At 40.8% G+C, this 115,343-nt stretch carries 106 protein-coding genes, 1 tRNA gene and 3 pseudogenes (2 of these 110 only partly in view); 50 read left to right on the plus strand and 60 right to left on the minus strand.

Annotation, left to right across the window (positions count from 1 at the left end; translation table 11 throughout):
* The 12 genes from pseG to CXF95_RS31060 all read right to left on the minus strand — a co-directional run.
* Window positions 1-880 carry the 5' portion of a UDP-2,4-diacetamido-2,4,6-trideoxy-beta-L-altropyranose hydrolase gene (gene pseG, locus CXF95_RS01065; RefSeq protein WP_232787559.1) on the minus strand. The gene continues 173 nt to the left of window position 1, outside the view, so 880 of the gene's 1,053 nt are visible here — the first part of the coding sequence; it begins with the start codon at window positions 878-880; the stop codon falls past the left edge of the window.
* Window positions 873-1,925: a pseudaminic acid synthase gene (pseI, locus tag CXF95_RS01070; RefSeq protein WP_101196985.1), complete on the minus strand. Its 1,053-nt coding sequence runs from the start codon at window positions 1,923-1,925 to the stop codon at window positions 873-875. Before pseI ends, pseG begins: the two co-directional genes overlap by 8 nt.
* Window positions 1,918-2,976: a hypothetical protein gene (locus tag CXF95_RS01075; protein ID WP_101196986.1), complete on the minus strand. Its 1,059-nt coding sequence runs from the start codon at window positions 2,974-2,976 to the stop codon at window positions 1,918-1,920. The genes pseI and CXF95_RS01075 overlap by 8 nt, the downstream gene beginning before the upstream one ends.
* A complete protein-coding gene (gene pseF / locus CXF95_RS01080; RefSeq protein WP_101196987.1) occupies window positions 2,969-3,670 on the minus strand; it encodes a pseudaminic acid cytidylyltransferase in 702 nt (233 codons plus the stop codon). Before pseF ends, CXF95_RS01075 begins: the two co-directional genes overlap by 8 nt.
* On the minus strand, window positions 3,667-4,812 hold the full coding sequence (gene pseC / locus CXF95_RS01085; protein WP_101196988.1) for a UDP-4-amino-4,6-dideoxy-N-acetyl-beta-L-altrosamine transaminase: 1,146 nt from the start codon (window positions 4,810-4,812) through the stop codon (window positions 3,667-3,669). Before pseC ends, pseF begins: the two co-directional genes overlap by 4 nt.
* A 10-nt stretch (window positions 4,813-4,822) precedes the next feature.
* Window positions 4,823-5,821, minus strand: coding sequence for a UDP-N-acetylglucosamine 4,6-dehydratase (inverting) (gene pseB, locus CXF95_RS01090; protein WP_101196989.1), 999 nt, complete (start codon window positions 5,819-5,821; stop codon window positions 4,823-4,825).
* A 90-nt stretch (window positions 5,822-5,911) separates the two neighbouring features.
* Window positions 5,912-6,220 (minus strand): hypothetical protein, encoded by a 309-nt coding sequence (locus CXF95_RS01095; RefSeq protein ID WP_101196990.1) that lies wholly within the window; start codon window positions 6,218-6,220, stop codon window positions 5,912-5,914.
* Entirely contained in the window at window positions 6,217-6,648 is a 432-nt protein-coding gene (gene fliS, locus CXF95_RS01100; protein WP_101196991.1) for a flagellar export chaperone FliS, read from the minus strand. The genes CXF95_RS01095 and fliS overlap by 4 nt, the downstream gene beginning before the upstream one ends.
* A 40-nt stretch (window positions 6,649-6,688) precedes the next feature.
* Window positions 6,689-8,146 (minus strand): flagellar filament capping protein FliD, encoded by a 1,458-nt coding sequence (gene fliD / locus CXF95_RS01105; RefSeq protein WP_101196992.1) that lies wholly within the window; start codon window positions 8,144-8,146, stop codon window positions 6,689-6,691.
* A 59-nt stretch (window positions 8,147-8,205) separates the two neighbouring features.
* The gene (locus CXF95_RS01110) at window positions 8,206-8,634 is read right to left on the minus strand and encodes a flagellar protein FlaG (protein ID WP_101196993.1); all 429 of its coding nucleotides are present in this window, start codon (window positions 8,632-8,634) and stop codon (window positions 8,206-8,208) included.
* Window positions 8,635-8,707: 73 nt separating this feature from the next.
* Window positions 8,708-9,532 carry a flagellin gene (locus CXF95_RS01115; protein WP_101196994.1) on the minus strand — a complete coding sequence of 275 codons (825 nt, stop codon included), beginning with the start codon at window positions 9,530-9,532 and terminating at the stop codon, window positions 8,708-8,710.
* A gap of 420 nt (window positions 9,533-9,952) precedes the next feature.
* On the minus strand, window positions 9,953-10,087 hold the full coding sequence (locus CXF95_RS31060; protein WP_255418870.1) for a hypothetical protein: 135 nt from the start codon (window positions 10,085-10,087) through the stop codon (window positions 9,953-9,955).
* A 1,153-nt stretch (window positions 10,088-11,240) separates the two neighbouring features.
* Between CXF95_RS31060 and CXF95_RS01120 the strand changes: the two genes are divergently transcribed.
* The 8 genes and pseudogenes from CXF95_RS01120 to CXF95_RS31295 all read left to right on the plus strand — a co-directional run bounded on the left by CXF95_RS01120 (window position 11,241) and on the right by CXF95_RS31295 (window position 16,796).
* Window positions 11,241-11,675, plus strand: a complete 435-nt coding sequence (locus CXF95_RS01120; RefSeq protein WP_101197133.1) for a RimK/LysX family protein — start codon at window positions 11,241-11,243, stop codon at window positions 11,673-11,675.
* Between the two features lie 87 nt (window positions 11,676-11,762).
* Window positions 11,763-12,131: a S9 family peptidase gene (locus CXF95_RS01125; protein ID WP_101196995.1), complete on the plus strand. Its 369-nt coding sequence runs from the start codon at window positions 11,763-11,765 to the stop codon at window positions 12,129-12,131.
* Between the two features lie 1,147 nt (window positions 12,132-13,278).
* Window positions 13,279-14,838: an FkbM family methyltransferase gene (locus CXF95_RS01130; RefSeq protein ID WP_157828024.1), complete on the plus strand. Its 1,560-nt coding sequence runs from the start codon at window positions 13,279-13,281 to the stop codon at window positions 14,836-14,838.
* A pseudogene (locus CXF95_RS01135) lies at window positions 14,792-15,322 on the plus strand (transposase); the annotation flags it as partial. The gene CXF95_RS01130 and the pseudogene CXF95_RS01135, both read left to right, overlap by 47 nt.
* A gap of 136 nt (window positions 15,323-15,458) precedes the next feature.
* Complete coding sequence (locus CXF95_RS29390) at window positions 15,459-15,677, plus strand: hypothetical protein (protein WP_157828025.1); 219 nt, start codon at window positions 15,459-15,461, stop codon at window positions 15,675-15,677.
* Window positions 15,674-15,973 (plus strand): hypothetical protein, encoded by a 300-nt coding sequence (locus CXF95_RS01140; protein WP_157828026.1) that lies wholly within the window; start codon window positions 15,674-15,676, stop codon window positions 15,971-15,973. The genes CXF95_RS29390 and CXF95_RS01140 overlap by 4 nt, the downstream gene beginning before the upstream one ends.
* Window positions 15,963-16,449: pseudogene (locus tag CXF95_RS31290) on the plus strand (transposase zinc-binding domain-containing protein); the annotation flags it as partial. The gene CXF95_RS01140 and the pseudogene CXF95_RS31290, both read left to right, overlap by 11 nt.
* A gap of 155 nt (window positions 16,450-16,604) precedes the next feature.
* A complete protein-coding gene (locus tag CXF95_RS31295; protein ID WP_101196998.1) occupies window positions 16,605-16,796 on the plus strand; it encodes a hypothetical protein in 192 nt (63 codons plus the stop codon).
* A 1,841-nt stretch (window positions 16,797-18,637) separates the two neighbouring features.
* On the opposite strand, the gene CXF95_RS01160 is transcribed toward CXF95_RS31295, so the two are convergent.
* Both CXF95_RS01160 and CXF95_RS01165 read right to left on the minus strand, forming a co-directional pair.
* The gene (locus tag CXF95_RS01160; protein ID WP_101196999.1) at window positions 18,638-19,465 is read right to left on the minus strand and encodes a flagellin; all 828 of its coding nucleotides are present in this window, start codon (window positions 19,463-19,465) and stop codon (window positions 18,638-18,640) included.
* Between the two features lie 416 nt (window positions 19,466-19,881).
* Window positions 19,882-20,706 carry a flagellin gene (locus tag CXF95_RS01165; RefSeq protein WP_101197000.1) on the minus strand — a complete coding sequence of 275 codons (825 nt, stop codon included), beginning with the start codon at window positions 20,704-20,706 and terminating at the stop codon, window positions 19,882-19,884.
* Between the two features lie 268 nt (window positions 20,707-20,974).
* Here CXF95_RS01165 and CXF95_RS01170 point away from each other — a divergent pair, with 268 nt between their 5' ends.
* Window positions 20,975-21,955, plus strand: a complete 981-nt coding sequence (locus CXF95_RS01170) for a hypothetical protein (protein WP_101197001.1) — start codon at window positions 20,975-20,977, stop codon at window positions 21,953-21,955.
* 6 nt (window positions 21,956-21,961) lie between these two features.
* Here the strand turns inward: CXF95_RS01170 and flgL are convergent, their stop codons facing one another.
* The 13 genes from flgL to CXF95_RS01235 all read right to left on the minus strand — a co-directional run bounded on the left by flgL (window position 21,962) and on the right by CXF95_RS01235 (window position 34,813).
* The gene (flgL, locus tag CXF95_RS01175) at window positions 21,962-23,185 is read right to left on the minus strand and encodes a flagellar hook-associated protein FlgL (protein WP_101197002.1); all 1,224 of its coding nucleotides are present in this window, start codon (window positions 23,183-23,185) and stop codon (window positions 21,962-21,964) included.
* 13 nt (window positions 23,186-23,198) lie between these two features.
* Complete coding sequence (flgK, locus tag CXF95_RS01180; RefSeq protein WP_101197003.1) at window positions 23,199-25,352, minus strand: flagellar hook-associated protein FlgK; 2,154 nt, start codon at window positions 25,350-25,352, stop codon at window positions 23,199-23,201.
* On the minus strand, window positions 25,349-26,332 hold the full coding sequence (gene flgJ, locus CXF95_RS01185) for a flagellar assembly peptidoglycan hydrolase FlgJ (protein WP_101197004.1): 984 nt from the start codon (window positions 26,330-26,332) through the stop codon (window positions 25,349-25,351). The genes flgK and flgJ overlap by 4 nt, the downstream gene beginning before the upstream one ends.
* 18 nt (window positions 26,333-26,350) lie before the next feature.
* Entirely contained in the window at window positions 26,351-27,463 is a 1,113-nt protein-coding gene (locus tag CXF95_RS01190) for a flagellar basal body P-ring protein FlgI (RefSeq protein WP_101197005.1), read from the minus strand.
* Between the two features lie 13 nt (window positions 27,464-27,476).
* Complete coding sequence (gene flgH, locus CXF95_RS01195; RefSeq protein WP_369809261.1) at window positions 27,477-28,175, minus strand: flagellar basal body L-ring protein FlgH; 699 nt, start codon at window positions 28,173-28,175, stop codon at window positions 27,477-27,479.
* A 16-nt stretch (window positions 28,176-28,191) separates the two neighbouring features.
* The gene (flgG, locus tag CXF95_RS01200; protein WP_101197006.1) at window positions 28,192-28,980 is read right to left on the minus strand and encodes a flagellar basal-body rod protein FlgG; all 789 of its coding nucleotides are present in this window, start codon (window positions 28,978-28,980) and stop codon (window positions 28,192-28,194) included.
* A gap of 74 nt (window positions 28,981-29,054) precedes the next feature.
* A complete protein-coding gene (locus tag CXF95_RS01205) occupies window positions 29,055-29,798 on the minus strand; it encodes a flagellar basal body rod protein FlgF (RefSeq protein ID WP_101197007.1) in 744 nt (247 codons plus the stop codon).
* 142 nt (window positions 29,799-29,940) lie between these two features.
* Window positions 29,941-31,311, minus strand: a complete 1,371-nt coding sequence (flgE, locus tag CXF95_RS01210; RefSeq protein ID WP_101197008.1) for a flagellar hook protein FlgE — start codon at window positions 31,309-31,311, stop codon at window positions 29,941-29,943.
* A gap of 15 nt (window positions 31,312-31,326) precedes the next feature.
* Window positions 31,327-32,010: a flagellar hook assembly protein FlgD gene (locus CXF95_RS01215; protein WP_101197009.1), complete on the minus strand. Its 684-nt coding sequence runs from the start codon at window positions 32,008-32,010 to the stop codon at window positions 31,327-31,329.
* A 40-nt stretch (window positions 32,011-32,050) separates the two neighbouring features.
* The gene (gene flgC / locus CXF95_RS01220) at window positions 32,051-32,473 is read right to left on the minus strand and encodes a flagellar basal body rod protein FlgC (protein ID WP_101197010.1); all 423 of its coding nucleotides are present in this window, start codon (window positions 32,471-32,473) and stop codon (window positions 32,051-32,053) included.
* Window positions 32,474-32,475: 2 nt separating this feature from the next.
* A complete protein-coding gene (flgB, locus tag CXF95_RS01225; protein WP_101197011.1) occupies window positions 32,476-32,874 on the minus strand; it encodes a flagellar basal body rod protein FlgB in 399 nt (132 codons plus the stop codon).
* A 94-nt stretch (window positions 32,875-32,968) separates the two neighbouring features.
* Window positions 32,969-33,802 carry a protein-glutamate O-methyltransferase CheR gene (locus tag CXF95_RS01230; RefSeq protein WP_101197012.1) on the minus strand — a complete coding sequence of 278 codons (834 nt, stop codon included), beginning with the start codon at window positions 33,800-33,802 and terminating at the stop codon, window positions 32,969-32,971.
* Between the two features lie 87 nt (window positions 33,803-33,889).
* Window positions 33,890-34,813, minus strand: a complete 924-nt coding sequence (locus CXF95_RS01235) for a chemotaxis protein CheV (protein ID WP_101197013.1) — start codon at window positions 34,811-34,813, stop codon at window positions 33,890-33,892.
* Window positions 34,814-35,044: 231 nt separating this feature from the next.
* Here CXF95_RS01235 and flgA point away from each other — a divergent pair, with 231 nt between their 5' ends.
* The 3 genes from flgA (at window position 35,045) to flgN (ending at window position 36,688) form a co-directional block, all read left to right on the plus strand.
* A complete protein-coding gene (gene flgA / locus CXF95_RS01240) occupies window positions 35,045-35,755 on the plus strand; it encodes a flagellar basal body P-ring formation chaperone FlgA (protein ID WP_101197014.1) in 711 nt (236 codons plus the stop codon).
* Window positions 35,756-35,882: 127 nt separating this feature from the next.
* On the plus strand, window positions 35,883-36,218 hold the full coding sequence (gene flgM / locus CXF95_RS01245) for a flagellar biosynthesis anti-sigma factor FlgM (protein ID WP_101197015.1): 336 nt from the start codon (window positions 35,883-35,885) through the stop codon (window positions 36,216-36,218).
* Window positions 36,219-36,259: 41 nt separating this feature from the next.
* Window positions 36,260-36,688, plus strand: a complete 429-nt coding sequence (flgN, locus tag CXF95_RS01250) for a flagellar export chaperone FlgN (RefSeq protein ID WP_101197135.1) — start codon at window positions 36,260-36,262, stop codon at window positions 36,686-36,688.
* 184 nt (window positions 36,689-36,872) lie between these two features.
* Here the strand turns inward: flgN and CXF95_RS01255 are convergent, their stop codons facing one another.
* The gene (locus CXF95_RS01255) at window positions 36,873-37,364 is read right to left on the minus strand and encodes an LPP20 family lipoprotein (protein ID WP_198556458.1); all 492 of its coding nucleotides are present in this window, start codon (window positions 37,362-37,364) and stop codon (window positions 36,873-36,875) included.
* 207 nt (window positions 37,365-37,571) lie between these two features.
* On the opposite strand from CXF95_RS01255, the gene CXF95_RS01260 reads away from it, so the two are divergent.
* Entirely contained in the window at window positions 37,572-38,729 is a 1,158-nt protein-coding gene (locus tag CXF95_RS01260; RefSeq protein ID WP_232787560.1) for a flagellar assembly protein FlgT, read from the plus strand.
* A 74-nt stretch (window positions 38,730-38,803) separates the two neighbouring features.
* Window positions 38,804-38,878, plus strand: a tRNA-Arg gene (locus tag CXF95_RS01265).
* Window positions 38,879-39,397: 519 nt separating this feature from the next.
* Here the strand turns inward: CXF95_RS01265 and CXF95_RS01270 are convergent.
* Window positions 39,398-40,909 (minus strand): hypothetical protein, encoded by a 1,512-nt coding sequence (locus CXF95_RS01270; RefSeq protein ID WP_157828027.1) that lies wholly within the window; start codon window positions 40,907-40,909, stop codon window positions 39,398-39,400.
* A gap of 772 nt (window positions 40,910-41,681) precedes the next feature.
* On the opposite strand from CXF95_RS01270, the gene CXF95_RS01275 reads away from it, so the two are divergent.
* The gene (locus tag CXF95_RS01275; RefSeq protein WP_101197017.1) at window positions 41,682-42,455 is read left to right on the plus strand and encodes a hypothetical protein; all 774 of its coding nucleotides are present in this window, start codon (window positions 41,682-41,684) and stop codon (window positions 42,453-42,455) included.
* Window positions 42,456-42,912: 457 nt separating this feature from the next.
* Window positions 42,913-43,797 (plus strand): IS1595 family transposase, encoded by an 885-nt coding sequence (locus CXF95_RS01280; RefSeq protein ID WP_101197018.1) that lies wholly within the window; start codon window positions 42,913-42,915, stop codon window positions 43,795-43,797.
* 106 nt (window positions 43,798-43,903) lie between these two features.
* Here CXF95_RS01280 and CXF95_RS01285 read toward each other — a convergent pair whose 3' ends face one another.
* From CXF95_RS01285 to CXF95_RS01320, 8 genes are all read right to left on the minus strand, one after another.
* Window positions 43,904-44,986: a hypothetical protein gene (locus tag CXF95_RS01285; RefSeq protein ID WP_101197019.1), complete on the minus strand. Its 1,083-nt coding sequence runs from the start codon at window positions 44,984-44,986 to the stop codon at window positions 43,904-43,906.
* 3 nt (window positions 44,987-44,989) lie between these two features.
* Window positions 44,990-47,368 carry an McrB family protein gene (locus CXF95_RS01290; protein WP_232787561.1) on the minus strand — a complete coding sequence of 793 codons (2,379 nt, stop codon included), beginning with the start codon at window positions 47,366-47,368 and terminating at the stop codon, window positions 44,990-44,992.
* A 106-nt stretch (window positions 47,369-47,474) separates the two neighbouring features.
* Window positions 47,475-48,092, minus strand: coding sequence for a hypothetical protein (locus CXF95_RS01295; RefSeq protein ID WP_101197020.1), 618 nt, complete (start codon window positions 48,090-48,092; stop codon window positions 47,475-47,477).
* A gap of 96 nt (window positions 48,093-48,188) precedes the next feature.
* Entirely contained in the window at window positions 48,189-52,037 is a 3,849-nt protein-coding gene (locus CXF95_RS01300) for an RNA-directed DNA polymerase (RefSeq protein ID WP_101197021.1), read from the minus strand.
* Between the two features lie 9 nt (window positions 52,038-52,046).
* Window positions 52,047-53,837 (minus strand): restriction endonuclease subunit S, encoded by a 1,791-nt coding sequence (locus tag CXF95_RS01305; protein WP_101197022.1) that lies wholly within the window; start codon window positions 53,835-53,837, stop codon window positions 52,047-52,049.
* Window positions 53,837-55,303 (minus strand): type I restriction-modification system subunit M, encoded by a 1,467-nt coding sequence (locus CXF95_RS01310; RefSeq protein ID WP_101197023.1) that lies wholly within the window; start codon window positions 55,301-55,303, stop codon window positions 53,837-53,839. The genes CXF95_RS01305 and CXF95_RS01310 overlap by 1 nt, the downstream gene beginning before the upstream one ends.
* Before the next feature lie 40 nt (window positions 55,304-55,343).
* The gene (gene hsdR, locus CXF95_RS01315) at window positions 55,344-57,782 is read right to left on the minus strand and encodes an EcoAI/FtnUII family type I restriction enzme subunit R (RefSeq protein WP_101197139.1); all 2,439 of its coding nucleotides are present in this window, start codon (window positions 57,780-57,782) and stop codon (window positions 55,344-55,346) included.
* 183 nt (window positions 57,783-57,965) lie between these two features.
* Window positions 57,966-58,301 carry a hypothetical protein gene (locus CXF95_RS01320; RefSeq protein WP_101197024.1) on the minus strand — a complete coding sequence of 112 codons (336 nt, stop codon included), beginning with the start codon at window positions 58,299-58,301 and terminating at the stop codon, window positions 57,966-57,968.
* A gap of 553 nt (window positions 58,302-58,854) precedes the next feature.
* Here CXF95_RS01320 and CXF95_RS01330 point away from each other — a divergent pair.
* The 3 genes from CXF95_RS01330 (at window position 58,855) to CXF95_RS01340 (ending at window position 60,682) form a co-directional block, all read left to right on the plus strand.
* Window positions 58,855-59,094, plus strand: a complete 240-nt coding sequence (locus CXF95_RS01330; RefSeq protein ID WP_101197026.1) for a hypothetical protein — start codon at window positions 58,855-58,857, stop codon at window positions 59,092-59,094.
* 59 nt (window positions 59,095-59,153) lie between these two features.
* Window positions 59,154-59,570 carry a hypothetical protein gene (locus tag CXF95_RS01335; protein WP_101197027.1) on the plus strand — a complete coding sequence of 139 codons (417 nt, stop codon included), beginning with the start codon at window positions 59,154-59,156 and terminating at the stop codon, window positions 59,568-59,570.
* A gap of 629 nt (window positions 59,571-60,199) precedes the next feature.
* The gene (locus CXF95_RS01340) at window positions 60,200-60,682 is read left to right on the plus strand and encodes a hypothetical protein (RefSeq protein WP_101197028.1); all 483 of its coding nucleotides are present in this window, start codon (window positions 60,200-60,202) and stop codon (window positions 60,680-60,682) included.
* Between the two features lie 489 nt (window positions 60,683-61,171).
* On the opposite strand, the gene CXF95_RS01345 is transcribed toward CXF95_RS01340, so the two are convergent.
* From CXF95_RS01345 to CXF95_RS01360, 4 genes are all read right to left on the minus strand, one after another.
* Window positions 61,172-61,744 (minus strand): hypothetical protein, encoded by a 573-nt coding sequence (locus CXF95_RS01345; protein WP_198556459.1) that lies wholly within the window; start codon window positions 61,742-61,744, stop codon window positions 61,172-61,174.
* Between the two features lie 100 nt (window positions 61,745-61,844).
* Entirely contained in the window at window positions 61,845-62,423 is a 579-nt protein-coding gene (locus CXF95_RS01350) for a hypothetical protein (protein ID WP_101197029.1), read from the minus strand.
* A gap of 429 nt (window positions 62,424-62,852) precedes the next feature.
* The gene (locus CXF95_RS01355; RefSeq protein WP_101197030.1) at window positions 62,853-63,611 is read right to left on the minus strand and encodes a hypothetical protein; all 759 of its coding nucleotides are present in this window, start codon (window positions 63,609-63,611) and stop codon (window positions 62,853-62,855) included.
* Window positions 63,612-63,847: 236 nt separating this feature from the next.
* On the minus strand, window positions 63,848-64,609 hold the full coding sequence (locus tag CXF95_RS01360) for a hypothetical protein (protein WP_157828028.1): 762 nt from the start codon (window positions 64,607-64,609) through the stop codon (window positions 63,848-63,850).
* Here CXF95_RS01360 and CXF95_RS31300 point away from each other — a divergent pair.
* Both CXF95_RS31300 and CXF95_RS29400 read left to right on the plus strand, forming a co-directional pair.
* A complete protein-coding gene (locus tag CXF95_RS31300) occupies window positions 64,590-64,721 on the plus strand; it encodes a hypothetical protein (RefSeq protein WP_157828029.1) in 132 nt (43 codons plus the stop codon). The two genes, CXF95_RS01360 and CXF95_RS31300, sit on opposite strands and share 20 nt — an antisense overlap.
* Before the next feature lie 1,755 nt (window positions 64,722-66,476).
* Window positions 66,477-66,653: a hypothetical protein gene (locus CXF95_RS29400; RefSeq protein WP_157828030.1), complete on the plus strand. Its 177-nt coding sequence runs from the start codon at window positions 66,477-66,479 to the stop codon at window positions 66,651-66,653.
* A 230-nt stretch (window positions 66,654-66,883) separates the two neighbouring features.
* Here the strand turns inward: CXF95_RS29400 and CXF95_RS29405 are convergent, their stop codons facing one another.
* Complete coding sequence (locus CXF95_RS29405) at window positions 66,884-67,033, minus strand: hypothetical protein (protein ID WP_157828031.1); 150 nt, start codon at window positions 67,031-67,033, stop codon at window positions 66,884-66,886.
* Complete coding sequence (locus CXF95_RS01370; RefSeq protein ID WP_101197033.1) at window positions 67,034-67,438, minus strand: hypothetical protein; 405 nt, start codon at window positions 67,436-67,438, stop codon at window positions 67,034-67,036.
* A 1,308-nt stretch (window positions 67,439-68,746) separates the two neighbouring features.
* Here CXF95_RS01370 and CXF95_RS01380 point away from each other — a divergent pair.
* The 5 genes from CXF95_RS01380 to CXF95_RS29865 all read left to right on the plus strand — a co-directional run bounded on the left by CXF95_RS01380 (window position 68,747) and on the right by CXF95_RS29865 (window position 72,977).
* On the plus strand, window positions 68,747-69,175 hold the full coding sequence (locus CXF95_RS01380) for a hypothetical protein (RefSeq protein WP_101197034.1): 429 nt from the start codon (window positions 68,747-68,749) through the stop codon (window positions 69,173-69,175).
* 38 nt (window positions 69,176-69,213) lie between these two features.
* A complete protein-coding gene (locus CXF95_RS01385) occupies window positions 69,214-69,684 on the plus strand; it encodes a hypothetical protein (RefSeq protein WP_101197035.1) in 471 nt (156 codons plus the stop codon).
* Between the two features lie 393 nt (window positions 69,685-70,077).
* Complete coding sequence (locus tag CXF95_RS01390) at window positions 70,078-70,785, plus strand: reverse transcriptase domain-containing protein (RefSeq protein ID WP_101197036.1); 708 nt, start codon at window positions 70,078-70,080, stop codon at window positions 70,783-70,785.
* 492 nt (window positions 70,786-71,277) lie between these two features.
* Window positions 71,278-72,519, plus strand: coding sequence for a group II intron reverse transcriptase/maturase (gene ltrA / locus CXF95_RS01395; protein WP_232787564.1), 1,242 nt, complete (start codon window positions 71,278-71,280; stop codon window positions 72,517-72,519).
* 14 nt (window positions 72,520-72,533) lie between these two features.
* A complete protein-coding gene (locus CXF95_RS29865) occupies window positions 72,534-72,977 on the plus strand; it encodes a hypothetical protein (RefSeq protein WP_198556461.1) in 444 nt (147 codons plus the stop codon).
* Here the strand turns inward: CXF95_RS29865 and CXF95_RS01405 are convergent.
* On the minus strand, window positions 72,916-73,635 hold the full coding sequence (locus CXF95_RS01405) for a hypothetical protein (RefSeq protein ID WP_101197037.1): 720 nt from the start codon (window positions 73,633-73,635) through the stop codon (window positions 72,916-72,918). The genes CXF95_RS29865 and CXF95_RS01405 overlap by 62 nt on opposite strands.
* Window positions 73,636-75,305: 1,670 nt before the next feature.
* Window positions 75,306-76,517: a tyrosine-type recombinase/integrase gene (locus CXF95_RS01410; protein ID WP_101197038.1), complete on the minus strand. Its 1,212-nt coding sequence runs from the start codon at window positions 76,515-76,517 to the stop codon at window positions 75,306-75,308.
* 343 nt (window positions 76,518-76,860) lie between these two features.
* Between CXF95_RS01410 and CXF95_RS30235 the strand changes: the two genes are divergently transcribed.
* Window positions 76,861-77,271 (plus strand): integrase family protein, encoded by a 411-nt coding sequence (locus CXF95_RS30235; RefSeq protein ID WP_232787566.1) that lies wholly within the window; start codon window positions 76,861-76,863, stop codon window positions 77,269-77,271.
* Window positions 77,272-77,494: 223 nt separating this feature from the next.
* Here CXF95_RS30235 and CXF95_RS29410 read toward each other — a convergent pair whose 3' ends face one another.
* The 3 genes from CXF95_RS29410 to CXF95_RS01430 all read right to left on the minus strand — a co-directional run bounded on the left by CXF95_RS29410 (window position 77,495) and on the right by CXF95_RS01430 (window position 80,452).
* Window positions 77,495-77,638, minus strand: coding sequence for a hypothetical protein (locus CXF95_RS29410; protein WP_157828033.1), 144 nt, complete (start codon window positions 77,636-77,638; stop codon window positions 77,495-77,497).
* Between the two features lie 496 nt (window positions 77,639-78,134).
* Window positions 78,135-79,568 carry an ice-binding family protein gene (locus CXF95_RS01425; protein ID WP_101197040.1) on the minus strand — a complete coding sequence of 478 codons (1,434 nt, stop codon included), beginning with the start codon at window positions 79,566-79,568 and terminating at the stop codon, window positions 78,135-78,137.
* Window positions 79,569-80,254: 686 nt separating this feature from the next.
* A complete protein-coding gene (locus CXF95_RS01430) occupies window positions 80,255-80,452 on the minus strand; it encodes a hypothetical protein (RefSeq protein ID WP_101197041.1) in 198 nt (65 codons plus the stop codon).
* Window positions 80,453-80,651: 199 nt separating this feature from the next.
* On the opposite strand from CXF95_RS01430, the gene CXF95_RS01435 reads away from it, so the two are divergent.
* The 4 genes from CXF95_RS01435 (at window position 80,652) to CXF95_RS01450 (ending at window position 84,192) form a co-directional block, all read left to right on the plus strand.
* Window positions 80,652-82,091: an IS66 family transposase gene (locus CXF95_RS01435; RefSeq protein WP_101197042.1), complete on the plus strand. Its 1,440-nt coding sequence runs from the start codon at window positions 80,652-80,654 to the stop codon at window positions 82,089-82,091.
* 376 nt (window positions 82,092-82,467) lie between these two features.
* Window positions 82,468-83,115, plus strand: a complete 648-nt coding sequence (locus CXF95_RS01440) for an alternative oxidase (RefSeq protein ID WP_101197043.1) — start codon at window positions 82,468-82,470, stop codon at window positions 83,113-83,115.
* A gap of 363 nt (window positions 83,116-83,478) precedes the next feature.
* Window positions 83,479-83,859 (plus strand): hypothetical protein, encoded by a 381-nt coding sequence (locus CXF95_RS01445; RefSeq protein WP_101197044.1) that lies wholly within the window; start codon window positions 83,479-83,481, stop codon window positions 83,857-83,859.
* Between the two features lie 3 nt (window positions 83,860-83,862).
* Window positions 83,863-84,192, plus strand: a complete 330-nt coding sequence (locus tag CXF95_RS01450; protein WP_101197045.1) for a reverse transcriptase domain-containing protein — start codon at window positions 83,863-83,865, stop codon at window positions 84,190-84,192.
* 262 nt (window positions 84,193-84,454) lie between these two features.
* Here CXF95_RS01450 and CXF95_RS29415 read toward each other — a convergent pair whose 3' ends face one another.
* Complete coding sequence (locus CXF95_RS29415) at window positions 84,455-84,898, minus strand: PEP-CTERM sorting domain-containing protein (protein WP_157828034.1); 444 nt, start codon at window positions 84,896-84,898, stop codon at window positions 84,455-84,457.
* 357 nt (window positions 84,899-85,255) lie between these two features.
* Here CXF95_RS29415 and CXF95_RS30240 point away from each other — a divergent pair, with 357 nt between their 5' ends.
* Together CXF95_RS30240 and CXF95_RS01460 are read left to right on the plus strand one after the other, a co-directional pair.
* Window positions 85,256-85,660: a hypothetical protein gene (locus tag CXF95_RS30240; RefSeq protein ID WP_232787567.1), complete on the plus strand. Its 405-nt coding sequence runs from the start codon at window positions 85,256-85,258 to the stop codon at window positions 85,658-85,660.
* Complete coding sequence (locus CXF95_RS01460; RefSeq protein WP_232787568.1) at window positions 85,606-86,160, plus strand: transposase; 555 nt, start codon at window positions 85,606-85,608, stop codon at window positions 86,158-86,160. Before CXF95_RS30240 ends, CXF95_RS01460 begins: the two co-directional genes overlap by 55 nt.
* Before the next feature lie 639 nt (window positions 86,161-86,799).
* Here CXF95_RS01460 and CXF95_RS01465 read toward each other — a convergent pair.
* Both CXF95_RS01465 and CXF95_RS01470 read right to left on the minus strand, forming a co-directional pair.
* Window positions 86,800-91,260 carry a hypothetical protein gene (locus CXF95_RS01465; RefSeq protein ID WP_101197046.1) on the minus strand — a complete coding sequence of 1,487 codons (4,461 nt, stop codon included), beginning with the start codon at window positions 91,258-91,260 and terminating at the stop codon, window positions 86,800-86,802.
* Between the two features lie 47 nt (window positions 91,261-91,307).
* The gene (locus tag CXF95_RS01470) at window positions 91,308-91,607 is read right to left on the minus strand and encodes a hypothetical protein (RefSeq protein WP_232787569.1); all 300 of its coding nucleotides are present in this window, start codon (window positions 91,605-91,607) and stop codon (window positions 91,308-91,310) included.
* A gap of 678 nt (window positions 91,608-92,285) precedes the next feature.
* Here CXF95_RS01470 and CXF95_RS01475 point away from each other — a divergent pair.
* The 14 genes and pseudogenes from CXF95_RS01475 (at window position 92,286) to CXF95_RS01540 (ending at window position 103,007) form a co-directional block, all read left to right on the plus strand.
* Window positions 92,286-92,795, plus strand: coding sequence for a phage integrase N-terminal SAM-like domain-containing protein (locus CXF95_RS01475; protein ID WP_232787570.1), 510 nt, complete (start codon window positions 92,286-92,288; stop codon window positions 92,793-92,795).
* 28 nt (window positions 92,796-92,823) lie between these two features.
* Complete coding sequence (locus CXF95_RS01480) at window positions 92,824-93,627, plus strand: beta-propeller fold lactonase family protein (RefSeq protein WP_101197047.1); 804 nt, start codon at window positions 92,824-92,826, stop codon at window positions 93,625-93,627.
* Between the two features lie 261 nt (window positions 93,628-93,888).
* Window positions 93,889-94,371 carry a pyridoxal-phosphate dependent enzyme gene (locus CXF95_RS01485; protein ID WP_255418873.1) on the plus strand — a complete coding sequence of 161 codons (483 nt, stop codon included), beginning with the start codon at window positions 93,889-93,891 and terminating at the stop codon, window positions 94,369-94,371.
* A 326-nt stretch (window positions 94,372-94,697) separates the two neighbouring features.
* Window positions 94,698-96,134 (plus strand): Fe-S cluster assembly protein SufB, encoded by a 1,437-nt coding sequence (sufB, locus tag CXF95_RS01490; protein ID WP_101197048.1) that lies wholly within the window; start codon window positions 94,698-94,700, stop codon window positions 96,132-96,134.
* Window positions 96,135-96,140: 6 nt separating this feature from the next.
* Window positions 96,141-96,905 carry a Fe-S cluster assembly ATPase SufC gene (gene sufC, locus CXF95_RS01495; RefSeq protein WP_101197049.1) on the plus strand — a complete coding sequence of 255 codons (765 nt, stop codon included), beginning with the start codon at window positions 96,141-96,143 and terminating at the stop codon, window positions 96,903-96,905.
* A complete protein-coding gene (gene sufD, locus CXF95_RS01500; protein ID WP_101197050.1) occupies window positions 96,902-98,161 on the plus strand; it encodes a Fe-S cluster assembly protein SufD in 1,260 nt (419 codons plus the stop codon). The genes sufC and sufD overlap by 4 nt, the downstream gene beginning before the upstream one ends.
* On the plus strand, window positions 98,158-99,390 hold the full coding sequence (locus tag CXF95_RS01505; RefSeq protein ID WP_101197051.1) for an aminotransferase class V-fold PLP-dependent enzyme: 1,233 nt from the start codon (window positions 98,158-98,160) through the stop codon (window positions 99,388-99,390). The genes sufD and CXF95_RS01505 overlap by 4 nt, the downstream gene beginning before the upstream one ends.
* 10 nt (window positions 99,391-99,400) lie before the next feature.
* Window positions 99,401-99,766, plus strand: coding sequence for an iron-sulfur cluster assembly accessory protein (locus CXF95_RS01510; RefSeq protein WP_101197052.1), 366 nt, complete (start codon window positions 99,401-99,403; stop codon window positions 99,764-99,766).
* A gap of 58 nt (window positions 99,767-99,824) precedes the next feature.
* Window positions 99,825-100,358, plus strand: coding sequence for a putative Fe-S cluster assembly protein SufT (gene sufT / locus CXF95_RS01515; protein ID WP_101197053.1), 534 nt, complete (start codon window positions 99,825-99,827; stop codon window positions 100,356-100,358).
* 22 nt (window positions 100,359-100,380) lie between these two features.
* Window positions 100,381-100,791: a SufE family protein gene (locus tag CXF95_RS01520; RefSeq protein WP_101197054.1), complete on the plus strand. Its 411-nt coding sequence runs from the start codon at window positions 100,381-100,383 to the stop codon at window positions 100,789-100,791.
* 117 nt (window positions 100,792-100,908) lie between these two features.
* Entirely contained in the window at window positions 100,909-101,691 is a 783-nt protein-coding gene (locus CXF95_RS01525) for a ferredoxin--NADP reductase (protein ID WP_101197055.1), read from the plus strand.
* 65 nt (window positions 101,692-101,756) lie between these two features.
* On the plus strand, window positions 101,757-102,722 hold the full coding sequence (gene lipA / locus CXF95_RS01530; protein ID WP_101197056.1) for a lipoyl synthase: 966 nt from the start codon (window positions 101,757-101,759) through the stop codon (window positions 102,720-102,722).
* Window positions 102,723-102,803 (plus strand): annotated as a pseudogene (locus CXF95_RS01535) (endonuclease III); the annotation flags it as partial.
* Window positions 102,804-102,812: 9 nt separating this feature from the next.
* The gene (locus CXF95_RS01540) at window positions 102,813-103,007 is read left to right on the plus strand and encodes a YwbE family protein (protein WP_101197057.1); all 195 of its coding nucleotides are present in this window, start codon (window positions 102,813-102,815) and stop codon (window positions 103,005-103,007) included.
* A gap of 58 nt (window positions 103,008-103,065) precedes the next feature.
* Here the strand turns inward: CXF95_RS01540 and CXF95_RS01545 are convergent, their stop codons facing one another.
* The 9 genes from CXF95_RS01545 to CXF95_RS01585 form a co-directional block, all read right to left on the minus strand.
* Window positions 103,066-103,545: a type IV pilin protein gene (locus CXF95_RS01545; protein ID WP_101197058.1), complete on the minus strand. Its 480-nt coding sequence runs from the start codon at window positions 103,543-103,545 to the stop codon at window positions 103,066-103,068.
* Window positions 103,542-107,624 carry a PilC/PilY family type IV pilus protein gene (locus CXF95_RS01550; RefSeq protein ID WP_101197059.1) on the minus strand — a complete coding sequence of 1,361 codons (4,083 nt, stop codon included), beginning with the start codon at window positions 107,622-107,624 and terminating at the stop codon, window positions 103,542-103,544. Before CXF95_RS01550 ends, CXF95_RS01545 begins: the two co-directional genes overlap by 4 nt.
* Window positions 107,625-107,636: 12 nt before the next feature.
* Window positions 107,637-108,218, minus strand: a complete 582-nt coding sequence (locus CXF95_RS01555) for a PilX N-terminal domain-containing pilus assembly protein (protein ID WP_101197060.1) — start codon at window positions 108,216-108,218, stop codon at window positions 107,637-107,639.
* Window positions 108,215-109,072: a PilW family protein gene (locus CXF95_RS01560; RefSeq protein ID WP_101197061.1), complete on the minus strand. Its 858-nt coding sequence runs from the start codon at window positions 109,070-109,072 to the stop codon at window positions 108,215-108,217. The genes CXF95_RS01555 and CXF95_RS01560 overlap by 4 nt, the downstream gene beginning before the upstream one ends.
* On the minus strand, window positions 109,069-109,701 hold the full coding sequence (locus CXF95_RS01565) for a prepilin-type N-terminal cleavage/methylation domain-containing protein (RefSeq protein ID WP_101197062.1): 633 nt from the start codon (window positions 109,699-109,701) through the stop codon (window positions 109,069-109,071). Before CXF95_RS01565 ends, CXF95_RS01560 begins: the two co-directional genes overlap by 4 nt.
* Before the next feature lie 242 nt (window positions 109,702-109,943).
* Window positions 109,944-110,513 carry a hypothetical protein gene (locus CXF95_RS01570; RefSeq protein WP_101197063.1) on the minus strand — a complete coding sequence of 190 codons (570 nt, stop codon included), beginning with the start codon at window positions 110,511-110,513 and terminating at the stop codon, window positions 109,944-109,946.
* A 14-nt stretch (window positions 110,514-110,527) separates the two neighbouring features.
* The gene (locus CXF95_RS01575; RefSeq protein WP_232787571.1) at window positions 110,528-111,655 is read right to left on the minus strand and encodes a hypothetical protein; all 1,128 of its coding nucleotides are present in this window, start codon (window positions 111,653-111,655) and stop codon (window positions 110,528-110,530) included.
* The gene (locus tag CXF95_RS01580) at window positions 111,648-112,277 is read right to left on the minus strand and encodes a prepilin peptidase dependent protein B (RefSeq protein WP_101197064.1); all 630 of its coding nucleotides are present in this window, start codon (window positions 112,275-112,277) and stop codon (window positions 111,648-111,650) included. Before CXF95_RS01580 ends, CXF95_RS01575 begins: the two co-directional genes overlap by 8 nt.
* On the minus strand, window positions 112,271-112,792 hold the full coding sequence (locus CXF95_RS01585) for a GspH/FimT family pseudopilin (protein WP_101197065.1): 522 nt from the start codon (window positions 112,790-112,792) through the stop codon (window positions 112,271-112,273). The genes CXF95_RS01580 and CXF95_RS01585 overlap by 7 nt, the downstream gene beginning before the upstream one ends.
* Before the next feature lie 103 nt (window positions 112,793-112,895).
* Between CXF95_RS01585 and CXF95_RS01590 the strand changes: the two genes are divergently transcribed.
* The 3 genes from CXF95_RS01590 to CXF95_RS30250 all read left to right on the plus strand — a co-directional run.
* Window positions 112,896-113,312, plus strand: a complete 417-nt coding sequence (locus tag CXF95_RS01590) for a type IV pilin protein (RefSeq protein ID WP_101197066.1) — start codon at window positions 112,896-112,898, stop codon at window positions 113,310-113,312.
* A 103-nt stretch (window positions 113,313-113,415) separates the two neighbouring features.
* Window positions 113,416-114,951, plus strand: coding sequence for a pitrilysin family protein (locus tag CXF95_RS30245; RefSeq protein ID WP_232787572.1), 1,536 nt, complete (start codon window positions 113,416-113,418; stop codon window positions 114,949-114,951).
* Window positions 114,917-115,343 carry the start of a pitrilysin family protein gene (locus tag CXF95_RS30250; protein ID WP_232787573.1) on the plus strand. It continues 944 nt past the right edge of the window, so 427 of the gene's 1,371 nt are visible here — the first part of the coding sequence; its start codon is at window positions 114,917-114,919; the stop codon falls past the right edge of the window. Before CXF95_RS30245 ends, CXF95_RS30250 begins: the two co-directional genes overlap by 35 nt.

Raw genomic sequence — 115,343 nt, forward strand, 5'->3', positions numbered from 1 at the left:
TATTGACTACCTGACACCAACCTTGACTTGCCGCACCTTGACTCGCTAACTTTTGATTTTCAGCCACCACCACCAATATTGATGGCGTAGCACAAGCGAGTAGCTCAAATTGGCTTCCCCCTGCTGCCGATAAGGCTAATTTAGTATTCAGCAACACCGCAGCCATATTTTGGCAGTCATGGAGATGAGTAATATCTAATCCGCTAATTTTGATTAACTCGGCCAAGTCGTGCAACCCATCAAAAGCAGCACCAGTAATGACAATGATTGGCATACAAGCATTTGCTTTACCCAAAGATTGTAATGCTTTAATGGTCTGTTTTTTAGGATCACTGCCACCAAACATAAGGGTTAAGTGTTTACGATTTGACCATTGCCTATTTGTTAGCTGCAGGAATTCCTGCCTTAATACTTGATAGCCTTGCCCGATAGCCAATAGTGCCTTAGGTGCAGTCAGTTGATAATTATGTAAACTCGCGTTAAGTGCACCATTGATAACCATATCGGCGTAAAGCGCACCGCTATTATTCATATCGTCGAAAACAGCAAGCTTAAACACATTGGATTGCAATGATTGACGATATTCCAGATCAAACTGATACCCATCAAGCACCAACCAGTCAGCGTTCAAATCTAAACATTGTTTGGCTAACCATTCTGGCTCTGCACTTTTATCAATATCAGGCATTGGTAGCATGGTGCCTATCCAATCTGCTCGGTTGCAACAAAAATACTGTGAACGCTGCGACATAAAAAAAAATAGCTCATGCCCATACTTAACTAAACTTTGTGCTAACGCCATGCAGCGCATAACGTGTCCTAAACCTATGTTAGGTTCGCCTTCAACTCGAAACACCACACGCATTAATGTGTCACTCAAACATCCACCAATCTAATGGTGTACCTTTAACCAAAGCCTGTTTAGCGACTTTACCTAATACGTTGTCCCAATGTTTAGGTGCCAATCCAAAAGCTGGACGCACAATTCGCAAGTTTTGTGAGTTTAACACTTGTCCCTGTTGTACATTTTCACTCACATAGATTGAACGGCGATACTGTTTGGACTTTTCTTCTGCTTGGGTACCACCATACTTAACTTGTCCTAAAGCTTGGTAGGCCCTTTGGGTCTCAATCACCAATGTAGCGAGTTCATCCGGCTCTAAGGAAAAAGCCGCATCCACGCCACCCGCTTGTCGGTCTAATACAAAATGTTTTTCAATCACTGTAGCACCCAGCGCCACGGCTGCAATAGAAACTCCAACCCCTGCAGTATGATCAGAAAGGCCCACTTGGCAGCCGAAGGCTTCGCGCAAATGAGGGATAGTAGCAATGTTCGACTGGGTGGGTTGTGCAGGATAAGTGCTAGTGCATTTTAGTAATATAATGTCATCACAACCTGCCAGTCTAGCAACATTCACGGCCTGTTCAATCTCGGTTAAACTTGCCATGCCTGTGGACAGTATCAATGGTTTTTTCTTACTTGCTGCTTTACGAATAAGCGGTAAATCGGTCAATTCAAATGACGCAATTTTAAAACAAGGTACATTTAAATCATCTAGAAAATCCACGGCGTGTTCATCAAATGGTGAACTAAATGCCAGGATGCCTAAAGACTTAGCTTTATCAAATAAAGGCTGATGCCATTCATAAGGCGTCGCCGCTTTTTGATATAAAGCGTGTAGTTTTTCTCCGTTCCACAAACTGTCTTGTTCCTGGATCACAAAATCATCTGACTCAACATCCAAGGTCATGCTGTCGGCCGTGTAGGTTTGTAATTTGATGGCATGGGCACCGGCTTGAGCTGCTGCGTCTACCATAGCCAAAGCAATATCCAGTTGTTGGCTGTGATTACCGCTCAGTTCTGCGATAACAAATGGCTCATGGCCTGTTCCAACTAGGCGGTCACCTATTTGAATATCATGCATGATTTTGCTCCTCTAGATGAACAAAAATAGATTCAATACTTTCTACTAAGTCCTCTGGATCATCGCAGTTGCACTCTAGAGTAACAAAATTATTTTCGTTGACGGCATGTTGCATACACGGAGACACCGGATCAGTTGCAAATTCAGGCATTAACAAGGCAGGCTCGCTGTCTCCAGTGATTAACAATGTAGGACATTCTACCGCTTGTGCATACCAGCGATTACCACTTGGTTTACATAGCATTAGGTCACTGGACTTTAGCATTTTTAACAGTGAACGGATATCATCTCTGGCATCAGAGTCACTCCATACAACAAAGCCTTTTTGTTCTAATAGCTTTTTTAAACGACTTACATATGGATAAAGGTAGCCATCGTCAGACTGACCAAAACACAAACCAATCACTTTATTAGACTTAGCCTTTTTAGCCAGTTTTTTGTCAGGAATAACAACAATACCCTGATCTAATTTATCATCGACCAATCCACAACACTTAGTTAAATAAAACTCCGGGTATCCGCCTTCATACTCAGTATCGAACTGCCACCAACGACCATGCCATTTATGCATATTGACAAACGAACTAGCCATAAATGCTTGTGTTGAATTGACATATTCAGCTTGTAAACTTGTATTTTGAACTTGTTGCAATAATTGCTGCACCGACATATTCAAATAATTACCACTGACTGGCTCACCGGCATCTGCCAGAAATCGCGCCAAAAAGCACGGCATAAAGGCGGTATCTAAATTAACTATTTGACTGTAGTTTTCGCCAATAATCTCCTCCGCCAATCCCAAGAAGGACTCCATGGCGAGGAAAAAATCATCTGGCCACTGCTGCTGAGTCACATGTTTAACATGCACATTCGACTCGGCTAATTTGATCAGCTCAGCGCCATCACCAAAGGTCAAAAAGTGTATTTCTGCTTGTGGATTGTTTTTTTTAAAATAACGTAATACCGGAAGTCCAATGGCACACACGTCTGCCGAATTTAACATCCTGATCAACAGCACTTTTTCGGTCTTAGACTCGACTATTTTATTCACTTGGTTGCCCCTGAACGTAAGCTTGATACATCAGTTCTGCCCGTTGCCAATCTTCCGGCGTATCAATATCCTGCACTAAATGCCGTGGTAAAACCACTGGTAGGCTATCGTGACTAAAAATCTTTTGATTGGATAAGTAACCATCCGTTTTCCCCCAATAAAACTGTCCAGCATCATGGTAGGCCTCTTCTAAATCCTGGGACCGTTTACCTATATCATCAGGAAACATTGGAGATACACCTGCTTGGGTTTTTATCAACGCTCGTTGCACTGGAAAAGGAAAACTAGTGACCGAAAACGCAAAGGACTTTTCCCTATGCTGCTTAAGTGAATCTAAACCTTTTTGTAAGTATTTGGCATGTAAAAAAGGCGCTGTGGCGTAGATACAACAGCAGAATTCGGGTTGATAAAGATGTTCAATACAAAATTTGATGGCGTGATTGGTCACTGGTCGTGTTCCCACCACATCATTTGAAAGCTCTTTAGGACGGATAAAAGGCACATCTGCTCCATAATATTTTGCTACTTCAGCTATCTCTTCACTGTCAGTAGAAATGATAATTTTATTAAACAGACCAGAGGCTTTGGCCGCTTCTATCGAATAAGCGATAAGTGGTTTACCCGCAAAACATTTAATATTTTTACCGGGAATTCGCTTACTGCCGCCACGTGCAGGAATGATAGCTAGATTCACAGCAATACCTCGTGTAACACATCCACCACTTTTGACTGTTCTGCAGGAGTTAAACTTGGAAACAAAGGCAGTGTCAAAGCGTGTTGATAAAAGTGCTCAGACACGGGGAAATCGCCTTGTTTAAAACCAAGTTGTTGATAATAAGGCTGTAAATGAATGGGAATATAATGCACGTTCACAGCAACACCTTTTTTGTGAAGTTGTTGGTAAACTTTTTGGCGGTCATGCTGTGTAAGCTCCACCATATATAAATGCCATGCACTTTTAAACTGCGGCTCCACAACTGGAAGTTTCAAAGGTAAGTCAGCTAACGCCTGATTATATACGTTGGCGAGCTTGGAACGTTTTTGAATAAATACATCGAGTTTTTTCAACTGTGACAAACCTAGGGCTGCATGTATATCACTTAAACGATAATTGTAACCCAGTTCCAGTTGCTGGTAATACCAAGATCCGTGACTTTCGCCTCGAAACTGCGATGGATCTTTTGTTACTCCATGCTTTGCAAATAATGTGAGTTTTTCGTAAACATGGCTTTGATTGGTTAACACTGCGCCGCCTTCGGCACTGGTTATTGACTTAACCGGGTGGAAACTCAAAACTGCCATATCAGAATAGACACAACTACCAATCTTAGACTGTTGATAACTCCCCCCTAGGCCATGAGCAGCATCTTCAATCAGTACAATTGAATACATCTGCGTTAGTTTATGAATGCTCTGCATATCACAGCTCAATCCAGAAAAATGCACCACAATTAAAGCTTTAGGTAAACAATTCTGAGTTGCAGCATGATGGAGTTTTTTTTCTAATGCGCCGATATCAATATTGCGGGTAAGAGGGTCTATATCCACAAAATCTATACGTGCTCCGCAGTATAGGGCACAGTTTGCCGATGCGACAAAAGAGTTGGGTACTGTCCACACCACATCGCCTGCAATTACACCTGCGGCTAAACACGCCACATGCAAACCTGACGTTGCACTATTCACTGCGACACAATGGTTAGTACCAGTATACTCACATAAAGCCTGTTCAAATTGGGGAACAACACTCCCTTGAGTCAAAAACTGGTTGCGTAACACATCAACAACCGCGTCAATATCATCTTCATCAACACAATGTTTACCGTAAGGAATCATGCCCCCTCCTTTACAATGTCACTTTATCAAGCATTTTTAATTCATCGATTGTCAGAAAGTGTGGATTCGTACCTGAGTGATATTCAAATTTATCTTTTACAGGCTGCCCCTCTTCACCTAATTTATTTCTTAAATAATTGACTGTTTTATCAAAAAACTTAATCGCCGGCGTTATGACGTAGTGGTCATCAAATTCAAGAGAATGATGGGCCATCTCTTCTGGCACCATGACTTCATGAAGTTTCTCACCAGGGCGAATACCCACTAATTCATATTCTCGCTTGCCACTAATGGATTCAACGAGATCCAGAATGCGAATAGAGGGGATTTTAGGCACAAATATCTCGCCACCCTGCATACGCTGAAAGTTCTTCACAACAAATTCCACACCGTTATCTAGGGTGATCCAGAAACGAGTCATTTCTGGATGGGTGACAGGCAACCTGGTTACACCTTCATCCAACAGTTTATGGAAAAAGGGCACAACTGAACCTCTGGAACCCACAACATTGCCATAACGCACCACCGCAAATCGGGGACCTTTAGCTCCAGACATATTGTTGGCTGCGACAAACAGTTTATCAGAGGCAAGCTTAGTCGCGCCGTACAAATTTACCGGATTGGCAGCTTTATCGGTAGACAGCGCAATCACACGACTCACATCGGCTGCAATAGCTGCATCAATCACATTTTGAGAACCATATATATTGGTTTTGATACACTCATTGGGATTATATTCTGCAGCAGGCACTTGTTTTAAGGCGGCAGCATGCACCACATAATCAACATCACGCATGGCAGATATTAGACGTTCCTTATCGCGAACATCGCCAATAAAATAACGCATACAAGGCGCATTAAAATGTTGCTGCATTTCAAATTGCTTTAACTCATCTCGGGAGTAAATAATCACTTTTTTGGGGGAATAACTTTTTGTCAGGTAAGCCGTAAAACATTTACCAAAGGAGCCTGTTCCGCCGGTAATTAAAATTGATTTATTATTAAACATAAACAGCCCTTACAATCATTTTAGTTGGGTAAGATTCAGATTGACTTGATTCATCACCCAATTGATTTAACTCGTTAAAACCTCTGATATTCATCGATATTTATTCACAGCTTTGCGACCACGTACCACCCCAGAGAGTTGTTTTAATGACGCTTTAAATGATTCCTCAGCATAAGCAACTAATGCGCCATTAACTTGCAATTCAGCTGTTACAAAATTATTTCTTTCTTTGTTAGGGATATTTTCTAGGAAATTCTGAATAAATTCGTCTCGTTCAGTCACGAGTTTCAAAAATATAGACTCATCAGGATCATTTTCAGTCGTCAGTTCTGACAGATCCTGATTAATACGTTTTAATGGGGAAGGTGTAAATACATGATCTAATATTAATTTTTTCAAATCACTGCTTGACGTTTTTGCCTCTGCATTTCATAAGCCTCTTGTTTAGCTGACTCAGGAATTTGCGACCAGGCTGATTTAATGGGTAAAAACAGAGTAATCACTTCATCAACAATCTTCAAGCTATTCTGTACATTGGCGTCAATCAACCGCTGTATCATATAATCATAAAGTGCGTACAGATTATCAGCGACCTCGCCTCCTGTTTCCAGTTCTAGAGTATCACGCAAGTTCATCAAAATAGCAGTGGCTCTAGAAATATGCTCAGACTTGCCTGCATAATCTTTTCGCTCTATACAGCCTTTGGTATAAGCAAGTTTGTCTAGTGTGCCTTGCATTAACATTAACGTTAACTTGTGGGGATCTGCTTGACTGATTTGTTGTTTCAAATTGCCTTTTTTATAGGCATTGATACCTTTTAACGCCATACTGATTTTCCATATTTTTGATAGTGAAACTGCATTTTTTCTAGCCTAAGGTCGCCAGTAATGCTGACCCTGTTGAATTTAATCTCGATACTGTTTGGTCTAGATTTAAATACTTAGCCCTCAGTATTTCCTCAGTTTTAGCAAGTCTTAATTCCAAGCTTAACCTTTCATCAAAAATCTGTTCCCTTTGATCTTTTGCACTGTCGACGCGAGATTTAAGTAACCCACCAGAACTAGTGTACTCTTCAACATAATCGTATAGACGAACAGCAATACCTTGGCTTTCATCGGTAAATAAAGCCGCAATTTGATCAAAATTATCATCTAATGCTTCTTTTAAACGGTCATCACCGCTGCCTAAGCCGATTTTATCAGAGGTACTAATTTCTAATTCGTTGTTATCGTTATATTCAATACCTATCTGGAATAGGCCTCCTAGAGTAGATGAATCTACAGAAGAAAATAAAATATTGTTGATACCGGATTGTATACCTCTTACCAGCGAATCCCCAGCGAGTGAACCGTCTTCTTCTAAATCAGATTCACCATAATTGGTTAACAGTTTTATTTCAGCTTGTAGGGCGTTAAAGTTGGTAACAAACTCTCTGATAGTTTCTTCAACTGATTCTTTATCAAAGCCAATACTAAGTTTTGAGGTTTTAAACGTGATGGCGTCTGCATTTAGTTCAGATAGTTCTGATGCTTCAAAACTGACATTTTCTATTACATTTTCAAATTTATTGGTTTTACTTTCTACGTCAATACCATCGATAGTGGCTTTGGCGTTTTGAGCTGAATTAACTGGCACTAAATAGTTTATAGTTTCGCCAAAATTAGTTGTAGAAACGCGGTCCAGTTCAGGCTCATCGTTATCGTTGACAATAATTAAATCATTTCCTTCACCAGGAGTGTCAGAAGTAAAGACTAATTTTGCACCACCGACAGCAGTACCCGTATCTATGATACTGGCCGTGACACCAAAGTTATCGTTTGAAGCATTGATGGCGTTACGCAGGTCTTCTAATGTGTCACCTGCATTTAAGTTGATGCTAAAGGAATCACTGGTGGCATCAATTTTAAACGTAAGACTAGCGGTACCAGCACTTAAAACCGTATCAGTAGAGTTATCAAAGCCACCATCAATTGCATCTGCGGTTTCAATTCGACTACCGCTAGCGAGTTGGGTCACCGCTATATTGTAGTTACCTTCCAGAGCACTATTGGATGCATCAGCTGTAAAAGGTTCGACACCTTCTGATGGGTTGTTTATGCTTGGCTCACGCCCTTTAAGGTTGGCATCGCTTCGCAAATTATCCAAGGTTTCTTGAAAGTCCTCAAGTTTGGACTTTAACTTACCAATACCAGAAATTTCAGCATCAACGTTTTCCTCTCTGGAATCCAGAGCATCAGTTTTAGGCTTACGCTCAGCTTCGAGCAATTGCCCAACTAAACCTTCAAGGTCTAAACCTGAACCTACACCCAATGACGAAATTGACATATCACACCTATATTCCCACAATAATTTGAAGGATAACGTTTATGTCAAAAAAATTGACATTAAACCTGTTTATTAAATAGAAAACCTACCGCTGTGCCGACATCCGTTTGCAAGTTCTGCAATCGTTCTGAGAGTCTCAACAATTCTTCAGAAGGTATTTGCCGAATAATTTTACCAGACTCCGAATCGGTTACTTTTACAACTTGTTTATTGCTGCCTTCATCCACTGAAAAATTAAGCTGTCTACTATTAGTTTGCACAAATTCATTTAGTTTTAATACAGCATTTTCAATCTGCTCAGCGCTAACGTCAAGAGGCACTTGTTTTTTTATATCGGCAGTGTTGGATAAATCTTTAGTTTCTGGTTGCACTGATGCCAGTTTGTCCTCCGTCGTCTGGTTTGTGCGAATACTGTTTGCACTGTCTGGAGCGATATCGGCTTTAGACAGTGCAAAATTTTGGCTAATTTGTGATACATTAATTTCCATAAATCACCTTTTTATAAAATGCGAATGGCTACACTGCAGTAGCCACTCTAAGCATTATTGTTAAATAACCGCTTTAACTAAGCAATGATAATGCAGCTTGTGGTCTTTGGTTGGCTTGACTTAATACTGACAAAGACGCTTGCTGAATTATCTGATTTTTAGTCAATTCCGCCGTTTCAACAGCAAAATCTGTATCCCGGATACGTGAACGTGCACCCGCGATATTCTCAGAAATATTACTCAAATTACGAATAGTAGACTGAAAACGGTTTTGCAAGGCACCTAAATCGGCACGGGCTCCACCGATACTAGATATTGCTGCAGTTATCGAAGTGAGTGCTGTAGAAGCCCCGTCTAAAGTAGACACATCCGTTGCGGCGATGCCTAAACCAGATGCACCAAAACCACTGGCTCTGGATAAGTTGACAGAGATAGTCTGTCCACCGTTTGCGCCAACTAAAAATTTAGATGAGAAACTACCTTTCAAAATATCTAAGTCTCCGAACTGTGTATCAGACGCAATACGGCTGATCTCGTTCTTTAATGTAGTCACTTCTTTTTGCAGCGCAGTTCGATCAGCAGAAGAGTTAATTCCATTTTGAGATTGCACGGCTAAAGTCCGAATACGTTGTAATGAAGTAGTTACCTCACCCAATGCACCTTCAGCGGTTTGTGTGAGTGAAATCGCATCATTCGCATTTCGAACCGCCTGATTCAACCCTTGTACTTGTGTCGTTAATCGGTCCGAAATCTGCAAACCAGCGGCATCATCTGCTGCTCGGTTAATCCTAAAACCTGATGATAATCTTTCGAAAGATGTATTTAAAGCTTGCCCCGAACTAAACAACTGGCGCTGAGCATTCAAAGACGACACATTTGTATTAACAAATAAACCCATAAAAAACCTCCTGAAAACTCACCGCACGCCGATAACGTGATTGTAACAGTAAGTTTGCCTCAATATAGATGAACAAGAACCTCTTCTTGGCCATCACCTCACTTACCTCATTTAACAACACCTCTATCGTTAACTGAGACTAAAAGTAATCAATTAGATCACCCCTCGACTAACGTTATCGACACTTACCACAGTAACTTTAGTTTTTTTAAAAATAAAAAAACTAAAGTTACTGGCCAGAAACCAGCAAATAGATAAAAGCCTAATGGCAGTGGCAAGTAGATAGTTAAAGACTAAAGCTATTCATCACAGAGCGCTTCGCTACGCAGAGCACACCGAGAAAAAAAATAAATGTAATCATGTGATTACCAAGTGAAACTGTGGGTTTCAATTCTACATGTTTGTTAGTGTTCTTTTTTTTCACATAGCGGTGGCTCGATAAAACTGGTTTTGATAGTCAGGTGGGCCACCTTTTCGGCCATTCGCTGGTCCTGATGTCATCCACTGTTTCAGAACCAAATGTGGCATTTCATCGACCCGAATGTTTGACCTCACAGGTTCTCCATGCCTTATTTGGGAAGAGAAAAAAAGCACGCTACGCGCCATCGTTCATGCAGGTGCCCGTCAGGGCATAAAACTCGAAGGTATAAAACAAAAATTCAAACCTCAATATCTATAGAGCGTTTCTTGAAAGTTTGAGTAATTCAAGATTCACTTTCCCTAATTTTTGTAAGGCCAATTTGCCAAAGCGGTTACAGACCTATGAATCAGGATTAGTGCTTTGTGCCATTGGCAGAAGTACAGATGGACTTAGTTGACTGGCCGCTTCGAGCCTATCAGGAGACATAGAAGATATCTTAGTCGATCGGCTGCTATGCCCAAGACATTGGTTATTTTAAATTTTTGATTGAGATATCGAAGTAAATTAGACATTAAACGCTTTTATAAATGGCGCGCGTTTTTGAGCGTCCAGTGATGGCCGGTTTTTGGCCGTAACGATATTTAATAAACTTGTTAGGCATAATTCGAATTCCAAACTATTTTGGAAATGGTTTATGTTTCACCAAGTATGTTAGATAACGTATTCATTAGATGTACTGCAGGTTCAATAGGCGGTTTTTTTTCTGCCGAATAACCCTTTTGTCATTGGCTCTAAATACACTCTCCACTAGTCATGTTTACCATCAATGTTGCCAAATAAGATTATTTGCAGAATCTTAGGCCCTAGCTGACACGACTTCTGAGTTTGGAAAAAAAGCTTTAAATATTCACTTGAATGTGAATTTTTAGACTGATGTATCGTCTATATAGTCACAAAAAGATAGCGGAAAAAGTGAATCACAACAAAATCATCTACAAATTAAGGTGTGTCTGGTTAGGCAAGAACATAACTTTTTGCAATCTTCGCTCATGAGTTGGTGTTTATCAAAAATAATAATTTAAAAACAATACTGATGTTCAACCGCACATTTTCCAAAAAAAACTTATCATGACGTTCATAGTAAAAATTAATGGGTCAGCATAATTAGGCTACTACCTTTTATATACGTAATGGCCTTTAAATTAGCAATCCATAAAGTACAATATTTACTCATTATTTTACGCTCAGCCCTTGGCATTTAAACCTCAATCGATAACAGTTTGATGTGCTAAAGTGTGAGTTCATAAATAATTCTGTTCCCCCTAACGTAATAATGAAATGGACATTATGAAAGAAAAAATACTTGTAGGCTCCAGAGAAACGATGGACTTACCAGAGCTGGGCCAATTTGGGATAACAACCAGGATTGATACCGGTGCTCAAACTTCATCACTCCATGTCGACCATATTTCTGAAAATAAAGAAACAGGCATGTTGGACTTTAAATTTCATGCTGATTCACATGATGTCAGCAAAACAAAAAAATGTTCCGTGAAGATACTCGGTAGAAAGTGTGTCAAATCTTCTAATGGAGAAATAGAACGTCGCTATATCATTAATACTTTGGCCGTAATGAAAAGCCTAAAGTGGACTATTAAGCTGACATTGACGAACAGATCTAAAATGGTTCATTTGATGCTTTTGGGGCGACAAGCCATGAAAAGAGTGATGTTCGTCGATCCAGAGTTTAGTTACCTTGCCTCGCAGGAAAAAATCATTTGATTATGACGATACCTAAATCATCGTTTACGTTAAATTATATATTGAGACTGTTCACTCAATAAATCATCCACATTGGAATAGAGTTTCATGACTGATTCTTATGCTGGTGTCACTGACCTCACTTTAATGTTCAATAAAGGTACTTTAAAAAGCAATTTACGGTTATCTGAGGAACTAAAGAAGATCGTCGGAGATCCCAGTACTCAATTGGATGAATTAATGAAGAACTCACCAGTTTATCCATACAAAAAAATCAAAAAAACAGTATTACTTTTACATGGATTTTCAGATGACGTGGTAGACATTGAACATAGTTTTAGGTTGCAGTTGATGATGGAGACGCAAGATAATAAAGTGGATTTTGTTAAATTTAATGGCCTTGAACACAGCTTTAAAACGATAAAAGAAGTTGAAGCGGTTTATAAAGCAATAATGCCTTTTTACAGCGCCATATAGCCATGCTACCTGATAAGCAATATGCACAGTAATATTGAAATCAGCATGTTTAAAACTAGAGAGTGTTCTTGAGTCAAAGTGGTACTCACTATTTATTTCGTGGTGTTATTAGTTTACTTGTATTAAAACTAACGTTTTAAGCACTAATGAATGAGCATGGATTAAAATATTTGACGGAATTAAATTACTCTCCTGACAGGATGATGAAACTGAAAAAGATTCAAAGCATGATGATAATTTTTGGCTAAAGAATCGTAGGCATGAGTTAGTGAGCTTTATATGCAAGCTTATTAAATTTCTCAGCATCAAGATGAGATAGACCTTTGAGCATTATAGGTCTGTTTTGATCTGCTGGAGACGTGTTGAAGCCACCCACAGTACGCTGAAATACTTCAACTTCTCCAATGGTTCATCCGCTCCAGCCGGCAATAAAGAAATATGCTTTGCGAAAAGCCATCTGAGCCCATCGCCAGATCAACTTTGTCCGCAAGAGCAGTTTTCGGAATTAGGGTAGATACCCATGTCCCCCCGAGGAACTAATCGGACAATTGTTTTGAGTATAATGTGGCAATTTTGATTTATTCAGGTCCGGAGTCGATATAGTACACTTCCAATCTAAATGATAATTAATCTTATTGTGAGTGATTTTTAATACTATGAAGAATCACATATCACAGCGGGTTGGGGGGCTTGTCTTGGAAGTTTGATTTTTACAAAAACTTACACTTAATAAGCTAGCTGTGTAAGCTTATTCAGTACAAACTAGAAAATCTAGGTGAACTTAAATATTACGGAGCAATAGCCGACTTTCACTCCCTTAAGAATATAAAATAGATGTCAATGTGGAAAATATAAGGCATCATGTATTTTGATTTTAGGAAAAATGACGTTTTATTTTACCTACACTCTGTCTATTCCTGCCAGGACAAAGCTTACAATTTAAAAGATGGATTAATTGGCTCAATAAAAGATCAAACTTTTAAATCTTTCTGGTTTTCTGATAAAAATAATTTTTTACAATAAATCCTTCTTGTGTATGTGACCATCACTGTGTTGCAAATATGAAGAATAAAACAATTCTGGAATATCTGAATGCTGACCGGGATCATTTGGGATTTGTATAAATAAAAAAACAGGAGTTAATATTTTGGTAGAAAATGAAAATAAATTAATTGTTCACCATATAGGTGCACGTTCCGGCACTAGAGGATTCCCATCGCTTTGCGCATTCGAAAATGACATCGTAAATGTGTTATATGATGCCGATGTCGATTGTATTGAGCAAATAAAGAATAATGCTCAAAAAACCAACTCTACCAGCTTAGTGTACCCATACTGCATATCGGATAAAAACAAAACCGTAAAATTTAATTTTAATTATGATCCATATACTAACTCCATCTATCCCTTTAATGATGAATACAAAAATCATTACTTATTCTATTCTGACCATGACTACCCGCTTTGCCAAACAATTAAAACGATGGAAACTCGTCAGCTAAACACAAATTATTTAGACGATATATTATGCGATAAAAAGATAAATATTCCACATCCTGATTTTTTATCGATGGATGTACAAGGAGCAGAATACGATATATTAAAAGGAGCAAAGAAAACGTTAAATGATTCGATATTGGGAATTTTGCTTGAAGCCGAGCTACATCCTATATATAAAGATCAGAAAATATTTGGTGATATCGTTAAGCTATTATCAGAATATGGATTTATGTTTATACGATTTGAAGACATTCAGGAAATGTCTTCATATAGAGCACCAATTGGATTACGAGGGAAAGGAATCCAGTTTAGTTCCGACGCTTTGTTTTTAAAAAAACCAGATTTCATACAATCTAGAGACTCACTATCCATAGAAAATAAAAACTTACTTTTAACCAAATTAGCCTTTATTTCGATAGCTTTTAATCAAGTAGAGCATGCTATAGATTGCCTAGAAAAACGTAGTAGTCAGGCTTCATCACAAAAATCCGAACAATCAAAAAATACTTTTGATGATTTTATAAATAAGTTTGAATTAGCCGTTGAGAGCATGCCACCTTATTACCCGAAAACATTTAATGAAAAATATACCTATCAACAAAGTAAAGACAGGTTTTCCTCTAAACCGATTAATATCGAGGAAGAGATAGAACCTATCCCGCAAATTTTGCTTGACTCTTCACCTACCCCTGTCGAAGAAATACTGCTGGAATATGAACTAAGTGAGTGTGCAGATTTGTTAAAGAATATCAGACTCAACCAATCAAAAAAAATCATTCAGAACCAGACAAAAAAACAACCGGAATACATTAAACAACTATTAAGATGGCATCAATTAAAAGCAAAGGGATTTGGCATAGAAGAGTTTTTTGCTGATAAAAATATTAATTCTTTGAGTCTATATGGTGCAGGTGAAGTTGGGCAAATATTAATACAAGATTTAAAACAGAAAATTGATATAAAATATATCCTTGATTGTGACAAAAATATCATAGGTAAATCTTTATTTGGAGTAGATGTTATCGATAGGTCAAGTAAACAGCATCTAGGAGATGCTGTTATCGTAACCGTACTTTATTCAGATGATGAAATAATTAGAAAATATTTACTAAAAGAAGGAATAACAATTCCTGTTTATACCATGCGGGAAATATTAGCTTCGCTCTGGGATATCAGAAAAAAGGTTGACAATAACGACTTACGGTAAGGTGCGCTACCAACTAAAAACACCCTACCGTGACGGCACCACCGGTGACCGGAGCAGTCATGTCATCTTTGAGCCGCTGGATTTTATTGCCCGTTTAGCGGCCTTGGTACCCAAACCCCGCGTAAACCTCACTAGGTTTCATGGCGTATTTCTACGGGGTGGCCCTGCACCAAACAGTCAGCACCGCGTGACAATAACACCAGCCTTACGAAATAAGGCAAAAAAAGCATTGCCGATAGGGAAGGAAAAAACACGGGCACAAAAACACCAATCGATGACCTGAGCGCAAAGACTTAAATGGGTTTTTAACATCGACATTGATACGTGTGAGCAATGCGGTGGTGCGGTTAAGGTTATATCGAGCATCGAAGACCCATTGGAGATCCAAAAGATACTTAGTCACCTGAATACAAAAAATGACGAAGTCGTCGAGCTATTGCCCCCACAAAGTCGAGCACCGCCTCAGATAAGTCTGTTTGAATAAAAGCCGTTCATCATCATAAACAAAACTGGTTTGCACAACAGCGGGAGCCGCTTGTGTTGAATTCTTAATTACGTGGAAACAATTGATTAATAGACGAAAAATAGCCAACTTTCACTCCCTTAAGAATATAAAATAGATGTCAATATGGAAAACACGAGGCATCATGTATTTTGACTTTAGGAAAAATGACGTTTTATCTTACCTATACTCTGCGCAATATGTCACTGAATTGATGAGAGAGTGTTGTCATGAACATGCTTGTTCTATGGTGGTGGTGACGCATAATCCGCAATTGTTTCATTTTGCCGATAACAACTATCGATTAGGTCATGGGTGTCTGGAGTTATTGCCGTGATCTTATTTAATATAGCGTGGCAGCGGTTTATTCAGCAGTGTAAAGCCAGAGAAAATACGCTTTGGTTGATAACCATTTTTTCACTGATGTTCTATTTGCTCATTGCCGCTTTTGCCAGCAGTTCCATTCAACACTACCTGAAAATAAATTTACAACAAATGATGGGGGCCGACACATTAGTCAGTAGCGATGTGTCGATTTCACCGGATGTTGAACAACAACTTCAGCAATATTCCACTAAATTGGTGCGTACTCAGCAATTTAGTCTGACATTAACCACGTGGGCAACAAGATAAAGATTTACCCAAGTATGTGCGGTCAGAATTTGAAGCGTACCTCAAGTGCGGTCGTTTGGAATATGGTTTTTTGCGAGTACGTTGTGAAGATTGTCATCATGAACACCTGGTTGCGTTCAGTTGTAAACGCAGAGGTTTTTAGTCGTGGTCTGCCAGACCAAGCTGTGGTGCGCGGCGAATGGCAGAAAGCGCCGCCTTGCTGGTTGATGATGTGTTGCCCCATGAGCCCATTAGGCAATGGGTATTGAGCTTCCCTTTTCAACTTAGATTTTTGTTTGCCAGCTATCCCCACATCATGGGAAAAGTACTGGGTATCGTGTATCGCACACTTGCCACACATATCACTATAAAAGCAGGCTACAACAAACAGACGGCACAAACTGGTACGGTAACACTGATCCAACGATTTGGCTCAGCGCCCAATTTAAATATCCATTTACATATGCTCTACCTCGATGGTGTATATGCCGAAGATAACTATGGCAAAACACGTTTAGATGAGAAACATCCCTATTTCTCACCCTACGGGCAACCTTTGGTTGTCCTAATTCATTCCCGATGAATTGGTCACCCGATAAAAGCGCCGACAAAAAGTGAACTGAATAGTCTTACTCACCGCCTTAGCCAGCGTGTGGCGGGTTTTCTTGAGCGCGAGGGCTTATTAGTGAGGGATGATGACAATGACTACCTGGCTTTGGATGGGCTGGAAGACGCTCGGATGTTGCAAATTCACGGGTATTCCATTATTTATCGCATCGCTACAGGCAAACAGCAAGGACGAAAGGTCTTTACCTTGCAAACCATTGCTCCTATTGATGAGTAAGGTTCATTACCCACTCAAAAGTGGCCTACAGCAGTTGCAGCCATCCTAATTTGCTAAAACTTAGGCTTCTTACTCCTGAATCACTATGACCACGACTGTCTGCAATTGGGACATGGACGACGGATAGAGGAAGTTGATGTGGTTCAATTCTTTTGCTTTTCGCTTTTAAGTTAGTGTCTAGCCACTATTCACTATCTACTAGCCACTGTTTTTAAAGTTGGCACACAACATGCTTTACAGTAATTAGCAGACGAGTTGTAAAAACACTGTGTCGCTAAAGAAAAAAGGCCGGGGCAAAACCCTTTATAAGGTGTCCCCGACCAACTTGCTCACGTTAGGAGATGGAGCAAATAAGGTTTCTGTCCGACTGGCAGGGTTAGAAGAGCTGAATACTGGCCTCTCAACCAAACTTCTACACTCTCGGTCCTGTTAGTCGGCGTTTTAATTACACTTATTAGATGTAAACCAACGAAGAAAACTGTTTGTACCACAAAGCTTGAAACGCCTTATATCATGGCTTTTATTTAAAGAAGGCCGGGGAAAAGACCCTTGCAGGTACCCCGACTAACTTGCTCACGTTAGGAGTTGGAGCAAACTCAGTACTGACTACGTCTCTATATTCTTCAAATAATACAAACCCAGCCTTATAAATAGCGCCCTCCCTGGCCTATCACAGCAACATTCCTTGGTTACTTTTTAGGGCACAGCCCCAGGCGGCCTCTCATTTCCTACCCTCTTAATACTATAATCTTGATTTTCTATTCACTCATTCACCCGGTAACTGCAAAGCAGCTTGTGAACGCTAATTCATTTGCCCTAACACTGTGATGCTGGATTGTAGAATCAATCTGCCAGCGGGTTAACTCTGCCGCTTCTAAGGCAAAATACGTGTCACAAATACGACATCTTGCCGCTAAAACATTGTCAGAAATATGATTTGAATTTCTGATGGCCGATTAAAAAAAATTGTATTCCGCACCTAAATCCGCCCACTGATTATCCATTATTGGGATAGCTTGCCAGAGTGTAACCATCGCTGCTGATGCTTCAGATTCAGTCAGCACAGATGTATCTGCCCCAAAAACTCCAAATGCACCCTAGCCTTCAGCTCTCTCAACATTCACACTAATAATGTGAGCAGCGTTCGCCGCTACCCAGAATGTGATAAAAAGGCACTATTCAATATGTTCACACCACCAAATTATGATATCGAAGCAACTCGGCTAATTTCGTTCTTCAGTGCGGTGACTTCTTTTTACAATATAACCCAGTCTGAAGACGAATTAATGCCATTTTGCGATTGCACTGCCAACATTCAAATTCGATGTAAACAACTGACGAGTGGCATTTAACGACGACACATTGGTACTAACAAATAACCGCATTTTTTTCTCCTAACCATGCACCGACTTATATTTTTATGATTAATGTCAGTAATATTCTAATGATGTTAAAATTTAAACTGACATGTAAATTGCTTAACTGGCACGCCACATGCTTAATTTGAATTACTAACTGGTACCCTGGTTAGCATTTTTGTTAAATGTTAGAAGCATATAAAACAAATACAAAAAAGTGTGAGCTTATGCTCAAGCTGACAGACAGAATTGATGGCCTAAACCTCAATACCTCACTACCTCCTGGCGTCTATTTTGTCTGTTGGCGATTTAACAAATAAACCTCTCTGAATTTATTAAAAACAAAAAATGTTTAAATATCATCCAAAACATTGATAATTAACAATATTACACCTATCAATCGGTTGCATTCTGCCCCCGTAATTGAACAACAATATTGCACCTATTTATCTATATCTTATCTCTATCCTATCTCTCTAGTTATTACCCTTGTAATAACTGCAATGCGGCTTGCGGACGTTGATTGGCTTGGCCTAATACAGTAACACTGGCTTGTTGAATGATCTGCCAGCGGGTTAATTCTGCCGTTTCGACGGCAAAATCAGTGTCACGTATACGACTTCTTGCCGCCGATACGTTTTCAGAAATATTACTCAGATTTCTGATCGTCGATTGAAAACGGTTTTGTAGTGCACCTAAATCCGCCCGCTGAGCATCAACGATTGAGATAGCCTCTGTTATAGATGCCATGGTTGACGATGCTTGTGATTCAGTGAGTACCGATACATCTGCCAAATTTAATCCAGATGCACCAAATCCACCACTACGTTCAACATTGACACTAATCGTTTGCCCTGCGTTAGCACCCACCAAAAATGCGGATGAAAATGTACCACGCAACACATTCACACCACCAAATTGGGTTGTGGATGCAATACGACTCATTTCATTTTTCAATGCCGTCACTTCTTTTTGCAATGCAACCCTGTCTGAAGACGAGTTGATTCCGTTTTGTGATTGCACCGCTAAAACACGTATTCTTTGTAAAGCAGAGGTTGTTTCGGCGAGTGCACCTTCGATGGTTTGCGACAAAGAAATCCCATCGTTAGCATTTCTAACTGCCTGATCTAAACCAAGAATTTGTGTAGTAAGACGATTGGATATTTGCAAACCTGCGGCATCGTCCTTCGCACTATTGATGCGAAAACCAGATGACAAGCGTTCAAATGCGGTATTTAAATTATTTTGCGATGTAATCAACTGACGAGTTGCATTCAACGACGACACATTCGTGTTAACGAATAAGCTCATTTTAAATCTCCTAACGATTTTTTTGTAAACACCATCCGACTATTATTATTAATTGTCTTGATGGTTGCAGAGCGTTGCTTTTATTTTTATTTAGCTTCTGCAAAGACGCTCGCTTATATTTTTATTAGATGCGTAACGTCTATGTTCATGTATCGTGCTTTGATGAAAAATTCTTTAGGAGAAAAATAAACTACTTTTTTAATTCTATATATTTCAGTTAGTTAGGCAACGAAAAAAGCCGGAAAAATTTCCGGCTGTGGCTCTTTCATTAGGAGAGAGTAAGCGAAACGCTCAACTGCTCGGTTCTTATCAACCCAGTGCACTACCCCTTGGCTTCTAAGCCCTAAACGGAAGAAGGGTCTCGAAACCTAGGCTAATCGAAGGTTAGTCTGAATAAACAGCTAACCCAGCAAAGATTAACCTAGTAAAGATAGAGCCGCTTGTGGACGCTGATTAGCCTGGCTTAATACGGTCAAACTCGCCTGCTGAAGAATCTGGTTACGCGTTAACTCAGCTGTTTCAGATGCAAAATCAGTATCTCTGATCCGACTTCTGGCACCTGCAACATTTTCAGAAATATTTGTCAGGTTACGGATAGTCGATTGGAAACGGTTTTGCAAGGCACCTAAATCGGCACGCACACCACCCACAGCAGATATCGCAGCTGTAACAGTCGTAAGAGCAGTAGAAGCACCATCAACAGTAGAAACATCTGTTGCTGCGATACCTAAACCTGATGAACCGTACCCACTTGTGCGGGATAAGTTCACTGAAATATTCTGACCACCATTAGCGCCTACCAGGAATTTTGCTGAAAAACTTCCTTTTAAAATATCTATGTCGCCAAATTGTGAATCAGCTGCAATACGGCTGACTTCATTTTTTAGTGCGGTGACTTCTTTCTGCAACGCGGTACGGTCAGCAGATGAGTTGATACCATTTTGGGATTGTACTGCAAGGGTACGGATACGCTGCAGTGACGAAGTCACTTCACCTAACGCGCCTTCAGCCGTTTGCACCAATGAAATCGCATCATTAGCGTTACGTGCTGCTTGGTTAAGGCCTTGCACTTGAGTTGTTAATCTGTCAGAAATCTGCAAACCAGCAGAATCGTCAGCCGCACTGTTAATACGGAAGCCTGAAGACAAACGTTCAAAAGATGTACTTAAAGACTGCGCTGAATCGAACAAATTACGCTGTGCGTTCAACGATGAAACATTGGTATTTACGAATAAACCCATGGTTTTTCTCCTACACTCTCAGTCCAGACTATGCTGGCGACCGAATAATTATAATAATTACTCAGCTGGTTAAATAACACTAATAGAGTAACGATTTTGTATTTAAAAAATCATTACTACTGGCTCTCTCGAAAATGGTATCGGCCCATTTGAAATTCCCTTTAACATGAATTTGCCTTTTTTTTAATAAGCGGCAAACGTTTGCCGTCTTTGCATTTAGTTTTCACTTGAGTTTCAATGGGTTAAATTAGATAAAAAAGATTATAAAATGCAATTTAATTGGTTAAAAAAAATTGGTAGCAAAGCTGAACATAATGCATTTGTAGATTTATGTGAGTTTAATCAAACATTACTTTGCTGTTATAGAGAAGCAGAAAATCATATTAGTGCTGAGGGTCGAATCTGCATTCTCACCCTCGATAAAATGGGCAACGTTTGCACTGTCAATCGACTCCAGATGACGAATGTCGATCTTCGTGATCCCAAATTAAGCATTACCCCAGATGGCCAGTTATTACTTATCGCCTATGCGAGGGAGACGGATCAAAACAATCGCACTTTGTCTGCAAGAAATCTATGTTGGGTGTCTCAAACTGGCAATAGCTGGTCATCCCATCGAGAGTTTGCTGATCGAGGATGGTGGTGTTGGCGAGTCAGGTGGCATAAAGATCAAGCTTATGGCTTCGCTTACAACAGAAATCAAAATGCCATTCATTTATACTCTGGCGATCCTAGGCGCAGCTTTCATCGCCACCAGCCCAACGCACTTAGCTTGCAAAAACATAATAAAGGTTACCCTAATGAGAGTGATTTGTTGTTTGATAACGACAAAGCCTATGCAATTGTCAGGAGAGATGCAGATAGCTATTCAGCTCAACTTGGTCACAGTACATTTCCTTATAAAAAATGGGTTTGGATAGATTTAGGACGTTATATTGGTGGCCCAGTCATGTTGCGCCTAGATGATAATTTTGCGTTTGTAGCAGGTAGAATAGTCAAACATGGGCGACTTGTAACAGGGTTACTCAAGATGAATTTATCGAATGGAAATTTACAAGAATTGCTGATTTTGCCCTCAGCTGGCGACAACAGTTATCCGGGCTTAGTTTTGAAAAAAAGAGTATTGGAAAAGGGTACATTGGAAGAAGACACGCTTTACGTCAGTTATTATTCATCACATGAGGACAACAAAAGCTGTGTGTATTTAGCTGAGATCAATCTAAATTCATTGATTAATAATAAAGTATAGATAGGCCTAGATGAAATCAAACAATGAAGTACCTGTTACCCGAGCAAAAGTGGCTTGGGCTGCCTGTAAAGCAGTTTCTTGACGGCTGAGTTCTGACACTGCCACGGCGTAATCTACATCTTCGATATTCGAACGAGCCGATTTGTTAGCAATTTCTAGGTCTAAGTTTGAAGCCAATACAGAATCAGCAACGTTGCCTCGGCCACCAATTTCAGAGATAGCATTGGCCATGCTAGTTAGTGAATTGTCTACACCAACCAGTGCATCTGATAAAGCCTCGTCAAGGCCTCCCTCACTAATATTTGGATTATTTAACGAATTAACGAAGTCGTTGAGTGTTTCAGCTATATTTTTCTTTTCTGGTTTCTCTAACTGAAAGTTAACTGTGTTACCTGTAGTACCAGCAATATTAAACTCTAAACCTTTATACAAAAATGCGCTACCACTTGAAAAGTCAATCGTATCTAAAAGAGCTCCAGACCCTACATTGGTTATTTGCGCTTGGGTCGCCGAAATAATTCTCACTTCAAATTCGTTGTTGGCTGGGTTGACTGCATCATAACTATTTTTATGAAACTTATCGAAGGCACTTTGCACTTTTACCTCTAACGATGCAGATGTTGCCCCTAGAGAGCCAGTGATAGTAGATTTTAATCGAGCTAATACGTCTTCAAATACATCCTGTCCCGAGTTATTAATTTGTAAACTAATGGTATCCGACACCTTAATTTTATTCTCGCCTCCGTCTCCTTCAAAATTATATTTGTTACCTGTTGCACTCGCATTTAAACTGAATGCTGGTGATGCAGACTGAAACCCAGCAAAAATATATTCTCCGGCAGGATTGCGGCTATTCATTAAATCAAAGACTTGATCACGAATTTGGCCCACTTCTATCGCAATCGCTTTTCTGTCTCCAGTACTGATAATGCCATTGCCCGATTGGACCATTAATACTCGAGCACGGTTAATCGCATTATTTACACTGCTTAAAACGGTTTCTTCTTGCTCCAAACTATTGGTCAATAAATTAGTATTCTTTTTATACTGAGCGATTAAATCAATTTCTTCGGTTAACCTTATAACCTGCGCTGCTCCAACAGGATCATCAGACGGACGCAAGAGTTTTTTGCCTGAAGATAGTTGTTGTTGAATATCCGACAAATCCGCTTGGTTATCTAATACAGATTGAATACTACGATCGTAAAGTTGCCCTGTGGAAATACGCATATTTTACCTTTAGTTATCGAACAACGGCTAAGATAGTATCAAACAAGTTTTGCGCAGTACTGAGCAAGCGCGCTGCTGCCGCATAAGATTGTTGATATCTGACCAAATTTGCGGCTTCTTCATCTAAGCTGACCCCCGAGACTGATTGAAACCAATCACTTGACTGAGATTTAAGCGCATCGGCAGCTTGCAATGCTATATCAGCACTGGCGGCTTGTTGTCCAATATCACTCACAATATTAGCATAAGCCTCGTGAAAACTTGCCGGCGATCCAGAGCCACTATTGTTAACTAGCATACTATTTTTATTCTGTAAGTCTGCCATCGTTAATCCATTTCGATTATCGTTCAGTCCGTCTGTGTTATAACCAATTGTGAAAGTATCACCCGCCTTAGGCTCGCCTTGTAACGACAACTCAAAGCCAGGATAATCATCTAATGCACTAAAGGCAGCAGGCCACCCAGCGCTTCCTTCAGCTTGCGCCATTAAATTATTCAAATCGGTGACACTAGACACAGTAGTAATAGTGTTTCCGGCACTGTCTCTGACTTCATATTCATCATTTGCAGTAAAGAAGATCTGTACCGGGGCCCCTACACCACCTGCACCTGTTGGTGAACTACCTGGACCATGTAAACCACCCGCCCCATCAAAGCCAGATGCTTTACTGTCAGTGAAGGTATTGTCTACAAAATTATTTGTCACCTTGATTGAGACAAGTTCGGCGTCACCTAAATTACCAATATCTGTATCGAGCCGAATGGGTGAAGCTAATGCTAAATCCTCAGGGCGAGTCATTATAACCTCAATTTTATCAGCGGTATTTTTAGTCGGTTGGATTAAAAATTGATCACCTGGGGTATAAGTGGCACCACTGGAAAATTCCAACTCTACGCCACCTAGCATTTTAGTAAAGGTACCGGACTGTGCATCTGCTGTAGGATAATTCTGGGTGATGTCATTACCGTTTACATCTTTAATTATGGTGCCATCGGCATTCAGCGCAGTCACGGTTACATCTAACGTTGATGGAGCGCCAGGCGTCACACTATTAATGGTCACTTGATAATCTGCACTGCTGATTTCACCCGCAGCACCGGCGGTAATTCGCCCTGTCACCACACTGGCACCATTAGCATTATCGGGGTATTCAAGTCCCACAAACTCTGGAAGCGAAAATATTTCGCTACCCATTTGCTGATCCAGATCCATACCTTGACGGTTTTGGGTGTTAATCGACTCAGTCAGCGCTAGAGCTATTTGCCCTAACTCTCTGCGACTAATTTCTAATACATCATCTCGATAACGCAACAATCCACCAATTGCTCCTCCTAGCTCATTTTCATCAACATTTAAGACGGTAGGTTTGTCACGACTAGAAAGTTGTAATGACACATAGTTTAAATCCGCGTCGTTTTCTACCTCTAAAACATTAAACGATCCATCTTGCAGAACCAGTGATTCTCCAGATGTTAAGTTAACCATCACTCGCCCGTCATTTCCGGAGCTTTGGCGGACTTCAATAGACACTAAACTGGCTAATTCTAATATAGCACTGTCACGCTGGTTTTTTAATGTTCCAGGTTCATCATTTGGATTACTCGCTTGATTCACCACTATCGCGTCATTCAAATCAGCAATGGTTTGTACCAGTGAATTCACGGTCTTAACATTGGCACTAATTTCTAAATTCAGTTCTTCTTCTTTGTCTCGTAAGAAACCTGACACGGTTCCGATTTGGCCAACCAATGATTTTGCCTCACCAAGAACTAGTTGCCTACCAGCCAAACTTGTAGGGTCATCCGATGCCGTTTGTACAGCGCCAAAAAAACGACTCATACTGGCAGAGATGCTATTCGCTTCGCTGGCAAATACGTTATCTATCACCGCCGTTTTGTTATAAAAATTTTCATGTTCACTTTGCAATGTAGTGTCACGTTGTAATTGATTTTGTGCAAATACATTCAGAACTCGCTCAGTGGTAGACTGTCCGACTCCTCCAGTTAACTGGCTTTGAAAGTTAGTACGTTCGCGCACATAACCTTCGGTATTGACATTAGCAATATTATGACCAGCAGTGTTCAGCAATTGATTACTGGCATTCACCCCACTTTTAGCGATAGAAAATAAATCGGCAGTTCTGATATTATTATTACTGTAAATCATTTCTTCTCGCCCCTATCGCTGAATTTTTCTAGTGAATATTGTTTAAACTGTTCACCTTCAAACACAGCAATAACCTTATTTGCATAATCTGGATCAGTGGCATAACCCGCTTGTTGTAACTCTGAAAAGTAATCTTGTGGTGACTGGCTGTGCTTAACTGCGTCTTCATATCTCGAATTTTGTTTTACAAAACCGACGTAATCTTGCATCGAGTCGGCAAAGGAATCGTACATTCTAAAGGGCGCTTTTTTTGGAGCGGCAACACCTTTCTCAAATTCGATAGTATCGACCATCGCTCGGTCACCCTGCCAACGACGATCAGCTTTAATACCAAATAAATTGTGGGAGTTTTGCCCAGAGGTATTGTGGATCATGTGCTGACCCCAGCCAGTTTCAATAGCGGCTTGCGCCAACAATGCCTTAGGATCAAGACCTAGCTGTTCAGCCGCCTGCTGAGCAGCAGGATAAAGCTGTTCGATAAAAGACTGTGCGTCTTCAAAAGCCGCCGTTTTAAAGGTTTGAAAGGTTTTTGTAGGCTGGTTACCCAAGACTCCTTCTTGGGCTTTTTGGGTACTAACGATGGTATTACGATTAATACTGGAAAGATTACCATCATTACGCAAGGCACCCGCAGGCATATATCCTTCACCCGTTTTACCGAGTTGGCGCACTATGATATCTGCCAGCCCAATACTGCCATTACTGGCTAAGTCACTGGCAATCTGTGTATCGTGCATATCGCGATAAAATTTAACTTGCTCAGAGTTAAATGGGCTATCTTTATCCGCCATCACGTCTTGTGCTTTACGCATCGACTTGAGCATCATTTGTACAAAGATAGCCTCAAATTGTTTGGCGGCTTCATCTAAGGCTTTACTGTCACCACTTTGCGCAGCACGGCGCAACTCATCCAAACCTTTAATATCATTAGCATTTCTAGATAATTCAAGTGGGTTTTGAGTAATAAGTGACTGATCCATAAGATTTCCTAGATAACCTTAAATAACGACCAGGTCGCCTTGTAAGGCGCCTGCTTCTCGTAATGCTTCTAAGATAGCCATTAAATCCCCTGGTGCTGCACCGACTTCATTCACCGCCCTGACCAACTCATCTAATGTGACGCCTGGATTAAAAGTAAACATACGCGTGTCATCTAGATTCACGTCAATAATAGATTGAGTGGTTACCACTGTTTCACCATCCGCTAAAGCATTAGGCTGAGTAACAGTTTGGTTTTCAGCTATGGTGACTGTGAGTCCCCCATGAGTAATAGCGGCAGGGAGAAGCCGCACATCTTGGCCTATCACTATGGTGCCAGTGCGACTGTTGATCACGACCTTTGCCGAGGCTTTAGCTGGGGTAAATTCAAAGTTTTCTAAAGTGGCCAAAAAACCGACCCTTTCCCCAACACTTCTGGGCGCTGATACCCTGACCGATGCCGCGTCAATAGGTGTGGCAATGACATAACCTTTGTCGGGATCGGCCCCTAACCGAGCATTAATGGTATCGGCCAAAATTTTGGCAGTTGAAAAGTCAGGGTATTTTAAATTTAGTGTTAAAAAGTCACTTTCCATAAAACCACTAGGCACAGCACGCTCTACTAAGCCACCATTAGCAATACGTCCCACAGTGGGAGTATTTACCACTATTTTTGAACCATCACCACCTTCTGCGCCAAAGCCACTCACCACTAAACTACCTTGGGCTATGACATAAACATTGCCGTCCAATCCTTTTAAGAACGTTTGAATCAATGTGCCTCCTTGCAAACTGGCTGCTGCACCAATAGATGAAACGGTGACGTCAATAGATTGCCCCGGTTTAATAAAAGGAGGCAGCAGTGCATGTACTGCAACCGCGGCGACATTTTTAATTTTAGGTTTGACGTTGCTATCTAAACTGATACCAAAGTTCGATAACATGGTCCGAAAACTCTGCTCTGTGAAAGGGCTCTGTTCACCTGTTCCAGGTAAACCCACCACCAAACCATAACCCACTAATTGGTTACTTCTAACGCCCTGAACAGTGGCTAAGTCTTTTATTCTTTGGCCATAGGACATAGGCGACAACATCAAACTGATCACGATCATCAGGGTAATAAAAGATTTCATATAATTCTCCACGTTAAAACGGCCAATATTCAGATGAGAAAAAACCGCTTAACCAGCCTTCCTTTTGTGCTCTATCAAAACTCCCCGTGCCGCTATATTGAATGCGGGCATTGGCAATTTTTGTTGACTCAATTTCATTAGTCGGGCTAACGTCATCAGGACGAACCACACCTGTTAAGCGAATGTATTCGTCACCATTGTTCAAGGTTAGCCATTTTTCACCTCTAACCAGTAAGTTTTGGTTAGCCAGTACTTGGACCACTGTCACTGAAATAGCGCCAGTTAAGTTGTTACTTTGATTGGCTGAGGCATCGCCTGTAAAATCATTGCTTGCATCCATGCCTAACTGTATTGATTCATTACCAATATTGAGCGCATTGCCACCTAAGCCTAGAATGGGGTTGACCGCGACACCGGTTGCTTTTGATGTGCTGTTACTCGCTGATTTAGTGGCTCGAGTGTTTTCTTGAAGGTTGACAGTAATAATGTCACCAACACGCCTAGCTTTGACATCCGAAAAAAGGTTATTAGCCATATCAGATTGAAAAATAGAACCATTTTCGACCACTTTTTGCCGCGGCATTTCGGGCCTAATAGGTGCATAAAACGGGTCATTCGGCAAAGGTTGATGACTAACAGTCGATTGACAACCACCTAGCAACATTATACCTAGACACAGATATAATAGTTTGAGTAACGTAAGCTGCATCATCACTATTTCACTCTCATTAAAGTTGCTGAATAACTTGACCCAACATTGAGTCAACGGCTGAAATAACTTTTGAGTTCATCTCGTACAAACGCTGACTTTCAATCAAGTTAACAAGCTCTTCTGTGACATTCACATTAGAAGTTTCAAGCGCCCCTTGCAATATAGTACCAATACCCTCTAAACCAGGTACCCCCTGAATTGGGGCGCCGCTGACAGCAGTTTCAACATATAAATTCTGCCCTGTTGGTTGCAAACCGGTGGGGTTAATGAAGTCGGATAAACTAATCTGCCCTAATACTTGAGGATCTGCTTGCCCTTTGATTGAAGCAGACACTTCACCATCTTGAGAGATCGTTAATTGCTGCGCATCCTCAGGTACTGTGACCGTGGGTTGCAGCAAAAAACCAGCACCGGGCGTCACTATTTGCCCTTGATCATTAAGGGTGAATTGACCATTTCTTGTATAAGCAGTGCTACCGTCTGGCTGTAATATTTCAAAAAAACCTTTGCCTTGTACCATCATATCCAAAGAATTTTCAGTCGTAAGCATATTGCCTTGAGTGTGCGCTTTTTGTGTCGCGACCACTTTACTACCGGCGCCTAACATCAAGCCAGAAGGTAACTCTGTATCCGCTGAAGATCGGCCACCCGGTTGATTAATATTTTGATAAAGTAAATCTTCGAAAATAGCACGGTCTTTTTTGAAACCCACTGTACTGGCGTTAGCCAAGTTATTGGATATGACTGCTACATCAGTCTGAGCGGCATCTAGGCCTGTTTTACTTATCCACAATGCAGGATGCATAGATTGTCTCCTAAAATTTTGGTGGTTAGCGTATTTTGCTAACGGTTGTCATAATCAGCTGCGCCAAAACTACCTTAGATAATGCGCAACAATTGATTACCACGGGTATCTAGTTCTTTTGCTTGTTTCATCAACTTAATTTGCATTTCATAATGTCGTTGCAAATTGATCATATTGACCATTTCTTCCACAGGGTTGACATTACTGCCTTCAAGCACACCATTGCGGATACTGACCAAGGCATCTTCTTCGGCTTGTTCACCACTTTTTAATCGAAACAGACCATCTGTTCCCCGCTCCATGTCGCGTACATTTGGGTTCACTAACTTAAGACGACCTACCTCTTCCAACACTGTTTCGGGTGCACCTTGAGGTCGAACTGAAAGGGTACCGTCATTCGCTATATTGATATTGGACAAAGGAACGGGCAGAAATACTGGACCAAAATCGCCAATAACGGTATTACCGTAGGAATCTTTAAGTTCGCCGTTTGAACCTAATTCAAAACTACCGTTTCGGCTGTAAGCTTCATTGCCTTGTTCATCTTGTACTGAAAACCAACCATCACCTTGTATCGCTAAATCTAGCTCGCGGCCAGTCTGGATCATGGCTCCACCCTCAAAATTGTTAACAGCATTTTCTGTCATAGAAAATACTCGGGTAGGCAAACCTTCACCAAATGCTGGCATGGCACGGGCTTGTTCAAGCTGTGCTTTAAAGCCAGTGGTTTGTGCATTGGCTAGATTATTGGCGCGCACAGATGCACCGAGTAAATCTTGTTTGGCGCCACTGGCGGCAATGTAAAGTAGTTTATCCATGACAGAATCTTGACTTTGTTAGATTTTGATTAAGATAAATGCAAATAAGATGCCATCTAAGATTACTAAACTATGTGCGCCTCAGATATAAAAAAGGGCGGCTCGAAAGCAACCCAATAAAGACTTAAATTTCAGTATGTTATTAACGGATATTAAGTACTGTTTGATTTAACTGATTATTAATTTCCAAGGCTCTGGAGTTAGCTTGGAAGTTCCGCTGGGCAATAATTAGATCAATCAACTCAGTAGTGAGGTTAACATTTGCCTGTTCTAAGGCAGATGAGTTGATATCACCATAAGTACCTGTAGTGGCTTCACCGGCTAAGGCCTCACCGGAATCAATACTTTCTTGCCACTGCGTGTTACTTTGCTGACTTAAGCCTTGATCATTTGCAAAACGCACTAAGCCCACTCGGATAATTGGTTCAGATGTTCCATTTGAATAGGTTGCCCTTACAAGGCCGTCGCTGCCGATGTCAATACCAGTCAAGCGACCTACCGCCAAACCATCTTGCTCTAATGAAGTGACTTCAAATGCAGAGGCAAACTGAGTAGGTTCTCCGAGAGTTGTAGTTGATAAAGCATCCTGTAAGACAAAATTAGTTGTTATTGTCTGGGCACCATCAGAGCCATTAGATAATATACCGGGTCCCAATGGAGTTGATATGGCATCGCCTAATATTAACGGCGCGCCGGCTGAATCAAACATAGCTTGAAAATTACCACCGTTACTGAATTCTAGTCTGAAGGCGGGGACACCAGGAGGATTAAAAGTAGCTCCTGCTACATTTGTAGCGCCATTGGCACCATCTGCAACAGGTTGACTATCTACATAGGTTACCCCTAGCCATTCATTTTCATTACCCGGAGTATTGTCCTTAATAAAGTAGTAGGTCTGTACATGACTATCCCCCAAAGAATCGTATATGGTGACAGACGTTGCAGCATTATAGGTTGTGGTATCTTCTGGGTTGAATAAACCAGGGTTAAGTGCTCCAGCAGAAGCAGGTAAGTTCATAGTCAAACTTACTTCAGATGTCGCGGTGGGCGAGCCTGATGAATCAGGAATACTAACTGCCTCCATCGTACTTAACGCCACTGATGACGACGTGCCATCGGTATTAACTGGGAAACCTAGTAAATTGTCTCCGTTAGAATTAACCACAAAATTGTTTGAATCTAACTTAAACATTCCTGCACGAGTGTAAGAAAAATCTCGTGACTCTAATCCGGGCACGGTGGCAAAAAAACCATTGCCTGTGATGGCTAAGTCAAGTGAGTTATTAGTAAACTGCAAACTACCTTGAGAAAACTGCTGCGCCACTTCTTGAGCAATAACACCGTCACCAACCTTGGTTTTTCCACCCGCCAATAAAGATTGAGCATACACATCACCAAACTCTGCCCGAGACTCTTTAAAGCCCACTGTATTAACATTAGCAATGTTATTTGCTGTTGTATCTAAGTCTCTTTGTGCCGCTGATACGCCACTTAACGCTATATTAAAAGACATACTTTGTTTCTCCTGTTAACCGCCAATTTGAATGACATCTTTAAGTGTGACACTCACATCGCCGTCCAAATTAAGAATAATACCTTGACTACTTGCAGCCAGACTGACGCTGTCTACATGCCTGTTGATTGCTGTGGGAAGTACTACTGACTCCCCTGATACATTACCTTGTGCACGTACTACATAATTGCCAACCGGCATATTATTGCCGTTTGCATCGGTTCCATCCCAATTAAATTCAATGTTACCTGCTGCTTGTGTACCTACATTGATTGACTTGATAATTTCACCGGTTTCGTTTTCGATTGTTATTTCTAGCTCTTGAACGCTTTGGTCGGCGATAACCACACCAGACACATTCTGACCTTCTGCTGAGATATACCCGATATCACCTTGTAATAGTACTTCTTGACCAATCAAACTAGATGCTTGCAATGCTTGATTGGACGTCATAGAGGTAGCAAAATCACTAAATTTGTCGTTAAGCTGTTCTATACCATCAGCCATAGTGAAACTGGTCATTTGTGCGACCATTTGATCGTTATCAACCGGCTTAGTTGGATCTTGGTTAGCTAACTGCTCAGTCAATAACGAGAAGAAGTCTTCTTGGCTCAGTTTTTGATTACTACCATCAGCCTCTTCAACCGTTTCAGGTTGCCAATAAAGTGAACTGTTTAAGCCATTAGTTACTGTATCCACAATTGTTCCTCTATATATGACTTGCTGTTGCTATTCATTACTAGCTACCTTGACCGAGTCTTAGCACATTTCTAAAAATTCGTTTGGTGGTGTCTGCAATCTGTACATTTGTTTCATAGGCTTTAGATGCGGACATCATATTCGCCATTTCCTCGACCACATTGACATTGGGTTTATAGATATAACCATTTTCGTCTGACATAGGATGACCTGGGCTATATTCAATTTGTAACGGTTTAGCACTTTCAACGATCCCAAGCACTTTGACTCTGGAACCCACACCTTGTTGGTCAGATGCTTGACGTAATTCCGCTGCAAAAACAGGGTGCCGAGCTTTATAAGTCGCATCGTAGCTACTGCTAACACTGTTCGCATTTGCCACATTACTGGCTGTGGTATTCAAACGTACACTTTGAGCACTCATACCTGTACTGGCGATGTCCATTACGTTAAATAAGCTCATTATTACTGACCTCCACTCAAGGCTTTTTTCATGCCTTTGATTTTACCGTTAAGAAACTCCATACCGGCCTGATACCGAAGTCCATTGTCTAAGAATGTATTTCTTTCGATTTGCACATCGACCGTATTACCATCACCTGTGTCAGGTTGATTGGGGATACGGAACTGCAATTCACCAGAGCTTTGCATTGAACCTTTAATATGGTTGTCGTGGGTGCGAGTTAAATTATTACCACTGGATTGCTGTGCGCTTTTCATCGCCTTTTGAAAATCGATGTCTCTTGCCTTGTAACCAGGAGTGTTTGCATTTGCTAAGTTTCCAGCAAGCACTTCCATCCTGTCAGTTCGGACCTGCAGAGCTTTATGATGAAAACCCATCAATTTATCTAAGTTAATAGCCATGTACTTCTCCTCTATATGCCTAGTTAAAGCAAAGGCTGTGCCATCGCAACAATATTATCTAGATTAGAATAGAGGTAGTGAACTAAGGTGAGGTTTACTGAGGTTTTATAAGGTAATAAAGGCCTGGATTACATCTGACCATAGAAAATTTATCAGTCAATGCTGAGATAGATTCCGATGCGCCGAGGAATAATATGCCGTCATTTTGCAGGCAAGCGGCAATCTTTTGCAGTATTTGCTTTTTCACTTCAGGGGAGAAATAAATCAGTACATTACGACAAAAAATAATATCGAACTTACCAAGAGATGAGTAATTATCTAATAAGTTGATAGATCTAAAGTTGGTTAAGGATTTGACTTGTGATTTCAATCTCAGTTTACCGTTATCAGCAGGCTCAAAAAAATCCGCTTTGAATTGCTCTGGTAAACCACGAGAAATGGCCAACTGATCGTATTCTGCTGACCTGCATCGCTGCAACATCTCTTCGGATATATCAGTCCCAACAATCTCGACGCCAGCACGAAAGCTGTTTGCCTGGTGCTTTTTGAAGTTCAATATCGTCATAGCAATGGAGTAAGCTTCTTGACCCGACGAACAAGCAGCACTCCATACACGTAATGGTTTAGTTTTAAGGGAAAACTGGCTAAGTATTGGACTTTCAAGCAACTTAAAGGGGTAATCATCCCTAAACCATAAGGTTTCATTCGTAGTCATGGCTTCAATTGCGGCAGTTTGATGTGCTCGATTGCCTTTAATTACGGAGTCTATATAAGCATTAATAGTCAAACAATTATAACGTTTGACTAAAGGCGCCAGCCTACTGCGAACTAAATACTGCTTACTATCACCTAAAACTATGCCACAGGCTCGTTCTAAGAAATAACTAAAAGAGACATAATGATGCTCATCAAACTCTATATCCGTCACTCAATACTCTCTAACAACATATTTTTTTGCAATTCCGAAGGCAACATTTTGTTCTACGAGTTTAAACGACAACGCTCTAAGCGAGTATTACTCGTTTCCAAACCACTTTTGGACTGAGGTAGCCAATTCATCAGGGTGGAACTTGGCAATAAAATCGTCAGCCCCGACTTTTTCAATCATTGCCTGATTAAACACACCACTTAAAGACGTGTGCAAAATAACGTGAAGTTTTTTTAGCTCTGGGGTATTTCTTATCTCTGCAGTAAGTGTGTATCCGTCCATTTCAGGCATTTCGATATCAGATATCAATACCCCTACTTTGTCGGTTATATCACCTGTCTCTGCGGCAATTTCTTTTAACCTTTTTAAAGCTTCCAAACCATTTTTTGCTAATTCGATTTCTAGACCGAGTGAAGACAAGGCTTTTTTAACCTGATTTCGAGCGACAGAGGAGTCATCGGCAATAAAGATGATTTTTTCTTTTTTGTTCTCAACTTTTAAAGTACTGGCAACATCGGCACTCAAATCAGTGTTAACTGGTGAAATTTCATTTAATATTTTTTCAACATCCAAAATTTCTATTAACTCATCATCCATTTGAGTTACTGCGGTCAAGTAACTTGCACGACCACTACCTTTAGGCGGTGGCATAATAGACTGCCAGTTAGTGTTAATAATACGTTCAACCGATCCTACTAAAAATCCTTGAACCGAACTGTTGTATTCAGCAATGATAATAAAAGCGGTACTCAGGTCTTCAATCTTTTTGCCGCCAACTACCAAACTCATATCGATCACAGAAATAGTTTGTCCACGAATATGAGCAATACCCCTGACTAACTTATTTAGTCTAGGAAGGGAGGTTAATGGTGGGCACTGCAAAACTTCGCGGACTTTAAATACGTTAATACCAAATCGTTGTCTTGTATTGAGTTTAAACAACAACAACTCTAATCTGTTTTCACCAACCAACTGAGTACGTTGATTGACCGAGTTCATAATTTCAGACATGTACAACTCCAATACGAATTAAAAGCGGCGTAACTTTTGCTTATACCTTGCTTAAGTACAGTTAATCACAACCATGTTGCGAAGAACCGCAACAAATTGACACTTATACGTAACTCATTAACTAAGCATAACAATAGTAACCTAAAAGATTTCTATTCTAGCGTCTAAATATTGACGCTTTATGCTTTCGTTAATATGCCCATAGCATAGACAACTTAACAACAAGTGAACATGAATAAATTACATTATTATCAAGCATTAGCCAGACTGATCGCAATAATTCCTTGTATGTATACTGGTATAACGGCGGCAGATGAAAATAATTTAACAAAACAGCAATTGATTAGCGAAGCAGAGCAATTTGTATTAAGTCAACTTGATCCTAATAGTAGTAAAACCATCGATGTAGAAGCGATGCCCATTGACAAGCGTGTTAAAATACCAATATGCACTGCTACTTTAATTTTTTCCTCGAGTCCAGAAGCGCTTAGCCAGTCAAATGTGACGGTAAAAGCCCAGTGTAGCGACAACGACTGGTATATGTTTATGGTGGTCAAAGCTACTGAAACACAACCGGTTGTTGTTATATCTAGCGCCGTCAGCCCGGGAACCTTATTAACCACTGATAACATTCGTGTGGTGAATATGAATAAAAAACGTTTAAGAAAAAGTACGTTTGCCGATATAGAAGATGTAGTAGGAGCCAGAATAAAACGTCGGGTTTCAGCAGGTAGACCCGTTGATCCGAATAACTTATGTTTTGTGTGCAAAGGCGACAGCGTAACTATTTCTGCAGGCAACCCCAGCATGCGTGTCAAAACCAGTGGTGTCGCGCTAGAAGACGGTAGAATGGGCGAAACCATTCAAGTGAAAAATAGACGTTCAAATAAAAAGATACATGCTCGAGTTTCCAGTACAGGACAAGTAGAAATTGGTATTTAAGCATATGCGCAAACGTCGGATAATAGTTTCCATTCATTTAGTGCTGAAAATTGTTTTTTTTGCTAAAGTATTGGGGAACGTGGCCGATAAAGAAATAGAGGTTAAATTAAGGCAATGAGTATTCATTATGTCAATTAACAACATAAATAACGGTAGCCCTAAAGCGGCGGTTGATAACCAGAAACTCAGTCAGCAACAGCAGGCTTTGAATAACGGTAATGCGCAACAATCAAATGCGCAAAAAGCAGCTACGATCGGTGTTCGTCAAGACTCAGTGTCATTGACGTCATCTGCACAACAACTTAGCCAAGTTCAGAAGAAAGGTGGAGAAGCACCTGTCAATCAAGAAAAGGTCGATAGATTGAAAAAAGCGATTCAAAGTGGTGAATATCAGATAAATCCTGAATCACTTGCTCAGAAGATTTCAACATTAGAATCAGAATTATTTGGTACAAAAGCATAAAGGCAGCATAATTGATGCTGTCCTTATCTTTGATAAATATTATGTCTGAATTAAAAGAAGCCATTAAAAGTCAACATAAACTCTTACTAGAATTACAACAAATTCTTGAAACAGAACTTCACCTCATCAGTAGCAGAGATGCTGAATCACTGATCAATATGCTAAAAACGAAAGAAGCACTGCTTGATTCTGTGCAACAACAAGATACTCTTATTGCCAGCTTGTATACCAAATCGAGTCAAGAGCAAAAAGATGATGAAGAAGTGGTTAAGTTATTTAATCAAGCAAAAGAAATCGTTTCTCAATGCAAGTATCGCACTCAAATTAATCAAACAGCAGTAGAACAAGGCCAATTGCGTCTAGAACACCTACGCAACCTTTTATTAGAATCAAGAGCCAAAGAGTCCATGACTTACGATAAAAGTGGCCGTACTCGAGGTGGTAGTTCTGGTGGCGGGATCAGCGCTTAGACTTCGAGTCTTCGAGCTACGGGCTACGGGCTACGGGCTAGGGCTACGGGCTAGGGCTAGGGCTAGGGCTACGAGCAGAATAGTAAAAAGCAACTGCAAAAACCATCTACTTATTTAATACTTTTCAAATCTCTTTTGTAATCCTTAAGCTCGTCCCTCGAAGCTCGCCACTCTTAGCTGCTTCCTAATAATAATTAACTTTTTTAACGCGCTTAGGGCGTGCTGTAGACAGGTAAATATCGTTAACCAATTTAAAGTCTAATTCTAGCTCAGTGGCATAAGTATCATCCCCTACAGGATAACTCTTCACCACTTTTGCACCTCTAATCACACCTTGTACTGAACTATCTAAGCGCGTGTTTTGTATGATTAAACTTTCCAAAGACTGACCACTATCGATCTTTTGACCATATACTTGCTCAGTCAATTCTCGGTATGCATCTAGCTTGGAGGCTTTAAGTGCCATCAACATTCTACTAGACTCACTTACCCCTTTTTGATCTGAGATTGGCGCATAACCAACAGCCGAAATAACGGGATAGGTTTCAGGAGCAACGGTTTCCCACTCAACATGTTTATTGAACAAACCAGAACAGCCAGTCAAACATATACTTAACACTGCTGCAAAAGCGACATATCGGCTGCTTAGCTTATTAACACTTAGTATATTCACCATTTTCCAAACACCCTGCTATTCAATATATAAAGATCATAATACTCATTAGCAAAGCAATAACCATACCCAAAAAAATAACATTCTCATATAGGTATGATTTGTGCTTAGTTTTGTGCTTAGGTAAACATAATAGAAAATCAGTCTGAAATTTGACGATGTATTATCCCAAGATTCACTTTCCCCATGTTCATATTAGAAAGGCACGTTATGCAAGTAGGTAGAATAATACAAATAAGTGCTGTTCTGATGTTACTTATTAGCAGCCGCCCTGCACTGGCAATTTGGTTCGAAGCCACAGGTCAAGCCATTATCCAAAATGGTGAAAAGGAAGCGGCGCGCCAACAAGCGACTCAAGAAGCCATTAAACAAGCGCTGCTGTTCTCTGGTGCATCCGTAAAAAGTATCCAATCTCTTACTAATGGTTTGCTTGAAGACGACCGCCTTGAAATTCGTGCTTCAGGTGAAGTAAATAACATTGAGCTAATTGATGAAATTTACCACGACGACTATGTTACCGTTTCCATAAGAGCAGATATATTTCCACAAGAAGCTTTATGCTCAGCTTCAGACTACAAAAAAAATATTGTTACCACATGGTATAACATCAACAAACGGCAACAAGCTGCCGTCGGCAACCTTTATGATTTTGGAAAAGTGTTAGCTGAAAAGATACAAGAAGAAGCACAAAACTATTCAAAATATTCATTTATAAATCGTATTGAGCCTTACTATTTAAATCCAACAGATAAAGAAAAGAAAGCAACGGCATTTAACCTCGCAAGAAAAACGAATGCTCAATATGTGCTTTTTGGTGAAATAGAAGAATTTGCTGTAGAAACGTCAAAAGCCTCTGGATTAGCGTTTTGGAAAAGCGACCAAAGCAAGCGAAACCTTACACTGTCATTCTCGATGTATGATGGCAATTCTGGTGAAATGGTTTTCCAAGAAACACAAAATATGTCCGCAATATGGAACTTTGATCCTTACACACCTATCGACAGCAATAGTCGCCAATTATGGGACTCATCGTTTGGCTCGGCGACCGAAAAGGTCATACAATCAGTGGTGCAATCAATAGATGAATCAGTGAGCTGTTTACCGGCATTTGGTCGGGTAATAAACGTTACAGGTGAGAGCCTAAGTATTAATATTGGCAAACATAATGGCGTGAAACAAGGAGACAAATTGACCTTGTTTCAGGTTAATCAATTCTTCGATGCTCAAAACTTCCCACATCGACAATTTCAATTACATCCGGAGGAAGTGGTAGTGAGACAAGTATTTGCTGAAACTTCCGTCGTCGCTTCAGTTACTGGTGCCCCTTTGGCTAATATTCAACCAAACGATTTTGTAGCACGAAGATAAAAACATTAGAGGGTTTAAATCCCGTCTCGGCTAGTACATAATGCTCGCGCTTATCGCTAAGCACTGAACTCGTAGTCCCCGTAGTTTAATGGATAAAACAAGGCCCTCCTAAGGCTTAGATCTTGGTTCGATTCCAGGTGGGGACACCAATAGAAACACTAAGCTATTGATTTTATTAGAGTTTATTAGGTAGTTTAAAGTTTTTTACACCTTTTTTTACACTGCATAATATATCACCAGCAAATTTAGTTGTCGACATGACGTTTTTTATTACTTTCAACAATCAATGGTTGTGACTATATTGTTCAATCAAACGTAACTAACGTTTCCCAAGCGAATATGTATGGCAGCTAAAAAAGTTGATAGCATTTAGCATCCAAAAAAGACGAATAAAGCCGACTAAATTCGTTTGTAACAAGCACTATGCCCTTGCCAATAGGCTATACACTTCATTTAACACTTAGAGTCTTATATTCAGTTATTCATACGAATACGACCAGTCTCTGTAGGTTATGGGCTTTACAAACCAACCTATGCTTTTTGCTGGATACGACTAAATTTAATGTGAGACAGGAGGCTGAGTTATTAAGAGTGATTTGAGTAAGTCGCCGTGATAAAGCAGTCAGAGTGGGCCTGTAACTGGGCATGACGTTAAACTAGTTAATATTTTAATCTTTGTAGTGGTTTTCAAGCCCCTCAACCACTCGTTTAAAATTTGGCAATTCATCTAACATTTTATCAAATACTCTATCTTTTAAATTTATCATTTTTTCAATTGATAAATCTTCATAGGCACGTGCATTTTCGCCAGGTCTTCTACCAGCAGCTTTCTCTTTTTGGGCGTTAGATGCGCCAACTTCTAATAATTGCATGTCCATCACGTCTCTTAGACGATGCTGAGTAAACTTCTTAGTCTTTTGTCTTATCTCTTTAGAGTCAGTTGAATCCAAATTGAACGCTGCGTGATCTGAAAGCAGTTTACTTTTCACTGCATTAAATTCTTTGTCAAAGTTACTCACTGCCTGACCCTTAATTTTGGGACTTTCGAATACATAAATAGCATCACCGCTTTTAGTTTTTGATTTTTTGAGATCGGATGCAAGGTTTGCTTTAAATGACCTCAATAGTCGCGACAATGATGAAGGGAAAGCCAGTCGAGCTAACCTTCCATTTTTATTCAAGTGGCTTGGCACCTCAACAATATTGTCTTCTAAATTCACCTGCTGCCATCTCATATGATTTGTAGCGGACTTTCTCGTAGAAACAAAAAATTGAAGTATAAGTGACATACATAAATTGTGATCATTTCTATCGTAAGCTTGCCCAAGAAACATGTCGTAAATTTCTGCTGAGGGCATAGTTTTATCTGCCTCATCAGCATAACTTCGGTCTGACTTATTAACTAACTCTTGCACATCTATTTCAATGTTGGGAGAACCCTTGGCTAAAGAACAGGCTGCTTTAATAATTTTAACTATTTCATTTCTGTCAGATGGCATTCTTTGAGGGTTAGAAATATCAAGGTAATCTTTGGCAAATTGCTCATGACAATAAGTTGAAAGAAGTCGCTCACCTAATGCACCTGAAAAATACCGTTTTTGGTATCGTTTAATTTTAGATTGTGTAGCAATTCTTTGGTCCTCTGAATAGAATTTGAGTAATTCATTAAATGTGCGTATTTTTCGCTTTTGACCATCAAGTAGGTAACTTTTGTTGTTCCAAGGCCGTCCTCCCGCAAGACATACTCGAAAGCGTTCGTAAGCCTTCTTTATTGTCTTAACATCTGATTCTTCTATGAGTATATCGTTATTAAAGTTCATCAGATCTAAACGCTGGCCACTCGCTTTAATTCTAAATATGACGACTAATGATTTTTTATTTCTCCGTAAATATAACCCTGGATAACCTGATATTGCTTTTGTCCCATCATTGTAATGGCAAAGGTAGTCCACTGTTAGTAAATCCTTTTTTCTCTCTGATACTTCATTTAGAGAGGGCATTGCTACTGCGGGCAAGTCTACAACTGGGCTAGGTTCTACATTCGAAGGTAATGTATGGAGATCAGCACCACTTTTTATAGTCTTAGGTTTAACTAGTTCATACTCACTCGAATTACTGGCAATGGCTAACCTAGTGTTCTTTGATAAATTTATTTTATTCTGCGATATTTGAGCACTCATACTTTCCATAAATTTCGATGGCGCATCAGGGTGAAAGTAGGCATTGTCTGAAGCCAGAGCTTTGTAGCCCTGTAAATGCCCTGCGTCTAGCAATGCTAGAATTTCAGCCTCAGGAAGCCCTAACAGATGATGCATCTGTTGGACATCAAGAAACCTAGTATTTACGCAGATGTTCAAGGGCTTAATTTCTCTTAGTAGAAACAGTTCAAATGAGCCGCAGGGCGACAATTCGATATTAAGTTAAACTAAAAAAAAACATAAAAAAACATCATGATTTGCGCTTTTAGAAAAAGAGTTTTTTCGCCCCTCATAAAGTAATGATAAATAGTGGTATTTTTTTAAAAAAATAATTTTAATAAATGCAGTTTTCAAAAATCCACAAAGAACATTCCGGCGATAATTAATACAATTCACTGAGAGCAAGGCTATTCAATCAATAAATTGAAATAAAAGTGTCGTTAATATTTCTGTCCTAATTCAGTTGACCTCAATTCATAGCTAAGCTTGGGGACGTGAGAATTATTAACTTTCAGGCTCTATCGTGGGTAACTAAGGAACTTGAATTTCAAATATGATGGAGAATTGCATGGAGAGTTTGACGTTGCCGTCGAGTATTTCTGACTTGCTGGAAGATGGATAAACTAAGTTAGACATCATAAAATTACGGACTTCACCTTGCAGAATGATTGTGTCAATTAGTGAATAATCACTTTTTGACACACAAAAACAGCCAACGTACACTGGACTAACATATCAACTATAAGGTTCAAGAATGCAACTCTCACTAGAAAGCTATATAAACACTAATTTTGGTGGTAACAAATCTGCGTTTGCTCGACATATGCAGATAAACAGTCAGCAGGTTAGTAAATGGATTAAGAAAGATTGGATTGTAAATGAAAATACATTGTATTCTCCGAAGCGAGATATACCTCACTTTCTTATTGCGTTTAATGGTTTTGAGTCAACCTATCGATTCCCGCTTTACATAAAAGAAGACATAAGAAATGCTTGGATTGTTTTAAACATTCACAATGGAGCCGTCTACGCAGAAGATGGTCATTGTGAGATGTGGGATTCGGCCCCTAAATTAAAGCTGTACTTTGGTGTCTGCAAGGAATTGACCAACAAAGAGGTTCACAAAGTTATTGACGATCATTTACCAGTGTTTCAAGCAATTCTGAGCGGTAGTAGTATTGAAAATGTAAACGGAACTCTCTATGGCAGATTTACAAAAGATGCAGAAAGTTGGATGCATGAACTTGATGAAGATTTACTTCAAGTAGAAAGTGACGAATCACCCTATATTATTGATCACGTAGATGATTACCTTGAAAATGATCCGTTAGGCGAAGTGTTCAACGCCAGTTGTATTGAAGACGTGACCAAGCATATTGTGCTGAAAGTGGAAGAAAGCGGTTGCGAAATGTCAGATCTTTTGAGCGTATATTTGGAAAGCAGCATAATGGAATACTATGAATATTTATCTCAAAACGATGAAATATGTGAGGACATGCCTAGATGGTTTCTAGAATTAGTGGAGTAGATGTAGGTGCTTTTGGCAATAGCTCTACACATCGCTCGATTCAGTTTTAAGTGTTTTGTAGTCCTCTTAACTGAAGTAGCTCAGATTTGACTTGAACTTTTATTTTTCATGTCTTTCGACATACCTCTATTATCTCGATAGAGGTACTCAATAAATCGAAAAAAAGTCCCTTCAATTTTTCTACCATTTGAGTCTAAAATTCCACCTAAATGCAAAGGGTTATTTCCGCCAAAAAAGGGGTTGGGTAAGTTGGTGTTGAAGTTTTCAGATCCAGCGTGAGAATTTTCGAAGTTGGTTAACCATGTTGTCCATTTTTGAGCATCGGCATTATTAAGTGCAACTCATGAATTGCCGAGATTAGCCTTACAGATCGTCTAATTATTTTACATGCTTCTCCACTTTGCTCAGGCATGAACTAAACTGTATATGAAAATAAACAGTTTAAGGGAGTTCGAACATGAACACGCCAGAAGCCAGTTTTTTAACGTGGCAACAGCAATTCAGAACGAATAAAGATTGTCTCCAGTATCTGAAGGAAATGAAGTGGCCTAATGGGTTTATGTGTCCTCAATGTGGTCACGACAATGGGATTGACCTTCACTGCCGAGAATTAACCGAATGCAGCCATTGTCATAAGCAAACATCGGTGATGTCAGGTACTTTATTTCATGGTAGTCATCTACCGTTACTCAAATGGTTTTGGGCACTGTATTTTATAGGCTCAGACAAAGGCAGTATTTCAGCGTTAAGGCTAAGCAAGCTTATTGAAGTGAATTGGAAGACTGCTCGGCTTATGTTAACGAAAGTGAGAGCGGCTATGGGACACAGGGATAGCCTCTACCGATTGTCGGGCACAATAGAGTTAGATGATGCCTTTGTTGGCGGTAAGCACAAAGGCAAGCGTGGTCGTGGAGCAGAAGGGAAAACCCCCATTATCATAGCATGTGAAAACAAGCATAAAAAGGCAGGGTTTATCGCAATGAAAGCGGTTAAAAATGTGAATTTTAAAACAGTAAAAGAATTTGTATCACATCACCTTTTAGCTAATCAGCATGTCAGAACGGATGCTTATCCTGCGTTAAATATTATAGATAAAACACAGCAACATGAGCCAAGAGTCACGCCAAGTGAAAAGGTAGACGAATGGTTGCCTTGGGTTCATATCGCGATAGGTAATTTGAAAACGTTTTTGTTGGGCACGTTTCATGGCGTTACGGGTAATTACTTACAAGAATACTTGAATGAGTTTTGTTATCGGTATAATCGCCGTTTTGTGGAAAAACAAATACCTAATCGATTGTTAAACTTGGCAATTATTCATACTCCTTTAAAATCAACCTGAGTTAAATGGAGAAGCATGTTATTTTATTTTCAATCATTCGGATGTTTCACCAATAAAACTCTACATACCACTATTCACATTGCCTTATATCGAATAAACATATTTATTAAAGATGGTTAACAAGGGTTAGTAGCTCATTTTTAATATCTGTAGATGACTGACTTAAATCTACTGTATAAAATCGTAATTTGTGTCCTTGGATCATTACCGACTCTCTATGTTTTACACCCATAGATGGGTGTAAAAGCATCCCCTCGGTCTTTATAGACAGGGGATCAGATAATTGCTCCTGTGAACGCAGGTACGCAAACAGTTGATATATATAATCACTTTTATAGGACTCACCACCAAACTGGGCATTTTTTGTAATTGAAGTGAATTTTGTATCAATAATGACGCGACGCGACAAAGACAGATTCTCAAGCAAGATATCAAGTTTCATTCCAGGCATTAAATTAGCAATATTGCTTGTCATATCGTTCATCTGCCATGAAAGCTTTTTACCGGCTTTTACTGTCCACTGTGCATCTAGGTTTAGTGAATAGAATCCATAAACTGCTTTTTCGAAAAGCCTGCGCACCCAGTGGTCCTGTTTATCAGGACTGGGTAACCATTGATTACCAACTGATTCATTCATCAAAGCTAAATTGAGCATAAGCTCAGCCGTTGCAATAACTTTTTTGTCTTCAAGCTCATGGCGTGAAAACCTATCGTCTAGTGGCCTATATGCACAAAAGTGCCCAACGGTTACCCCCTGCCCTACATAGTCCTCAAGTAACTTTTTAGCTTTGTTCTTTAAAATTGGACTTCGAACTACTTTTAGACTTTTGCTAAGTGCAAAAGCTACATATTGATTACGAGGAGTATTTATCGAAAGCTCTTCAAACCTACATGCAACTTTGCCTTGTAATAAAAGACTTTTCCTAGTGGTTTCGAGTGTGTTAATTCGGCCTCTCACACGAGTTAAGTGCGCCTGAGTTTGCCGATAACCGTTAGATAATTGTCGTTTTAAACGGTGTAAAACCTGATTACACAAAACATCTGCAACCATATCTGCCAAGTGTTCATCTATGTCTTCGCTACCCACATATGCTTGCGCCTGATAACGAAATTCAGACGCATACAACATGAGTAACCAAAGGTTTTGAAGCGGGATACCCTGACAGTTGTTTTCGGCTAACAAAGCCATGATTTACATCACTCCCGTCATTTCTTGAATATGTTTGTTAGCAGTATCAAGGTCGTCATACCAATATTCATGAAGTAATGGGGCTATTTCAGTTTGCAGCACTTGTTGATACCACTTTTTCTCATCCGCAACCTCATGTCCTTTAGCTGGCGTAAAAAAGCTATGCCCAATCTGGAATTGAGGTCCTAACCTACTATCATCAGCAATTGCCATATTTAACTTATTCATTTGTGTTTGAATAATGTTTAATGACTCCGAGCTAATTGATTTTTGATCCCTAACCCAATTTCGCCAGTTCTCACCGTATAGAGGCTTTAAATTCACAAAAGCAAATCGGCGACGTAAGGCCAAGTCAACTAATGCTAAAGATCTATCAGCAACATTCATGGTGCCAATGACGTAAAGGTTACTCGGAATATAAACAGGCTCATCGTCTTCTGTTGTATAAGACAATTGCAAGGCTTCTTCGGGAGTACGTTTATCGGCTTCAAGTAAAGTCAGCATTTCGCCAAATATTTGGGCTGGATTCCCACGGTTAATTTCTTCAATAACGACTACAAACTTTTTAGCCGGATATTTTTGTGCTAAATGCACCCATTCAAGAAAAGGCCCGTCACATAAAGTTAACTGCCCATTTCCTGATGGTCGCCAACCTCTAATGAAATCTTCATAAGCTAAGTTAGGATGAAACTGAACCGCTTTGATTTGCGAAGGTTGCTTTTCACCTATTAATGCCATTGCAAGTCGCTTGGCAAGCCAAGTTTTGCCAGTGCCTGGTGGGCCTTGCAAAATCATGTTTTTCTTATCGCGTAAGCTACGCAAAATGCTGTCTAAATCGGCAACATCTATAAAGCAACCATCGGCTTTTATATTTGAAAGGTCGTATGCTTCAATGCGTTTTTCAGCAACGATAACTTCTGGCTCATCTTCATTAGTATCATCGTAATACCCTAACCACTTGTATTGCCCAGCACTTATAAATTCTAGTTCACCCTCATCCCTTAATTGCTGGGTGGTGCTATCAATAGACATATCTGGAGTGCTGTTGTCAGGAAACAACGTAGTAAATTCTTCTAAATAATTATCTTGGAATGCTTTACGTGAAAAGTCAGGACTTTGTTGTCTAAAGCACAAATCACGAATCCGCTCTAATACCAATGCTTTCCACGAGTTTGTGTTTGTGGCTTTTTTCGCTTTTTTGACATCATTTGAAAATGCATTTAACGATAGCTCAGGAAATGAATGCACAGGAAAAGTATCTTCACTAAAACGGATTACCAAATTTTCACGTACAGTTAGATACTCGTCTCCTGTGCAGGTTTTCTTTGGACCAGTACATTCAGGCTTACAAGACAATTTTCCTAAATATTCCATAGACTGCGTTTCTAACGTAGGGAAAAACCATGGACGAATCCAAAACAAGCCCATTGTAATATTCCACCTAATCCCTTTTTGAGACGCTACGGCATTGTAAGCGCTGCAAAATACTTCAACATTCACACCTTCTTTATCATCTGCAAAATCCAGTGCAACCTTAAACAGTCGCCAAAGATTCTCTATATCATGCTCTCCTCTTCCATTGTCCTTACCCCAAAAGAACCATGACTTTTGATTGTTTAGCAATGGAATTGCTTCAAAGGTTTCAGGAATAGCCACTTTAATATCGAAAAACTCTGCCATATCGGTTGCAATTAACCGCCTATTTTCGGCTGTTTGAGAGCGGTTAAAAATTCCCATTAAAGTGAAAGGGTCTAATTCATCTAGCTCTTTGCCTTGCAAATAAGACAAATTATGTTTGTCAGCTAACTCTTTAACAAAGTTGACCAAGCTTTCCTGCTTATGCTCAAAATCAACAATTTTGGTCGCCATAGCTTCGTAAAAAGCGGTCCATTTAAATCGAATATCGTCTTCTGGAATATCACCAAAACGATCGAGCCAAAATGGTGCGTTACGAAACTTATCAATATTTTGCTCTTTACCTTCAAACGCAAAAGCAATTAGATTATCTGTTTTCCAATCGCCAGGCTGAATATGCCAGATGGTTTTCATATTAGTATAAAAATACCACTCACGTGGTTCGCTGAAAGGTGCTTGCCAATCAATATCCAATCGTTTTCCGTTTTTATAGTTTTTACGGACACAACCTATGACTTTAATTGCCATAGTCGAAACAACATTTCCACGGGTATTAAATGGCACACCAGATTTACGGGTATATGCAGCTTTTATTGCAATTAAGTCACCAGATTTAATTGAGTTAACCTGTTCAACGTATTTATCGTCGTACCCGTTTTCCCAAATTCCTTGCTCAACAAATCGCTGAGTCTGGTCTTCATCATTCCAGCTAGCCCCTACAAACCAATATGACTGTATTGTTTCCATTAATGTATCTCCATGTCGTTGAGTCTTGTTAATCATTAGCCATTATTTCTGGCTAGACTTACTACCCATATTTTTATAATTGATGACAATATTTCTAGTGCATTTACTATGTTATTAAATCAGGCAAACAATCTTTGTGGCGGCGTTGAATGCGAGTAATGTCTTTAGTAATCGCTGGATTACCTGTAAGTATTGCAGCCATCATTGCGGTCATGGTTAATAAGCCGTTGGAAGATTTAATGATTTGCTCAATGAGTTGAATTGGGTAGCCACTACCGTGGCGTTGCATCGCGTGAATACCGCCATGCACATAAGAATTTAGGCCTTTCCACTGCACATCTCTAAATTCTTTAAACATTAAAACAGCTTGTTCTGGTGCTTTACCCTCTAGTGCTTTGATCATTTCAGCATTATTAGGTTTTTGATCAGCGGATTGGGAGAGTTCACTTAAGGTAGAAAACGTATTTTCTATCTTTTTATCGCTTGCTGCATAAAACAACCACACAGCCCTAGTTAATGATTCAAACTGAGAGCGCATAAGACATATAGCCGAAGTGTAGTTTCCACACATCACTAATTGGCGCAGACTGATTGCATGTTCATGTGCAACCAAGCACATAATCCAACATGAAGTAACTCGCTTACTTTCTTCAGCAGGTCCATATTCAAATATTCGGCTAAATTCGCTATTCAGCCCTTCCGATTTTTCTAATAGTTCATCCATAATATTGATCTATTCACATTTTTGGGTGACTTGGCAATCAAGTATTTACCTATGTCATTTTTACTGATGTCCCAATAAATTCTAAAAACTATTGGATTACCTACCTGCTGGTTTCGTCTTTACAGATTTGTTACTCCGATAATTTGCACCTAAATCTCTGAAATCAAACATATTCATTTTAAAACTAGAAATGGAGACTTGCTGTGCGCCATGAACATGAGTAATTAGCTTTTCGTGTCTCTCTTTGTAAGGAGCTTTTGCCACAGAACCACCAAACTCACCAGTGTTAACCAAAACAATATGCTGAAACATATGATAAAAAAGCGAGTCCACCATAGAATCAAATGTACTTACATCCATATTTAAAGAAGGAATCAAGTAGGCATTTGATTTACCCTTTAAATCAGCGTTCAATTTTATATCTGTTGAGTCGTAACATATAGAACCGGTTAATCGAAATCCTTGTTCATTTTCAAATGCAGGATGTACTAACTCTATGAACAATTGATAAGGCCGCCATGGTTTTATATGACCAGCCTCATCTTTCATCATATGTTCTTTACCTTGTAGGCGTTCAATAAAAGACCTTCCACTATGCTTTTTATTAGGAATTATCCACTTAGCGACATTATTAGGACCATCAATGTTAGGTAAATGAGTAAAGTTTATACCTGTAAATATTATTGCCCCAGTTTTATCTGAGAGCGTTTTAAGGATATGTATATCCCTAGAATTTACGGCTAACTCAGGCCAAATAATAAGATCTATCTTACCTTCCCTTTTAGACTCTACCGATTCATGGCTATATTTTTTATGGAGTATAAGTTCAGCAACAGAAGCAATATGTCGACTGTGTTTAGCTAAATATGCAGGCGTATCAAGCATCAAACCATGCTCTATAAAATCAGCTTTCTGTGGTAATAACGACTGCACCATTATTACATCTAAGTCTCGCTTGTCTTTTTTCCAACCCAAACTTACTTTTTCTATATATCCAGGAATTCCTGACAGATGACAAAACAGTTCTTTCTGACTTTCAACTCGCTTTTCAATCAACTGTTTTAAAGATTTTAAATTCCAAATTTCAGGCCAATTTTCTTCGTATGAATGAGGCTCTAAACCAGGCCATTGGAGCAAATGGAATAACAAACTTGAAAGCCAACTGCTCATTGCAGCAATGTCACCATTCATAGCTTCGGGTGAATGCATCAGGCCAAATTGACGCTTAACAAACCCCGATGAAACACCTACATATTTCGTTTTATTGTTCGGCTTAACATTAGATTCTGTCCAATCAACTGATCCAACAAGGCAGGAGCGCACAAACATTCCAACATGGTACAAAGGTCGATGTTCATCGTTTATCCATGAAGGAGCACTAAAAAGAGGTGAAGCATCAGCCTTCAATTGAATATCTATATCCACTGCCAAAGTTTGAATATTATCCCAGTCACTGCAAGCTAAAGTGCTTTCACTTAAATCTACAGGCGATGCAAAGTCATAATCAATTGTATTCAAGCATTTAGCCAGTAAAGCTAGAATCGCATTTTCGTGAGCTAATGGATTGTCCGGTCTTTTAATTACACCTAGTAGTGGATAAGCAGTATTTTTTCTACTTAAATCCCCTGCTACTGCGTTTAGATAAAATCCACCTTTATTAATAATTGCAGTTGATTGTTTTTGCCAATTTAACCCGCTACTTCGTGAATACGTTACAATTTTTTCGAACAGTTCTCTTGATTCGACAGCTAAGTTAATAAGCAGCTCATCCATATTCAGTCGAGACAATCCTTTAGTAGATTTCATATTAGCAACTTTACTAAAACTACTTACTTTCTTACTGACTTTCTCAAGAAAACTTGAAACCGCTCGAACAACTAAATTTTGGTCATGTGCTAACTGATAGGCCAACATCACAGAACTGACAAACTCAAGCACCGTCATATCATTTGCGATGACCCTATAACCTTTCATAAATTTGGTCAAAACATTGAAACTTTTATCTTCTTCTGATTCGTATGACAACGGTGAATCATTTCTGACCAGTAAAAAAAATCTAGCTTGCTGTTTGGTATTCAATGAGTAACAACTTTCATTTTCGAGAATTTCTACTGCTAAACATTGCAAAAACTCGAAGTACCCCGCTGTATCCAAGCGAACAGGAAAGGCCCATTCTTCTTTTCTATGGATAATGGTCGCACTATGCCTAAAAATTTCACACAAAAAATACTCTGCCAAATATTTTTGCCTATCGTCATCTCGATTATGGATTAATCGAATTTGAGATACGATTGAATCAACAATTTTAACATCAGGAAATAACTCTAAACCTTTTTTAAGTAATAAAGTCAGAGAGGGATCTTTAGACCAACATGCTATAAACTTTCGGGCCATCCGCTCTTGTATATAATCCCAATTTCCAGCAATTGCTTTGCCTGAGCCGTCTAATTCATGCGCATAGAAGCTCCTTTTTTGCCTTAATAACTTGTGAATTTTATTAGCCGCAAAACGAACTATAGTGTCTTCTCTAACATCATGATTAGGCGCTTCAACAAGGTATAATGGATTATTGCCTTCAGTATTTTCGGAACTGGAACGAAGGTAATCAGATAAATTAATTAAGCCTTCAAGATGACCAAGCTGCTCATCTATTTCCCTGTTTGAAATAGGGCCACTAACTTTTCCTTGAATAGCTTTTAATTTTGTTGATTTACCGCTACTTTTTGTACGGAATACTTCAACTTTAGTCTTACTATCATTAACTTCTAAATTGAGGCCTGCAATATGATCATTAACATATTTCTCGATTTCCGCCTTTAATTCAGTTTTTGATTTGGTCGATACAACAATCAGACGCATATCGTCAACATAGCGACAATAATCAACTAATCGGCAATTCTCTAAAATATCCGTACCAATGGCAGTGGCAAGATTTAAATCAAAATCCAACATATAAACGTTTGCTAAAAAACCACCTGCAACTAAACCTTGAGGAATGCCTAAAGGGATATCTTCATCACCTTTCATGTAAACTTTTTTGTAAAGTGTCTTGCTTTCAGCCTCCCATTTCCACTTTTCAAACTGTTCTAACAAATAATTGATAGATGGGTTTTGGTTTTCATCGTAATCATCAAATAATTCGACAATTTTTCGAGTCAAGGCATCTCGTTTGATTCGATCAAAAAAACGGCTTAAATCTAAATGAATTTCGTATACTATTTCTGAACTTACTTTTTCTTGTAGCGCCAAAAAGCCGAAATGCGATGGTCGCTCTAAAAACCTCTGATAATCAGTAAAATACTTACTGTAAACAGTGCTGTTACCCCAAGAAAATTTAGCTTCGTCATCTTCGTAACGACAAAAAAGACGATTGCCATAACTAACAACTTTTTTACTGTGAACGAGTTCAAACTCTGTTGAACTATCACCTTGCAACGTTTCAACTTTATTAGCTGTGCACATCATCAACGTAGTAAAATATGTTTGTTCTTTGATTGGTACATGGGCCAATGGGCGAAGAGGTGGAACTATTCTAAGTGGCTGCTGTTTATTATCATCAGTTGCGTTATTCTTGCCTGAAATTACAGGTTGCCAGCTTTGATTTAGTCCTTCCAAAGCATCAACACTGAACTCCCAATCTAAAATACTTGTATCCCTATGTGGAAATTTAGAGACATCAATAAATTCCCAATCCGTCGATTTCGGTGCTGGTACAAGACGCAAATCTGTAAGGCTATAACCTTTTGCAATTAACTCATTACTCCAAGAATCAAGGTTACTTCTGAGAGATAAAGTTGATTTGTCGAGTTCGAAAGTATCGGCATACCAATTAGTAGAACGAATATACTGTTGAGACTTTTTCCAAGCCTGAGCCAATACTACAGAATCTGATAAGTAATCATCAGTTAATTTTAATTCGCGATACTTGTTATCAAGTAAACCCATTTTATTTCCTTATAATGTTTGTTCCACAATGGCATCGGTGAGGTGAAGTTGGGTGATTTGGGCTTGTCTTAGATTGGCTTTAAGTGAGTCGCATAAGGTCATTAGCTCATCAACTTTGGCGACTATTCGATGTTGTTCAATTAGTGGGGGAACTGGCGTAATTTTCTTTTTTAAATCCCCCAGAAGTAGATTGTTTATCGCACTCCCTCCCGACTTTTTTAAAAAATTCCGCGTTTCAGACTGAAGAAACAAAGCAGCGTATCTATTATTGATATTTAATTTTGCTACTTTGATTACAGCAACACTTTTTTGAAATGTAGTTTTTCTCGTAAATTGAATATCTTCCACTATTGCCATTTTTCCAACCGTAGCTCCAGTATTTACCATACAGATATCACCATGTTCCAAATTAGTTCGTTGGTGAACCTCTGCAAATTCAGAAGATTCTATTTGCCTAGCATTGTCATACACTAACTTTCCGTTTTTAATGTCTTTTGCAGACAAGAAAAAGTAGCCAGAATTCTCCAAATTATTACAATCGCCGTGCTTTCCATCTGTTATTAATAAAGTAATATCTTGTAAACAACTAAATTCCCACCCATCAGGCAGTTCAAACGGTTTTTCTTCGTCTGTTATTGACGGAAGCGGCTTTTGTTTTTTGATTTTGCCGTCTTTGATGAGTTGTTGTTTTTCGGTGGCGATGCGTTCTAGTAGTTTGGATGCGGGTTCGTCTTTGGGGTCTTGTTTGACGAGTTTGCCCATTACTGCGAGTTGTAGGATAGTTTGTTTTAGTTGGTCGATGCTGGCTTGGGTGGTGAATAACACGTCGAAGTGTTGGCTAAGTCTTTGCCAGCTGTCGTTGAGTTCGTTGGCGTCTTTGGCATCGGTGAGGGTTGCCAGTAGCACTTCCACCAGTGTTTTATGGGCGTCGATACTGGATTCGGTTTGCGCTTCCAGCTGGTCACATAAAGCCATTAACTCGTCGACTTTGGCGACGATACGGTGTTGTTCTTCCGTCGATGGTAAAGGTAGTTTACAATTTTTGTATTCTGTTTTATTAATTTTTGGTTGACCGGTTCCTGCGTTGACCAATTCGATATATCGCTTGTATACCGGTGATTGCGAATAATATAGAAAATAGCGTTTTGCTATTAATTTACTTAAAACAATCATGAACATGTTAGGAGCTAATGTAGCTGGCATATCAATATTCGGAACTTCAAGTGTTGTTCCTACACCTGCCCCAACATTAGCAACAACAAACTCACCGCCTTCGATAGAGGATTTTGATAAGAAATCAAACCCTTTTTTATCTGTATATTTAAAACTTCTTGAATCACTTAGTCCATGCCTTAAATCGGTTAAACGCACCAACAAAGCGTAGTTTTTCTCATCATAGTAGGTAACATTTTGTTTAAGAGTAGAGAAGCTACCATTGGCTTGAAAATCGGTAATGTAAGTTATGACCTCATCAAAATAAACCGACTTCCAACTTTTAGGAATAGGGGGTAATTCAAATTTTTCTGTAATAGTTTTAAATTTTTGTAATCGGACATTTTTTTTATTATGAAAGTGCTCTTTTTCCGCTGCCATATTGTTTAAAATATCATCATGAACACAATAATTAATATCGTTTGGTACGAGCTTTCCACAAAATGCCAATTCCAAAATCAACTCACGTAGCTTTTTAACGCCCACTAATTCCAGCTTTTTCGAACTACCCCGCCCCGCTGCGGATTTGGTTTTGATGGCTGAAGTCCAGATATCCAGATGTTCTGTGATTAAGTTTTCAACTGCCATTATTTGACACCTGTACTTAGTGCATCGGCCAGTATGCCTTTAAGTTGGTCGCGCAGTTTTTGAATGTCTTGCTGCTGGCTTGCATATTGACTTAGTAGCTCTTGTGGATCGTGATTAATTTGCTCGCCCACATGGGGGTTTTTAATGTCGAGATTAAAGTTACGAGCAATGATGTCTTCAATACTCACCTGCCAGGCTTGTTCGGATTCTGTTCGGCTGGCAAAGCCGTCTTGCTCGTTGCCCCACCATGCGTTTTCGGTTTTGAATTCTTCAAACTTCATGGGTTTGGTTTTATTGTAGTTTTTTACGCCATCTGGGTATGGGTGTTCGTAAAACCAAATGTTTTTGGTTGGTGTGCCTTTGGTGAAAAACAGGATATTGGTTTTTATGCCGGTATAGGGGGCAAACACACCATTGGGTAAACGTATGATGGTGTGTAAGTTACATTCCTCTAGCAGCATTTTTTTAATTTTGGTTTTTACGCCTTCACCAAACAAAGTGCCATCGGGCAATACCACAGCGGCACGTCCACCGTCTTTGAGCACTTCGATAATCAACTGCAAAAACAAATCGGCGGTTTCGCGGGTTTGCATGTCTGATGGGAAGTTTTTCTCGATGCCGTCTTCTTCGGTGCCACCAAATGGCGGATTGGTGGCGATAACATCAAAGGTGCTGTCCCACGAAGATAATGGCTTATTTAGGGTATTGCCGTGTTTAACCTGCACCGGCACTTCGATGCCGTGGAGCATCATGTTGGTGGTACAGAGTAAATGAGGTAACTGCTTTTTTTCAACGCCGTGAATTTGAGTTTGCAGGGTTTGGTGATCGCTGCCGGTTTTTACATAATTGTCTTTAATGTGGTCGACAGAACAGGCCAAAAAGCCACCTGTGCCACAGGCGGGGTCAAACACTTGTTCGCCTAGTTTAGGGTCGAGACGATCGATTATAAAGCGGGTGACAGCCCGTGGAGTATAGAACTCACCGGCGTTACCGGCGCTTTGTAAGTCACGTAAAATTTGTTCGTAGATATCACCAAAGAGGTGGCGCTCTTTTGAATCGCCAAAGTCCACTTCGTTAAGTTTGTTGATCACTTGGCGCAGCAGTGTGCCGTTTTTCATGTAATTGAAGGCATCACTGAAGGCTTCGCGCACCACAAAACCACGGGGATTTTTATCAATAGGAGCAGTCAGGTTTTTGAGCTTGTCAAAAAGTTCGTCATTTACGAAATCCAGTAATTCATCACCGGTTATGCCTTCGGCATCACTTGCCCAGTTGCGCCATAAAAACTCTTCTGGGATGGGGGCGCGGTAGTTGTCTAGCTCAAGCTCAAGGTCTTCTTCTTGGGCATCGAATATCTTTAGAAATAATAACCATGACATTTGGCCTAGGCGTTGTGCATCACCGTCTACGCCGGCGTCTTTGCGCATAATGTCTTGAATGGATTTAATTACGGAACTGACTGACATCTTATAAAAGTCTCTTATTTTAGTGCTTAGGTGTTAGTGCTTAAGCGGATTTTTCCGGCAAAGGATTATATATAGCGGCCTCAAGCTCGGTAATGGCTTGGTCGTATTGTTGGCGGCCACCGAAGCCGTTTTTTAGAATTTCTTTAAACGAACCTATCTCAGTAAAAGGGTAAACCTTAATGGTTTGCAGGTTTTCTAATTCGCTCACACCGGCATCAGCGTATTTTTCTAGCAGGCTGTTTAATACGCTTTGTGCTTGCTCTGAATACTGGGTGAAGTAATTGCGCTTTTTGACGTTGTTTGCCCGTTCTTTACGGGTAAGGGCTGGTTGGTCAAATACTACGTGGCAGATCATATCAAAAGGGTCAAGATCTTTTCCGACTTCTTGCTCTAGTGCATCCCAGATAATGCCTTCGTCGGCCATTTCATCAATAATGCTTTGTTTGCGTTCGGCTTCGTTCCACTTGCGCACAAAGGCATCGAGGGTGGCGAATTGTTTGTTGAGGGTTTTGCGGGTGTAATCTTTAAAGGATTCGGTGACTAATTTGCCGTCGGTATCGTAATACTGCACACGCTCGGCAACTTTGAGCACTTTGACGCCTTTGACGTGATACTTATGGACTTTTTCTTCGTCTTGCCAGTCGCCACCCATTTCACCTTCGGGTAGATGGTTGCCATCGTCAAAAGCGGAGTCAGGGAAGTCTGCTGCATCACTGCTTGAGTCTGTTTGTTGCTCGTTTTCCTCACCTTGCATCTTTTCATCAAAGTCAGACTCAGGATCGTTTATCTCTTCGGGTTTGCTCACAATGACTTTTTCGGGCACACCGTCGAATGCTTCATCGGCAAACAACTCGGTGGCTTTTTTGAAGTCTAATATGGTGAACCAAAGTTTGTTGTATTTGTCGTCGATACGGGTGCCACGGCCAATGATTTGTTTAAATTTGGTCATGGATTGAATGGACTGATCGAGCACGACTAACTTGCAGGTTTTTGCATCGACGCCTGTAGACATTAACTCAGATGTGGTGGCGATAACCGGATAGGCGCGTTTAGGGTTAATGAAGTTGTCGAGTTGCGCTTTGCCCAATTCATCATCACCGGTGATCTTCATCACGTATTTTTCGTTTTTGGCGTATTGCTCGGGGTTACAGTTAATCAGTGCACGGCGCATACGATCTGCATGATCGATGTCGTTACAAAATACTATGGTCTTATCCATCTCACCTGTACGCTTTAGGTAGTTGGTGATGGTTTCGGCGACTAATTGTGTACGCTCATCGATGACCATAGTACGGTCAAAGTCTTTTTGGTTGTAGATGCGGTCGTCAATCAGATTGCCTTTTTTATCTACCTGTCCCTTGGTGGGTCGCCAGCCTTGTAAGTCTAGGTCAATGTCTACCCGCACCACTTTATAGGGCGCTAGAAATCCGTCTTCGATGCCTTCTTTTAACGAATACATATAAGCGGGGTCACCAAAATAATCGGTGTTAGAGACTTCTTCGGTTTCTTTTGGAGTAGCGGTTAAACCAATTTGAGTGGCGGCACTGAAGTATTCGAGGATTTCACGCCAGGCGCTGTCATCGGCTGCACTGCCACGATGGCACTCGTCAATGATGATTAAATCAAAGAAGTCAGGGTCGACTTGCTTGTACGCTTTTTGTGATTCTTCGGGGCCAGTTAATGCTTGATAGAGCGCAAGGTGAATTTCGTAGGCAGGATCAACATGACGGCCTTTGATTTTGGTCATAGCCTGGCCAAAGGGCTGAAAATCATTGATACGGGTTTGATCAATTAATACGTTTCGGTCGGCTAGAAATAGAATGCGTTTTTTAGCTTTAGCCTTCCATAATCGCCAGATAATTTGAAAGGCGGTATAGGTTTTACCGGTTCCGGTTGCCATTACTAGCAGCACACGGTTTTGCCCTTTTGATACGGCTTCCAGTGTTTTATTAATAGCTTGTATTTGGTAATAACGCGGCGCTTTACCGCTACCATCATCATAATAATCTTGAGTAATAATCGGCAGTTGCTGTGCGGTATAACCTTTATAGGCGCAAAACTTAACCCAAAGCTCTTGAGGGCTGGGGAATTCACCCAAGGTAATTATCCGTTCTCTTTGTTCTAGGTTTGTCTTGTCATGAAAATTAAAACCATCGCCATTAGAGGTAAAAACAAAAGGCACATCTAATAAACGGGCATAGTCCAACGCTTGTTGCATGCCACTGCCCTCACCAGCTTTGTTAGATTTGGCTTCAATGACAGCAAGGGGCATAGATGGCTTGTGATACAGCACGATATCAGCAGACTTAACCTTCATCCGTGCCGCAGCCATACCTCGCACCACTACTTTACCATCACGAAGTTTTACCTCCTGACGGATTTGGTACATATCATCCCAGCCCGCATCTTTAATGGCAGGCATGATAAATTTGCTGATGATGTCGGTTTCGCTTAGCGCTTTTTTATTGATTGAACTCATACTGTATCTGCTCATGTCCTTATTCCAAGTGATGAGTTCTGACTAGTTACCACTCATTTACCAGTTTAAATGTCAGTTTGGTCAAGCATCAATGAAATTCCAACATAGCATTGGGGTAATAATTTGTCACTGCTTTTCAATATGTTAGAAATGAAAAAGCCAGCTTTGACAGCTGGCTAAAGGTTATACGCACTTCAGCGCGGGTTGAGCGATCATTTCAAAAAACTCCTCAATAGACATTTTAAAGAATGCATTGAATAGCTTCATGTTTTCTTGCTCCACTAGGTACTTTTTGATTTTTGCACGATGAGGCAGAATGTAGTGATATTCAACCATCAAACACCAATGCTTTTTACAAGGATATACTTTATCCATGAGACTTTGAGTCATGACAATACACTCTGCTTGTTTACGCATATTTCTGTGCAAAACAATTAGCTCGTTGGATGCCTCAAACAGCACAAAACATTCATTTTCATCATCGTAATTATCATATTGACTCAACACTTCATCTTTCATTTTTTGTCCTTATTTAAGTTGACCTCAAACTTACTTAGGACTCCGAAATGGAAATTCAGTCGGTTCTCGTAACTTGGTTAAGTAAAAATCTATTATCCAATTCTCATCAAAATCGCGCCAAATTTCGCACGGCCTGCGCTTATCTAAATTTGAAGACATTTAACAATTCAAAAAGAGGTGAGATATGAAAAAAAATAAAGTTGACCACAAATTTATATGGTTCTTAAAGCAATTTCTCTTAGATTTAGTAGAGACTTTGAAGTTGTTGTTTCTGTGTTTATTGGTGCTTGGATTTATCTTTGATATACCACATCAAAAACAAACTGGTTTGACCGACATGGATACACTTATGTTGTTGATTCTATTTGTTTGCTTGAAACTACTATTCATAACATTGAAGTTTGACGAGAAAACATAAGAATTAACTTTTAGCGCTCATTAGAGCGCTTTTTTTTGTTTTCTCATATAGATTGATAACTATTAGCAACACCTTCCTACTTTCCCCCCACACCCGACTTACTTAAGAGTTCAATAATTAAAGAAGGTAAAATACATGAAAAATGAACAAGAAATATTCTTGAAAAAGCGGGAAGCAATTGTACATGCAGTCTCGATTTTAAACGAAGCGGTAATGATTGAAGCTGAAAATAATGATCAGCACCAGTATAACTTTTTCACAAATAGAGAACATTTTGAAGATCAGATATTTTTTGCTTTTTGCGATGAGGTGGATAATCAATATCATCAAAAAGCGGCCAGAAAGTTTATTGATAAACTCTTTGACCGCGCATAATTTGCTGCTGTCGCTCTTACTTATTTTCGAAGCCATAAAAATATAATCGAGGATAAATAATGAGCGACACAAACACAAAAAAGAGCCAGTTCTATAAAGTTTACTCTAGAAGCAGCAAAAGCCCCTGGAACGACCATAGGACGATTACTTGGTTAGCCCATGCACAAAAGACCGAAGATGGAGAAGTTATATTGGGGTATGAACGTTACATATACGTTCACCTTGGATCGTCAGGCCAAATATGTGGAATTAGCATTAGTAAACAACTATTAGCGGAGAATAGCGAACAGTTTGATTCTAAATATCTCGAAGGTGGAAGTGTTGAAATGTATGCTTTTCTTCTACTGCACATAGAAGAAATATCTGTATTTTGTGAACTCTTCAGAGATGACTTTTTGAAAACGTTTCTTCTTCCGCCCGACATTTATTTTAATGCGGCTGAGAAGTATTGGCTTGAGAAAATTTGTGATGCTTAACGGCAAATTTTGAGCGAACCGCAGGGTTCGCTTTTTTATTGCGAAAATCAGTAGGGATGTTTCAAATATGAGATGTCCTTATATTTTTTATTTCACAATCTAATTTAGCTTTTGCCATTTCATATTGCTTTTGACATAAAGGGTCTTCAGGATGTTTTTGCCAAATCTGAAAAGCTTGCTCTACTTTGTTTGCCAAAAAACAAAAGTTGATTATTTCTGCCCATGGTGGAACCACGTCCTTGTTTTTCACTTTATTGATTCAAGTTAGTTGAACATTTTTTAACTATAATTTCATAGTTATCTAGTCGATGTTAGGGGTTGTTTGATAAGCACATATCAGCCACCTAAAGTTTTAATGATGAAGCGGGTTGAGTTGCTAAAAGATAATAATGATGACGAAGTGAAAAAAACGTAACGACAAGACTCATAGGCTCAAATAAATTAACGATTACTATAATTCTCAGGAATGCTCTCATCGAAAGTCAGTTTTTCTGTGAATAAAAGCTTACTAACTCATTGCTTATTTTGAAGATTAGTGAATTTCAAGTGGGTAGAAGTTGAAGCGTCACTGATTACTCTGAGTCATTAACTGTTAGCTTATCATTCAAGAATCAGGGAGAGTAAAAGATATGGCAGGACACCCTAAAGATAGAATTCGATTTACAACGGACAAGTCTCTTTTAAAGCTGGCAAGTGAGATCTCTTTAATCACGTCCCCAGACAGTATCGTGTTCTATGCAGAAGACGAAGGTGCAAAACTGGCCAAACAGTTTGTGAGCAACAATTCAAAGTATAAAAGGCTCGACGAGATTGTAAATACAACAAAAGAAGGTCGGTTTCTATGGTCTTCAATTACAGTGCACAATCGACCGTGGTCTGATTTTGAGGAAATATGGTGGGAACTATCATGGAGACTAGCAAGAGCTGCAAAAGGAAAAGTCCACGTGTTCGGACCGACTAGACTTATAAAAGACCGTCCTTTAGCTGATTATAAACATAAATTTACTACCGGAGCCTATGCGAATACGGTTTTTGAAAAAGTAGAATTACCCGAACTTGAACAGAACGAGAATGTTTCGGAAATATTCTATAACGGTCAATCTTTCAAATAAAAAGACCAATCTCAAAACGCTAAACAACAATGCGCGACAAAATCAATCCTTCGCGAGAAACGAATGATTAGTTAAATATTAATTTAAAGGAGTGCAAAATAAATTCAGCAACATAAAATCTTATCCTAATATTTAAACAGTTGAATAAATTTTTAATATACCTTTCAGGTGCAAGTTTCAAAGAGCGGAAAAATTATTTATCAATTTTTGACTTCTCTAAACAAAAAATTATTAATTCGGAAATGTAAGATTATATCTAAACATATCAAACTTTTACATGGGGAGTGGGAAATAGGAATAACGAATAAATGGTTCTTGAAGATAGAAAAACCCTCAAATAATTCAACTTACCAGATTAACTTTTTAGATGCACATAATTTGTAATTGCGGAAGAAGAGCCGCCACTCCACATTCCGTTATGAGTGACTTTCAGAGTTATTCTCGCTTTATTATTTGCAAATGGCAGATTGAGTTCTGAGCTACTACACATCAATCGATTACCCTAACCCTCCCCTTGTAACGCCAAATATCAGAACCTTCAGCAATTTCTTCGATACGTTTGGCTTCTTCTCTGTCTGGGGTGTAGGTGATGAGTAAATAGGTTTCCTGCTTTAAAAATTCATGCCTTCCGCTTTCGGTTTTTAAATCGTAATCAGTGGTAAGCGTGTTGTCGAAAAACATGTGTTTCGCCAAAATAGATTGCTTTGAGATGAGGTGACTTGGATGATTAATTTCACCAGTTGTTTTGGGTTTTAGTCTCCGCTGTAACGATTTAAAGTGTTGATTCAGTCTGCGGTGTAAATTCTTGGCTATGCCGACTTTCAGAGGCACGCCATCGAAGGTGTGAATTTGATAAAGTCCAGGCTCGTTTTGAATTTCACACAATCTCTCAAACGACAGGCTTAAGACATCGTAACTAAAGTCAAAGGCGAGTTTACCTTTTGGTATGATTTCGCCTTTGTACATCGGTAACCCTTCAAAACTAGTATACCCGAGCTTTCGTGCCTCCTTTTTTAATGCGTTGATAAACGCCTCATGAGAGTCAAAATCATCTCTTTTCATGTCAATCCCTTCATTTAAAAATATTGGCAAAACAAAGTTCTAATGTACTCACTTGTCTTGCCCCACTTTTCATATTAGTAAATTAAAATTCATCCGAAAATTAATTCGAATGATCGTCAATTCCAAAAGAGTCGCCATTGAAATGATCATTATCAAAAGGTGTGAAAGCATCTAAATCACTATTGTCGACGCCATATGGATTGCCATCAACGTCAACAACGCCAACCATCGGTAACCCGTTAGCTGGGTTTATACTAGTACCGATATTGGTGTAACTAATACCCGTTATACTGAAATCACTTTCCTCATTATTAAAACTGGATACTTGCACAGTCGAATTTGCAGGATTGCCAAATCGGTAACTTGTAGATATATTTTTGCTTCTTCTTTTTTGCTTTTCAATTTGAATACTAGCGCTTTTAGATGCATTCCACGCTGAACCTCCAACATATGGGTAAGGTTTGGATTCGGCTGGTTGTTTGATGAATAAACCATAAAAGCTATATTTATACGTGAATATTGCAAACAAAGTACCAAATATAAAATTACTATTTATGAAGAACATCGCCGTGACAGATGCGAGTATTATTATTTTTAAAATAACTGCTGCAATGTGCTCAAAGCGTGAGGGTTTATTTGCCTGAATTTTTTTGTGTAGATTGCTGTAGTAGATGTCCATTTTTTATACCTCGATATTTAACGAACATCTTAATTTAATAATAAAAAACACGAAGTCAAAAGAAATTTTTACAAATTCCCCTAGCAGGTGACTAATTAGTTTTAGTAGCTATAAGGAAGTTATTACGTAATAAAGCGTTCTCTAATTTGTGATATTCCAGCTGCTTTTTCGACATTTATTGTCGAGTAAATATTGAGAATATGAGTCGTGCGGAGCGCATGGTGTATAGTTATCAGTGTGTCCAGAGAGATGGGTGCACTGGTAAACGTTCTTGATAAGTAATAGTAAAAGTCAGCACTTAACCAAAATCTTTCTTAATGATAGCGTTCAACTGACTTTGAACTAGAGTTATTTGCCATTCATAGTCATTTGAGTCATCTAAATTAAACACTCTAGGCAAAACTAAAAATCGTACTTTTAATATAAAGACTATATCTTGGTTAGCGTTACCTCTTCAGCCGCATTAAAACTATCAGTTAGCCCCCGAAAAAACCCTGTTATATCTTGAGAGGAACTTTTTATAACATCTTCATCCTTTCCCCGTCCCCACATCCCCCACCCAAAATACACTTCTGATGGTTCATTTGTGATGTCTTCATAATCAATAAGGATAAAGTTAACTGGGGTGACATCAATTGATCCTCCCTCAAAGCAGTAAGCTCTATAACTGCCTTTACTTTTTTCTTCTGAGAGCTTTTCTAGAATATTTAATTGACGGTGTTTTGTAGCAGGTGTTGAGTAATCATGAAATATTCCTCCTCTTTTAACAAATTTTACAATTTTATCAGCGATCAGTTCGTCAGCTTCAACTGTATAAAATGAAATATTTGCGAAGTAAGTATTGGTGATTTGGCTTGCTACAGAAAATTTATCTGAAATAGTCTTAGACACTTTTGAGGCTTGCCCAATCTTGCACGTTACTTTTTGAGCCTCTTCTCGTTCCTTTTGAACAGCCTCATCAACTCGCTTTTCTATATCGTCATTAACTGTGCTGTTTATGGAAATTAAGATCAATAATATTGCTATAGTTGATGAGGTGAAAGCAAGAACGAGCACGTAGACCGCCTTTAGATCTGGCTCCTCAGGAGAAATCAATTTAGGTGAATATTGAGAGATAAATATCAAAGCTATTGACACTAAAAGAAAAATAACAGGCCAATAACGCATAACAGATAGTGGAATTTTCACGACGCCTCCTTGCTTTATGTATTTAATACTTGTTTAGTTTTAACTTGAATAGTAGACAAGAAACTCACCTAAGGCAAAACGAGCATTTTTGAATACAAACTCTCATTCACACCGTTTAATTTGAGCCTCCAATTCGCTCTCAACCGTCCTTCGTATTGGTGATATAAGTTAAATCAGCCAAAGAGGCTTGTAAAATTAAGTCAGTTAGTTTGTGAACTACTTAATCTCATATATCATCAACTATAAAATAGCTTTCGTAAATCATCACAATATTTTGTTCTGTAGACAATTGCATTTCGTAATAACTCAGCATCAGATTCTGTCATCAGCGGCTGCCTGGCTTTCTTGTTGTAGCGGGTTGGCATGGTTTCGAGTAGCTCAATATTTGTGCGCTTAATATCTTCCAGAATTTCATGCTTTTGTGATGCAATAAATATCTTGTCGAACACTCCACTTTTGATGCCATTTAATTGTCTCAAGAGGATTTTTTCTTTGTATTGAGGATTTTTATAGGCGTGCTCAACTTCCAGGGCGATGTTAATATCCCCCTCGTTAGTTGGTTGAGCTAACAAGCCATCAGCAATACGTATATTTGTTGTTGCTAAATGTCTTTTTAGTTCAACTTCTGTCATCAAACCTCTATATTGATAATAGTTTTCATCCTTTAGTGAGGTTTCATGTAAGAGCCTCAACATCAAAAACACATTTATTAAATCATGCATAATGTTGTTTTGATTAATTGCCATTTCAGGGTGTTTATAGCGCTTGAAAGGCACCGTGACTGACATGTGTTCTTCGGCCCATTTCGCACCCTGCCTATCACAAATGTATACACATCCATCGACCGAGCGATGGGTGGCAATCCTTTGCAACAGTTTTTGTTTGACTAGCTTATTTAAATGCTCTTTAGCTTGGCGAAGTGAAATACTGTAAAGTTCTGACAGAATGGTAGGTGATACTAAGTTAAAACGAACGGCTATGAGTATCGTCATTTTCATTCTTGCCTTGCCAATTTCGACGTTATTTAATCCCGCTTCATACCACATAGAAATTGAGAGATACCGTTCAAAAATATCAGTATTAAAACCTGAGCTGGCTAAGTGTTTTTGAGTATCACTTTTGTTATTGAATTGAGTATTCCTGATTGTGTTACTTTGATTATTCATCATATATCCGTCTAAGTTTGTTCATGCGATACATTAGGTATGAGCGTATGATGCGAATAAATGAGGTTGATGAGCCTTGTAAGCTATCGGTTTAAGTGTCGCTTGACTATTCATTTTGTGACGACAGCAAATACCAGAGTAATACCGAGACTTAAAAGCGAATAAGGAAGATGCTTCGCAAATTCCTTAACGGCTTGAAACGCCCGCCTGCTCTATTGTCACGTTCGTGACGAGCTGGCTAAACGAGTCTATCGACTCTAACGTTTCAAGCCTTACAGGCTCATACTCCGCTGCGCACGTACTATGCGCCAAATATGCCTTTCGACATAGACGTTTTTCAAACAGTCTATTTCAGCTTTTGCTGACGAAGTATTTTCTACCGAAAATGACAGGTTTAATGCAAAGTTGTGCCAACTTCACATCAAATTTTTGCTAAGGCAAAAACAATTTAGCGCATAGCACGTGCGTGCGTTTGAGCCTGGCTTCACTGCTAAAAAATTTCATTTTTCATCAGTTACGCGGCTTATTAGTTTGTTTCACAAACGCTCTTTTTGCACATTGTCATGCTGACAAGTGCTGATTGCTAGTCAGCAAAAAAGCAAAAGCTAGCATAATCCGCGTTATTGAAATAAAAATTTATTTGTTAAATTGATTGTGCTTTAAAAATAAAAAAGAGGCATGCCAAAGGCCACGGCAAACATCTTTTTTTCAAGCAGGTACAAGTCAGCATCATTGCTCATTCGCTGTAAATTAAGGTTACTCTGATTACACGCTGACACATGCCAACTTAATAACAAAACAGGAGAAAACAAAATATGATTTAGTTTAGATAGCGAATGAGCGAAGGGAAATCAAAAGACACAGTGCTGCCAAAATTATGTTTTGGTCGGCACTATCTCTTGTCTGTACGTTTAAAATAATTGTTGAATTTTGAAACTCAATCATTAATGTATTTTAAAAGAACAGCAATCATCAAACATTATGAGTGAAAAGACAGCGATAAATATTGTACTTTTGATACTAACTATTATTAGCGTTTTCTGCTTATCAGCATTATTAGTCACTAATTTAGACAAGTTTGAAGATAAGAATAGTATCTTTGCTCTAATAAATATTGGAATTTTCTGGAAGATTTACCTAGGTATGAAGAGGTACTTCTTAGAAACTGATTTTGGGCGCATAGAACCTTCTGGTTTGAAGTTACTTGAGTTTTCGTTGTTTAGATTTTTTTAGAATGGGATCGATTTAACGGTTCAATGACTGACTTGCTATAGCTGTTGACGAGCATGCGAGGTAAAAAACGGTAAGTAAGAATTACCATTAATGTTAGCAAAATAATTGAAATTGAAAATAACAAAATGAGCAATACCTCGTAAAAATGGCTAAAAATTAACGTCTCATACACCTTATATTAATCTAAAGTTTATGTCCTCGCTACCAGGGATGGTGGCACCTCCACCATAGCCTTTTCCCTCTCTGTCAGACTACCTGTCCTTGAGTAAGTTAGGTTGATTTGATGCATCACAAGAAATCATCTTCAGAACATTAAGGACTGATTTTGGTTTCTTGGGAAACATGATGAGTGGTTCCCGTGAACATTCCTTGCTAATAAAAACTTAATTTGTTAACGGGTTCAGAAAAAGAACTTTTTGTTTTGCTCTGTCACCAATATTGGCATGGAGAGGAAGATACAATTCTCATGATAGGTCAATTAGTAAACGACAATTGCCCTATTGATTTATGGCCGAATGGTAAAGCAGCTGAACAGAATAAAATAAATGGCTCTTTGGAGCCTAAAAGCGGTCAGTCGAGCGTTAAACCTGACGGTGAAGTTTGTGCCAATGCCCACCATTCGGAGTCACTTCAGTTAAACTGATTTTAGCATTACCAATGTAAGCGGACGATCAGTGTTTTCATGTTGTTTAAATTATTGGCATATGAATTTGACGTTATATTTGTTGATCCATCTGGCTCCTTCGAGCGAAAAACGGACATTGGGGATATTGGGTTTTTGATTAACCTACCGCTCTAAAGGGGAAAATAAGTGAGGTACAAACAAAAAGCCAAATGTAATTTATCCGACTGGAAAACTCTTGTTAGGCTTTGTTATTCGTTTTTACCCAAGCCAAATAGTTTACCGATAAAAACAGAAAACCAAACAATAATTACACCCATTATGACAACACCTAAAAAAGGAGCATTGGGGATTTTAAAAGAAAGTAATACCCCCAAAATAATGCCTATTATCCAAACCATTTATTCCACCGTCCAGTCTGCTAAATATGTCACACCGTTATTAGCAAATAATATTTTTTTTACCGCTTGAACATTTGCCGATTTTTCAATAACACCTGAATTTTCGAGTTGCTTTGCATATTCGGCTGTTTCCGAAAAAACATTTATAGGATTAGTCGCGCCAGGATAAATATCAACTTTCTTTTGATAAGCTCGCTCAACTACTTCTTGGCAAAGTTGAGCAACATAGTTTCGTCGTTTTAAAGCTAAATTAATAATTGAGGGCGATTGCTGACTTTGAAAAGGTGACTTTATCATTTTATCTAGCCAATCTGCTTGTCCTGCAATAGCCGAAATAAGGTGATCGTTTGTCATGGGTTTAGGATCATCAAAACCATGAGAAAAAATATTACTAAAAAATCCCACATTATACTCCTTGCTTAGTTGTGACGCATGAAAGCCTAACGCGGCTTAGTTCAACTAACTTATTATGTAGAAGCCTCAGAAACACCCAACGCCGACACATATTTACTTTTAGTAATTTGCCACACAAACGAAGAGTTAAAAAGCTTTTTGTGTACATTTTATACCATGTGATATGAATATTACTGAGACCCCTGAGTAATATTCTCAATTTACCCGATGTATTACAGAAACATATATTTGACTATTGAATAACAGCGTTGTGGTTTAAAGGATTAAATAAAGCGGCTACCGCGAATGACCGTAATTGGCACATTTGTGACGGTCAGCGAATGGCTCCAATGAGCGAATTGCGGTCATACGATTGAATTGAAAGCTACTGACAAGAGATCGCTCATTGCGCTTATAGCGGATTTTGGTTTAATTATCAGATAATTTCCATAGCGGTCATTCATTGTTCAATTACCCTGACTTCATCGATCTTTCGATGGCCGATCCTGAGCTATCCTCACAAATAATAGCTAAAAAATATAAAGATAATGAAATCAACGTCTCTGATCCCTTCGAAGGCTGATTAATAAGATCCGGTGAGCGGAGACGTTCAAGTGCGGTTCTGTGAAAGCATGAGATGGCGGTTCCCTTGGGCTACTCGACTTGTGTGCGCGTTTCAGTTTGCCAACGATACTGAGCGATTTTACAGCTTGCTGCATAAACGGCTGAAGAAGTTAAAACTTGATACTGCGCCGAAAAGACTAGCCTGTTAAGGTTCAGTCGATTCTATCCAAGTCGCAAGCGTCAGTTTGACTTCTTGGGTTTTGCGTTTTATTGGGGAGTTGATGTGAAAGGTAAGCCGAGATTACAGCGGCGAACTGCCAGCAAAAAGCAACACGACAGCCTAAGTGAATTATACCATTTCATTAAGGCTAAACGCTCGCAGAAGCTTGCGATTTGGCTGCCGCAATAGAAACGTAAACTGACAGGGTTTTGAAATCACTTCGGACTACCCGACAACAGCCGCAGTGTGAGAAAGCTGTAAACTATGTGCTGCATAGTCTCTACAAATGGATCAACCTGCGTAGTGGCCTTCGAAGTTACAACTGGAGTAATTTCACGAAGATGCTAGAGTATTTCCAAATACAGAGGTTAAGCGTTAGCAAAAGAGTGATCGATCTTGACTGGGTATTAAAGTGGACGTGATTTACACGGGTGAATATATAACTGAAGAGCCGGATGCGGTAATTCCGCACGTCCGGATCTGTGTGGGGTCGGCTCAGTAATATCCCCTCTACCACGATTGCACGGGAGAAAAATTTGGAGATATTCGATACTGAAGGTGATGGTTCTCAAGATGAAGCCACATTGTGGTCTTTGTCAAATGAATTCCTTGAAGCTGCAATAGTTTTGAAAGATGCTCCCAAGACGAAAGTTAGTTTTAGTGTCGCCACATATTATTTGGTAGGCCATTCTGCGGAGCTATCATTAAAAAGCTACCTGTTTAAGCAAGGATTGGCAGTGAATGACTTAAAAATGATCGGCCATAACTTAAGCAATCTAATTGATAAGGCGATGAATTACGGATTGAGTGATTTTGGTGAAATAAGAGCGCTTTCTGTCATATATAAAAACAAGGGTTTGGAGTATCTCCGACGAATAAAACAATCACTTCCACCAATTGAACATCTTATTAATGAAGTTAAAAAACTACAAAGTCAGGTATTTAATAATATAGTTAGCTTTTGATGGGAAGGGTATTAATTTTGATTTTTAAGGAATGAGCTATGGGTTTTTTTAGCGATCTTATTGATGTTACACCACATCGAACAATTGGCCAAAAGGCTAAAGAATATTGTATTAATTCATTAATGACAGATAATGAAACTAGATTGATCGACAAGTACAACATTGATAAAGAAAAATATATAAAGGTAAGAAATGTCTGCCAAATTTCAATGTTCATTGCAATGTTCCAGTTATTGGAGTCGGAAAATCCAAAGGCTCGATTTGGAATTGCTAACACCCACTTCCAACAACTTTACTGGGATTATTACCATAATTCCGGCGAGCAAACTGGATATGCGATGTGGGACAGTCAATTAGAAGATTTTTGTTTTAACGTAACAGGACAGAACTTTTCTGAATTGAGTTTATTTGAACAAAATGAATTCCGAGAAATAGTTGATAACTACCAAAGCGGAGTTATAGATTTTTTTAAAAAACATAATCGAAAACTTAGTGAACAAATTCAATAAGCTTTGAAATCGCTACTGTTCTAAAGTGGGCATAACCAAGTAATACAGTGGAGGGTTAAAAGTGTTGCTTCGATAGCGACTGCGCAAAGCTTTTAACCGCAACTGATTTCGGCGTTAACAACCGTCCGCTTTTTTTCTTATCCAAAGATTAAATCGAAAGCTCGCTACGACCGCAATGGTACCAAACGAGATCCTCAAAACCAGTTTTATCGAGCCACTGCTATGACCGCTTATGGCACATTTGCGACGCTCAGCGAATGGCTCCAATGAGCGATCTCCGGACGTAGTGCACAAACATACCTTACGGAAAATTGACTGAGATAGCGGTCAGTCAGGTCGCCTGAGCATATAAGCTATTGATGTCATAAGCAGCCGTTGGGCTACACTCATACCATGCTAAATACTAATGCTATTTTCAACCCAGCCTCTCTCGATAAAGCCTACGCATGGTTGTGTAAGCAGCGGGCTAATTTTCCTGCCAATGCCGATATCTGGCATCTGCGTTTTCATTGGCACACTTTACGGCAGGAACTGCTGCAAACACTCAACAGGCAAGATTACACCTTACTGCCGCTCAGCGCGGTAACTAAGGCCGATGGTGAAAGTATTCACTTGTGGTCATCACAAGATGCGCTGGTATTAAAGATGTTAGCCATGGCCTTACCGGAGGCATTAGCATTATCCCCACTTTGTACCCATATCAAAGGCTATGGCGGATTAAAAGCTACCGTCAGTGCTCTGCAAGCAGCCCTGCCTGATTACACTTATGTCATGAAAACCGATGTGAAGGGCTACTATGAGTCCATTGACCATACGATATTGCTTAGGCAGCTTGATAAGGATATTGCTGACCCCTTTATCTGGCGCTTGTTAGTGCAATTTGTGAAACGCAGTGTTGAAAGAGGTGGTACGTTTAAGTCCATACACTGCGGTATATCCAGAGGCTGCCCCTTATCACCGGTTATCGCCGCGTATTACTTAAAGGGACTGGATGAGCAGATGGAAGGTGACTCTCGTTATTTTTATCGCCGTTATATGGATGACGGTGTGCCACGAAGGCGCAAAGAAGGACATTGTCCTTCATGCAGCTATGCTGCATAAAAGATGAGGGTTTGGCCCCTCGAAGCCGCCATGCAGGTGGAGGCTTCAAACCACCGTAAGCTGCGTCGGTAAAGAGCCGGGGTGGTGAGCGTTACGGAAAAGGCAAGGCTCGATCTTGTCAGGTGAGTTTCAAGGAGACGAATGCAAATGAACCATTATTGAAGTGTCGAAAATGTAGGGACGAGTGTCAAAACCGAGGGGTCGTCGTTACCTCGGGATAAGTCTAGCGGAAACCTGATTATTGGCTAGGCGGCCTCCGGCATGAAGATGGCGTGAACTTGAAACAGGCTTTTATGTGGAACGTGGGAACCTGTCGCCCTGATGATAAGGGAGAAACACAAGTGGTAGCCCCATAAGTGTGAGAGTACCGATGCAGGGCACAGGGGCGGAGCGACCCGTAGTAGTGATGAAGCTTTTGTAATGAAAGTGGAGCGAAGGGGAAGCATCGATCAGCTTGAACTAAAGAAAACAACCGGAAACGGGAGGATTGGATTGAAACAAGCAAAGCCGTTTACTATTTCCAAACGACAAGTTTGGGAGGCATACAAACGGGTCAAGGCCAACAAAGGCGCTGCCGGAGTTGATCGCCAGACGATCGAAAAGTTTAATGGGGATTTGAAGAATAATCTTTATAAGCTCTGGAATCGTCTGTCGTCAGGCAGCTACTTTCCATCCGCCGTCATGCGGGTTGAAATACCCAAGGATGATGGACAGATGAGGCCTTTAGGGATCCCTACAGTGACTGACCGCATTGCGCAGATGGTAGCCAAACAATTAATAGAGCCTGAGTTGGAACAGCATTTTCATTCAGACTCTTATGGTTACCGTCCAAAGAAATCGGCACATGATGCAGTGGGGCAAGCACGTAAGCGCTGCTGGAAAAGTGACTGGGTACTGGATCTTGATATCAAAGGCTTTTTCGATAATATCGATCATGAGCTGATGATGAGAGCAGTGCAAAAGCATGTGAAAGAAAAGTGGGTACTATTGTATATAGAGCGGTGGTTAAAAGCCCCGATTGAAATGCAAGACGGCACACTGGAATTTCCGGAGAAAGGAACACCGCAAGGAGGCGTCGTTAGCCCCTTGTTGGCTAACCTTTTTCTCCATTATGCATTCGACCAATGGATGGTTCGGGAATTCCCGAATGTTCCCTTTGAGCGCTATGCTGATGATGCAGTTTGCCATTGCAAGAGCCAGTCTCAAGCGCAGCAATTGAAGCAAAAGCTGGAAGCCAGAATGAAACAAGTGGGTTTAGAGCTTCATCCTAAAAAGACGAAAGTTGTCTATTGTAAAGATGATGACAGGCGAGGGGATTATGCAGAAGTCAGTTTTGATTTTCTGGGTTATACCTTTCGCTCTCGCCGTTCAAAGAATCGGTGGGGGAAACACTTTATTAATTTCACTCCGGCAATCAGCAACAAGGCTGCAAAAGCAATCCGGCACAAATCACGTGATTGGAACTGGCCATTACGAAGCGACAAAGCACTGGAAGATCTTGCCCGAATGTTCAATCCGATCATTCAAGGTTGGATCAACTATTATGGACGTTACTACAAGTCAGCGTTATACCCGACCCTTAAATGCTTAGATCGTCGTCTCATTATGTGGGCGACGCGAAAGTATAAACGTTTACGCAATCATCGAAGACGAGCAGCGCAATGGTTAAATCGTATTGCGCATAAGCAACCTTGGTTGTTTGCTCACTGGCGATTGTTGTACGCGAAGGCTTGATTGATAAGAGCCGGATGAGCGGAGACGTTCACGTCCGGTTCTGTGAGAGCCTGAGGGGGCAGTTCCCTCGGGCTACTCGACTGATCATATTAGCCAAAACCCGCTGGCACTTACGCAAGGCCGTGAGAACAGTCAATCAGCACTTTAATCAATTAAAGGTAGCGCAAGCGCCGGATAAGACCTTTATTGGACGTATTGCCAAGGGTTTCGACTTTTTGGGTTATCGATTTGGCCTGTCAGACTTAGCACTAGCAGAAAAAACGATAACTAACGCGGTAAATAAAGTACGTCAGCTTTATGAGCAAAAGCTAACGGCTCCCAAAAGAGCCGTTGCGCTTGATGACTATATTACCCGCTGGTTACGTTGGGTAAATGCGGGGATAGCTGAAAAGCCAATTAAGATTGTTTCCGATATCGGGAATATGACAAACCCGCTAAACCCAACGATAACAATATAACAGTGCTGGGCGACGGGACCTGAACTGCGACGTGAGTCGCCTGATCTGATACGCCGTAATAATTCAATGTCAATGTTTGGTAAGCCCGTGCCCAGCCTATCCAATCGTTCGTAATTGAAGGGGAGTAACCTATATTCGATATTTTATACTTGCCTCCTAGCGAATTAAAAATATCAATGCGGCCGTGGCTCGTAGTCCCGGTGAATACTAATGTGTTATTCGCGACTCCGTTTTCGTCATGCGCTATAGGCGCGTCCAGACTGCCGCCCCATATCTCGTGCCCAGACATCGCTATAATATCGCCGATGGTATTAAACAGTGTGACCGCATCTGTGTTATTTAACATCCCCGTATTCGCTATCGCATCAACCGCGTCCGTGCTTGCTAATGCTGTCCACGTTAACCCTAGGCCCCCCGTGACAGTGCCGGCCTGCGCTGCATCATAAACGAAACTATTGTATACATTAATATCCTTGGATGTAGCGTCACGTGTGGTGCTCGTAACAAAGAGAACCCTGTACTGGTCGCCGTCGTTGAGGGCAGCTATCGAGTCTATTAGAGTGGCTGATGCAGTACCTGAGATACTCAGTGCACCAACGCTCAGCATCACTGCGTATCTGTACGTTGTTAAAACTATTTTTAAAAATTTAAATTTCATGTGTTATTCCTATTATCCACTTCCAAAATTAAAAGAGGCGATGCTAAAGTGAATCCTCACCTATACAGGCACTAGGCAAAAATTGAGCCGATTTTATAATACCTTTTAATTTCAGTTACTTAACATTCTATGATGTTTTAACTTGTAAATAATTATTTTGTAATTTTGTAAAAAAACTGACAATAATATTTCGAAATGCCGCTATTAATCTCCTAAATATCAGCTTTACAAATACCGTCACATGAAAAAAAAGACATGATATTGAAGGAGGTGGGGGGTGATTAAGTGTTGCACAAAGCTCAGCGCCCTTACCCTATAAGGCAGGCAGCAGAAAGCCTGCAGGCCATCTGGGTAACAATTTTGACATGGATAGGCGATAGCTAATGTGGCCATGCCGTAAGCAGGGACAAACCACTTTACAAAAGTGAGCACCTTCAGTATTCGACATGTGTAAAAAAAAGTGACACATTTTAATAGGTAAGCTGTTGATATGTATATAATATTTACCGGCCTGTTATTTATTCAGTGTTCCGATATTAAATAGCGTTAATCTCATAAAAAAATAATATTCGCTCAGCAAGTAAAAGCCCTTAAACATGCTGGTAAGTCTTTATAAATAACGGCTCAGTTATATTATTTAATCAATATCTCATCCCTATATAAATTATAAACTTGCTCTGCTTACCGATAAAAAACCACTTTATTAGCCAAAGAAATCACCCTTTATTGAGCAGTTAATTAACCGATAATGCCTCTAAAAAACGGAATTGAAATGTGAAAATAAACCTGACACTTCACCGCCCGTATGAATTAATTAATTCTGAATTGAACGGATATTATGGATAAAGTCGACTTAACTTACTTATTTTTGCTCTGCGACTTCGCGCCACTGGGAGAGAAATAAACCTGTTTGTTGTGCTTTATAACATTGAAGTGAGCATGGGTAGCAAACAGAGGCAGGCACATTGTTGAACAAGCGTTAATGATCCGTCCAATGACTGGTCTGGGACAGGACTTGGGGTTAAAAGGCGTTAAACCCTTGGATATTCTCATGCTCGCCATGACGGCATTTATTCACTGTCCGGTATCGAGAAAATTGATAAATGTTGAGGTAAGCCCCTAGCGTCTGGTTACTGTTAATGGGGATCGTTCACTGAATGACTCGGCTACGACCGCTAATGGCACAAAGTTCTCCTTCAGGTTTAACGTTCGACTGTCTGCTATTAGGCTCAAAGGCGACTGTATGGCTTAGTCGAAATCTAATTTAAAGACCGTCGGATTGAGTGAGGACTGATCCACTTAAAAAAACTCATTTACATTCGTTTTATTAATCGGCTGTTTAGAACTAATAAGCATCATCGCTTACACCGCGCCTTTAGTGTTTTTACTAAATATTGTTTTTGATGTGCCAATCAATGAAACAATAACACCTAACTGGACTTGGCATGCTTTTGAGTATGGATTTGCACTTTTGCCTATCATCATTAATAAGAATGAGTTTTATGATTGATGATGATGTTTCTAGATCCTATCACCTGCAAAATCATTCTTTTTAGGGCAGCTTATTCAAAAATAGAAAATTTATAGCCAGTCTAGCAACTGGCTAAATGCTGTTTAAAATAGGTCGCTATTAATTAAAACCCAACAACTGGCGCACTTAGCAGCCGGTATTAAATCAATTTAAAAAAAGAGTCGAATACACCATTTATAGCTTCACGCGCCTTTGAAACGTTAATCTGTGCATAAATTTGTGTATTTTTTATATCGGAATGACCAAGTGTTTTACTAATGATGTTTATATCCACTCCATTTAGGGCTTGCCAGGTGGCAAATGTGCGACGTAAATCATGCTGGCGTATTCTTAAGTTTCTGTCGCTAGAGTAAAGTCCAGCGCGTTTAATCACTTCTTTCCAGACGCTATCACCTCCCATAATATGCCCAGTTGCTGATTTTCTTGACGATGGAAAAACAAAATCACTAGCTCCACTATTTTCTATATACCTTCGATTCAAAATTGATAAAGCTTGTTCTGATAGCGGAAGATAGTAAGTTTGATTTGTCTTAGTTTTTATAGCAGGTACGATCCATAGTGCTTCTTCGAATTGAACCTCACTCCATCGCATACTTTTAACATTAGAAATCCGTGCGCCTGTTAATAATGCTGTCATAAATAAATCGGTAAAGATGGGATGAGCAATTATCTGCAATTCTTTGACTAAACGTTTAGCTTCAGTTTTATTTAAATATCGTGTTCTATTAACCGAAGGCATTTTTTTAAGCGTCAGAGCAGGATTATATTCAAATGGAAAGTCCATTTCATAATCAAGGCAATAATTAAACATAGCCTTGAGTACCGTGACGCATTTATTATGAATTGCGTAGCCCTTTTGATTACCGATACCCTTCAAAATATTAGGTAATCTCTTTTTAGTCAGCTCACTAATATCGTCATTACCCAATATCGGCTTTAAGTGATTGGTATAATTAATTTCAAGGGAATGCCTTCGATTACCTTTTCGCTGCTTAAAACTGAGGTGATTTTTAAAATAAGCATTAAAAGCGTCATCCACCGTATATTTATCTTTATCAAAAGTGGAGGAAAAAACGCTGTTTGTGTTTTTCTTTTCCTGTATGCGGTGAAGATTAATTAGCTCTACCACCCTAGCTTTAGCATCATCTAGTCGGATATATTCCACATCACCAATTTTAATTTGTAACGGTTTTCCGCCGGCCTTGAATCTGGCATAAAACGTTTTTTTACCTCTAGGGGTAACTATCACCTTCAGATTAGAATTTTTTCCATCCGAGTATGCCGTAGTTTTATTTTGAGGTTTCAGGTTAAGAATGCGCTTTTGAGTGAACGCAAATGTTGTACTAATCATATAATTACACCTTTTTTTACACTGTTAGGGGGTGTAAAAAAGGGCATCTAAACCTTTAAAAAATACGCAATAAACGTCCCGCAAGGCTTAAACATGTTAGCTTGCATCGCAGGTGGGGACACCATTCAGTCATATCAGCATATACCCTCGTTAAGCTAAAACCATTCTAGACCAATGAAAACAAGACCTGCAGCCTTTTAATCTGAACACCTCACTTTAACCAAGATGACTCAAAATACCCCAAAATTACTCCCTGTTGTTGCACATGTGTTGCACAGAACATTTGAAAGTATGCTTTAATATCAGTATCTTAATAAAACATAACCGTTTTGGTGTTGCACAGATGGCCGATAATAGATTTAAGTTTACCCTTAGACGTATAGAAAAAATTGAACCATCGGCAAAGCGAGACCGCTATTACGATACAGAAAATGCCGGATTGATCCTGGAAGTACAGCCCTCAGGTAGAAAAGTATTTCGCACATTTAAACGAAACAGTACCAGCGGTAATCTCTATACCGTATCTAAAACACTCGGCCATAAAAGCAACACCACCACCCAAAAAATCTACGCCCTAGCCGCTCAGCTTGGTTTATTGCCGCCTTCAAACACTGAAACGCCCCTTTCAGTGTTGAAAGGGCAAACTCGATTTGCAAGACTTGCAGCCATTGTTCAGCTAGGTTACCACTGCGAATTTCGCTTAATTCGCAAGAACCAATATGAGGAATTAATAAATTTTCGATTTGGAATGTGATGTTCCTCAATGTAGCTGATTTGGTATTAATCTGAGCCTGTCGATATCGTAAATACCAATGAAGCAATTGACCGAGATCATCAAAACGCCTGCCACTGCAGCTTGTGTATTTTTCTGCATTTTTTTGGAGACTAATTTTGTTAGCCGCTCGCCTAGCCTCATCGATAGACATAACCGAATGAGGCCCTATTACTTTACTGGTGGTTATTCCATTTTCAGTCATTTAACAGTGAAACGAGCCCACTAAAGCATTCCGTTTTGAGTAACGAAATAGTAATGTGGGGCAGCGAGTGTCCTTTAGCTGCACCCATTTATTCTGGTGTTTCAATACTTCTTTTTCAGTCAATACCACTCTGATGGTTTGCATACTAATCCACCTTACCCAGCATGGATGTCAGGATACTTTTACTACATCGCAGCGTTATAAACCCCTTGCCATTCGGATTATCTTCCCCTTAGTCAGGGTGACTCCGCTATCTTTTAAGCGGACGGGTTTGCCAGCTTCGCTGGGCAGACATGAAAAAAGCCACCTCAGATGAGATGGCTTTAGCATTAGTCAGTATGAAAAACGTCGGCAACGATGGGTCAAGGCTGGTATTGGAGCATGGATTACTACAGCCGAACTGGTAACGTTCCCACGTGCATACTCATTACCGGCGGTCCCTAGTCCTTAACCTTCGCGTGTGTCTCTCGCAATTTGCCAAGAGACGCCGCACTGCTCGCATAACAATTAATATGGGTGTCAACAATACATCGCTTCTTAAACAACAAATCATTTTACATAATTAATATCTAAATTAACTTAATAAACAAAACATTATTAAAAAACAATTTATAACTATAAAAATAATGGCGGAATATTATTATGTATTACCTGATGGTATGTTGCCTACCGGAACACCGGCTCCTCCATACGTCTCGCCCATCACAGACATTTGCTCATAACATTCGTGTTGTTCCGGTGCCGTCAGTTTCGTTTTTTCACCACCGTCTACGCTATATTGACGGTTGGTTCCATCACTTTTCTCGTAACTTACGTCTTTGCCGTCGTAGGGATTACCGCCTGGAGTTGAAGTGGTTGTAAACGTCACATTATTTTCCCCGTTCGCTGTTTTTGTTACAACTTTATAAGTTGTAACAACCTCTCCTTCCTCTTGTGTTTCGGAGGTTGTGAAAACAAGACTATCGGTGTCGACATCATTGAGTTCAAATTCTGACCAAACAGGGCAAACGGTGTTAACTGAAGCAAATGAGTAACCGTTGTTATCAATTCTAAAACCAGCCAAGCCTTCAGCATTAGTATCGCACGCAACAGGATCGGATGTGCCGTCCAACAATGCACCTATACTGCCAACACTCACCGCACCAGTTGCATAAACATTTCCACAACTCACGTTTGAGGTGGCCGCGCCAAACGCGCCACCTACGAATGCGGTACCTATAAACTCTGTGCCCGCACCCAGCGTGACTGCGGCGCCCACATTCCAGATGATAGTCGCGGTGTCGCCTTCAGGTACGTCAGTTACAAACACAGTGCCAGCGCCAACCGTCAGTGCCTCGCTAAGATTAATCACCCAAACGTGGTCCATGGGATCATCCGAAAAATTATCTGCGCTAAATTCAACAATCGAATTAGCGGCGATACTGACCGCACTGCCCTGATGGACGCCAGGCTCTAAAGATACAAACCCTCCCATAGTCGTATACAAGGATTCTGGAGGATTTGTTGTTGAATTGTTGAGGGTTGATAAAGCGTCCTGTGCTACGCCTATCTGTGCGATGGCTGCTGCCATACTTGTAGCATTATGTATGTCTTCCAGCGCTGTGCTGTCCCTATTGGCATTAGCCCCTAACGCCCCTGGATAAGTAGAAGCACCCGCGCCCAATGTAATGGCTGCGCCAGCGTATACTTGATAAACGTCACCACCCGCGCCTACGGTAATAGCCGCTCCAGCGTGAACGTTTTGGGCATGAGCACTCGCCCCTATACCTGCGGCCGCGCCAGAAAAGATGTTTTTAACGGTAGATAGAGCGCCTGTAGTGACCGCCGCGCCTGCATAGATGTGTTGAGTTTGGGTATTAAGCCCAGCACCGATAGTAACGGCCGCTTGAGCCGCGAGATTGCCGTCTATGACTGAGTCTGCGGCTATACTTATGGCCGCACCCGATATAGCAGCGTGGGATATCAACTGTGGCGAAAAGATTGTAACCGGTCCGCCTGCATCTTCAGCATTAGCTAAACCAGCGACAGACAAAGCCAAAGCGGTTAAGCATGTTTTTAACACTATGTTTTTCATTTATTACTTCCTGTTAATGTAAAGTGAGAACCCCATCATGGGGTGACTGTATTCCTGATGTAACAAGTACGTATTAATCAACGCTCATGATCATAGTGAATGAGCGTTGTTTTCCTGAAGAGGCAACAGCCTTTACCTTCATATTAGATAAAATATATTGATGCTGAGCCTACTGAAGTGACAAGCAATAATCACCCCAGAAATATTTATTCAATATAATACAACGTGTTAGCTGAATTTTAATATTGCCAATATATGGCCGTGTAAAAAATCCTGACTAATCCATTTGGATTAAATTGTCATGTCGATTGCGCGTGCCATCCAAGGGCTCTGCCATCACTTGATTTGCCGTGGTGTGCTAATAATGCAGCGAAAGGGTGGCGTTTGATGGGATGTCAGCAATGATGATGACTGCCCGGTATTTGCTCGGTTGAGTCAGATATCATTTTACTGTTAACGGCTGCAATGAGTGAGCAGTCATACGCTTGAATGAAACCCGACTGACTCCAATTCGCCCATGGCCAGTCGCTATCCTCGACAATATGTTTCGTTGATGATTGAAATCAGAGATCGAACTGACAGGCGGCCATGTGCCAGAATTTGTCTTAGATAGCTTCAGGGCGTTTAGTGGTCATACTCTGGTCAAGTTGGCCTAATATTAGCAATTCATAAATGCTTTTGACCATTCAATCAATTGTTTTTAACTTGGCATAAGAAGAGGTAATTTGCGTTAACGGATCAGTGGATTTGAGCGACGCCTTTTTAAAAGTTATCTCGAAGCGAATTGCGGTTAGTTTAACATTGCCTTCAAAAATTTGTAGACCGTTACCCATAGTCTCTGAATCAGAATGAATTTCTGTCGTTTGACCAACTGGTATTTGCATTTCTGCACTCCCCAAATAGCGAGTTATATTTTTTTAGTCTCGATTTCAATTTTATCTGCGGTGATTGAGAACTGTTTAATGCAAAATATTCTGTAACTATTCAGCCTCATGAAAATATATTTTGACGATCCCAGCGATCGTATTGACTGATCCCGCTAGGATGTCAGACTTGCCTTAATATCACTTTAGTTATTAACCAATGAAGATTGACGGCATTGAAATCGACAGTGTGATCGATTCAACAAAAAAGTTGCTTACAGAGGATAAATCAATTTCGCCGGCCTTAAGAGCGGCAATTGAATTGATCATGCTGGTTGTGTCTTTGCTTGCTAATCGATTAGGACTAAATAGCCAAAACAGCAGTAAACCACCCTCCACAGATTTTGATAGAAAGAAGAATTCAAGGACTAAATCTGACAATCCGGCCGGCGGCCAGAAAGGGCGGGAGGGTAAAACGCTGAGCCCGTTCGAAGAGCCCGATGTAGTCAAGGATATTCCCGTAAACAGGGCGCTATTGCCTCCTGGGAAGTATCGTGATGCTGGCGTCCAGTGTCGTCAAGTGGTTGACATAGAAATATCACGCATGGTCACCGAATACAGAGCGCAAATACTGCTCAACGAAACAGGCAAGAAATTCACAGCTGAGTTTCCACAAGGTGTTAACAGTGCTATCCAATATGGCGATGGCATTAAAGCGCACGCGGTTTACCTGTCACAATATCAATTGCTGCCTTATAAACGTATTGAAGAGTATTTTTCCGATCAACTCAATATTCCGATCAGTGCGGGAACCTTGTTTAACTTCAATCAAAAAGCGTCAGATTTAATTGAGCAAACAGGTGCCGCGGATCGGATCAAAGCCGCACTACGAGCATCACCCGTGCTGCATGTTGATGAAACAGGCGTCAACATTAACGGCAAGCGGCGTTGGTTACATTGTGCCTCATCACTTACCTGGACGTATTTCCATGCCCACGATAAACGTGGGAAAGAGGCCATGGATGCGGCCGAGATACTGCCATGCTTTACGGGCATTCTGTGCCATGACCACTGGAAACCTTACTACAAATATATCCTATGTGAACATTCTCTGTGCAATGCCCATCATTTGAGAGAATTGGAAAGAGCGTGGGAGCAAGACAAGCAGAAATGGGCCAATGAAATGCGTGCACTGCTGACCAAGCTTTGTCAGGACGTGAAGGATAATGACGGTAAGTTAACGCCAGAGTCTGCCCGCGTCGCCAGAGAACAGTACCGTGAAATACTCTTTGAGGGTGATAAGGAGTGTCCGCCACCAAATGAGGAGGACCGACCAGCAGGACAACGGGGTCGTTTAAAACGAACCAAAGCGCGCGCCTTGCTTGAACGGCTCAGAGAATTTGAAAATGATGCGCTTAGATTTATCGAAATAAAAGATGTCCCCTTTACTAACAATCAAGGGGAAAACGATATTCGAATGACAAAAGTACATCAAAAAATATCGGGATGTTTCAGAAGTCAAAACGGTGCGGATATGTTTTGTTTGCTTCGCAGTTACATATCCAGTTGTCGCAAGCAAGATGTTTCAGCAAGTGAGGCGTTGCGACTATTGTTCAAGGGCAGGCTTCCTGACATCTTTTCATCTGCGCGACCTGAATAGTTACAATATTCTTTGCATTTTCTTTTCTTTGTTCACGTAACAATACAGATGATGTCGTGCGCCCAATTAAAAGATGTGCGGTGACAGAACACTGGCAAGGAAACCAAACGGTTGTAGCTAACTTAAATTCCGTATTCTGGTCTATTTTGCTTAATACTGAGCCCAATGAATAATCATAAATTGTCTTGAATTAGCAAAATTCCAGGTAAAAAAACACTCTGTGAACTAGATAATATGCTGCTCTTGCTTTGTGATCCCTTAAGAACGACAGAAGCGTAATGGACTCATAGATAGTGATAATGATCGCAACCTTTCACCCTGAATTGATATTGTTCAATTTGGGGTAATAGAACTTTTACTTTTGGAGGTTATTACGATGAGCGAAGTAGTGAAGTTTTCTTCACCAATGCACAACAACGACCCACTGAGCGCACATCATACTCCATCGGGCTCTTCTGATCGCTTTGCCTTTCGCTTGACTAAATTGCTACGTTTTTTTGCGGATATTTTCTTTGCTAAGCGATATGGCCATCGTGCAGTAGTGTTGGAAACAGTCGCAGCAGTGCCTGGGATGGTTGCTGGAATGATACGTCACATGCGTTCACTCCGTCGCATGGAAGACGACCGAGAGGCTATTCACATTCTACTCGAGGAGGCTGAAAACGAACGCATGCACTTAATGACCTTTGTACAAATTGCTCAACCTAGCTTTCTAGAACGGATGCTAATTTTACTGGCTCAGGGCATTTTTTTCACTAGTTTCTTACTTCTCTATGTCATCTCTGGCCGAACAGCGCACAGGCTCGTTGGCTATTTCGAAGAAGAAGCGGTGTTTAGCTATGGCGAATATCTAGCCGAAGTAGACAGTGGTCGCTTAGAGAACGTAGCCGCTCCAAAGATTGCAATTGATTATTGGAAGCTTTCCACCGACGCAACTCTGCGCGATGTTATCATAGTGGTCAGAAATGATGAGGCTGGTCACAGAGATGTTAATCACCAATTTGCCGATAGTTTTACTTCTTAAATATATATTTTATCGGTATGGCAACTCAGTAGTTAAATAGTTGTGGCTCGCGTAGTACATTAATTCGTCTCCTCTAAGCTCATTGGAGCCATTCGCTGAGCGTCGCAAATGTGCCAATAACGGCCGTTAGTAGCTTACGGCTTATCTATGTAAATGCTTTACCAAGCAACTACTTCGATCCACGCAGGGCACAGAGACCAAAGAGAAAGGCAGATTAGCTGAAAAATGATTCACCTATACTCAAACCATGCTAAACGTAAACGATATTTTCACCCCAGCCACGCTCGATACAGCCTATTCATGGTTTTGTAAGCAGCGGACTAACTTCCCGGCCAATGCCGACATCTGGCATCTGCGTTTTCATTGGCAGACGCTTCAACAGGAACTACTGAAACACTCAACAAACAAGATTACACCTTCCTGCCCCTCAGCGTGGTCACCAAAGCCGATGGTGAAACCCTTCACTTGTGGTCATCACAAGATGCGCTGGTATTAAAGATGTTAGCCATGGCCTTACCGGAGGCATTAGCATTATCCTCACTTTGTACTCATATCAAAGGGCATGAGGGACTAAAGGCCACCGTGAATGACCTACGCTGGATGCAGAACTGGGCTTTGCCTGATTACCGCTACGTGATGAAAACCGATGTAAAGGGCTATTATGAGTCGATTGACCATACGATATTGCTCAAGCAATTGGATAAAGACATCTCCGACCCTTTTATCTGGCGCTTGTTAGTGTAGTTTGTGAAACGCACCGTTGAAAGAGGTGGTACGTTTAAGTCTATACACTGCGGCATATCACGAGGCTGCCCCTTATCACCGGTTATTGCGGCCTATTACCTAAAGGGGCTGGATGAGCAGATGGCAGGTGACACCCGTTATTTTTATCGCAGGTACATGGATGACGTCATTGTATTGGCCAAAACCCGCTGGCACTTACGCAAGGCCGTGAGAACAGTCAATCAACACTTTAATCAATTAAAAGTGGAGCAAGCGCCGGATAAGACCTTTATCGGTAAAGTATCAAAAGGCTTTATTCCAGACATCCTGCCTTTCACCCTTCGTGCCAGCTAAAGCTGTTCAAAATTGTTCCCGACAATTTTGTGACTTTTTAGGTTATCAGTTTGGAAAAGAAAAAATAACAGTATCAAAACGTACAATACAAAATCACATACGTCGATTAACGCAGCTTTATAAGCAAAATAAGCATCAACCAAACTGGAAGATGCTTATTGATGCCACTCTTTTATTAAAGAAATGGCGACAACATTGGGTTACATGGGTTTATTCAGGCATACCGTTGTCAATAATCGATTTTGATAGTGGAACTAACGTTTTAAGATTGTTTCTTAAAACGACGTGATGCTAAACCAATCATTCCTAATGCAAATATAGCGAGTGGAGCGGGCTCTGGAACGTTGGCAACACGTACACGTACAAGTGCAATACCACGTGGGTAGGGGAATATCAAATAATCTTTATATAACATTGCGGCATCGTCGGAACTGGTGCCTGACCAAGTTTGATCGCTTCTAATCCAGGCTGTGTTATAAAATCCGTCATTATCGAAATCGCTACCGTATAAAGCAATCGATTGTACGGATCCGTCGACGCCGACCCCATATCCAAACCCCGAATTAATAAACGTAATACCAAACAGCTCTAAAAACTTGTCCATAGTAGAATCGTCGGCGCCGGGCGTAAAACTACTATTTTGAACGTAAGTTGAGTTCTCATCCGTACCTACGGACCAACCGAAATCCCCGAATAACGCTCCCATCTGGACATTTCCTGCCAGAACCCACCCATCACCTGCATAAATACCAAGCGCGTCTGAAATAGACTGTCCCTTAGTTACATCCCATTGGAGCCATTCTGTCCCGTCGGTATGGGTAACAATGTTGGTACTTGGATTAAGTGTGTAATTATAATATGTTATTGGCGCCGCATTAGCTAAACCGCTAACCGCTAACCGCTAGACATACACTGGCTATCATTGTTATTAATATTCTAAATCTCATTTGATATTCCCATATTACTTAAATTGTAACGGCCCATAACTGGACACATCATTCCTGAGGTAAGAACTTCAAATTTGGTAAAACTCAACACGGTAAGTGTTTAGAATATAGAAAACATGAAGAGACTGCTGCCTACATCAAGCATTACTTTTCCACGTTTAATGAGTTTTATGTTGAATGCTCTTAATGGTTCAATTCAAGCTGAACTCGTTCGGTTTTTCAATGTTATAGATGATAGCTATTTGTCAACAACGTCAGTTAGCACCGCTGCTTTTTGTAAAGCAATAATGAAACTATCTCATCAGGCATTTATTGCGTTAAACGATGACTTAATTCAAACGTTCTATGAAGCTGCAACCATTGATAAATGGCAAGGGCATAGACTGTTAGCTGTTGATGGGGCAGTCACACAATTACCTATATCTAACTACTTGAGCATTTTGGTAAAGCTCGCCCACATGCTGCTATGCCTCATGTTCGCTTTTCACAACTTTATGATGTTAAGAATAATATTACGGTAGATTTACAGGTCGAGAGCCATTCAACAGGAGAGCGTGAAATGGCACTAAAGCATTTAAATAAAACCCAAGCAGGCTATTTAGTCGTTTACGACAGAGGTTATCCAGCCGTTTGGTTTTATAAGTACCATAGGCTAAAGAATGTTGATTTCTGCATGCGCATTGTTCAAAGCTCTAATGTGGTTAAAGCCTTCTTAGAAAGTGGAAAATATAGTGATGTCGTTGACTTTCCTTGTACTGAGAAGTCTCTTCGCCGATGTAGAAAAGATAAAATATCGACAGAATCACTACGTTTACGATTAGTGCGAGTTGATCTGCCATCAGGTGAATCGGAGATTTTAGTTTCGTCATTAACAGATCTACAAGCTTATCCTACTGCTCTTTTTGCTGATTTATATCACCAACGGTGGGGAGTTGAAGAAGATTACAAAGTATTGAAAAGTCGCCTTAATATTGAGAATTATTCTAGTGTTTCTGTTGAAGGTGTTAAATCCTTAAGTTAATGACATTGATGCCACCATTGCGGACATTCGCAAATATCAATAATGAATCAGTTCAGTGCCATTAGGCTATGCTCAATTCCGACTAAGACAAAAGCAACAAGCCTGTATGGATGTTGTGGCAGGCAAATCTCGGGATAACCTCCCTTTTACTCAACCCGCTTAGTCACTAAACGATGAAAAAAACGGATCACGCCTACCTCATCAAAACCAGGCTAAGTCAAGGATGATAATCCGAATGGGTTTTCTTAGGTAATAAGGTACCCAGTTCATCAGAGGCCAGCGTTGATTAACTAACGCTAATAAAGAATCTAAATATATGCCAGCCCTAGTATGAAAAAGAGGGCCACTTTAAGTGTGGCCTTCAGCACAACGGACAAGCGTTAATACAAGATTAAAAACGTCATTCATGCTGAAAATCAGCACGAAGGGGCAAGTAGTAAGTTGACATATCGGGAGCGTCCATATACGTCTATTTAATTAGTCTGGTCTATCTAATTGCTGTTTTATCTCGGCGCACTGGGTGACTATTTAATTTTTTTCTTGTCAATGGTTTTCCTTTTACAAAAAAATGGCCGAACTATAACAGCCGACCATTTAATCTGAGAAATAGCACCTATTATGGTGCGTAATTACTGCTAATTAATAGAGTGTATCCAGATAAGTAAATACAGCACCTGAATTTTCGCAAGTTACTGCATCACCTTCAATGTCGACACCAATGCTACCAATGCTAATGACCCCTGTAGCATACAAATGACCACAACTAACAAATGAAGTCGCACCGATAACAGCGCCCCCTACAAATGCGGTGCCACGGAAAGATGTGCCTGCACCTAGATTGAGCGCAGCGCCGATATTCCAAATGATAGTAGCACTATTTGTATCACTACCAGTTATGTTAAATGTAGTCCCTGCACCTAACGTCAGAGCCTCGCTAAGGTTAATGATCCAAACCTGATTAGGAGCATTCGTTGTAAAATTGATGACTGAGTTTGCGGGCATATTTAGAGCACCTCCTTCATATACTCCAGAGGCTAAGTCAGTAGGGATCGTTGCACTTCCCATACTCGTACCCAATATCACATCACCGTCGCGGGTAAATAAAAGGTCCTGTACATCTTCTATAGCGGTCAAAGCAGTTGTTATGTTGAACGACTCTTTGGCCTCAGCTATTTCATCAGGATAGACATAAGCCCTATAGTCAGCAGTACCTACATCGCCAGTGATGGCCGCCCACGCATGTACATCGCCGCCATCATTTGACGGATCTGATACAGTCGCACCCGCGCCTAAGGTAATGGCTGCGCCGGCATACAAGTTATCAGCACTTCCACCCGCGCCTACAGTAACGGCGGCCCCGGCAAAGATGTTTTTAGCATCAGCATTAGCCCCTAGACCCGCGGCGGCGCCGGCATAGATGTCCTTAACTTGAGAATAAGCACCTGCGGTAACCGCAGCGCCAGCATAGAGGTTTTGAACTGTAGAGTTAGCACCTATAACAATGGCCGCTTGTGCAGCAAGATCACCGTTTACGACCGAGTCTGCGGCTATATTCAGAGCGCCACCCGATATTGCAGCATGTGACATGAACGGTGCATTATTGCTGCTAACTGTTATGTTAATTTCGCCAACATTACTGCCAGTTACACCATCTGAAGCGATAAAATAAAGTGAATCTTCACCAACAAAACCAAGATTAGGTGCATAAAAATAATGCCCTTGACCACTTATTAAACGACCATTTATTGGACTTCCAACAAATGAATAAGTAAGTGCTTGTCCCTCTTCATCAGTTGCAGATGGGAATATTTCTACTATGGTATTAATTTGAAGTTTTATTTCTTGATTACCTGAGATTGGTGGGGCGTTATTAATTTGCTGTGCAGGGATACCATTTATCGCTCCAAGGATACTCGCACCATTAAAGTTTTTGGTATCGCCATCATTGTTAAATAAGCCTGTACCTAAATCAATTGTGCCTGTATTCACTACTGTGGCATTGATTTCATTACTTAAGGTGCCGTTTCCATTTTCAAAGATGCCTTTAAGGTTAATGAACACTGAGCCAGTTTGATTATCAAAAAAACCACCCGTATTCCTTACAGTGCCCGCATTGGTAAAGATTCCGCCTGGCTTATTATGAAAAGAGAAAGAAAATAAGTTTTCAAAAAAACCGCCAGTATCGACAAAAAATTCACCGGCGTTATCGATGGTACTTTCACTAAAGAAGTTTCCGAAGCTTTCAATCTTCGCATTGGTCTCATTAAGAATAACTGCATTAGCGCGTGTCCAAAAGGTTGCTTCTTTATATATTTTAAACTCACCATGGTTAGTGAATCTGCCACCTTCTAAGGTTAGTAAACCATCAGTAGCGATTAAAAGCTGGTCATAATTAGTGAGCGAGCCACCCGAATATTGGGTAAATACTCCTGTGTTGATAAAAGTTGCTATACGTGAAGGGTCACGGTACCCATCATAACTTGATTCGTCATCGGCCTCTTCACTAATCAGGTCATCGATACTGAAATATAACTCCTTATTTTCAACATCATCTAAAATGAGTAAAACACCATAGTTTTTAAAATCTGAGTTGGCTTTATTAAAAAAGATGCCGTCATCACGAACGCTAATCTGCCCAGTGGTTTCATTTAAAAATTTGCCATATGAATTGTTGTTAAAACGCGCAACAGTACTTTGCAAAGAATCAGTTACAATAATTTCAAATACACCAGGATATGTTTCAGTTGTATTATCTGTAATATTAATACCGTCTAGACTCAGCAGACCTTCATTAGTAAAATTCCCTGTATTATTAAAAACACCATCCGTCTTCAGCTCGACTTCACCCGTGCTCAAATTGTTAAGGTTACCCACGTTATTGAAACTGGCTGGCCCCCAAACCTCCATAACGCCATTGTTATTAAACGTACCGTTATTTTCACTCGGAATACTTCCGGTTAAGGTCATAGGCCCATCTGTGTTGATGGTGCCGTAGTTCACCAATTTGCCTAGGCCAAAAAAGCTGCCTTCGATAGTTGCGGTACCATTAATGGTGAGCGTGTTACCTTCAGGAATATTAACGATGATATTAGCTTCCGATAAAAAGCTATCCACACTACAGTTCTTAGTGGTGTTATTCCATTGCCCGTTCATATGGCCACAGGTAGTTCCATTTATACGAAACATAGTTCCTTCGCAACGGCTTTTGGCCGCATTCCATGTGCCAATAACATCACAGTCAGTATTTGTTGCGTTACTTCTATAAATAGCAACAAGTTTACAATTGTTAATAGCATCAGTACCACTTACTTGCGCATCTAAGACACCACCATCACAAGCCCAATTGGTCAACTCGCCATTATTGGTAAATGCCATAGAACTAGTGGTGGAGTCACCAATGGCACCTTTATTATCTAAGCTACCAATATTAGTAAATAGACCTTCAGTAAAAGATATCGTAGCGCCAGTTTTATTTTCAAAAAGACCATAATTTGAAGCCTCTCCCGCTAGCAGGGCTAACTCACTACCATTATATTGAATAATATCGCGTAGCAGGCTTAAGGTGCCATAGTTGATGAATTGCGCATAGTTATCAAAGGTGTTTAGGGTAAATGTACCCGTAGAGTTATTGGTAATTACACCCCCGTAGTTGTTGATATGGCCGTTGTGGTTATTTTGAAACGCTGTGGTACTGCCAAAGTCTCCATTATTTATAATGGTCGAGTAATTAGTGAGTAGCCCGATGTTGTAAAAATAATTATTGTTTTCAAATAGACCACCTCCTTCATTGTCTATCTTACCTTTACTTGTGAAGGAGGCATTATTAATAATACTACCATTGTTCAAAATTGTAGTATTTGGAGCAAGCGTCATTGTGGAAGAGTCGTTATTATTAATAATGCCACCATTATTTTGGATTCGCCCAGCCCCATCAGAAGTCGAAAGCGTCGCATCAGAGTGGTTAGTGATTTCCGCGCCACTGTTAATGTTAAGGATCGAAAACACCTCGAAGGTTAGATAATTATTAATAGTACTACCTGAATTTAATTCCACTGACCCACCAGCATTTAGGGTTAACCTACCACCATTATTGACAGTCGATGCATTATAAAGGGTCAACGAACCACGCTTGGTACGGGATTGCTGATTAATGATGATACTGCCGCCCTGATTGTTGATCGTACTGTAATTTTTAATAGCACCAACGGTTTCAATACTGCCACTTCCGTTATCGTTGCCATTATGAATTGTGCCGTTATTAATTAAGCTACCTTGATTATCAATCAGAGTGTTTGGTGCATTATCGTTGCTATTGCCTACCGTAAAACCATTATTAATCGTTGCATTATTTTGAAAGGTGCCTTGATTTTCAATGGTACCTAAATTAATTAATGTACCTGAATTAATCTGTAAGGTAGCCGTGCTTCCTAAGATTTTAAGCTGTGCATCCAAGCTATTAGTTAACGCATTTGTGCTGATAATGTCGCCATGATTTTGGACTGTATCGTTGTTTTCAAAACGATGGTTATTGTTAACTGTACCGCCATTGTTAACAATCAAGGTGCCGTCATTAACAAAACGATGGCCTGAAGGTATCGTTAAGCTCGTACCATTAGCTATGGTCAGGGTGTCGCTCTGCTTAACTTGAGCAACAATACCGGTACTGAAGACTCCAACATCTGTATCACCCACAGGTAAAGTTCCGGAAAAGTACAATTTTCCCGAATTTAGCAAATTACCACTATAGGCTGCGCTCGGGAAATGATGATGTAGCTCCGCATAACTGTTAGTAAGCGTGCCGTTGTTAACCAAAGCACCATAATTTTCTATCTGGCCCTGGTTAATCAGACTAGCACCGGAATCAATGGTTAAGGTTTTACCACTTTGAATGTATAATATATGTGGGTATGCGACAAGAACACTTTCACCGGAAGCAATTACAAGATCTGCGGTTAAAATACACTTAGCACCATCCCAAACTCCACCTGGTAAACCGCCACAGTTAGCTTGAATAGTGGTTGTCGCAGCCGAAGCCATAGTACTGAATAACACTAGACTATAAGCAAGCGTTAACTTCCAAATTTTTGTTTGTATAGACATAATTTCCTCAAGAGTTAATTCGTTAAATTTAGTTTTATTTCGGAACGTTACGATGTGAAGACTTGCAATATCGATCCTTTGACATAACATTTCAAATGCGTAATTACATCATTGACGGTAGTATTGGCACCGATAACAACGGCTGCTTGTGCAGCGAGATGACCGCCAACATTGGGAGCAGTCGACAATTCGGGGTGGGCTGCTATATTCACCGCAGCCCCCGATATGGCCGAATACGAGCGCAATTGAGCATCAGTGTTTGTAATTGCAATTGGGTCTGCATTTGCTAAACCAGAGACAGACAAAACCAAAGCGGTTAAGCAGGTTTTTAACACTATATTTTTCATTATCTACTTCCATTTAATGTAATGTGAGATATCCCATTGAGGGGTGACCAATGTATGAGGTAAGGACTTCCGATTAATCAACTCTCATTACGTGAAGTGACTGAGGATATGATTTTCTGAAGAGGCGACGGCCTATATCTTCATACTAGGCACAATATACTTATGCCGAGCTTACTGAGATTAGGCATACTTTATGCCAATAATAAATATTACATACAATACAATGCGTTAGGTGATTTTTCCTTTTTGTAACATATATCTAAGTAAAATAACTGGTCTAATGCATTTGGATTAAAAAAACCGTAAAAAAAGGGCTGTAGGGGATTTCAAACTTTAAAGGGCGTTAAAATGTGTAAAAAAATCTGACACTTCTTAATTTGGCTAAAAGTGGATGAAGTAGGCAGGCCATCCGCGGGCTCTGCCATCGCTTGATTTGCCGTGGTGTGTTAACAAAGCAGCGAAAGGGGGATGGCATTTCAGCAATGATGTTGACTGCACGATATTCACTCGGTTGAGTCAGACATCATTTTATTGCGAGCGGCCGCAAAGAGCGATCGGACTAAACCGCTTTCGCGGTAGGGTTTCCCCTTTTATCTCGTAAAACGCTCCATCATTTGTGACCCACTTCTATGCTGAGTAAAGGGCATTTTCGCCTTTAATTCACTTAGGAGTATTATAATGACTCAAGTTAATGAAACCGTCAGTCCATTACGTCAGCGCATGATAGACGATATGAACATGCGCAAACTCAGCCCTAAAACCCAGATTGGTTATATTCGAGCATTCGCAAAGCTTGCCAACTATCTCAAACACTCGCCAGCACATGTCACATCAGAGGAGTTACAGCAATTTCAGATAGCATTGGCCGAACAAGGTACATCGAATATCAGCATCAATGCCACGTTATCAGCGTTGCAGTTCCTATTCTGTAAAACCCTTAATCGTCCCGATATTGTTCACAAATTGAGTACGGTGCCTACGACTCGTAAATTACCTCAGGTACTCAGCCTTGAAGAAGTGAAGAGCCTGATTGTGGCAGCTAACAACCTAAAGTATCGCACTGCCTTGTCTGTCGCATACGGTGCAGGATTGCGTGTAATGGAACGACAGCACTACCTTTCTTTGATAACCTGTCTAAAGTCTTTTATGAGTAAATCTCTACCAGTATTTACTACTGTCGCCCTGTAAAGTAGATGATTAGATTAAAGAAATCAGGATGTTTAAATCAAATTTATTAGTGATACTGCTTGGAACCTTAACCTATGGATGCATCTCTTCTGATAGTGAAGTTCCCAATTTTGAAACGATGCGAGAAAAACAAACTCTGACAGATAATCGGTCAGGAGTAGATGGTTTAGGAGGCGCAAGGGTTGCTGAACTGACGCCTGATGGTCGTCAATTGTTGGTTGTAAGCGCAGATGATAATTCGCTCTCAATTTTTAATACTCACCCAAACTTTGAACTCACCTTCAGTCAAATTTTTGTAAACAATTCAAATATTAGTGGTTTAAATGGTGCAACATCCTTAGCCCTATCGTCAGATGGACACCGCGCATATGTTGTAAGCTTTTATGATAGTGCAGTCGCTATATTCGAACGGGACGAACAGGAGAACTATCAATTCATTCGATCCATAAGGGATGGCTTACCCTATGAGGATGTATTTAGTGATAAAGAGTCAGTTAGAGCAAAAGATACATTGGGGCTTCTAGGTGCATACGATATAGCAATAGCACCCGATAATAGTCAAATATTTGTGGCTAGTGTGGCGAGTAATGCGGTTTCTATTTTTGATATAAATGGAAGCAACAATATCGTTTCTAAGCAAGTAATTAGAGATAGTGACAACATAGAATATGGATTGGGCGGAGCCGTTAACATCGTCGTTACCCCAGATGGTTCTCAAGTAATTGTTGCGGGGTTTAATGAAGATTCCATTACCATTTTTAATCGCACCGCGAACGGCTTATTAGAGCATAGCCAGACATTAGTAAATGGTAAACATCAGGTCGAAAAGTGAGGGGATAAAAAAGGTTGGAGAACGAAATGGTGCGGCTTCAGTTTATGCTTCACCAGACGGGAGCCACTTACTCGTAACTACGGGTAAAGGCGATACTCTAATTGTTTACGAACTGCATTGAAAGTCCGCTCTAATTAGCAAAGGACGGCTGTTAAAGCGAAAGGTATCGAATGACCGTTCCTCGCTCACTAGAGCCATTCGCTATCCGTCGCAAATGTGCAATTTGCAGGTATAGCACGTCAACTATCTTGACCGGTCAAGATAGTTGACGCGCTATACTCAAGCAGTACACAAGCAGGTCTGGTAGCAGGCTTTGCAGCACTTGATATCAAAACCCGTATTATCGGTATATCAGATGATAACGAAACCGAGATTAAAAAATCTCGTGTAGAGCTTTTAGCCAATAACGCCTTACGTGAACTTGGACTAGATGTACGAGTTACACCACAAAATATTGAAATTGTACCTGCCAATACCAACGCCTACGGCATCGCTGATAAAGAAATTACAGATGCTATCCACTTATTTGCCAGCACCGAAGGGTTGATTGCCGATCCTGTCTATGAAGGTCGCGCAATACGAGGACTATTAAACTTGGCTGATGAAGGCCGCTTTGATAAGGACGCAAAAATTCTGCTTATGCATCTTGGCGGCTCGCCAGCTATACATGCCTATGCCGAAAAATTTGGCACAATACAACTTCGTCCTTTTTATTGCTTATGTAACACTTTGCTAGTTCCTTAGCTAGCCGCCCTGTGCAAACATTTTATTTGGGAGCATAGCGTACTTAAAATGTTCGCCGATGACGCTTCTGATCAGCAGCAACTTTAGACTTAGTAAACCTGAGTTCGGGATAAGTAAATTGAAAACGATTATTTCTTTGCCCACAATACTTGAGTAAATTAGTCAGGTACTGTAGGCTTAATACTTGACCAAATTACTCAAGTATTATGAGTTATTGTAAATATTATGCTGTTGTCTACCAGATTCGTGGTTTGCAATAACTTAAACAGCCACTGTGGCATCTAATTATTGAAATCAGGGCAACAAAGCTAGGGAGAAACTAAAGTATGAGTGAGCAAATCGAAGAGGTATTATCCCGCAAATACGATGCCGGTTTTGTCTCCGACATCGAATCTGAAACCTTTCCAGCTGGCCTGGACGAAGATGTTATACGCCGCATCTCCGCCATGAAAGAAGAGCCAGAGTGGATGTTAGAGTGGCGGCTGCGCGCCTATAACAACTGGCTTGACATGGAAGAGCCAGATTGGGCCCATGTGCATTACCCGAAAATCGATTTTAAGGCCATCTCATATTACTCGGCACCAAAGAGTATGGCGGACAAACCCCAGTCTCTGGATGAAGTCGACCCTGAACTATTGCGCACCTATGAAAAGCTGGGCATTCCGCTTTATGAGCAAGAAATGCTGGCTGGGGTGGCAGTAGACGCCGTTTTCGATTCTGTGTCTGTGGTGACCACCTACCGTGCAAAGCTGGAAGAAGCGGGCGTTATTTTCTGCCCCATTTCCGAGGCCGTGCATAAGTTTCCTGAACTGGTAAAAAAATATCTCGGTTCGGTGGTTCCCCGTTCAGATAATTACTTCGCCGCCCTTAACAGTGCAGTATTCACCGATGGTTCATTTGTCTATATTCCCAAGGGCGTGCGTTGCCCTATGGAGCTGTCCACCTACTTCCGCATCAATGAGGAGAATACTGGCCAGTTCGAACGGACACTGATTATTGCCGAAGAGGGCAGCCATGTGAGTTACCTGGAAGGCTGCACTGCGCCTCAACGGGATGAAAACCAGTTGCATGCTGCCGTGGTTGAACTGGTTGTTATGGATGATGCTCAAATCAAGTACTCCACAGTACAAAACTGGTATCCCGGTGATGAGAACGGTAAAGGGGGGATATATAACTTTGTGACCAAACGCGCTATATGTCACACCAATGCCAAGGTTTCGTGGACTCAGGTGGAAACAGGCTCTGCTATCACCTGGAAATACCCCAGTTGTATACTTAAAGGCGATAACAGTGTGGGTGAATTCTATTCTGTTGCCCTTACCCGGGGCAGGCAGCAGGCCGATACGGGCACCAAGATGATCCATTTGGGCAAGAATACCAAGTCCACTATTATTTCCAAGGGTATCAGCGCCGGTAACAGCAACAATACCTACCGTGGCCTGGTCCATATGGGTGCCAAAGCAGATGGTGCCCGTAATTTTACCCAGTGTGACTCACTGCTCATTGGTGATCGCTGCGGTGCTCACACCTTTCCTTATATCGAGAGTCGCAATCCCTCTGCCATAGTGGAGCATGAGGCTACCACCTCCAAGGTCAGCGATGATCAGATGTTTTTATGCCAGCAACGTGGCCTTGATCCTGAAAAGGCCGTATCGATGATCGTTAATGGCTTCTGTAAGGAAGTATTCAAAGAACTGCCAATGGAGTTCGCCGTAGAGGCGGGCAAATTACTCGAGATCAGTCTTGAAGGCTCAATAGGATAAAAATTCATGCTTAAAATTACAAACCTACACGCCAGTGTAGAACAAAAAGAGATACTAAAAGGTCTTAACCTGGACATTAAACCCGGTGAAGTTCATGCCATTATGGGCCCTAACGGCGCAGGTAAAAGCACCTTAGGTTTCATTCTATCCGGTCGCGAAGGCTATGAGGTAAGTGAAGGTCAAGTTGAATTTCACGGCGAAGACCTGCTCGACATGGCGATAGAAGAACGGGCCCGCAAAGGACTTTTTCTGGCTTTTCAGTATCCGGTAGAGATCCCCGGTGTCAGCAATATGGCCTTTATGAAAGAATCAGTGAACGCCATACGTGAGCAACGTGGTGAAACGCCATTGACTGCCACAGAGTTTCTGAAAAAAGCCAAGGAAGCCTGCAAACAGGTACAGTTATCGCTGGATTTTCTTAAACGCGGTGTTAACGAAGGGTTTTCTGGTGGCGAAAAGAAACGCAACGAAATTATGCAGATGATCCTGCTTGAACCAAGTCTATGTATTCTGGATGAATCTGACTCAGGTTTGGATATCGATGCCCTGCAGGTAGTGGCTAACGGCGTGAACAGCCAACGGGACGGCAAGCGCAGCTTTATTATCATCACCCACTATCAGCGCCTGCTCGATTATATTAAACCGGACTATGTGCATATTTTGGCCAATGGTAAAGTAGTCAAAAGTGGCGACGCCTTGCTGGCCACAGACGTGGAAAAAGAAGGTTACGCTTTTCTTGGGCAGGATCACGCCGAGGAGACGAATGCATGAGTCAGTGGTTACAGCAGGTCATAGACCGTGGTCAGGCCAATGATGACTGGCTTAGCCCGCTTCGGGCTCAAGCCCTGGAAGCACTGGGCAACACTAAATGGCCCAATCGTCGAGTGGAAAGCTGGAAATACACCTCACTGGCACCACTGGAACAGCTTGAATTAAGCCCTGGTACCACAGCAGGCGAAGCCATCATTGAAGATATAGCGGGTCTGAACAGCCTGGATTTGGTGTTTGTAAATGGCAAATTACAAAGCGATATAAGCTTACTGCCTTTACCAAAAGGGCTGCATATCAGTAGCTTGCTGGATGCATCAGTTAAGGAACAAAACACGGCCAAAGCCCTGTTTGCAAAGATCAAACCTCAGCGTCATCTTTTTGGGCTGGTCAACGATGCCTTAGCAGAAGATGGTCTGATTATCGATATTGATGCCGGCAGCAAGATTGAACAACCCATTCGGATTGTTAATATCAGTACCGATGGACAAGAGTCTCATCATCGTGTGCTGGTGCGCTTAGGGAGCCATGCCAGTGCCACAGTGATTGAACACGGACAAGGAGAAGAGGCCAGCCTTAGCACCGGTTTTGCCGAATATGAAGTCGGTGAACAGGCTTATCTTGAGCATTACCGACTGGCCATGCATACCCATCAGGCCATTCATATCGGCGGCTGTCATTTCAGTCTGCAGCAAAAATCACAGCTTAACAGTACACTTATCGCTTATGGCAGTGAGTTGTCTCGGATGGATGTGGATATCATTCACAACGGTGAGCATGCCAAGGCCAAATTTAACGCCGTTTACCTGCTTGGCGAAGCAGAACATTTTGATTTGCACAGCACCATCGAACATGTGGTGCCCAATGGCACCACAAAAGAAAATGCCCGAGGCATTGTCGGTGACAAGGCCAAGGCCGTTTTCAATGGCCGCATTCATATTCACCGCAACGCCCAGAAGACGCTAGCGGAGCTGCATAACCGCAACCTGTTATTGTCCCGTCGGGGTCAGATAAATACTAAGCCTGAGTTGGAAATCTATGCCGACGACGTGCTGTGTGCTCACGGTGCCACGGTTGCCGAGACCGAGGAAGAAACCTTGTATTACTTGCTTTCCCGCGGCATATCACGATCTCAAGCGCTGGTTATGCTCAACTTCGGCTTTATCCAAGAACTGGTGGATCAGATGCCTAATCAGCACCTAGCGCAATGGCTCAAGCCCCAATTGCATTCACGCTTCATGGAAATGGAAGTCAAATGAATACCCGCAACAGTGTACTGAATATGGATGAAATCCGAGGCCAGTTCCCTATTTTGCATCAGCAGATTGAGGGTAAGCCTCTGGTGTATCTGGATAATGCCGCCACCACCCAAAAACCGCTGGCGGTGATCCAAGCGATAACCGATTTTTACACCCAGTGTAATGCCAATGTGCATCGCGGCGCCCATCATCTTTCCGATGAGGCCACCCGGCGCTACGAAAAATCCCGGGATACAGTCGCCAACTTTATTCATGCCCGTGATCGCAAGGAAGTAATCTGGACCAGTGGTACCACCGAAGGTATCAATATTGTTGCCAATGGCATGGCCCAGCGCCTGCAAAGTGGCGATGAAGTGCTGGTAACGGAAATGGAACATCACGCTAACCTTGTCACCTGGCAGCAGGCCTGTGTGCGCAGCGGTGCAACACTGAAAATTGTGCCCATCCATGATAATGGCACACTGGATACCCAAGCCTTTGCTTCTTTGTTGACACAGAAAACGAAAATGGTTGCCCTGCCCCATGTTTCCAATGCCCTGGGCACTGTGAATCCGGTAAAAGAGCTCACCGCCCTGAGTAAAGAAAAAGGCGCGTTGGTCCTCATTGACGGGGCACAGAGTATTGCTCATGGCAATGTGAATGTAGACGATATCGACTGTGATTTTTACGTGTTCTCCGGCCACAAATTATTTGGTCCTACGGGCATCGGTGTGCTTTGGGGTAAAGAAGTGGTACTTCAAGATTGGCCAGTATGGCAGACAGGTGGTGAAATGATTGCCACCGTCACTTACGAAAGTGCCACCTGGGGCGAATTGCCTAATCGCCTTGAGGCTGGCACCCCCAATATTGCCGGTGCCATCGGTTTAGCTGCCGCCATAGACTGGTTTACCAGCCTGGACTTAAGCGCGGTGCAAGCTCATGAACAGGCACTGATGGCCAGCGTCCTGGAACAGGCCCAAGCCTTTGAGGGCTTAACCATTATCGGGAATGCCCCAATTAAGATGGGCGTGTTGAGTTTTATATTACAGGGCAGCCACCCCGCCGATGTTGGCTTTCTTCTGGATCGTCAGGGCATTGCCATCCGTACGGGCGATCATTGTGCCCAACCACTGATGCGCCGCTTAGATTTGCCGGGGACAGCCAGAGCTTCATTCTCGGTATATAACACTTTAGAAGAAGTGGACGCGTTGTTTATTGCCCTTAAAAAAGTCCAGAGCATGCTGGCATGAGGATTATTTGATGAATGTAGAAATATTTAACCCCGAAAATCGCCAAGGCGATGCCGTCACTCTGACAAAAGCTGCGATAAAGTATTTCGAAGGCAAGTTGGCAGAGCACCCCGGCCACCTATTGCGCCTGTCCAGCAAAGTCAGCGGCTGCACCGGTTACTCCTATGTGCTGGACGTTGCCAAGCAACCAGAAGACGGGGATACGCGTATCGAGGCGAGTGATAAGCTCACCCTGACCATCGCCGCCAAAACTATGGATTTAGTCAGAAACACTGAAATTGACTATGTGAAAGAAGGCGTCAACGGCGTAGTCAGGTTTAATAACCCCAATGCCGTCAATGAATGTGGTTGTGGTGAAAGCTTTAATGTCAGCTAGATGTCATAAACCTGTGCTTTGTCATCAACCTGTGCTTTGTCATAAAGAGGTACAATAAATGCGACAAAAAATCGTGGTTACTGAGCGCGAATGTAAGGCAAGGGGTGTGCCTAATGGCGATTTACAAGTGATCCCACAAGGTGAATTTGTCAATATCACCCAAGATCTTGGCGGCAACTTCACGGTCACTTGGCGCGGCAATATGTTACGTATTGATGGCACTGATGCCGATGCCATAGGCCGCAAGCCGCAAAAACTGGATTTCCCTATCCTCAAAGATGGTCTTATTCATAAGGATCAGGTTTTACAAGCCCTGGCAACTGTCTATGATCCTGAAATTCCCATTGACCTGTTATCTCTGGGGCTGATCTACAAAGTGTTCGTCAATCAGGACACACAAACCGTGCATATCGATATGACCCTGACGGCCCCCGCCTGTGGTATGGGACCGGTGCTGGTAGGCGATGTAGAATATCGAGTGAGCATGGTACCCAATGTTAAACAGGTTGCAGTAGAGCTGATATTTGATCCCCCTTGGTCCCGTGAGATGATGAGCGAAGAAGCTCAGCTCGAAGCCGGTATTTTTTTCTAGCTAGATAACCTGAGAGTCCATGATGAACCTACCAAGCAGCAAAGAAATTGTTGAGGATATGGCCTTTTTTGATGACTGGGAGCAGCGCTATCAGTACATCATCGATTTGGGCAAAAGTATTCCACCTATTGATGAAAGTCTGAAAACTGACAAGAATCGGGTCAGAGGTTGCCAAAGCAGTGTGTGGCTAGTGAGCACTGAGCGGGACGGTAAATTACAGTTTCAGGCAGACAGTGACGCGGTGATTGTTAATGGTCTACTGGCCTTAGTAATGGCCGTTTTTAATGACAAAACCAAGGATCATATCCTCGATTTTGACATCAATGGCTATTTCAAAGAACTGGACCTTGAGCGCCATATCACCCCCACCCGTGGTAACGGCCTGCATGCTATCGTCGCCAAAATTCAGACCCTTGCTAAAACGAAAACGTGAACAGATAGGACTGAGCAGTATTTGCAAGCCTCCTTGGTTCAAACCCTATTCAGGAATGAATATTAACATCATATATTTACGGATAGCTTTTTCCACCCGAGTTTACAAGAGTAATAAATGAGAAATACCATCACAGAAACAGTCACGAATGTTCATCACTGGAATGATTCGCTGTTTAGCTTTAAAACCACTCGTCTGCCCACATTCACCTTTGAAAACGGCCAGTTCGTGATGATAGGCCTTGAGGTCGATGGAAAACCGCTACTGCGTGCTTACAGTATTGCCAGTGCAAATTATGAAGATGAACTTGAGTTTTTTAGTATAAAAGTCCCCGATGGTGCACTCACATCTCGTTTGCAGCACATTCAGGTTGGTGAGCCACTTACTTTATCGACACGCCCTGCTGGGACCCTGGTAGCTGGTCACCTTAAACCGGGCAAGCATCTGTACTTGCTGGCGACCGGAACTGGTTTAGCACCCTTTATGAGTATTATTAAAGATCCACACCTGTACGAACAGTATGAAAAAATTATAGTGGTTCATGGTGTGCGTTATATGTCTGAGCTCGCTTATCAACACACCATCTGTGAAGCACTACCGAACAATGAATTTTTTGGTGATTTGGTACAGAAAAAACTTATCTATTACCCCACAGTGACACGAGAGTCGTTTCGTTCTCAAGCTCATCAACAAAGAATTACGCACTTGCTAGCGAATAATACGTTAACACAAGAAATTGGCTTGCCAGATCTTGATCCGAGTACGGATAGATTCATGCTTTGTGGTAATCAAGCCATGCTTAATGACACGATGGCAATATTAAAAAAACAAGGCTTTAAAAAGGCCACATCAAGAGAACAAGGCGATTATGTCATCGAACAAGCCTTCCTCGAAAAGTAGTCACAGACAAATGATTCACACGCTTAATACACCAGATGTTAAGCACATTAAAGGTTTTAAAACGAATGAATAAACCGCTCAAAATGGAGCCAGGTGTAAAACTTCGCGACGCTGAAAAAATGGCGTTTATCCCTATTAAAGTGTTGCCAACAGAAAAAACAGAAATGTTGAGTAAACCTGAGTGGCTAAAAATCCGCTTGCCAAAATCAACTGAACGTATTGATGCCATCAAACAAGCGATGCGAAAGCATGGTTTGCACTCAGTGTGTGAAGAGGCATCGTGCCCTAACCTTTCAGAGTGTTTTAACAACGGTACAGCTACATTTATGATTCTAGGGGCAATTTGCACTCGTCGGTGCCCGTTTTGTGATGTTGGCCATGGCCGTCCTTTAAAGCCTGATGCTGGTGAACCTGAAAAACTCGCCATTACTATTAAAGACATGAAATTAAACTATGTGGTTATCACATCAGTAGACCGTGATGACTTACGGGATGGTGGTGCACAACATTTTGCCGATTGTATTCGCGAAATTCGTAAGCATAACCCCGATATCACTATTGAGGCTTTGGTGCCTGATTTTCGTGGCCGCATGGACCGCGCGCTTGAGATACTCATTGCAACACCCCCCGATGTTTTCAATCATAATCTTGAAACAGCACCTCGCCTATATAAACTAGCGCGCCCAGGTGCCAATTATCAATGGTCATTAGACTTACTGCGTCGCTTTAAAGAAGCACACCCTGAAGTGAAAACAAAATCAGGCTTAATGCTTGGTCTAGGCGAAGAAATAAGTGAAATAGAAGAAGTGCTGCGGGATCTGCGCGAACATAATGTTGATATGCTAACAGTGGGTCAATACCTGCAACCCTCTAAACACCATTTACCCGTTAAACGTTATGTACCCCCAATAGAATTTGACCAGTTAAAAGCCTATGCAGATAAAATTGGTTTTGCCTATACCGCATCGGGTCCTTTGGTTCGTTCAAGCTATCATGCTGATCGGCAAGCAGCAGGTAAAGAAGTAAAATAAACTTGTATTGTCCGTAAACCTCGCTGCGGTTCATGTTTAATTGAAGATTTATGTGAATTAAAAGATAAGACTGAAGACTAGGAAATAACAATGGAAGGCACAAAACGAGCAAACATTAAGATAGGTTCGCAAGTTTCTATCGTACTAAAACAAGATCAAAGAACGGGTAACTTAACCGAAGGGGTGGTCGAAAAAATTCTCACCAACTCGCCTAATCACCCTCATGGAATTAAAGTCCGATTAGACAGTGGTGAAGTGGGCAGAGTGAAACAAATTCATCAGTAAAATCATACCCAAACCTCCTCAAAATGCACGTTTCAGAACGACGGGGTATGTATACATCCTAACAACTCCAACAATATTCAGTTGTGCTGTAAGTGCCATTATTGTTGGCATCCCATGCCCGCCGTCCATCGCTGTAAAATGCAACATTTCCGTCTCCTGCTTGGGGAGTGCCGGTTACTGGCTTAGCTTCAATTAAATAAGCACTGCCACTGGCCGAACTGATATACAAATCATATTTGCGATTATCATAGAGCTCAGCAGACGGCGAATGCTGATGGAAAATAGCGGGTTTCCCCGTATCTGCAGCAGACACTGCGGCAGCCTTGTAACTAAAACTAGCGGCTTTGTGTCGCTCCATCGCAGCCGCTAAGCTCATTAAATCAGCTTGGGCCGCACCTCTATTAGTGCTAACAACAAACCCTTGGTAACTAGGGTATGCAATACTGGCAATAATGCCAATAATAGCCACTACTATCATCAATTCAATTAATGTAAACCCTTTTTGATGTTTACTCAGTGTATTTATAACTACTTTCATGGTCTCTCTGTCTCTGTTTTCCAACTACTTTTTTGTACTCGCTCAAAATAGCTGTGAATATTTTCGGCTAGACACTCAAAGTCTGAACCACAGGCAACTTTATTACCATCTTCATCGACCTCGATGACAGTCGACGCACATTCAGTTCCCAAACAAATAATAGGCTTAATAATATCTTCAATCAATATTTTGGTATCTGGGGCGATACCTGTTTGTTTCAATTGTGCGTAACGGTCTTCATGTAACTGTGTGCCATCATTGTTAAGGTCAGTCACCGAGTTGCCATTGATCAATTCAACCAGATACGCACGGCTGTTTCCGGTTGGTGGCGCGCATTCGCTCTCACTAGCCGTTGCGGGCAAGTAGGTGGTAAATATCACTTGGTAGTCCAAAATGAGTGGCGAGGCAAGTACCTTTTCCCCACCAATTTTAAGACGAATATACCAACCCTGAGACTCTGAAAATTGTTCAAATGCCAATTCTTTGGCTGCGGAATCTGAAGATGTCAGTAAATGTTCGGTAGCATCATATAAATCACTTAAACCTAAAGGTATAGAAGGAAAACCAAAGTTACCATCAGTATCAAGGGAAAAGACACCTTCGTCTTTGATCATATAAAAATGGTCATTAATAGCTGTATTTAATGGATGTGCACGGAAACCAGAACCCAGTACAACAGCATAGTAGTGCTCGGTGCCCAAGCTTATTTCAGAAATATCGGGACCGTAATAAAAACGTCTATTATCTTGTTCGATATCGCCACCAAAATTAGCAAGTAGACCACCGGTGACTAAGTCTGCGACTGACTCTTCATTATGAATATCCAGTCTAAATAATTGCCCTCCCATATCTGCAACATACATATGATCGGCAAACCCATCATTATCGCGATCAATCACAGAAATTCTGGCGGGAATACTGTATCCCATTTCTGGCAGAATTAAGTCTGCATCAGCATCACTTGCAGACCAGATAAGTTCGCCGCTATCAGCATCAACAATAAACACTGAGTTGCCAACAGAATCAGTACTTCTGAGCAATTTACTGTCTTGATCTTCGTCATAACCACCGCCAAAGATTAAAACATTTCTAATGGTCGCTCCCACTTTAATTTTTGTCACGGTAGGCTTTGACCACGTTTGTCCCAAGTTTGCAAAATCCCCAGTACCGCCTTCAATTTTAAACATCAATTTAGGGTTAGTTTTACTAGTAATATCAAAAGCATAATAATTATTACCACCACGGCGCATACCTACGTAAAGATAGATATTACTGCCCATAGTTCTGAGCACCATATCGCCATCTAGACCGTAAATGTGTGAAAATGTCGAAGAATCGAGATATAAATCATACAAATTGTCCATTAAGTCTTTTGGCATAATCGCAAAATTTTCTTCACCTGTAGCGGGGTCGAAGGAGTGCAAGAAACCATGATTGGTTGCCACAAACACGGCACTGTCTGTAAGGGAATAATTAACGATGACTGGTTGAGAATGAATGGGGTCGCCCATTGCTTGTCTTGCATCAGTTGAACTGCCATCGGCATCGTCATCTTTCACATCGACTCCACGGGCCCATTTTAATACAGTTTCGCGAGCGGCTGCTGGATCCGCTAAGGCACCAACCGCTAAATCTGTAATCGTTAAACTGGCGTTATCTTCATGCAGCAAATTGTCGGTTTTGATTATTGCACCCACGCCATCAAAAGCATATACCTCACGAGGTAACCCCATTTGCCCAGCAGTTCCACCTTCTCGCACGTCATTTCCATCAGCCAATAACGACCAATAGCTGTGAGCACTCTCATTAAAAAAGCCAGTGACACTATCCACAGCATTTAAGCCATTTTTATCCAGAATATCCGAACCATCTAACCTATACCTCTTGACATTTCCAGGCCATATAGTGCCTTCGGCAGGCTTAAATAAAGCAAAATACAACTCGTCGTTATGGGTTAATCGATTAAGTTGGTTGACAGCCACACCCGGTGAGACAAAAGTAGCATTAACATCTTTTACCGTTTTCAATATGGATTGGAAAACACCCACTAATTCATCAGTATCATCTGCAGTATAGAAATCACCGTTGCCGTTAATCGCTAAGTCGTTTAGAAAGGCGTTTGCAGTTGAACCCGCTGCGAAGCCAATTGTGTGTGTGAAAACTCGTGTATCAATCTTAGAGTCATCACCATCACCTATGTTTTTGGTTAAATCTACTCCACATTTTTCGCCACCAGAACCGGTACAGGACTTGCCAAGCAATGTTTCAATTTCAGTCACACTGTGATTATTATTGGCCACACCATCAGATAACAGCACTATGTGGTTATTGGTCTGACAGACTTTATCCGTCACTGGGCTGATGTAAGTGGCACCATTTGGGATATACTCATTCATACAGTCGTAGCTACTTAAGTTATCTACTGTGCAACCCGAAGGTAAAACGGAATCCGCTCCAACGTATGACAACCTATGGCTCACTCTGGTGTTACGTCGTACCGTACTTGAAACAGATGATTGGCCACGGGTTTTCCCATAAGCAACGGGGAGACCACCATAATAGCTAGCAGCCTCGTATAACGTATCAACTATTGGCGTCATTCCACTTGCACTCAATGAATCAACTTGACTGACCAGAAGCTCACGCACAGTTGAGGTACTGCCAGGTGTTGCATTTCCTTGATACTCAACGACTAAACTTACTGTCCCTGAAGGTTTTCCGTTATAGGTGTATGCGCCACGAATACCCACAAAATCTGAAAATACAAACATCATATCGTTGCCAGACGACCAACCTGCCCGTCCAACAATTTGTTCTACGATGCTTGTCACTGGTGGACTTTGATAAGTATAATTTTTATACCACTGAGGAATGCCAGACCAAGCCACAGCTGTCGTTTTTGGCTTATCTCTCAATAGATATCTCGTGTAGCGTCTAAAATTTCTGGGATCATCTTGGTCGACTCCTGCAATATTAAAACTAGCGGATGAGCTGCTACTACTTTGGTAAGCGGTAAATTCCAAATAGGCACTTAAAATACTCGCGCCTTGGGGTAAGCCTATTTTTCTAAACCTGACACCAATATACTTGTTAGAGCTGTCCCTAAACGTGAGTTCGGTTCCTGTTGATTCATATCCGTCGCTGCGCTCTTCAGCATTATTGTTTTGTGAGCTAACCTGATAACTTAACTTACCTTTCACACACCCCGTTGAAGTAGTGTCGTCATAAACCACAACTAATTGAGGACCTAATCCTTGACCATCCTCAAATGCAGGTGATACACGTTCACTGCTGGTGCTAATACCTTGACCATCAACAATAATGTTTAAAGAATTGCCTCCACACCAGTCAGATTGATCGACAATTTCTTGTATAATGCTACTTAGATCAGGAGACACTGTCGTTTCATTCGACACTGGCCAGTCATTATCTGTATCCCAAAGTACGGAATTAGATGTTTTAGTCCGAGCAGATATATTATTACTGGTTTCACTGAATGTTATTGAGTTGCCAATGAGCTCACCACTAAAGGTTAAGTTTGTTGCGCCACTATTAAACCCACTTGAACTGAAGCGAATATAGGCATTAGTAATCACTGCACCACGAGGGATATTAAGGTCTTGGTAACGAAGTCCTAGGGTGACTAAATTGGTACTTTGGGATAATTTCAATATGGTATTGGAACTGTTTACAGATGATGCAATTTCATAGGCATCATCTGTTGCCTGTGAAATAGAAGTGATAATTTCAGGGGAAACGGAATCATCAATCGGCCTAACAGGGTATAAGACTGGTCCACCAAAATCTGAGAATCGCATTAAACCTACGTTGATATTGGTGACAGAATTAAGGGTTTCTTTTAACGCATTTTGTACCCGTAACATGCGTGATTCAGTACCACCATCCTTAGAGCCCATACTGCCCGATGTATCCATAATGAAGATGACATTCGGGTTATAAGTCACCTCGCTGCCTGCTGTTCCTAGATATATTTCCAAGTCATCTGCATTAATCACACTGCTGAAAAGCGTCAAACTAGTCACCAACCATATTGCTGTAAATTTATTGATATATTTCATAAAAAACACCACTTATTGGGTTGCAGGTGCAAAAACTGAAGCATTAACAGAATTGGCAACAGCGTAATTACTGCCATCTAATTGACCACAACCTCTTACAATAAAGATGTGACAACTAATATTACTTCCACCGATAACATTACTTGAGCCAACACAAGGTTGCTCACGTACAAATGCCGCACGAGACCAACTTTTCACCACGGGTTTGTCGGTATAATTACCCGCGCTAACATGTTGAGTTCCCGCGCTTAAGCCAGCATTGGTAAGCACTCTATTGGTCCATGTAACATCTTCAAAACAACTCATCGTTTGAACAGTTAAATCTAAAAAGTTACCCCCCCTAGCAGCGGACAATGGATCATCTAATGCTACGTTACTCAGTAATTCTTCGTCCTCGGATTCAAACATCACGGCTGCGATTGCAGATTCAGCCGCGTCAAATGAAAGAGACCGTTTTTCCATGGATATGGCCATTTTGCTTTGCATTAAACTACTAGATACTGATGACACACCTAGAATGGTTAGGCTCATGAGTATTAACAAAGCAAACACCAAGACCATGCCAGAATTCTTTTGTTTTGATAGATTATTCATATATTTCTACTTCGTGCGAAATTTTTGCTATTACGCAAAGTGATTGTGGTTTCAAATTGTTTATACAGCCTCTCTTCAGAGGGCTGAACCGGATCTTCATTAAGCAGTTTAAACTTAGGGACGGGGCTGATTAATACGTCAGAATCAGCTTTTAGTAATAATGCAATTCGAATAGCTACAACAAGTGATCCGGCCGCTTTTTCTGCGCCTAACAAATCAGCCTCTATAAATTTCACTGGTCTTGCCGAATTGTCTTGTGAGGCAAGATTATCTGTGACGCCGTATTGAACTTGAAAACTCACAACGTCATCCAACAAAGTGTAAGCGCTATCGTCATCCACCGCTATCTTAAGCCCTCGTAATACTCGGCCATCGAACCCTCGACATTTAAGCGATGTACCCTCTAAAAAGTATTCATTGACCACCATAAACTCTTCATCAACATAGCCATGAGTGGCACCTCTGCAGTCTTGAGGTGCTTGTAGCGCTACCATCAAAGTATCACTCGCAGTACCCGCCCCCTCAAGAACACCTTTGGTTAAGCCATTACTAAAATCACCCACCACAGGAATAGGGTTATTATGAACAAAAGCCCCTTCAACAACGATGTCAACATCTTTATTGAGTTCTGGTCGTAACATGTCATAGCGCCCAGTCATGACTATATCGTTGCGAAGTCGGGCAATAATAAAACGGCCATTTTCTTGTGCAGATGCAATCGATCTGTTTAGTCGTTCGGTAGAGTTGTTGCTAATCATCACCTGCACGACTGCTGCAGATAAAATGAGCCCTAGCGTCAGGGATATCATCAACTCAATTAAGCTAAAGCCCCCTTGTTTACGGTGAGCATTCATAATGTTACGTCCACTGACACACAGTCATGAGGTAGCGTTTCACCCACATTGCAATCAGCGTTTAAAGTTCGCTCAATATTTTGCCAGTTTTCCACGGGCCAACTTAAGATGACAATATGCTTCGAACCAACACTGCAAGCGTCTGTATCAGCAGCGTTATTATCCAATTCACAGCTTAAACTGATTTCTATTTCTGGATTCGCTGCCACCGCTGAACATGACACCTCATAGGCATCAAAAGCGGCTAATTGAGCTGCAGTGCAGACGTTGTCATTGCAGTTAGGGACTGTGACTGGGCGCTCCAAACAATAACAGGCATGAGGTAGACCAGAGGCACATGTCATGCCGGAAAAGTTGTATAAGTCTTCGTCAAAATAATCATTATGCACCACCAAACCTTTACCAAGTGGCGAAAAAACTGCGCTGGCTCTCAAACGTTCAGTCAATTGCTGGGCGACCAACACTGATTGAGAACGACTTAACGCCTCAGAATTTGTAAATGAACCAACAAATTGTAAATATGCCACACCAAGCAAGCCCACAGATAAAATGAACAAAGTGACTAACACTTCAATCATGCCAACACCTTGTTGGTTATTTGCATACTGTTTTTCGGGTTTACTATTCACGCTCTTTTCTCACTCTGGTGGCAATACATAGATATTTGACTAGTTTGACTAAGTGTCTAGATAACTCTATTACTAACATATTAGCTAAAAATACACAGTATTAGGTTATTAGTAAGGGGGTAAAGGTATATATTTTGACTTAATGAAGATGAAATATTGCAATGATGATTTTAATAACAGTGGACTGTAACTTGATTTTGTTGTCTAGAGCAGAGTAAATGTGTAATAAATGATGTTCTGCCCTAAGGCACTGCTAGTGTACTTGATGAGCGATATTTAGCTTGGAAGCTTTGGCTTTGTAAAATAGGAGCAATGCTTCCAAACATCTCTATTTGTTTACTATCCCCACTAATATCAAGCCAGGTCACCACAACATGAACATTTTTAAGATCCGCATTTCGAGGTAAATCAACGGGGTAAAAAGGGTCACCGTGTTTCACCCAACTATCAGCAATACCATTAAAGGTGGTATCCACATAATACAAGTTTGCAACTTGCCATTGGGTATCATATGTATGTAGATTCAACTCTGAAGACAATATCACCTCCCGCTCCCCTGCTGCAATACTACCTCCCAAGTTAGTGCCTATATTCTGGTAGGATGCGGTCCCCTCTATATGACTTAGTTGCTGAAAATAACTTAAATCGTTTAATTTTTCTTGAGCAATGTGCAGCGCCAAACTCCGCAAATTAATTTTTGCATCTGCGACTACATATTCACTTTGTAAGGTTACATAACCAGTGACCCCCAACATGATGAGTAGTGAAGCTATAGACACTTCAATTAGGGAAAATCCATTGTCTTTATGCATGTCTGTATCCTGAGCTAAAAATCATGCCAACTGCCGGGCACTCGAGCCACTCGTTGCAATCTCTTACTGTCTTGTAATTTTTGCAAAACATCAGCCTGAAACACCACACGTGTTAAAACATTGTTTGTGCCCAACTGATAATTGGCGACGACTGCACCAAACACTGCACTATCGGTTTGCATATTTATATCCAGCACTTTGATTGAACCTGCAGGCCTAAATGAAAAAAGAAGGCCATACAAAGCCACATCGTTTTGAAACACCACGTTTCCATCAAAAATAATTAATATTACCGGCTCTGAGTGAGTGCCAATTTGTGTGCTGGCACTCACATCACAATCACCATCCACCCAAATCACTCCCCAACTGTTGATATCTAAGGTGTCACAATCTGCTAATACAACGTCAGATTGTTGCTGTAATTGAATCCACTCAGCAGCAGGGATATTAAACAGATAACTAACTAAATCTGCGGGAAATGAAGCAGAGCCGTCGACTATGTCAGACTGCTTTATGCTGTGATCAGAATAGATATTAGTACTACAATTCCCGTCATTAAACTCACTTAAAACACAGCTATGATGACGAGTACCAGATAAAGTGACAATAGCATCTGACCATAATGATAATGGTGCTGCAACGCCTAGTCCGTCTGGATTAGAAGCCACTTCAAATTCACCGGCACTACTAAAGCCATGCTTAACCATTAACGGGGCTGGCGGTTGATTGAGCAGTATTGGATAAACCAGTGATTGTTCGGTAACGGTGGCCTTAGCTAAACCATCAGCAGACTTGCCACTTGCTTTAATAGTGACAAGTTTTCGACTACCGGCTAAATCGTCACTGGTGGCAGATATAATAAAAGTGCTGTTGTCCTCTAAATTTCCTGATATCTCAACATCCGGCAAAAATTTATTCACGTTAAGCATCCCAAAACCTTGATTCAATCCTGCCTTTGCTGATAACTGCGCCCATTTTTGATTTTGTGAGTTAACCAAAATTTGATGTTCAAATGATTGAATTTTACCAGTATACAGAGTGACTAATGTCACCATAATTAATAACAAAACCACAGTGAGCAATATTGCTGCGCCCTTCTGACTTAAAGCTCGTGAGGCATCCATGGTCAAAAGCTTATTCATAGTTTTCAATCAATACGTTAGTGTTGATACTACGTAAAATTTCAGGATGTTTTTTTAGACGGGCTTGCAACTCAATAGTGACTCGAGTTTGGATAACATTCTGAACAGAACTTTGTTCGAGCATGAATTTAAGAGCCGTTACCTGAACAACTTTTGGATCAGTTAAATCATGCCATCCAGATTCGTCGCAAGCAGCCCCATTTAAACGAATTTCAACTGCATGATCTCTTAAGCGAAAGCCATACATTTCGTTATTAGGAGAAGTATCCAACAAACCATTTTTATTGCGGTCATAAGCAAAATTAATACAACTATTAATGGGTTCAGCCGTATATGCCGCTACACTCAAACTGCCATCAAAAGGGTTTGAAGAATGTGTTGGATTTTCCACCATCTCATTGGTAAGGGCATAATATCCTGCACGTTTGAGATCATGGCTGACAACAGCCACGACGGCATTCATTTCTTCATCTAATCTAGACTTTGCAAGTAAGCTAGAGTTTAGCGCGATACCATGCCCCACCAAAGAGGCCATTGCCGTTATAGATGCGAGTCCTAACGTCATAGAGATCATCAGCTCGACCAAACTATTACCATATTGTTTTACCGGTGCAGCTAACATGCGTCGTATCCCCCAAGACTACTACCCACGGCGCAAATTCTTACCCGCCCCATGTTACTCAAAATTAATTTAAGTTGCTTATCACCGTCTGTGAAAACAACGGTGCCCGCATGACCTATCGCCAACCCTCTGTTTGCATCAAACACGGCAACGTGGTCTTCACCGAATGTCACATTGGCGATACTGACAAAACGATAGTCACTAAAATCAACCTTATATTCGACCCCGTCCAAGGAGCACTCATTTGGAGTGCTACAATCACAAACGCCCTTATCACTCAAGGCTGCACACCAGCTCTTACCTGGGCGGATGGCAACGGTGACATCAATACTTTTGGTTATCGCTGCTGCTCGAGCTTGCTGAAAGGCAAAATAGCTACTTTGCGCAGCCGCTTTTAATTGCATGTTTTTTTGTATTGAAGTGATAGCAGGTGAGCCAAGCGACACAACAAGCACAATAATTGAGATTGTAATGAGTAACTCTAGAAGTGTTAAACCAGAAAAAAGGTGGCGCATATTGAGTATCCTTACTTAGCGCCAATTTAAAAAACGCCTATAATCAAATCCATTACCCAAAATATAGTTCAGTTTATTTAAAATGCATAAAAAAGGAATGAATATGCCGATACAGGAAAAGGAAAACAATAGTCAAAACAGGGTTGAATTCCGTGCAGAATTAGGAGTGACGCTGATTGAATTAATGTTAGTGGTTATAATAATAGGCGTGTTGGCGACACTCATATTTCCGTCTTTTGAAAAACAAATTTTAGCCGCAAGACGAGGAGATGGCATCACCCATTTACTGCGGCTAAAAATACAGCAAGAAGCTTTTCGTATTGAAAACATGAGCTATGCAAAAACGGAACAACTTGGTCTGCCAACGAGTCAATATTATACTTTTGTTGTCTCTGATGTATCTGCTACAACTTATACGATTACCGCTAAAGCAATAGGCAGTCAAATGTCCGACAAAACATGTTTGACCATACAGATTGATCAATCATTGAATAAAACCCCAGCCCATTGTTTTTTCTAAGTGATATACCACCGTTATTGCTTTACTTGTTGGCGACGGATCCTTAAGTTACCCGTATTATAGGTGTCGATGTTTTACAAGACCAAAGCAACAAGGTAGCAGTATGCCAAACAAACGATTGTTGAACCTTTCCCTGATTGGGGTTTTTCTGCTATGTATGGGTTGTAGCACACCTTTAAGCAAGACCTTAACTGATAAAGGCCCTGCTAATGTTCACACAACCTCCGACTTCAGTGGTCCACTTCCTATTTCCTCCCGTGTTATAAAAGGTCAGTTAGACAATGGTATGACTTACCTCATTAGGCAAAATAATACCCCAGAGAAACGCGCAGAAATCCGTTTGATTGTTAAAGCGGGATCTATTTTGGAAGATGATAACCAACAAGGTTTCGCACATTTTGTAGAACATATGGCCTTTAACGGTACTGAAGACTTCGACAAACAAGAAATAGTTGAGTATGTAGAATCCATAGGTATGAAATTCGGAGCGCACCTCAATGCATACACAAGTTTTAATGAAACCGTATACAAGCTGCAAATCCCTAGTGATGAAGCAGGTGCCTTAGAAAAAGGCATACATATCCTAGAAAATTGGGCTCATAAAATTAAATTCGATGCCCTAGAAATAGACAAAGAAAGAGGAGTCGTTCTCGAAGAAATGCGCGCACGACAAGGCGCTGGCTGGCGCGTATTCAATAAACAATTACCTATTATTTATCAAGATTCTCAATACGCTCTGCGACTACCCATAGGTAACAAAGAATCCATTGAGCATGGTGCACATCAAGACTTAGTTCGTTTTTACAAAGATTGGTATCGGCCAGAACTAATGGCTTTGGTCGCAGTCGGTGATTTTGATCCCAACCAAGTACAGGCGTTATTTGAAACATACTTTAGTTCAATTGAAATGGCCCCATCACGGAATAAACAAAGACCCAGCTACTTTATACCAGATAACGCCGCGCCTTTAGTCACAATAGAGACTGACCCTGAGCTCACCAGGACTACAGTTGAAATTCAAATAAAACAAACACTTATAGAGCCAGTTACTTACACACAGTACTATCAAACTTTGGTATCACAACTTTTTATCGATATGCTCAATGGCCGGTTTGGTGAAGCGACCCTTGCTCCTAAAGCACCGGTTATTAGTGCTGGCAGTAGCTTCGGACGTTTTAGAGCAGACAAAAGTGCTTTCACCTTAGCGGCCACAGCAAAACCTAAAAAAAGCAAAGAAGTCGTCGCATTTTTACTAACTGAATTAAACCGCGTTTTACAACATGGATTTACTCAATCAGAGCTTGATCGCTTTAAACAAAGTGTACTAAGCAAACTAGACAATGCAGCCAAAGAAATAGATACCACCCAATCATCCAGATTGGCTAATGAATATGTGCGCCATATTGTCAAAGGTGAAAGCATTGCCGGAATAGATCATTATTATACGATAGGCAAAAAATTTCTGCCTCTGATCACTCTAGATGAAGTTAACGCCATAGACGAAACTTGGTTTACTGCCAAGAATAGAATTATAAAAATAGCGGCGCCTGAATCTGACAAATCCAGCTTACCCTCAAAAGTTGAGCTACTTGCGTTGATAAGCAGTGACACAACAACAAGTCACTGCTTATCAAGATAGTCAGGTCATACAGCAACTTATGCCAGAAAAACCCAAAACAGGTTCAGTCATAAGTAAGGTTTACGACGAAAAACTAGATAGCCATATTTGGATGTTAAGTAACGGTGTGAAGGTGGTTTTAAAACAAACAAATTTTAAACACGATGAAATTCAGTTTTCGGCTAGAGCCAATGGCGGATATTCACTGCTAGAACCAGAGGCTATGGCTAAAACCATTATGGCCGCAAATATTGTCGAAATGTCTGGAATAGCGAATTACACACTGGCAGACATAGCCAAGTTTTCAAAAGGAAAACAGTTTTGGCTAAGAACAAAAATCAATAATGACAATCAATCCATTAATGGCAGCAGTTCAGTAAAAGATATAGAACACTTTATGCAAATGTTACATT

It is taken from the genome of Paraglaciecola sp. MB-3u-78, from assembly GCF_002835935.1.
Taxonomy (GTDB): Bacteria; Pseudomonadota; Gammaproteobacteria; order Enterobacterales; family Alteromonadaceae; genus Paraglaciecola.

Bases quoted from the DNA above. Each gene is read 5' to 3' on its own strand.
- pseI (WP_101196985.1), bottom strand. From the start codon at position 1,925: ATGCATGATATTCAAATAGGTGACCGCCTAGTTGGAACAGGCCATGAG.
- pseC (WP_101196988.1), bottom strand. From the start codon at position 4,812: ATGATTCCTTACGGTAAACATTGTGTTGATGAAGATGATATTGACGCG.
- pseB (WP_101196989.1), bottom strand. From the start codon at position 5,821: ATGTTTAATAATAAATCAATTTTAATTACCGGCGGAACAGGCTCCTTT.
- fliS (WP_101196991.1), bottom strand. From the start codon at position 6,648: ATGGCGTTAAAAGGTATCAATGCCTATAAAAAAGGCAATTTGAAACAA.
- fliD (WP_101196992.1), bottom strand. From the start codon at position 8,146: ATGTCAATTTCGTCATTGGGTGTAGGTTCAGGTTTAGACCTTGAAGGT.
- CXF95_RS01110 (WP_101196993.1), bottom strand. From the start codon at position 8,634: ATGGAAATTAATGTATCACAAATTAGCCAAAATTTTGCACTGTCTAAA.
- CXF95_RS01115 (WP_101196994.1), bottom strand. From the start codon at position 9,532: ATGGGTTTATTTGTTAATACAAATGTGTCGTCTTTGAATGCTCAGCGC.
- CXF95_RS01120 (WP_101197133.1), top strand. From the start codon at position 11,241: ATGAAAGAAAAAATACTTGTAGGCTCCAGAGAAACGATGGACTTACCA.
- CXF95_RS01125 (WP_101196995.1), top strand. From the start codon at position 11,763: ATGACTGATTCTTATGCTGGTGTCACTGACCTCACTTTAATGTTCAAT.
- CXF95_RS29390 (WP_157828025.1), top strand. From the start codon at position 15,459: ATGTCAATATGGAAAACACGAGGCATCATGTATTTTGACTTTAGGAAA.
- CXF95_RS01160 (WP_101196999.1), bottom strand. From the start codon at position 19,465: ATGAGCTTATTCGTTAACACGAATGTGTCGTCGTTGAATGCAACTCGT.
- CXF95_RS01165 (WP_101197000.1), bottom strand. From the start codon at position 20,706: ATGGGTTTATTCGTAAATACCAATGTTTCATCGTTGAACGCACAGCGT.
- CXF95_RS01170 (WP_101197001.1), top strand. From the start codon at position 20,975: ATGCAATTTAATTGGTTAAAAAAAATTGGTAGCAAAGCTGAACATAAT.
- flgL (WP_101197002.1), bottom strand. From the start codon at position 23,185: ATGCGTATTTCCACAGGGCAACTTTACGATCGTAGTATTCAATCTGTA.
- flgK (WP_101197003.1), bottom strand. From the start codon at position 25,352: ATGATTTACAGTAATAATAATATCAGAACTGCCGATTTATTTTCTATC.
- flgJ (WP_101197004.1), bottom strand. From the start codon at position 26,332: ATGGATCAGTCACTTATTACTCAAAACCCACTTGAATTATCTAGAAAT.
- CXF95_RS01190 (WP_101197005.1), bottom strand. From the start codon at position 27,463: ATGAAATCTTTTATTACCCTGATGATCGTGATCAGTTTGATGTTGTCG.
- flgH (WP_369809261.1), bottom strand. From the start codon at position 28,175: ATGATGCAGCTTACGTTACTCAAACTATTATATCTGTGTCTAGGTATA.
- flgG (WP_101197006.1), bottom strand. From the start codon at position 28,980: ATGCATCCTGCATTGTGGATAAGTAAAACAGGCCTAGATGCCGCTCAG.
- CXF95_RS01205 (WP_101197007.1), bottom strand. From the start codon at position 29,798: ATGGATAAACTACTTTACATTGCCGCCAGTGGCGCCAAACAAGATTTA.
- flgE (WP_101197008.1), bottom strand. From the start codon at position 31,311: ATGTCTTTTAATATAGCGTTAAGTGGCGTATCAGCGGCACAAAGAGAC.
- flgC (WP_101197010.1), bottom strand. From the start codon at position 32,473: ATGAGCTTATTTAACGTAATGGACATCGCCAGTACAGGTATGAGTGCT.
- flgB (WP_101197011.1), bottom strand. From the start codon at position 32,874: ATGGCTATTAACTTAGATAAATTGATGGGTTTTCATCATAAAGCTCTG.
- CXF95_RS01235 (WP_101197013.1), bottom strand. From the start codon at position 34,813: ATGTCTGAAATTATGAACTCGGTCAATCAACGTACTCAGTTGGTTGGT.
- flgA (WP_101197014.1), top strand. From the start codon at position 35,045: ATGAATAAATTACATTATTATCAAGCATTAGCCAGACTGATCGCAATA.
- flgM (WP_101197015.1), top strand. From the start codon at position 35,883: ATGTCAATTAACAACATAAATAACGGTAGCCCTAAAGCGGCGGTTGAT.
- flgN (WP_101197135.1), top strand. From the start codon at position 36,260: ATGTCTGAATTAAAAGAAGCCATTAAAAGTCAACATAAACTCTTACTA.
- CXF95_RS01255 (WP_198556458.1), bottom strand. From the start codon at position 37,364: ATGGTGAATATACTAAGTGTTAATAAGCTAAGCAGCCGATATGTCGCT.
- CXF95_RS01260 (WP_232787560.1), top strand. From the start codon at position 37,572: ATGCAAGTAGGTAGAATAATACAAATAAGTGCTGTTCTGATGTTACTT.
- CXF95_RS01270 (WP_157828027.1), bottom strand. From the start codon at position 40,909: ATGAGTGCTCAAATATCGCAGAATAAAATAAATTTATCAAAGAACACT.
- CXF95_RS01275 (WP_101197017.1), top strand. From the start codon at position 41,682: ATGCAACTCTCACTAGAAAGCTATATAAACACTAATTTTGGTGGTAAC.
- CXF95_RS01280 (WP_101197018.1), top strand. From the start codon at position 42,913: ATGAACACGCCAGAAGCCAGTTTTTTAACGTGGCAACAGCAATTCAGA.
- CXF95_RS01285 (WP_101197019.1), bottom strand. From the start codon at position 44,986: ATGGCTTTGTTAGCCGAAAACAACTGTCAGGGTATCCCGCTTCAAAAC.
- CXF95_RS01290 (WP_232787561.1), bottom strand. From the start codon at position 47,368: ATGGAAACAATACAGTCATATTGGTTTGTAGGGGCTAGCTGGAATGAT.
- CXF95_RS01295 (WP_101197020.1), bottom strand. From the start codon at position 48,092: ATGGATGAACTATTAGAAAAATCGGAAGGGCTGAATAGCGAATTTAGC.
- CXF95_RS01300 (WP_101197021.1), bottom strand. From the start codon at position 52,037: ATGGGTTTACTTGATAACAAGTATCGCGAATTAAAATTAACTGATGAT.
- CXF95_RS01305 (WP_101197022.1), bottom strand. From the start codon at position 53,837: ATGGCAGTTGAAAACTTAATCACAGAACATCTGGATATCTGGACTTCA.
- CXF95_RS01310 (WP_101197023.1), bottom strand. From the start codon at position 55,303: ATGTCAGTCAGTTCCGTAATTAAATCCATTCAAGACATTATGCGCAAA.
- hsdR (WP_101197139.1), bottom strand. From the start codon at position 57,782: ATGAGTTCAATCAATAAAAAAGCGCTAAGCGAAACCGACATCATCAGC.
- CXF95_RS01320 (WP_101197024.1), bottom strand. From the start codon at position 58,301: ATGAAAGATGAAGTGTTGAGTCAATATGATAATTACGATGATGAAAAT.
- CXF95_RS01330 (WP_101197026.1), top strand. From the start codon at position 58,855: ATGAAAAATGAACAAGAAATATTCTTGAAAAAGCGGGAAGCAATTGTA.
- CXF95_RS01335 (WP_101197027.1), top strand. From the start codon at position 59,154: ATGAGCGACACAAACACAAAAAAGAGCCAGTTCTATAAAGTTTACTCT.
- CXF95_RS01340 (WP_101197028.1), top strand. From the start codon at position 60,200: ATGGCAGGACACCCTAAAGATAGAATTCGATTTACAACGGACAAGTCT.
- CXF95_RS01345 (WP_198556459.1), bottom strand. From the start codon at position 61,744: ATGAAAAGAGATGATTTTGACTCTCATGAGGCGTTTATCAACGCATTA.
- CXF95_RS01350 (WP_101197029.1), bottom strand. From the start codon at position 62,423: ATGGACATCTACTACAGCAATCTACACAAAAAAATTCAGGCAAATAAA.
- CXF95_RS31300 (WP_157828029.1), top strand. From the start codon at position 64,590: ATGAGTATCGTCATTTTCATTCTTGCCTTGCCAATTTCGACGTTATTT.
- CXF95_RS01360 (WP_157828028.1), bottom strand. From the start codon at position 64,609: ATGAAAATGACGATACTCATAGCCGTTCGTTTTAACTTAGTATCACCT.
- CXF95_RS29400 (WP_157828030.1), top strand. From the start codon at position 66,477: ATGATAGGTCAATTAGTAAACGACAATTGCCCTATTGATTTATGGCCG.
- CXF95_RS29405 (WP_157828031.1), bottom strand. From the start codon at position 67,033: ATGGTTTGGATAATAGGCATTATTTTGGGGGTATTACTTTCTTTTAAA.
- CXF95_RS01385 (WP_101197035.1), top strand. From the start codon at position 69,214: ATGGGTTTTTTTAGCGATCTTATTGATGTTACACCACATCGAACAATT.
- CXF95_RS01390 (WP_101197036.1), top strand. From the start codon at position 70,078: ATGCTAAATACTAATGCTATTTTCAACCCAGCCTCTCTCGATAAAGCC.
- CXF95_RS29865 (WP_198556461.1), top strand. From the start codon at position 72,534: ATGAGCGGAGACGTTCACGTCCGGTTCTGTGAGAGCCTGAGGGGGCAG.
- CXF95_RS01405 (WP_101197037.1), bottom strand. From the start codon at position 73,635: ATGAAATTTAAATTTTTAAAAATAGTTTTAACAACGTACAGATACGCA.
- CXF95_RS01410 (WP_101197038.1), bottom strand. From the start codon at position 76,517: ATGATTAGTACAACATTTGCGTTCACTCAAAAGCGCATTCTTAACCTG.
- CXF95_RS30235 (WP_232787566.1), top strand. From the start codon at position 76,861: ATGGCCGATAATAGATTTAAGTTTACCCTTAGACGTATAGAAAAAATT.
- CXF95_RS29410 (WP_157828033.1), bottom strand. From the start codon at position 77,638: ATGCAAACCATCAGAGTGGTATTGACTGAAAAAGAAGTATTGAAACAC.
- CXF95_RS01425 (WP_101197040.1), bottom strand. From the start codon at position 79,568: ATGAAAAACATAGTGTTAAAAACATGCTTAACCGCTTTGGCTTTGTCT.
- CXF95_RS01430 (WP_101197041.1), bottom strand. From the start codon at position 80,452: ATGCAAATACCAGTTGGTCAAACGACAGAAATTCATTCTGATTCAGAG.
- CXF95_RS01435 (WP_101197042.1), top strand. From the start codon at position 80,652: ATGAAGATTGACGGCATTGAAATCGACAGTGTGATCGATTCAACAAAA.
- CXF95_RS01440 (WP_101197043.1), top strand. From the start codon at position 82,468: ATGAGCGAAGTAGTGAAGTTTTCTTCACCAATGCACAACAACGACCCA.
- CXF95_RS29415 (WP_157828034.1), bottom strand. From the start codon at position 84,898: ATGGGAGCGTTATTCGGGGATTTCGGTTGGTCCGTAGGTACGGATGAG.
- CXF95_RS30240 (WP_232787567.1), top strand. From the start codon at position 85,256: ATGAAGAGACTGCTGCCTACATCAAGCATTACTTTTCCACGTTTAATG.
- CXF95_RS01460 (WP_232787568.1), top strand. From the start codon at position 85,606: ATGCCTCATGTTCGCTTTTCACAACTTTATGATGTTAAGAATAATATT.
- CXF95_RS01465 (WP_101197046.1), bottom strand. From the start codon at position 91,260: ATGTCTATACAAACAAAAATTTGGAAGTTAACGCTTGCTTATAGTCTA.
- CXF95_RS01470 (WP_232787569.1), bottom strand. From the start codon at position 91,607: ATGAAAAATATAGTGTTAAAAACCTGCTTAACCGCTTTGGTTTTGTCT.
- CXF95_RS01475 (WP_232787570.1), top strand. From the start codon at position 92,286: ATGACTCAAGTTAATGAAACCGTCAGTCCATTACGTCAGCGCATGATA.
- CXF95_RS01480 (WP_101197047.1), top strand. From the start codon at position 92,824: ATGTTTAAATCAAATTTATTAGTGATACTGCTTGGAACCTTAACCTAT.
- sufB (WP_101197048.1), top strand. From the start codon at position 94,698: ATGAGTGAGCAAATCGAAGAGGTATTATCCCGCAAATACGATGCCGGT.
- sufC (WP_101197049.1), top strand. From the start codon at position 96,141: ATGCTTAAAATTACAAACCTACACGCCAGTGTAGAACAAAAAGAGATA.
- sufD (WP_101197050.1), top strand. From the start codon at position 96,902: ATGAGTCAGTGGTTACAGCAGGTCATAGACCGTGGTCAGGCCAATGAT.
- CXF95_RS01505 (WP_101197051.1), top strand. From the start codon at position 98,158: ATGAATACCCGCAACAGTGTACTGAATATGGATGAAATCCGAGGCCAG.
- CXF95_RS01510 (WP_101197052.1), top strand. From the start codon at position 99,401: ATGAATGTAGAAATATTTAACCCCGAAAATCGCCAAGGCGATGCCGTC.
- sufT (WP_101197053.1), top strand. From the start codon at position 99,825: ATGCGACAAAAAATCGTGGTTACTGAGCGCGAATGTAAGGCAAGGGGT.
- CXF95_RS01520 (WP_101197054.1), top strand. From the start codon at position 100,381: ATGAACCTACCAAGCAGCAAAGAAATTGTTGAGGATATGGCCTTTTTT.
- CXF95_RS01525 (WP_101197055.1), top strand. From the start codon at position 100,909: ATGAGAAATACCATCACAGAAACAGTCACGAATGTTCATCACTGGAAT.
- lipA (WP_101197056.1), top strand. From the start codon at position 101,757: ATGAATAAACCGCTCAAAATGGAGCCAGGTGTAAAACTTCGCGACGCT.
- CXF95_RS01540 (WP_101197057.1), top strand. From the start codon at position 102,813: ATGGAAGGCACAAAACGAGCAAACATTAAGATAGGTTCGCAAGTTTCT.
- CXF95_RS01545 (WP_101197058.1), bottom strand. From the start codon at position 103,545: ATGAAAGTAGTTATAAATACACTGAGTAAACATCAAAAAGGGTTTACA.
- CXF95_RS01550 (WP_101197059.1), bottom strand. From the start codon at position 107,624: ATGAAATATATCAATAAATTTACAGCAATATGGTTGGTGACTAGTTTG.
- CXF95_RS01555 (WP_101197060.1), bottom strand. From the start codon at position 108,218: ATGAATAATCTATCAAAACAAAAGAATTCTGGCATGGTCTTGGTGTTT.
- CXF95_RS01560 (WP_101197061.1), bottom strand. From the start codon at position 109,072: ATGAATGCTCACCGTAAACAAGGGGGCTTTAGCTTAATTGAGTTGATG.
- CXF95_RS01570 (WP_101197063.1), bottom strand. From the start codon at position 110,513: ATGCATAAAGACAATGGATTTTCCCTAATTGAAGTGTCTATAGCTTCA.
- CXF95_RS01575 (WP_232787571.1), bottom strand. From the start codon at position 111,655: ATGAATAAGCTTTTGACCATGGATGCCTCACGAGCTTTAAGTCAGAAG.
- CXF95_RS01580 (WP_101197064.1), bottom strand. From the start codon at position 112,277: ATGTTAGCTGCACCGGTAAAACAATATGGTAATAGTTTGGTCGAGCTG.
- CXF95_RS01585 (WP_101197065.1), bottom strand. From the start codon at position 112,792: ATGCGCCACCTTTTTTCTGGTTTAACACTTCTAGAGTTACTCATTACA.
- CXF95_RS01590 (WP_101197066.1), top strand. From the start codon at position 112,896: ATGCCGATACAGGAAAAGGAAAACAATAGTCAAAACAGGGTTGAATTC.
- CXF95_RS30245 (WP_232787572.1), top strand. From the start codon at position 113,416: ATGCCAAACAAACGATTGTTGAACCTTTCCCTGATTGGGGTTTTTCTG.